The organism is Streptomyces fungicidicus (genome assembly GCF_003665435.1).
Classification (GTDB): domain Bacteria; phylum Actinomycetota; class Actinomycetes; order Streptomycetales; family Streptomycetaceae; genus Streptomyces; species Streptomyces fungicidicus.
On the sequence record NZ_CP023407.1, the window covers coordinates 2203479 to 2318145 of the forward strand.

Here is a 114667-nt window from a genome sequence, read left to right on the forward strand (position 1 = left end):
GCTGACCACCGTCCGCAAGCCGGTCCCCGCGATGGGCCAGGCCGCGGTGCGCACGCTGCTGGAGGAGATCGGCGGAACGCCCGCCCCGCACAGCGAGTTCGTGTTCATGCCGGAACTGGTGGTGCGCGGTTCGACCGCTTCCGCCCCCGGGGACCGGGGTCGTCCCTAGGTCGTAGGAGACCGGCCCGGAGGCCCTGCTGCGGCAGGACGAGATTGCGGGCCGGACCCGACCGCGGGATGATCTGAGTGGTGGGGCTTTTCTGGCAGACTCTGTGCACATGGGTGACTCGACCGTGACCACGCTGGAAGGCCGGCAACAGGCCGCAGCGCTCCCCGTCGCGGAGGAGACGGGGAAGGGTCGCCTGCGCCGACTGCGCACCCCCCGCCGGCCCCGGTTGTGGTTCGAGATCCTGCTGATCGCGGTGAGCTACTGGACGTACTCGCTCGTCCGCAACGCCGTGCCCGAACAGCGCGCCGAGGCCCTGCGCAACGCCGACTGGATCTGGCGGCTGGAGGGACAACTCGGCCTCGCCTTCGAGCAGTCCGTCAACCACGCCGTCAACTCGGTGACTTGGCTCATCGTCGGCATGAACTACTACTACGCCACCTTGCACTTCGTGGTGACGCTGGGTGTCCTGGTGTGGCTCTACCGTAGTCATCCGGGCCGCTACGCGGCGTCCCGGCTGGTCCTGTTCACCACCACGGGCGCCGCCCTGGCCGGCTACTACCTGTATCCGCTGGCCCCGCCCCGGCTGATGAACGGCGAGCACTTCATCGACACCGTCATGGTCCACCAGACCTGGGGTTCGATGGCCTCCGGCGATCTGAAGCACATGTCCAACCAGTACGCCGCGATGCCGTCGATGCACATCGGCTGGTCGGTGTGGTGCGGGCTGACGATCTTCGCGCTGGCGAGCGTCCCGTGGGCGCGGGTGCTGGGACTGCTGTACCCGGCGGTGACGCTGGTGGTCATCGTCGCCACCGCCAACCACTTCTGGCTGGACGCGGTGGGCGGCCTCGTCTGCCTGGCCTTCGGCTACGGGATCGCCCTGGCCTGGTACGGCCGGTGGCCGTACTCCCTGCCGAGGCTGGTGCCCGAGCGCGGGAAACCCGAGCCCCGCCGGATCACGCTGCCCAAACAGGGCTGAGGGCGTCAGGCCCCTCCGTAGAACAGCTCCTCCACCACGCCCCGCGCCCGTCGTGCCGTGCGCCGGTACGCGTCGAGCATGTCGCCCGCGTGGCCGGGGCCGTAGCCCAGGTAGCGGCCGACGGCGCTCAGTTCCCGGGGCACCGTGGGGAAGGTGTCCCCGGCGCGGCCCCTGACCAGCATCACCGCGTTGCGCACGCGGCTCGCCAGCACCCAGGCCTCGTCGAGGACGGCGGTGTCCTCCTCGGAGATCAGCCCGGCCGCGCGGGCGGCGGCCAGCGCCTCCCGGGTGCGCGTGGTGCGCAGGCCCGGCTCCCCGGCGCCGTGCCGCAGCTGGAGCAGCTGCACGGTCCACTCCACGTCGGACAGCCCGCCCGGCCCCAGCTTGGCGTGCAGCTTGGGGTCGGCGCCGCGGGGCAGCCGCTCGGACTCCATCCGGGCCTTCAGCCGCCGGATCTCGCGGATCGCCTCCTCGTCCAGCCCGTCGGCCGGGTAGCGCAGCGGGTCGATCAGCTCGGTGAAGCGGCGGCCCAGTTCCTCGTCCCCGGCGACGTGCTCGGCGCGCAGCAGCGCGTGCCGCTCCCACACCAGCGACCAGCGGCGGTAGTACGCCTCGTACGACTTGAGCGTGCGCACCAGCGGCCCCGACTTGCCCTCCGGGCGCAGGTCGGCGTCGATGAGCAGGGGCGGGTCCGCGCTGGGGATCTGGAGCAGCCTGCGCATCTCGGCGACCACCTTGCCCGCCGCCTCGGCCGCCTCCCGCTCGTCCACCCCGTCGCGCGGTTCGTGGACGAACAGGACGTCCGCGTCGGAGCCGTAGCCCAGCTCGTGTCCGCCGAAGCGGCCCATGCCGATGATCGCGAACCGGGTGGGGAGCGTGTCCCCCCAGCCCTCGCGGACCACGGCCCGCAGGGTGCCGGCGAGGGTGGCGGCCGTCAGGTCGGACACCGCGCCGCCCACCAGGTCCACCAGGGCGCCCTGGTCGGCCTCGGCGGGCTGTGACTCGGTGCCGTAGGAGCCGACGATGTCGGCGGCGGACGTGCGGAACAGCTCGCGGCGGCGGACCCCGCGGGCGGCCGTGACGCCCTGGACGGCGTTGTCCGCGCGGCGCACGGCGGCCAGCATCTCCTGCTCCAGATGGGCGCGGGAGCGCGGCCGGAGCCCCCCGTCGCCGTCGCCGAGCAGGGCCACCGCCTCGGGGGCGCGCATCAGCAGGTCGGGGGCGAGCCGGCCGGCGGACAGCACCCGGGCGAGGTTCTCGGCGGCGGCGCCCTCGTCGCGCAGCAGCCGCAGGTACCAGGGGGTCTTGCCGAGGGCGTCGGAGACCTTGCGGAAGTTGAGCAGCCCGGCGTCCGGGTCGGCGGACTCCGCGAACCAGCCCAGCAGCACGGGCAGCAGGGTGCGCTGGATGGCCGCCTTGCGGGTGACGCCGGACGCCAGCGCCTCCAGGTGCCGCAGCGCGGCGGCCGGGTCCTCGTAGCCGAGGGCCACCATGCGTTCCCTGGCGGCCTCCGCGCTGAGCCGGGCCTCCCCGGGGGCGAGCGCGGCGACGGCGTCGAGCAGCGGCCGGTAGAACAGCTTCTCGTGCAGCCGCCGTACGACGGAGGCGTGCCGCCGCCACTCCCGGTTCAGGGTGGCGACCGGGTCGGTGCGCAGGCCGAGGGAGCGGCCCAGGCGGCGCAGTCCGGCCTCGTCCTCGGGGACGAGATGGGTGCGGCGCAGCCGGTACAGCTGGATGCGGTGCTCCATGGTGCGCAGGAAGCGGTAGGCGTCGTCGAGCTGGGCGGCGTCCGTCCGGCCGACGTAGCCGCCGGTGGCGAGGGCCTTCAGCGCGTCGAGGGTGGTGCCGCTGCGCAGCGAGCCGTCGGCACGGCCGTGCACCAGCTGGAGCAGCTGCACCGCGAACTCGACGTCCCGCAGTCCGCCCGGCCCCAGCTTCAGCTGGCGGTCGATCTCGGAGGCGGGGATGTTCTCGACGACCCGGCGGCGCATCTTCTGCACGTCGGCGACGAAGTTCTCCCGCTCGGCGGCCCCCCACACCAGCGGCTCGAGCGCGGCGACGTACTCCTCGCCGAGCGCGAGGTCGCCGGCGACCGGGCGGGCCTTGAGCAGCGCCTGGAACTCCCAGGTCTTGGCCCAGCGCTGGTAGTAGGCGAGGTGGGAGGCGAGGGTGCGCACCAGGGGCCCGTTGCGCCCCTCGGGCCGCAGATTGGCGTCGACGGGCCAGATGGAGCCCTCGACGGTGGTCTCGGAGCAGATCCGCATCATGTGCGCGGCGAGCCGTCCCGCGGCCCGCACCGCCTTGTCCTCGTCGGCCCCGTCGACGGCCTCGCCGACGAAGATCACGTCGACGTCGGAGACGTAGTTCAGCTCGTGTCCCCCGCACTTGCCCATCGCGATCACCGCGAGCCGGCACATCGCGGCGTCCTCGGGCGCATCGGCCCCGGCGAGGGCGAGGGCGGCGCGCAGGGTGGCGGTGGCGAGGTCGGCGAGCTCGGCGGCGGTCTGGTCGACCTGGATCGTGCCGCAGACGTCCCGGGCGGCGATGGACAGCAGACAGCGCCGGTAGGCGACGCGCAGGGACACCGGGTCGGTGGCCTCGGCGAGTCCCCGCTCGAACTCCTCCACGCCCGGGTGCAGGTCGCGTGGCTCGTAGGTGACGAGGGCCTGCCAGTCGCTCGGGTGCCGGGCCAGGTGGTCGGCCAGCGCCTCGGACGCGCCCAGCACCCCGAGCAGCCGGTCCCGCAGCGGCTTGGCGGCTATCAGCGTGTCCAGCAGCTCCTGCCGGGCGGTGCCGCCCTGCTGCGCCTCCAGCAGCCGCACCAGACCGTGCAGCGCGAGGTCGGGGTCGGCGGTCGCGCCGAGGGCGTCCAGCAGGACGGGGTCGCTGCGCACGGCCGCCAGCCCCTCGCTGTCGAGCAGCTGCTCGGCGGCGGACGGATCGGTGAAGCCGTGCCGCAGCAGCCGAGTGAAGGTACTGCTCCTGCGCCCCGGCGCCGACGTCATCCCCGGCCTCCCTCGTGCCTCGGATCAGGGTCGTACGGCCATGAGCCTATCCGGAGTACGGGCTGACGGCCCCGGGGCGGGCGGCCCGGACGGCCGGGACCCGTTGCCGGGTTTCGGTGGCGCGGCGCACCGTTTTCGGATTCGGTAGGGGGAGTCGTTCCGGCCGGGCCTGGTGATGGTCCGGCCGTGTCCGCCGTCCGCCGTGGTCGCCGTGCCCGCCGTACCCGACGAAGGAGTCGCCGTTCCATGGACATGACCCTCGAAGTGATCCCGCTCCCGGTGAGCGACATCGACCGGGCCAGGGACTTCTACCGGGACAAGGTCGGCTTCCACGTCGACATCGACCAGGAGGTCATGCCGGGCATGCGCATCGTCCAGCTGACCCCGCCGGGCTCCGGCTGCTCGATCGCCCTCGGCGAGACGCTGTGGGAATCGACCCCCGGGCAGACCCCGGCGCCCGGCACCTACCAGGGGCTCCAGCTCTGCGTCGCCGACATCAGGAAGGCCCACGCGGAACTGGTCGAACGGGGCCTGGACGTCTCCGAGCCGGTCCGGTACGCCGAGTCGGACGGCGCCACCTTCATGTACTTCACCGACCCGGACGGCAACGGCTGGGCGGTACAGGAGTACCGCAAACGGGCGACGGAGCCGCTGCACCGGGTGCTGGGGGGCCCGGCGGGGGCGTAGGTTCGCCCCTCGCGGGTCAGAGGTCGTCGGGGAGGACGCGGAAGCAGCTATGGCGACCGCCCAGCGGGCGCAGGGCGCGGAAATCCCGGAGATCCCTGGTGAGGACGGCGTCCGTGTCGTATTCGGCGGCGAGAGCGACGTTGACCGCGTCCACCAGGTCCAGGTCCAGTGACGCGTAGCGCGCCCGGACGGTCAACGCCGCGTCCATGATCTCCGGCGTCGGCGGGGCCAGGACCAGCCGTGTCCTCCGTACGCGCTCGGTGAGGGAGCGAAGGATGCTGTCTGCCGCGCCGCGTCCGGCGCGGCTGGTGGCCACCTGGTGCACCTCGGTGAGCGCGAGCGGGCTCGCGACGAGGAAGCCGCACTGGTCCGCGGCCTTTCCGGCCGCGTGGTGATCAGGGTCCGAGCGGTTGAACAGGGCGAGGATGCCGGAGGTGTCGGCGATGGCGATCACACCGCACCGCCCCGGTTCCGCCGCTCGCGCTCACCATGGCCCCGCGTCACCGCCGACCGGATCTCGTCCTTGTCCACGGGACCGCCGAGATCGAACGTCTCCTCGTCGGAGACGAACGGATCGTCCCACACCCGGTGTGCCAGGGCGATGCGGTGGATGCCCTCACGGATCATTTCCGCTTCCGACACTCCCAGGCGGGCGGCGGCCTCCTTGATGAGGAGAAGGTCGCCCTCCTCGGCGTAGACGTTGGTGCGCTTCAGGGCCATGTGCAACATGGTACAGATCCTGTACCACACGGGACCGGGGGCGGAGACGTTCGGAAGCCGATCACCCGTAGGTGTGCCAATCCCCCCCCACGGCCGGGGCCGGGGGCCGCCCACAGTGGGCGGCCCCCGGTGCGGGTCAGCTCGTGTAGGTCTCGAATTCGGCGATCCTCGGGGTGCCCGAGGCGCTGGTGATCTCGAAGGTGACCTTCTTCAGGGAGGTGGGGCTGAAGCCGATGACGCCCGCTCCGCTGCCGGAGGCCAGGACGGCCCCCGTGTCGTGGTTGAGGACACGGTAGGAGCCGATGGTGCCGGAGCCCGAGGCCAGGCGGATGTTGACCTTGGAGACCGTGGTGGCGGAGCCCCACTTCACCGAGACCGATCCGGTCGAGCCGGACGGCGACCAGTACGTGCTCGTGCTGCCGTCGACGACGTTTCCGTAGCTCGTCCCGGAGGCCTTGGAGGAGCCGTCCGCGCCCGCGCCGATGCTGAGGTTGGTGCCGGTGGGCGGGTTCGTCGGGTCGGGGTCCGTCGGGTCCGGGCTGCCGGGGTCGGTCGGGTCGGGGCTCTGCGGGGTGCAGCTGCCGTCCGAGACCTTCAGGCCCTTGTTGGCGCCCGCCGTCTGGCTCACCACGCTCGGCACGCAGTTGGCCGCGTCGAGGGCGTAGGAGTACGGGATGCTGACCGAAGTGTTCGACGTCGGGTTCGGACCGGCCGGGTTGTTGTCGCCGCTGCGCGAGGACCAGGTCACGTTGTCGAAGATGTTGCCGCTGACCTGCCAGTAGCCGGCCGCGTCGGTGTAGAAGGTGCCCAGCACGTCCTTCGAGTCCTCGAAGTAGTTGCTGTCCACCTTGGCGCGGGCGCCGGCCCGGGAGTTGATGCCGGACTCGTTGAGGTTCTTGTAGTGGTTGTTGTAGATGTGCGAGATGCCGCCGCGCAGCAGGGGCGTACGGGAGTCGATGTTCTCGTACAGGTTGTGGTGGAAGGTGACGTACCCGTTCGAGGTGTCGCTCTCGCTGGACCCGATCAGGCCGCCGCGGCCGGAGTTGCGCAGGGTGCTGTAGGACAGCGTCACGTACTGGGTGTTGTCCTTCATGTCGAAGAGGCCGTCGTAGCCCTCCGACTCGCCGCCGGACGCCTCCAGCGTGGTGTGGTCGACCCAGACGTTGCGGACGTCGCTCTCCATGCCGATGGCGTCGCCGCCGTTCGACGTGGGCGAGCCCGACTTCTTGACGTTCCGCACCGTCACGTTCTGGATGATGATGTTGCTGGACTCCCGGATGTGGATGCCCAGCTGGTCGAAGACGGCGCCGTTGCCCACGCCGACGATCGTGACGTTGCTGATCTGCTTGAGCTCGATCACGCCGGCCGCGGTGTTGCAGCTGCTGCCCGACACCTTGGCGGTGTTGCCGTGGTTGATGGTGCCCTCGACCTGGATGACGATCGGGGTCGAGCTGCTGGCCCGGCCGCACAGGGCCTGATGGATCGCGGTGCCGGTGGTGGCGCGGACCGTCTGGCCGCCGGCGCCGCCGGTGGTTCCGCCGTTCTGCGTCGCGTAACCGGTGACACCGCCGGTCGCGGCGGATGCGGTGGACGTGGACATCGCCACGCCGGTCGCGGCCGCGAGGGCTCCCGTGGCAAGTAACGCGGAGAGCCGCACGGCGACTGACTTTCTCATGCTCGTCTCGCCTTCATCCTCTGAAGTCATGGGGTGCTGCGGTGCGATGCGGTGCAGTGTGCATGCAGTGTCATGGGCATGACAGCTAGACCGATGAGGGAGGGCGGGGTGGGCCCGGCCCATCGGTGGGAAAGCGCTTTCTGTTGGTTCCCGGCGACAGTAGGGCCACGTTCGAGGGGCTGGCAAGACTCCGCGCAGTTACGGAATGTCGAACTCCGATTCGATGCGGCGCGGGCGCGGGTTTCCCTGTGCCGCGGGGCAGCGCGGAAATGCGGCGTACTCGACCGTCCCGCGGTCGCGGCACGCGTCACCGGCCTGATCGACAGCCGGTTCGACCGGGCCGGGGCACCGCGGGTGGCCGACCTGACCTTCCGGGCCGGCCGGCCGCACTCGCTCGGGCGGCAGGAGACCGCCCGGCCCGGCCTACAGCACCGGCAGGTTCTTCCGCAGCTCGAAGGCCGTGACCTCGGAGCGGTACTCCTCCCACTCCTGCTTCTTGTTGCGCAGGAAGAAGTCGAAGACGTGCTCGCCGAGCGTCTCGGCGGCCAGGTCGCTGCGCTCCATCAGGGTGAGCGCCTCGCCCAGGTTCTGCGGGAGCGGTTCGATGCCGAGGGCGCGGCGCTCCGCGTCGGAGAGGGCCCACACGTCGTCCTCGGCGCCCGGCGGGAGCTCGTAGCCCTCCTCGATGCCCTTCAGGCCGGCGGCCAGGAGAAGGGCGTAGGCCAGGTACGGGTTGGCGCCGGAGTCGAGGGAGCGGACCTCCACGCGCGCCGAGCCGGTCTTGCCGGGCTTGTACATGGGCACGCGCACCAGGGCCGAGCGGTTGTTGTGGCCCCAGCAGATGTACGAGGGGGCCTCGCCGCCGGCGCCCGCGGTGCGCTCCGAGCCGCCCCAGATGCGCTTGTAGGAGTTGACCCACTGGTTGGTGACCGCGGAGATCTCGGCGGCGTGCCGCAGCAGGCCCGCGATGAAGGAGCGGCCGACCTTGGAGAGCTGGTACTCGGCGCCGGACTCGTAGAACGCGTTGCGGTCGCCCTCGAAGAGGGAGAGGTGGGTGTGCATGCCGGAGCCCGGGTATTCCGAGAAGGGCTTCGGCATGAAGGTGGCCTGGACGCCCTGTTCCAGCGCGACCTGCTTCATGACCAGGCGGAACGTCATGATGTTGTCCGCCGTGGAGAGCGCGTCCGCGTAGCGCAGGTCGATCTCCTGCTGGCCGGGGGCGCCCTCGTGGTGGGAGAACTCCACCGAGATGCCCATCGACTCCAGCATGGTGATCGCCTGACGGCGGAAGTCCATGCCGACGTTCTGCGGGGTGTGGTCGAAGTAGCCGGAGTTGTCGGCCGGGGTCGGGCGGCTGCCGTCCAGCGGCTTGTTCTTCAGCAGGAAGAACTCGATCTCCGGGTGGGTGTAGAAGGTGAAGCCCAGGTCGGAGGTGCGGGCCAGGGCGCGCTTGAGGACGTAGCGCGGGTCGGCGAAGGACGGCGAGCCGTCCGGCATCAGGATGTCGCAGAACATCCGGGCCGTGCCGGGGGCCTCGGCGCGCCAGGGCAGGATCTGGAACGTCGACGGGTCCGGCTTGGCGATCATGTCGGACTCGTAGACGCGGGCGAAGCCCTCGATGGCGGAGCCGTCGAAGCCGATCCCCTCGTCGAACGCCTGCTCGAGTTCGGCGGGGGCGACGGCCACGGACTTGAGGAAGCCCAGCACGTCGGTGAACCACAGGCGCACGAACCGGATGTCGCGCTCCTCCAACGTCCGGAGCACGAACTCCTGCTGCTTGTCCATCTTCCGCTTCCCCATCCTTGCCGGTCAGGCCGCCTGTCCGCTCCCGCGCCCCGGGAGGCGGCCGGGCGTCCCGAGCATCCCACCACACCAGCGTTTCATACGCGTTGCCGACCTCGATCGGCCGAGCGGCCGCCGCTTGAACGTCCCGCACACGACAGGTGTACCGCCGCGGGTTCCATCTTGCCTGTTCGGGGCGGGCTCCGTAACGGGTGGCCCGGGCCGGGGGGCGGTCGCTACGACGGTTTCGGGGAGAGGCCCAGCAGAAGGGGGCCCGTGGGGTCGGTGACGATGTCGGCCACCGTGACCGGGTCCAGCGTGGCGAAGAACGCCTCCTGGGCCCGGCGCAGTGCGCCGCGCAGCCGGCAGGCGGAGCTCAGGGGGCAGGCCGGCGAGGTGGCGGTGCCCTCGCAGTCGACGACGTCGCCGTCGCCCTCGAAGGCCCGGACCAGGGCGCCCACGGAGGCGGCGCGGCCCTCCTCCGTGACGGACAGCCCGCCGCCCCGGCCTCGGCGGGCCGTCAGCAGGCCCATGTGCTGGAGCTCGGCGACGACCTTCGCGGCATGGGTGTACGGCACGTCCATCGCCTCGGCGACCTCGCGCGTGGTCGGGCTGGAGTCACCGGCCACGGCGAGGCGCATCAGGACGCGCAGGGCCAGGTCTGTGGAGCGGAGGAGCCGCATGACAGAGAGCGTAGGTAATGCGCATCCCGGGTTCAAATTTTTCGGGGACGGGAGGCGGGAGAGGGGTGAGGCGCTGCCCCCTACGACTCGTGGTGGCTTCCGGATTACGATCAGCTCACCCGCTCCTCCCACTTCTCCCCCGAAGGACACCTCCCATGGGCTCCGCCAAGAAGAGCAGCGCGTCACGCACGGCACGCATAGAGGAGATGCGGCGCGCCGAGCAGTCGCGCGAGCGCCGCAACAGGATCCTCACCATCGCGGCCAGTGTCGTGGTCGTCGCCGGGCTCGTGGCCGGCACCGTGGTGCTCGTGCAGTCGCAGTCGGACGACGACGGCGGCAGCACGGCGGCGGACTCCAAGAACCCCGGCAAGTTCGTCACGGGCAAGGACGGCGTGCGGACCTGGGAGGGGACGCTGGGGCGCAACCACGTGGCCAAGGCGGTGAACTACCCCGTCACGCCGCCGGTGGGCGGTGACCACAACCCCGTGTGGATGAACTGCAACGGGGACGTCTACGGCGACGAGATCAACAACACCAACGCCGTGCACTCGCTGGAGCACGGAGCCGTGTGGGTGACGTACAACGCCGACGCCGGGAAGGCGGACGTCGACGCGCTCGCGGCGAAGGTGAAGAAGACGCCGTACACGCTGATGAGTCCGGTGGACGGGCAGAAGGACCCGATCATGCTGAGCGCGTGGGGGCACCAGCGCACGGTGACCGGCGCGGACGACCCGGATCTGGACGCCTTCTTCGAGAAGTTCGTCCAGGGCGAGCAGACGCCCGAGCCGGGTGCCGCCTGCACCAACGGACTCTCCAAGTGAGGCAGTGGGGGCTGGTCACGGGCGCCGCGGTCACGGCGCTCGTCGCGACCGGCGCGATCACCTACGCGGTGGCCGGGGACGAGGGCGCCTCGGACGCGGCCCCCACCGCCGATTCCGCCGACGCCGGGTTCGCCCGGGACATGGCCGTGCACCATCAGCAGGCCGTCGAGATGTCGTACGTCGTGCGGGACCGTACGGACGACGAGGAGGTCCGGCGGCTCGCCTACGACATCGCCCAGACGCAGGCCAACCAGCGGGGCATGCTGCTGGGCTGGCTCGACTTGTGGGAACTCCCCAAGGTCTCCTCGGACCCGCCGATGACCTGGATGGGCATGGGCGACGCGGCCGCCGGCAAGGACGGGGCGCTGATGCCGGGGATGGCGACCAACGCCGAGATGAAGCGGCTGGGGGAACTGGACGGGAAGCGGGCCGAGGTCTTCTACCTGCAGCTCATGACGGACCACCACAAGGGCGGGGTGCACATGGCGCAGGCGTGTGTGCGGGCCTGTGAGGTGGGGGTCGAGAAGCGGCTCGCCCGCGGGATGGTCGAGGGCCAGGAGTCGGAGATCGAGCTGATGGCCGGGATGCTGGAGGAGCGGGGCGCGGCCGCCCGGTAGGGGGCTTCAGGACATCGTGTCGTTTTGACGATTACACTGGGCCCGTGCCTCAACTACGTCTCGCCCTGAATCAGATCGACTCGAGCGTCGGCGACCTCGCCGGCAACGCCGAAACGATTGTCCGCTGGACCCGGCACTCCGCCGAGCAGGGAGCGCACCTCGTGGCGTTCCCGGAGATGGCGCTGACCGGGTATCCCGTCGAGGACCTGGCCCTCCGGTCGTCCTTCGTGGAGGCCTCGCGGGCCGGTCTGCGCTCCCTTGCCTCCCGGCTCGCCGAGGAGGGGCTCGGGGAGCTTCCGGTGGTCGTCGGCTACCTCGACCGCAGCGCCGCCGCCCAGCCGAAGTACGGGCAGCCGGCCGGTGCGCCGCAGAACGCGGGCGCCGTGCTGTACGGGGGCGAGGTGGTGCTGAGCTTCGCCAAGCACCACCTGCCGAACTACGGGGTCTTCGACGAGTTCCGGTACTTCGTGCCCGGCGACACCATGCCGGTGGTGCGGGTGCGCGGAATCGATGTCGCCCTCGCCATCTGCGAGGACCTGTGGCAGGACGGCGGGCGGGTGCCGGCCGCGCGGTCCGCGCGGGCCGGGCTGCTGCTGTCGGTCAACGCCTCGCCGTACGAGCGCGACAAGGACGACACCCGGCTGGAGCTGGTGCGCAAGCGGGCGCAGGAGGCCGGGTGCACGACCGCGTACCTCGCGATGATGGGCGGGCAGGACGAACTGGTCTTCGACGGGGACTCGATCGTCGTGGACCGCGACGGGGGCGTGGTGGCGCGGGCGCCGCAGTTCTCCGAGGCGTGTGTCGTGGTCGACCTGGAGCTTCCGGCGGCGGTGGCCGACGCGCCGGTGGGGGTCGTGGACGACGGGCTGCGGATCGACCGCGTGGTGCTGTCGGAGGAGCCCGTGCCGGCGTACGAGGCCGGGTCGGGCGAGGCGTACGCCGAGCGGCTCGACGACGACGAGGAGGTGTACTCCGCGCTGGTGGTGGGGCTGCGGGCGTACGTCGCGAAGAACGGGTTCCGGTCGGTGGTGATCGGGCTGTCCGGGGGGATCGACTCGGCGCTCGTCGCGGCGCTCGCCTGCGACGCGGTGGGGGCGGAGAACGTCTACGGCGTGTCGATGCCGTCGAAGTACTCGTCGGAGCACTCGAAGGACGACGCGGCGGAGCTGGCCCGGCGGACGGGGCTGAACTACCGGACGGTCGCGATCGAGCCGATGTTCGACGCGTACATGGGCGCGCTGGGGCTGACGGGGCTGGCGGAGGAGAACCTGCAGTCCCGGCTGCGGGGGACGCTGCTGATGGCGATCTCCAACCAGGAGGGGCACATCGTGCTGGCGCCGGGGAACAAGTCGGAGCTGGCGGTGGGGTACTCGACGCTGTACGGGGACTCCGTGGGCGCGTACGGGCCGATCAAGGACGTGTACAAGACGTCGGTGTTCCGGCTGGCGGAGTGGCGCAACCGGGCGGCGGTGGAGCGGGGGGAGACTCCGCCGATTCCGGAGAACTCGATCTCCAAGCCGCCGAGCGCGGAGCTGCGGCCGGGGCAGGTCGACACGGACTCGCTGCCGGACTACCCGGTGCTGGACGCGATCCTGGCGCTGTACGTGGACCGGGACCGGGGGGCGGACGAGATCGTCGCGGCCGGGTTCGACGCGGAGCTGGTGACGAGGACGCTGCGGATGGTGGACCGGGCGGAGTACAAGCGGCGGCAGTATCCGCCGGGGACGAAGATCTCGCCCAAGGGGTTCGGGAAGGACCGGCGGCTGCCGATCACCAACGGGTGGCGGGAGGGTGGCCTCGTCTGAGGCCTGCGGCGCCCCCTTGCGCGGGGGTGACGGGCGCTTGGTTGGCGGGCGCTGTGGCGCGTGCGGTGGGTGGGGCGGGGCCGGGGCGGGGGTGTCCGTCCTCGGACCGGCCCGGATCGCGTGTGCTGCAAGGGGTGCGGGGTGTGGACGCGCCAGTCGCTGCGGGCGGGCACCCCCGCCCCGGCCCCTCACCGCCGTACGCGGCTGCGGCCTCAGTCGCCGGTGACCTTCACCCGGGCGGCGATGGGGAGGTGGTCGCTCGCGGTGGCGGGGAGGGTCCAGCTGCTTTCCGGCTGGGCGCCCTTGACCAGGATCTGGTCGATCCGCGCCATCGGGAACGACGCGGGCCAGCTGAAGCCGAAGCCGCTGCCCACGGCGCCCTGGGTGGAGCGCATCTGGGAGGTGACGGCGTTCAGGGCGCGGTCGTTCATGGTGCCGTTGAGGTCGCCCAGCAGGACGATGTTGGTGAGGGGCTCGTCGGCGATGGCCTCGCCCAGGGCGTCGGCGCTCTTGTCGCGCTGACGGGCCGTGAAGCCGGCCTCCAGTTTGACGCGGACCGACGGGAGGTGGGCGACGTAGACGGCCACCTGGCCGGCGGGGGCGGTCACCGTGGCGCGCATCGCGCGCTTCCAGCCGAGGCGGATGTCGACCGCCTTGACGTCGCTCAGCGGGTACTTGCTCCACAGTCCGACCGTGCCGACCACGGCGTGGTGCCGGTACGTCGACGCCAGCGCCCGCTCGTAGGTGGCGACCTCCGACGCCTTCAGCTCCTCGAGGGCCAGTATGTCGGCGCCCGAGGCGGCCACGTCGCGGGCGGTGGCGGAGGGGTCCGGGTTATCGGCGTTGACGTTGTGCGTGGCCACCGTGAGGTCGCCGCCGGAGTCGGTCTTGTCGGTGAGCAGGCCGCCGAAGAGGTCCAGCCAGATGGCCGCCGGCAGGATCGTCGCGATCAGTGCCGTGGCCGACCTGCGGATCAGGCCGAGGACGAGCAGCACGGGGATCAGCAGTCCCAGCCAGGGCAGGAAGGTGTCCACCAGGCTGCCCAGGTTGCCGATCGCGTTCGGGATGCGGGTGTGGGCCATCATGACCAGCGCCAGCAGGACCGCGCACACGGCCAGGACGATGCCCCGGCGCCAGATCCCGCGGTCGCGCAGCAGGTTCCGGAACCGGGTCGACCGGCGTGGCCCCGAGCCGCCGCTGTCCGTCTCCGTCATGTACGCCTGCTGCGCCATACCGTCGCCTCACAACCTGCCGTGCGCACCGTCGCCCCCGTGTCCGTACGACCCTAGGGGATGATCGGTTCCGTTCCCGCCGCCGCTCGGCGGCCGTACGGGGGCGAGGACGCACCGGGGTGCCCGGGGAGTTCCGGGCCGGAGCGCGGAAAGTGTCCTCTGTGACGAAACGCGCACATCAGCCGCTGACCGGGCGCAGGCCCTGGAGCAGCGTGTCGACCACCTGTTCGGCGAGGTCGTCGGGGAGGTCGGAGTCGGGGCGCAGGACGGTGCGCACGAGGACGGGGCCCACGACGATGTCGTTGAGGAGTTCTATGTCGACGTCGGCGCGCAGTTCGCCGTTCTCCCGGCCCCGGCGCAGCACCTCCAGGCCGAGCAGGCGGCGCGGCAGGATGACGGTGTCGTGGTAGGCGGCCCAGAGGTTCGGGCTGCTCTTCATCTGGGCGCGCACATGGTGCAGGATCGCCGAGGTCCGCCCGGCCAGACCGCGCCGGCGCAGGGACTCCAGCAGCACGACGAGGTCGTCGCGCATGGAGGTGCCGGGGAGGTCGGGGTCCGGGGGCTCGGCCGCGCGCATGACGTCGACGAGCAGCTGTTCCTTGCCGCTCCAGCGGCGGTAGATGGTGGCCTTGCCGACGCCGGCGGTGCGGGCGATGCGTTCGATGGAGAGCTCGGCGAGGGGCACGCCGTCCTCGAGGAGCTTCATCACGCCCTCGATGATGGCGCGCTCGACCGCCTCGCTGCGGGGGCGGCCGCGCGCGGGACCGTCCTGCCGGGGGCCGGTGTCGGCGAGGCTCACGTCGTCGGTCCTTTCGGTCGGCTCGGACGATTCTCCCCGGTGGGCGGTGGTGGTCCACCGCCCGGGGGTTCTCAGTCCGCCGCGGAGACCATCTCCTGTTCCTCGCGGTCGTCCTCGGGCGCCGGGGTGCGGCCGGGCAGGAAGACGGCGACGACGACGGCGCCCACCATCGCGACGCCGGCGCCCCACAGCGCGGTGACGTGCATGGCGTGCAGGAACGCGTCGTCGGCCGCGGCGGCAAGGGGTTCGCCGCGTGCGCCCAGCCGGTCCGCCACGGCCAGGGTGGCCTCGATGGACTCGCCGGCGGCGTGCCGCACGCCGGGCGGCAGCAGGCCGAGCTTGTCCTCGATGCCGTTGCGGTAGGCGGTGGACAGCACCGAGCCGAGCACGGCGATGCCGAGGGCGCCGCCCACCTGGCGGAAGGTGTTGCTCAGCGCGGAGGCGGAGCCCGCCTTCTCGCGGGGCAGGGCCTGCATGATGACGACGCTGACCGGTGTCATGACGTGGGCCATGCCGGCGCCCATGAGGAAGAAGACGACCTCCAGGACCCAGATCGGCGTGTCCCCGTCCAGCGTGGCGAAGGCGGCCAGCATCGCCGCGAGCACCACCAGTCCGGCGGTCGTGGTGGCCTTGTTGCCGAAGCGGTCCACCAGCAGGCGGGCCCTGGGCGCGAAGATCATCTGTGCGGCGGCCAGCGGCAGCATCAGCAGCCCGGTCTCCAGCGGCGAGTAGCCGCGCACGCTCTGGGTGTAGAACACCGCGAAGAACGTGACACCCATCAGCGCGAAGAAGACCAGCGCGATGGCGACGATCGCCGCGGAGAACACCCTGTTCCTGAAGTAGGCCATGTCGATGGACGGGTGGTCGCTGCGTTTCTCGACCACCACGAAGGCCGCGAGTACGGCGAGGCCGCCGCCGATCGCCGCCAGCACGGTGGGGTCGGTGAAGTCGGCGAGCTGGCCGCCCTTGATGATGCCGTAGACCAGCAGCACCAGGCCGGCCACGGACAGTACGACGCCGACGGGGTCGATCCGGCCCGGTTTCGGGTCCCGGGAGTCGGGGACCAGCCAGAGCATCAGCGCGACGGCCAGGACGACGATCGGCACGTTGATCAGGAAGACCGAGCCCCACCAGAAGTGGTCCAGGAGGAGCCCGCCGGTGATCGGGCCGATGGCGATGGCGAGACCCACGCCGCCCGCCCAGATGCCGATGGCCTTGGGCTGCTCGTCGCGTTCGAAGACGTTCATCAGGACGGCCAGGGTGGCCGGCATGACGAACGCCGCACCCAGACCCATCACCGCGCGGAAGCCGATCAGCTCGGCCGGGGAGCCGGAGAACGCGGCGAGGGCGGAGCCGAGGCCGAACACGACGAGACCGCCGACCAGCACTTTCTTGCGGCCGAGCCGGTCACCCAGCAGCCCCGCGGTGAAGAGCAGCCCGGCGAAGACGAGCGTGTAGGCGTTGATCGCCCACTCGAGTTCGCTCTGCGTGGCGCCCAGGCCGGTGGGCGCGGGCGTGGAGATCGTCTTGATGGCGACGTTCAGGATCGAGTTGTCCAGCACGACGATCAGCAGACTCAGCATCAGTACGCCGAGGATCGCCCAGCGGCGCCGGTGCACGGCCTCCGGGACCCGGCGGGCGGGGGCGGCAGGAGAAGTCATGCGACCCAGCGTAGTGAATTCCGATACGAGACCGTCTCGTATCGGAAATCCTTTGCCCAGTTCTTGCCGGGACATTGCACGACCGCCGAGCGGAAGTCACAGGGGGGCCTCTGGCCCTCGCCGGAGTGAGGTGCCACCATGGAAGTGGTCCGGGGACGCCGTCAGGGCGCCTCGAGATGACGTGTTGGGAGACGGTTCCATGACGCAGCTTTCGGCTGCCCAGACCGGGACGACGTCCGGTTCCTCCGCCGGCGGCAAGACGCTGTACGGGGGCAAGGGCACACGCCGTATCACTGTCCGTGACATCGCCGCCGCCAAGGAGCGGGGCGAGAAGTGGCCCATGCTCACCGCGTACGACGCGATGACCGCGTCCGTGTTCGACGAGGCCGGCATCCCGGTGATGCTCGTCGGCGACTCCGCGGGCAACTGCCACCTCGGGTACGAGAGCACCGTGCCCGTGACCCTCGACGAGATGACCATGCTGTCGGCCGCGGTCGTACGGGGCACCTCACGCGCGCTGATCGTCGGCGACCTGCCCTTCGGCTCGTACCAGGAGGGACCGACGCAGGCGCTGCGCTCGGCGACCCGGCTGGTCAAGGAGGCCGGGGTCGGCGCGGTGAAGCTGGAGGGCGGCGAGCGGTCGCACCGGCAGATCGAGCTGCTGGTGGAGTCCGGGATCCCGGTGATGGCGCACATCGGGCTCACGCCGCAGTCCGTGAACGCGATGGGCTACCGGGTGCAGGGCCGCGGCGAGGAGGCGGCCCAGCAGCTGCTGCGGGACGCCAAGGCCGTGCAGGACGCCGGGGCGTTCGCGGTGGTCCTGGAACTGGTGCCGGCGGAGCTCGCGGCCGAGGTGACCCGGACGCTGCAGATCCCGACCGTCGGGATCGGGGCGGGCCCGCAGACGGACGCCCAGGTGCTGGTGTGGACCGACATGCTGGGGCTTACCGGGGGGCGGGTGCCGAAGTTCGTGAAGCAGTACGCCGATCTGCGTGAGGTCATGAGCGGGGCGGCGCGGGCGTTCGCCGAGGACGTGGTCGGCGGGACGTTCCCGGAGGAGGCGCACTCCGTGCACTGAGCGGCTTGACGCCGCGGCTGAGCCAATGCCGCACCACCGGCCCCGTCGATCTTCCCCCGTCGGCGGGGCCGGCCCCTATCCCGGACCGGAAGGCTGTCGGTGGGATGTCGGGGGTTTGTCGGTGAGGGCTGGGACCTTCGGGGCATGACGCGAATCGACAAGGGCGCGGGGAGCGCCGTCACCGTGCGGGGGCTGGTCAAGCACTACGGCGGGACCAAGGCGCTGGACGGTGTCGACCTGGATGTGCGGGAGGGCACCGTGATGGGGGTGCTCGGGCCGAACGGCGCCGGGAAGACCACTCTCGTACGGATCCTGTCCACCCTTCTCACGCCGACCGCGGGGCACGCCACCGTCGCCGGGTACGACGTGGTCCGCCAGCCCCGGCAGCTGCGCCGGGTGATCGGGCTGACCGGGCAGTACGCCTCCGTGGACGAGAAGCTCCCGGGCTGGGAGAACCTGTATCTGATCGGGCGGCTGCTCGACCTGTCCCGCAAGGAGGCACGGGCCCGCGCCGACGAGCTGCTGGAGCGGTTCTCGCTCACCGACGCGGCCCGGCGGCCGGCGGCCACCTACTCCGGCGGTATGCGGCGGCGCCTGGACCTGGCCGCCTCGATGATCGGCCGGCCGGCCGTGCTGTACCTGGACGAGCCCACCACGGGCCTGGACCCCCGCACCCGCAACGAGGTGTGGGACGAGGTCAAGCGGCTGGTCGGGGACGGGGTGACCGTGCTGCTGACCACCCAGTACATGGAGGAGGCCGAGCAGCTTGCCTCCGAGCTGACCGTGGTGGACCGGGGCAAGGTCATCGCGAGCGGCGGCATCGAGGAGCTGAAGTCCAGGGTCGGCGGCCGTACGCTGCGGATCCGCCCGGCCGACCCGCTGCGGTTGCGCCCGCTGGCGGACGCCCTCGACGCGCTGGGCATCACCGGGCTCGCCACGACCACCGTGGACACCGAGCGGGCCTCGGTGCTCGTCCCCGTGCTGAGCGACGAGCAGCTGACCGCCGTGGTCGGCGCGGTGACCGGGATGGACCTCACGCTCAGCTCGCTCACCACCGAACTGCCCAGCCTGGACGAGGTGTTCCTGTCCCTCACCGGCCACCGTGCCAGTGCCCCGCAGGACGCCGTACCCGCCGGGACCCCCGAGGAGGTCGCCGCATGAGCGCCGTCACCGTCACCACCGGACCACGCGCGGACGCGCGCATCCCGCTGCGCGCCCATGTGCGGCACACCGGCGCCCTCGTACGGCGCAACCTGCTGTGGATACGGCAGGACCCGGAGTCGATGTTCGACGCCGTGCTGTTCCCGATCGTCTTCACCCTGCTGTTCGTGTACGTCTTCGGCGGCTCGATCGGGCAGTCGCTGGGCGGCGGGCAGCAGGCGTACGTGCAGTACATCGTGCCCGGACTGATGGCCATGATGGGCATGAACATGGCTCAGGGGGTGGGCACCGGGTTCAACCAGGACTTCAACACCGGGGTCATGGACCGTTTCCGGTCGCTGCCGATCGGGCGGGGCTCGGTGCTGTTCGCGAAGATCTCCGTCGAGATGCTGCGGATGCTGATCGCCACGGCGATCCTGATGGTCGTCGGTGTGCTGGTCGGTTTCGACATCACCGACTGGCCGGGGCTGTTCGCCGCCGTGGGACTGTCCGCGGTGTTCGGCTCGGCGCTGATGTGGATCTTCATCACGCTGGGTGTGGTGATGAAGAACGCGCAGTCGGTGCAGGCGATGGGCTTCCTGGTGCTGATGCCGCTGCAGTTCGGCTCGTCGATCTTCGCGCCGACGCAGTCGATGCCGGGCTGGCTGGAGGCGTTCACCCGGTACAACCCGCTGTCCTCGCTGGCGGACGCGGCGCGCGGGCTGATGGTGGGCGGCCCGGTCGCCCACGACCTGTGGATGACGCTGGCCTGGTCGGTGGGGATCACGGCGGTGATGGCGCCGGTCGCCATCCACAAGTTCCGCACCAAGAGCTGATCACGCCACTGCCAGCAGGGCGTCGGCCTCCTCGGGGGAGAGGCCGGCGCCCTCGGCGTACGCGGTCTCGTAGGCCGTGTCGCCGAGCGCCGAGCGGGTGCGCGCCTCGGCGTGTTCGCGCACCTCGCGCTCCAGGCGCGGGGCGCTGTGCCCGGGCGGCAGCCAGGAGTCGGCGGCGCCCAGGCAGCGGGCCGCGTCCCGGGCGTGCCGTCCGCCGTCGAGTCCGGCGAGGGCCGCGGCGCCCATGGTGACGTAGGCCGAGCGCATATGGGGTGCCATGGCGGCGGACAGCGGGTCCTCCGCCTGCCGGAGGGCCTGGCGGATGACGGCCAGACCCCGCTCGTCGTGGCCCTCGGCCACCTCCAGCCAGCCCTCGGCGCCGAGGATGAACGCGTCGAAGACGACGTAGTGCGCGATGCGGAACTCCTCGCGCAGCAGCCGCAGGTGCTCCCGTGCCTCCGCCGTGCGGCCGGTGGTGCAGAGCCAGCCGGTCAGGAGCAGCCGGGCGGCGGGCAGGGCCTCGGTGTGGCGGCCCCTGCTGTCGTCGATGACCTCGCGCAGCAGCCGCTCGCCCCGCTCCGGGTCGCCCGCCTCCAGCAGCGCGCTGCCCAGCCGGGCGGTGAGCACCGCCGTGTGGGCGCGGGCGCCCAGACGGTCGGCGTGCTCGATGGCCGCCTCGAAGTCCGCGGCGGCGTCCCGGTACGCGCCGGCCCGCTCGCGGGCCTCGCCGCGCGCGGAGAGCGCCTCGGCGACGCCCCAGGTGTCGCCGAGCCTGCGGTGGATCTCCAGGGCCTCGTCGGCGTCGCGGCGGGCGTCACCGGCCCAGTCGCTGCGGTTGGCCAGGAAGTTGGCGCGCAGCTGGAGGTTGGAGGCCAGCTCCCATTCGAATCCGGGGTTCTCCCGGCAGGTGCGGATCGCCGCGTCGACGACCTGGCGCAGGCGCTCCATGTCGCCGGTCAGCATCACGGCGAACACCCAGAGCAGGCCGGGCGGGCGGCAGGTCTGCGGCATGCCCGGCTGGTACGTCGCGCCGACGAGGCGCAGCTTGTGCTGTGCCTGCGGGGTCTGCCAGTCGTCCAGTTCGGTGTCCATGTGGGCGAGATGGGCCAGGTGCACCCCGCGCCGGGCCTCGGCGAGGACCTCGCCGGTCATCGGGGGCGGGGTGTCGGTGCAGCGCTGCCACAGCGGGGCGGCGGGCCGTACCGGTTCGGTGAACGGGTCGGGGGCGAGGGCCATGACCTCGGAGCACCAGTTGCGGGCCTCGATGCGCAGATCGCGCATCTGCCAATACCAGGTGAGCGACAGGGTGATGCAGAGCGCCTCCTGCTCGTCGCGCAGGGCGAGGGCGTGGCGCACGGCCGTGCGGAGGTTCTCGTACTCCCGCTCCAGCCGGGCGATGGCGGTCACCTGGTGCGGGCCGCGCAGCAACGGCTCGGTGGTGCGGGCGACTTCGCGGTAGTACGTCAGATGCGCCCGTTCCGCCTCCGGGCGGCGGACGGACTCGTCGAGGCGTTCGCCGGCGTACTCGGCGACGGTCTCCAGGAGGCGGTAGCGCATCTCGCCGTCGCCCGAGGGGGCCGCCACCACCAGGGACTTGTCGACGAGGGAGCCGAGCGCGTCGAGCGCGGCCGGCCCGCACACGGCCTCGGCGGCGGCGAGGTCGCAGCCGCCGGCGAAGACCGACAGGCGGCTCAGCACGTCGCGTTCGTCTTCGCCGAGCAGGTCCCAGGACCAGTCGACGACGGCCCGCAGGGTCTGCTGTCTGGGGAGGGCGGTGCGGCTGCCGGAGGTGAGCAGCCGGAACCGGTCGTCGAGCCGGTCGGCGATCTGCCGCGGCGTGAGCATCCGCAGCCGGGCGGCGGCGAGTTCGATGGCGAGCGGCAGTCCGTCCAGGCGGCGGCAGATCTCCGCGCACGCGGCGGCGGTCCCGTCGTCGGCGTCGGTGCGGAAGCCGGGGCGGGCGGCGGCCCCGCGGTCGGCGAGCAGGCGCAGCGCGACCGGCTCGGGCAGCGGCTCCACCGGACGCAGCAGCTCGCCCCGCACACCGAGCGGTTCGCGGCTGGTGGCGAGGACGGTGAGCCCGGGGCAGCGCTCCAGCAGCGCCTCGACCAGGTGGGCGGCGGCCTCGACGACGTGTTCGCAGTTGTCGAGGATCAGCAGCATGCGGCGCGGGCCGCAGTGCTCGGCGAGCCGTTCCACCGGTTCGGCGTGCCGGTCGGTGACGGCCCGCATGCTCTCCGCGCCGGCGCCGTACAGCACGGTCTCGCGGGCGCCGACGGCGGTGAGCACGGCCTCGGGGACGGCGTCCGGGTCTTCGACGGGGGCGAGTTCGGCGAGCCACACCCCGTCGGGGAGGTTCCGCCGCAGGGTGTCGGCGGCCTCCTGCGACAGCCGGGTCTTGCCGGCTCCGCCCGGCCCGAGGAGGGTCACCAGACGGGCGGCGGCCAGGTCCGCGCGGATGGTCGCGATGTCCGCCTCCCGGCCGACGAACGAGGTCAGCCGGGCCCGCAGGTTGCCCGGCGGTCCGCTCCCCCGGTCCGCGGGCGCGGGATCCGGCTCGGGTTTCAGCAACTCGGCGTGCAGTGCCCGCAGTTCGCTGCCGGGGTCGGAGCCGAGGCGGTCCGCGAGCAGCCGCCGTACGTCCTCGAAGGCGGCCAGCGCCTCGGCGGTGCGGCCGGTGTCGCGCAGGGCGCGCAGCCGCAGCGCCTGGAGGGGCTCGTCGAGGGGGTGGCCGTCGCACAGCGCGGTCAGCTCGGGCAGGGACCGCTCGGCGTCGCCGAGGGCGAGAGCGGCGGTGTGCCGGGCGCGCAGCGCATCCAGGCGCCGGGTCTCCAGGCGGGCCGCGTCGGCGGTGCGGTCGGGCAGACCGGCGAGGGCGGGGCCGCGCCACAGGGCGAGGGCGTCGTCGAGCACGGCGGCCGCCTTCGCCGGGTCGCCGTCGGCGAGGGCGCGCGCGCCGTCGCCGGCCAGCCGCTCGAAACGGTGCAGATCGATGTCGTCGGGTGCGGCGGTCAGCCGGTAGCCGCCGTCGGCGGAGGCGATCGCGTCCGCGCCGAGCGTCCGGCGCAGCCGCCCCACCAGCGCCTGGAGCGCCCCGGTGGCGTCGGCCGGCGGATCACCGTCCCAGACCTCGTCGACCAGCAGGCCCACGGGCACGGTACGGCCGGGCCGCAGGGCGAGCACGGTCAGCAGCGCGCGCAGCCGCGCCCCGCCTACCGGGACGGCGGTGCCGTCGGGGCGGAGTGCCTGGGTGGTGCCGAGGATGCGGTAGCGCACGGGGTCCATTGTCTCCGGTGGTGGTGGGAGCGGTCACGGCGCCCGGTCGGCGTGGCCGCCCCCAAGCCTGCGCGGAACCGGCGGCGGGCGCGAGACGTTTTCCCGGTGCGCCCGGTACCGTCGGGCAGTCCCCGCGTGTGCCCGACCGTCCAGGGAGTTCCATGACCACCGCCGCCACCCGTCACAGCGACCGGAGGATCAGCCCGGTCTTCCTGGGCATCCTGGCCGTGACGGCGGTCACCGGCTGGGCCACCTGGACCGGGTTCGCCGAGCTGCCGGGCGTGGCCGTGTTCCTGTTCGTGACGGCCGCCTGGATCGTCTCCCTGTGCCTGCACGAGTACGCGCACGCGCGCACGGCGCTGCACAGCGGCGACATATCGGTGGGCGCCAAGGGCTATCTCACGCTCAACCCGATGAAGTACACCCACGCCCTGCTGAGCATCGTGCTCCCGGTGGTCTTCGTGATCATGGGCGGGATCGGTCTGCCGGGCGGTGCCGTGTTCATCGAGCGCGGCCGGATCCGGGGGCGCTGGCGGCACAGCCTGATCTCGGCGGCGGGCCCGCTGACGAACGTGCTGTTCGCGGTGGTGTGCACGGCGCCCTTCTGGCTGGGCGCGCTGGACGGCGTACCGGCCGACTTCCGGTTCGCGCTGGCCTTCCTCGCGCTGCTCCAGGTGACGGCGGCGATCCTGAACTTCCTGCCGGTGCCGGGTCTCGACGGCTACGGCGTGATCGAGCCGTGGCTCTCCCACGGCGTCCGCCGCCAGGTCGAGCCCTTCGCCCCCTTCGGCCTCCTCTTCGTCTTCGCCCTCCTGTGGGTGCCGGCGGTGAACGGCGTGTTCTTCGACGTGGTCGACTCCCTGCTCGGCGCGCTCGGCATCCACGAGCTCGACACCTACTGCGGCTACGACCTGTTCCGCTTCTGGCAGGACACGAGCGGGGTCTGCCCGGTCAGTTCGTGACCGGTCCGCCGTCCCGCGCGGCACGGCCGCGGCGCACGTAGTACCAGGTCATGTTGGACGACAGGCCCGCCAGGAGGATCCAGACGACGCCGATGAGCACGCTGCCCCGGACGAAGGAGACGACGGCCGCGGCGACGGCGAGGAGGCAGACGGCGAGGGCGTAGAGGGCGAGGCGGGGCATGGCGGGGGGCTCCTGTCGGGGGACACTGCTTCGGCGTCCAGTGTCCCCCATCGCCTCATACGTCCGTGACGCGGAGCCCGGCGTGTGCCTTGTAGCGGCGGTTGACCGAGATCAGGTTGGCGACCAGCGACTCCACCTGGTGGGCGTTGCGCAGCCGCCCGGCGAAGACGCCCCGCATGCCGGGGATGCGGGCGGCCAGCGCCTGCACCGTCTCCACGTCGGCGCGGCCCTCGCCGAGCACCATCACATCGGTGTCGATCTCGTCGATCTCCGGGTCCTGGAGCAGCACGGCCGACAGGTGGTGGAAGGCGGCGGTGACACGGGAGTCCGGGAGCAGCGCGGCGGCCTGCTGGGCGGCGCTGCCCTCCTCCGGCTTCAGCGCGTAGGCGCCCTGCTTGTCGAAGCCGAGCGGGTTGACGCAGTCGACGACGAGCTTGCCGGCCAGTTCCTCGCGCAGGGACTCGAGGGTCTTGCCGTGGCCGTCCCAGGGCACGGCGACGATCACGATGTCGCTGCGGCGGGCGGTCTCGGCGTTGTCGGCGCCCTCGACGCCGTGCCCGAGTTCCTCGGCGGCGGCCCGGGCGCGCTCGGCGGCCCGGGAGCCGATGATCACCTTCTGGCCGGCCTTGGCGAGCCGGTACGCGAGGCCCTTGCCCTGGGGTCCCGTGCCGCCGAGCACGCCGACGACGAGCCCGGAGACGTCGGGCAGGTCCCAGGGGTCCTTGGCGGGGGCCTTCGCGGGCTGCTGTGCGCTGTCACTGGAGGTCATGGACCGACTCTATGTCCGCCCGCCGTCCGTCACCGTGTCGTGCCGGGGCGACGTGAGCGCCGTCACGCGGCCGTCCGCCGGGTCCCCGGGTCGGGTGAACCGGGGCCGAACACCGGCGGACGGGCGGGCGGTTGGGGCAGGATGCGGCGGCATGGACGCGGTACGGGTCGCACTGCTGCGGGAAGTGCTCGCCGGGACGGAGTGGCTGGGCGCCACCCGGCACTTCGCGGGGACGCTGCGCGGGTCGGTGGTCTCGCACGGGGGCGGGCTGCTGCTCGTGGGGACACCGGAGTACGAGCCGTGGCATCTGGCGGCGCACCTGGTCGACGAGGCCGCCTGGTCGGGCACACCGGAGCTGGCCCCCACGCTCGTCCGGCATGAGGCGTCCTCCTCGGACCCCGCGCATCTGGCGGTGGGCCTGGGGCGGCTGGAGGCGGCGCGGCGGGGTGAGACGCTGCTGGTGGTGGCGCCCGGAGAGGCGGCCGCCCCGCTGCTGGAGCGGGTGGGCGACGCCCGCCGGGCCGGCGCCACGGTGCTGTCGCTCGGCCCCGGCGGGGGCGGGCTCGCGGCGATGGCCCACGAGGTCCTGCCCGTCCCCGACTGCTCGGAGCTGGACCTGGACACGGTGCAGCACCTGGTGAGCGCGGCGGCCGGCGAGAACGCCCTGCCGGCCCGCCGGGGGCCGCGCCGCTTCCGGGACCGTCTGTCGCGCCTGGCCGACCTGCTGACGGCCCCGCCGCCGACGCGCTGGTAGCCGCGGGGCGGTGCGGTCAGCCGTCGTCCCGTTCACCCGCCGGGGCGTCGTGCCACTTGGGGTCGTTCTCCCACTCCAGGTTGCGCTCGCGCGCCGTCGCCATGGCGTGTTCCGCCTCGGTGCGGCTGGCGTACGGGCCGAACCGGTCCTTTCCGGGGCAGTCGGGGCCCTCCTCGACCTTCTTGTGCTCGAGGCAGTAGTACCACTCGCCCGGCTTTCCGGCCGTCCGCTTCTTGAACAGGGGCATGACCGTCTCCTTTCACCACGGAAGATGGTCCCCCGTCACCGCTGAATTAGACTCGCCGACATGTCTGGCCAGTCGCTGCTCGTCCCTGGGGAGCTGTCCCCCACCCGTTCCGTGCCCGGGAACATCCGCCGTCCCGAGTACGTCGGCAAGCCCGCCCCGACCCCCTACACCGGTCCGGAGGTGCAGACGCCCGAGACGGTCGAGGCGATGCGCACCGCGGGCCGGATCGCGGCGCGGGCGATGGCGGAGGCCGCCAAGCTGATCGCGCCCGGCGTGACGACGGACGAACTGGACCGGGTCGCGCACGAGTACATGTGCGACCACGGCGCCTACCCCTCGACGCTGGGCTACCGCGGCTTCCCCAAGTCGCTGTGCACGTCGGTCAACGAGGTCATCTGCCACGGCATCCCGGACACGACGGTGCTGCGCGACGGCGACATCGTCAACCTGGACGTGACGGCGTACATCGGCGGGGTGCACGGCGACAACAACGCGACCTACCTGGTCGGGGACGTGGACGAGGAGAGCCGGCTGCTGGTGGAGCGGACCCGGGAGTCCCTCGCCCGCGCGATCAAGGCGGTCAGGCCGGGCCGGCAGATCAACGTCATCGGCAGGGTCATCGAGTCGTACGCCAAGCGCTTCGGCTACGGGGTGGTGCGTGACTTCACGGGCCACGGCATCAACTCCTCCTTCCACTCGGGCCTGATCGTCCCGCACTACGACAGCCCGCACGCGACGACGGTGATCCAGCCGGGGATGACCTTCACCATCGAGCCGATGCTGACGCTGGGCACCCACGAGTACGACATGTGGGACGACGGCTGGACGGTCGTGACGAAGGACCGCAGGCGCACCGCCCAGTTCGAGCACACGCTGGTCGTGACGGACACCGGCGCGGACATCCTGACCCTGCCGTAGCGCCCGCCCGATCCCGCATTCCCGCAAGCCCGCCCTCCTCGGAGGGCGGGCTTCGTCGTGCCGTGGCAGGGTAGGGAGTTACCGACACCCTGTCGGCAAACTATTGACTTAGGTAAGCCTAACCAAGAAGATCTGGACTCATGGACTCCTTCTCGACCCTCATCCGCACCGCCTCCCACGAGCAGCATGTGGAGGCGGAGACGTCGACGTTCATGAGCGATCTGCTCGGCGGCCGCCTGGGCGTGGACGCGTACGCGCGCTACACCGAGCAGCTGTGGTTCGTGTACGAGGCGCTGGAGTCCGGCGCTCCCGGACTGGCGGCGGACCCGGTCGCGGGCCCGTTCGTGCAGCCGGAACTCTTCCGGCTGCCCTCCCTGGAACGCGACCTGGCCCATCTGCGCGGCCCCGGCTGGCGCTCCACCCTGACCGCCCTCCCCGCCACCCGCGCCTACGCCGACCGGGTCGCCGAGTGCGCCCGCACCTGGCCGTCCGGTTACGTCGCCCACCACTACACCCGCTACCTGGGCGACCTCTCCGGCGGCCAGATCATCCGCGGCAGGGCGGAGAAGACCTGGGGCTTCGCGCGCAAGGGCGACGGCGTCCGCTTCTACGTCTTCGAGGGCGTCCCCAACCCGGCCGCCTTCAAGCGGGGCTACCGCGAGCTCCTGGACGCGGTCCCGGCCGACGACCTGGAGAAGCAGCGCGTCGTGAGCGAGTGCAAGCGGGCGTTCACGCTGAACACGGACGTGTTCCGGGCGCTGGGCGAGGAGTTCCCGCTGTCGGCGTGAGAGCGGGACCCGGCCGGGCCGTCAGCGTTCCAGGTGGACCCGGCCGCCGATCTCCGTCCAGCCCTCCGGCTGGGGGGCCGTGAGGATCTGGGAGCCCGTGCCCTGGGTGATGTTCAGGGCGCGGCCCAGCAGGTCGGTGAGGAGCAGGGCCGCCGCGCCCGTCGCCTCGTCCTCGTCGATGCCGTCGTCGCGGCCCGGGAAGGCGCGGGCGCGGACCCGGCCGGCCGGCTCGTCCAGCCAGGCCCAGGCGTAGATCCACTCCCCCTTGGGCGGCACGGGCAGGTCGTCGACCTCGGCGGCGCTCGCGTACTGGCGCAGGGTGCGCGGCGGCACCCACTCCGCCCGCGCCTCGATCCAGCAGAACTCCCCGTCCTGCCGGGTGCCCACCACCCCGGCGGGGACGACCAGTTCGGGCACGTCGAGCAGCCAGCCGGTGCCGACACAGGGGTGGCCGGCGAAGGGCAGGCGCAGGGTGGGGGTGTAGATGTCGATCACCCCGCGCTCGGGGTCGTCGACGAACACGGTCTCACTGAAGCCGAGCTTCGCGGCGAACTCCTGGCGGTCTTCCCGCCCGGGCAGCACGGAGCCGTCGCGGACGACTCCCAGTTCGTTGCCGTATCCGCCGCGGGGGCCGCAGAAGACGCGCAGCACGTCGTAGTCAGTCACGGGGGCATTCAAGCATCGCGCGAGCGGCGAGGCCGTCCCCGGCCACGGGGCCGGCCGTCGGCGCGACGCCGCAGCCGGGCCGCATCCGCGGGCCGCGGGTCCGGGTCGGCCGGCTCGGCCTCGGCCATGTCCCGCGGTCGGGAGTGGCCCTGCTTCCGGCACGGGACGGTTTGACCTCCGCTTGACCCTGCCTGACCGGCTCTTGACCTGATCATGGCATTCGTTTTGAGCCAGCGTGATCGGGCCGTACTCAATCACCGCCCATGAGAGACGGATCACCGTGGGCACAGGTTTTCCCCAGCCTGTGCTTAGGTAAGTTAGGCCAGCCTCACCTTCACTCCGTGGGGCGGCATCGCGCATTTTCAGCCACCTGGGAGCCCTCATGCGACCCGCCAGACTCACGCTCCTCACCGCCGTCGCCACGGCGGCCGCCCTCGCCGCCGTCACCGGCTGCACCGAGAAGGGCGCCGACGCGGACGGCGACCGGGTCATCGGCGTGACGGCCACCGACGACACGTGCGAGGTGTCGACGAAGGAGTTCCCGGCCGGGCACGTCGAGCTCGCCATCGAGAACAAGGGCTCCAAGGTCACCGAGGTCTACCTGCTCTTCCCCGACGACCGGGTGGTCACCGAGCGGGAGAACATCGGCCCCGGCACCAGGCAGCGCGTCACCGCCGAGGTGAAGGCCGGCGACTACCGGATCGCCTGCAAGCCCGGCATGCGCGGCAAGGGCATACGCCAGGACGTCAAGGCCACCGGCGGGAAGGCCGTCAAGCGCGATCCCCGTCTGGACGAGGCCGTGGCCGCCTACCGCGCGTACGTGCAGGCGCAGGCCGACGAGACGCTGCCGAAGGCGGAGGCGTTCGCGAAGGCCGTCCAGGACGGTGACGTCGAGGCCGCCAGGAAGGCGTACGCGCCCTCCCGCATCGGCTGGGAGCGCACCGAGCCGGTCGCCGAGTCCTTCGGCGACATCGACCCCAAGGTCGACGTCCGCGAGGACGGCCTGGAGGACGGCCAGGACCCGGCGACCGACTGGACCGGCTGGCACCGTCTGGAGAAGGCGCTCTGGCAGGACGGGAAGATCGGCGACCGGGAGAAGGAGCTCGCCGGCCGGCTGATCACCGACCTCACGGACTGGCAGAAGCGGGTCGGCACGGCCGACATCACCCCGACCTCCATGGCCAACGGCGCCAAGGAACTCCTCGACGAGGTCGCCACCGGCAAGGTCACCGGCGAGGAGGAGCGCTACTCCCACACCGACCTGGTCGACTTCAAGGCCAACGTCGAGGGCGCCGAGAAGTCGTACGCGCTGCTGAAGCCGGTCGCCCGGGAGAACGACCCGGCGCTGACCCGGAACCTCGACAAGCAGTTCGCGGCGCTGGACGCCCTCCTCGACGAGTACCGGCCCGACACCACGTCGTACGAGTTCACCCCGTACGACAAGGTCGGCAAGGCCGACCGCAAGGAGCTGTCGGACGCCGTCAACGCGCTCGCCGAACCGCTGTCGCGGCTCGCCGCGGCCGTCGTGAAGTAAGGGAGGCCCCGATGACGGACGGCAACGCGCAGACGCCCTCACGGCGCGCGCTGCTCGGCTGGGGCGGCGCCGGGCTCGCGCTCGGCGCGGCCGCGGCCGGCGGCGCGGTGGCGGTGGCCCGGGCCGGCGACGAACCCGACGCGGGCGCCGGCGCCGGTGCGGCGGTGGCGTTCCACGGGGCGCACCAGGCGGGCATCGCCACTCCCGTGCAGGACCGGCTGCACTTCGCCGCGTTCGACGTGACGACCGACGACCGCGCCGAGTTCGTCGCACTGCTGAAGGAGTGGACCGAGGCCGCGCGCCGGATGACCGCCGGCCGCCCGGTCGGCGAGGGCGCCCACGGCGGACTGCCCGAGGCCCCGCCGGACGACACCGGGGAGGCGCTGGGCCTCGAGCCGTCCCGGCTGACCCTGACGATCGGCTTCGGCCCGTCCCTGTTCGACAGGTTCGACCTGGCCGGGCGGCGTCCCGAGGCGCTGGAGGAACTGCCGAGGTTCGCCGGCGACAACCTGGACCGCGACCGCAGCGGCGGCGACCTGTGCGTGCAGGCCTGCGCCGACGATCCGCAGGTCGCCGTGCACGCCGTCCGCAACCTCGCCCGCATCGGCTTCGGCCGGGTGGTGGTGCGCTGGTCGCAGCTGGGCTTCGGCAAGACGTCGTCCACGACGGCCGACACGCAGACCCCCCGCAACCTGTTCGGGTTCAAGGACGGCACCCGCAACATCTCGGGCGCCGAGACGGACCGGCTGGACAAGCACGTCTGGGTCGGGAAGAAGGACGGGCCCGACTGGCTGGCCGGCGGTTCCTATCTCGTCGCCCGGCGGATCCGGATGCACATCGAGACCTGGGACCGGACCTCCCTGCAGGAGCAGGAGGACGTCTTCGGCCGCGACAAGGGCGAGGGCGCGCCGGTCGGCAGGACGAAGGAACGGGACGAGCCGTTCCTGAAGGCGATGAAGCCCGACGCGCACGTCCGGCTGGCGCATCCCGACGCCAACGCGGGGGCGACGCTGCTGCGCCGGGGCTACTCCTTCACCGACGGCACCGACGGTCTGGGACGCCTGGACGCGGGGCTGTTCTTCCTCGCCTACCAGCGCGATCCGCGCACCGGGTTCATCCGCGTCCAGCGGAACCTGGCCCAGGACGCGCTCAACGAGTACATCCAGCACGTCGGTTCGGCGCTGTTCGCCGTACCGCCGGGCGTCCGCGACCAGGGTGACTGGTGGGGCCGGACGCTGTTCTCCCAGGAGGCGTGAGCCGTGTTCTCCAACTATCTGATCGGTCTGCGCGAGGGCCTGGAGGCCAGCCTCGTCGTCTGCATCCTGATCGCCTACCTGGTCAAGACCGGGCGGCGGGACGCCCTGAAGCCGGTGTGGACCGGCATCGGGGTCGCGGTCGCCCTCGCGCTCGGCTTCGGCTGCGCCCTCGAATTCGGCTCGCAGGAGCTGACGTTCGAGGCGCAGGAGGCGCTCGGCGGTTCGCTGTCCATCCTCGCGGTGTGCCTGGTGACGTGGATGGTGTTCTGGATGCGGCGCACCGCCCGCCATCTGAAGGCGGAGCTGCACGGCAAGCTGGACGCCGCGCTCGCCATGGGCACCGGCGCGCTGGTCGCCACCGCGTTCCTCGCGGTGGGCCGGGAGGGACTGGAGACGGCCCTGTTCGTGTGGGCGTCCGTGCACGCGGCCGGGGACGGCAGCCCGCGCCCGCTGATCGGGGTGGCGCTCGGGCTGGCGACGGCCGTGCTGCTCGGCTGGCTGTTCTACCGGGGCGCGCTGCGCATCAACCTGGCCAAGTTCTTCACCTGGACCGGCGGGCTGCTGGTCGTCGTGGCGGCGGGCGTGCTGGCGTACGGCGTCCACGACCTGCAGGAGGCCGACTGGCTGCCCGGCCTGACGAACCTGGCCTTCGACATCAGCGGCACCGTCCCGCCGGACAGCTGGTACGGCACGCTGCTGAAGGGCGTGTTCAACTTCCAGCCGGACCCGACCGTCCTCCAGGTCACGGTGTGGCTGCTGTACCTGGTCCCGGCGCTCGCGCTGTTCCTCGCCCCGGTAGGGTTCGCCTCCGGGAAGGGGAAGGTGAAGGAACCGGATGAGCAGGGATCTCGGCCTTCGAAGGCTCCGCGCGCACCGCAGGCTTGACCGGCGGGTGCTGGTGGCCGTCTCGGCGACCGCCTTGTCGGTGACGGCGAGCGGCTGTGTGGTGGTGCACGGTGAGCGCGAGGTGCTCCCGGCCACCACCCGCGCCGAAGCGGCCAAGGCGCTCGAGGAGTTCACGGCCGCCTACAACAAGGCCGACGAGGCATACGACGGTTCCCTGGACGCCGACCACACCACCGGCGCCCTCGCCGACATCGACGGGGCCCGGCTGAAGGCCGGACGGGCCAACAGCCCCGAGGGCAACACCCGGCACGTGCCGCTCGAGCTGACGGACGCGAAGTTCACCATCCCCGCGAAGGCCGGCTGGCCGCGCTGGTTCCTCGCCGACGCGGCCGGCAACAAGGGCGGCGGGACGCGCTGGCTGCTGGTGTTCACCCGCGACGGGCTGGACGACACCTGGGAAGTGGCCTATCTGACGCTGGTCGCCCCGGACGACATACCGGAGTTCAAGACCGACAAGGACGGGTGGGCCGAGGCCGTACCCGCGAACTCGACGGAACTGGCGGTTCCGCCGGGCGAGTTGAGCAAGGACTACGCGACGTATCTGAAAGACGGCGGGGACGCCTTCGCCGAGGGTCCGCACACCACCGGGTGGCGGGCGCAGCGCGGGAAGAAGTCGTCGCGGCCGGGTCTGGCCACGCAGTACATCGACGAGCCGATGACGAACGGCGACTACGCGCCGCTGGCGCTGCGCACCGAGGACGGTGGGGCGCTGGTGTTCTTCACCACCCGCCACTTCGAGAAGCAGACCGCGGCGGCCGGGGCGTCGGTGCCGACGCCGAACAAGGACGTGCTGGCGCTGACCGACGGGGAGATACAGCAGTCGCTGACGATGGAGTTCGTCTCCAACGAGGTGGCGCTGGCCCCGGCGGACGGTCCGGTGGAGGTTCTGGGGCGGATCCAGGGGCTGACTTCGGCCAAGGGCGAGTAGGGGGCCGGATGACCTTAGCCGTTCGCCGTCGGCGGGGCGCGGTGGTGATCCGCGGTCGGCCGGCGGTCTTCGTCAGCGGCGGATGGGCCAGGCCGTGCCGGAGTGGTCGGGCTGTTCGCCGGCGTGGCGGGCGCAGGAGTCGGTGAGGTACTCCAGCACGCTCAGCGGGTCCGGGAGCGGATGCTCGGGGCCGCGTACCCAGTGGACGGTCCGGTCGTCGTCGCCGGGGAGGCGGGCGGGCGGCACCAGGACGTAGGAACCGCGGCAGTGCCAGCGCAGGCCGGGGTGCTCGTCCATGGTCTCCGGGTGGCAGTCCAGCTCGCACGGCCACCACTCGTCCTCGTCCTCGGGGGTGCCGCGGGTGAGGGTGAAGAACAGCATCCGGCCGTCGTCGCTCTCGGCGACGGGACCGACCTCGATGCCCGCGTCGAGGAGCCGGGTGAGGGCCTCGCGGCCGGCGTCGAGGGGCACGTCGAGGACGTCGTGCACCATGCCGGTGGCGGTGATGAAGTTGGCCTGCGGCTGGTGGCGGGCCCAGCGCTCGATCTGGGCGCGGTCGGTGGTGGACTGCGTCTGCCAGGCGAAGGACACCGGGTGCCGGGCGGGGGTGGGACAGCCCACACGGTCGCAGGAGCAGCCGTAGCCGGCGGCGGGGTGGGCGGCGGGCGCCAGCGGCAGTCCCGCGTCGGCGGCGGCGAGCAGCAGTGCCTCACGGCCGCCCTCGTCGGGGGCCTGCTTCGGGCGGCGTCCACGCAGCCACTGGGAGAGCCTGCCCTGCCGGCCGGTCCGGCCGCCGAACTCCGCGCTCATCTATCCCCTCGCCTCGCCGTCGTGCGATCCAGCATGCCCTATGGTCCCACGATCGTGCGCGGCGGGGGGCCGGAGCGCACAATCGGCGCAGGTCGGGCGAGGGCGCCCGGACGGGACGAGGGGTGGCGAAAGGGGATGCGGGTGCGCCGCCGTGCGCGGGGCGCGGGGCGTGGGGCGCGCGGGGCGGGGGTGCGGGGCGGGGGTGCGTATACCGGTTCGGGTGCGGTTGGGGGGTGTGTGGTGGTGTGCGCCTCTAGCGTGGGCGCCATGATCACCAGTGTCGCGTTGACGGTCGTGGCTTCCGTCGTCTCGCTGACTCCCGGTCCGCTGGAGTGGGGCGGGGGGCCGCTGACGGTGGCCGCGCTGCCCCGCGTCCCGTACGTCGCCCACCGGGGCGGGGCGCGCGAGGTCCCGGAGAACAGCATGTCGGGGCTGATGGCGGCGTACCGGCGCGGCACGGCGCAGGTGCTGGACTTCGACACGCGGGTCCTGCGGGACGGCACGCCGGTCGTCTTCCACGACGCGACGCTGAACCGTACGACGTTCCTGGGCGGCGAGGTGAGCGGACTCGACGCCGCGGAGTGGCGGGGCGTACGGCTGCGGCCGCGCGACCGGCTGCCGGGGAGCTGGCGTTCGGAGCGGCCGCCGACGGTCGCGGAGGTGCTGGACCGGTTCGGCGGGCGGATCGTGCTGATGCTGGAGGCGAAGGATCCGCGCGGGCTGGAGCGGCTGGCCGCGCTGATCCGTGCCCGGGGGCTGAACCGCTCGGTGTTCGTCAACACCAACGACCCCGCGGTCGCGCGGCGCGTCCACGGGCTGGGGCTGCTCACTCAGCTGTGGCGGTCGGCGCGCCAGATGCGCACCGACCGTCCCGCAGCTTGGCGTTCCTACGTCGATCTGCTCGACGTCGACGTCAAGGCGCGGGACGCCGATCTGCGGCGTGCGGTGCGGTCCGGCATCCCGCGGGTGTGGGCCCACACGGTCGTCACCCCGCGTCAGCGCGACCGGGCGCTGGCGCTGGGCTGCGACGGGATCATCACGGACGCGCCGGGGAGGCTGGCCCGGCATCGGTAGGGGTGGGGGTGGGGGACGGTGGGCGGGGGGTGAGGCCGTAGAGGGCGTAGTCGACGAGGGTGTCGGTGTAGTCGTAGGTGATCGGGCCCGTGTACTGGAGCCAGCGCTGGGCCAGGGGGGAGACGAAGAGTTCCAGCGCGATGCGCGGGTCGACGTCGGGGCGGACCTCGCCGGTGTCCTGGGCGGAGCGCAGGCGGTCGACGTACAGCTGGAGCTGGGGTTCCAGCAGACTGGCGACGAACCTGCGGCCGAGTTCCTCGTCGACCACGCCCTCGGCGGCCAGCGCGCGGGACGGGGCCTCGAAGGCGGGGTCCCGCAGTTCGTCGACCGTGGCGCGCAGGACGTACTTGAGGTCGGCGGCGAGGTCGCCGGTGTCCGGGAGGGCGTGCGGGACGTGGCCGGCGGCGTGGGCGGCCTGCTCGGCCATGTCGAGGAACGCCTCGAGGAGCACGTCGGCCTTCGAGGTCCACCACCGGTAGATCGTCTGCTTGCCGACGCCCGCGCGGGAGGCGATGCCCTCGATGGTGGTCTTGGGATAGCCGACCTCGGCGACCAGGGCGAGGGCGGCGTCGTAGATGGCCCGCCGGGAGCGCTCGCTGCGTCGGGTGGCGTCGGGGGCGGACTGGTTCGCTGCCATGGGATGAACTTATCAGGTTGACAAGACGGTGCGTCTCGTCGGACAGTGGTGCGAGTCGTTGGCGAGACGGTACGTCTCGTATTGGAGAGGGGTTGTCATGGCGCGAGGTGGAGCGGGGAACATGCTGGGCGTCGGTGGCACGCGGCAGCACCTGGGGCGCAAGGCGCTGCGTGGTGGTGGGCGCGGGGGGCGTGTGGGGGCCGCCGGTCTCGACGCGCAGGCGCAGAAGCGGGAGTTGCTGCGCAGGCTGCGGGAGGAGCGTGCGGGAGGGAAGGGAGAGAGCGGGGAGAGGTGAGGCCGCCGCGGCTGGTCAGTGGCCGGTTTCTTCCGCCGGCGGCCAGGGGTCGCCCCAGTCGGTGTCCCGGGCCGCGCGGTACAGGTCGCCGTGGCGCTTGGTGACGGTGGTGCGGCTCAGGGCCGGGTCCGTCTCGCACAGGTCGAGGAGGACCTGGCCCTTGCGGATCTGCGGCTTGCGGACGACTCGGGCGGGGGCGGGGGTGGCGGGGACCCGGGTGGCGGCGACATAGCTGAACTTCTCGTCCTCGTAGGCGAGGGAGCCGCCCTTGATCCTGCGGTGCAGGGAGGAACGGCTGACCCGGGCCGAGAAGTGGCACCAGTCCGTGCCGGGGACGATGGGGCAGGCGGCGCTGTGCGGGCAGGGGGCGGCGATGCGGAACCCCGCGGCGATCAGGCGGTCGCGGGCCTCGATGACGCGGGCGTAGCCGTCGGGGGTGCCGGGTTCGACGATCACGACGGAGCGGGCGGCTCGGGCGGCGGCGTCGACGAGGGCGGTGCGGTCGGGGGCGGTGAGCTCGTTGAGGACGTAGGAGACGGTGACGAGGTCGGTGTCGTCGAGGGTGAGGGCCGCGCCGATGCGGGAGCTCTGCCAACGGGTGCCGTGCAGGGCGGGGTTGGCGGCGGCGAGTTCCTTGCCGAGGGCGAGGGCGGGTTCGGCCCAGTCGAGGACGGTGACGGGGCGGTCGCCGTCCCAGGTCGCGCTGACCGCCCAGGCGGCCGCGCCGGTGCCGCCGCCGATGTCGGTGTGGTCGGCGGGGGTCCAGGACGGGACGGCGTCGGCGAACGCCTCCAGGGCGGAGCGCACGGCCTCGAAGGTGGCGGGCATGCGGTAGGCGGCGTACGCGGCCACGTCGGCGCGGTCGCGGAGGATGGGGGCCTCGGTGGGGGTGGCGCCGCCGCGATAGTTGGCGATCAGCCGCTCGACGGCCTGCGCGGCCTGGCGCGCCGGGAGTCCGTCGAGCAGGCCGGCGAGGGCGGTGTGGAGGGGGGCGACGGCGTTCACCAGGCGATTCTACGGGGCGCCGGAGGGCGCCCAGGGGTGGTGGGTGGGTCGGTGCCGGGTCGGGGGTGGCCGTCCTCGGACTGGCGCGACTGCGCCGGCTGGAAGAGGTGGCCCGGCGCGGACGCGCCAGCCACTGCGGGCGGCCACCCCCGCCCCGTCCCCTCCACGCCGTGGGCGGCCACCTGCCGTCTACGGCGCGGCAATCCGCCGCCCTCCGCTCTCCGCGGGCAGGCGTGCCGCTGGGGCGACGGGGGTACCTCCCGCTCGAGCGAAGCCGAGAGTGGGGGAGGGTGGGCGCGACGGCACCCCGTGGGCGCCGGGCTGCGCACACCCGCCCCGGCCCACACCCACGCCGACCGCCCGCGACGCCGCCGCACTCCGCGGGCAGTCGTGCCACCGGGGCGGCAGCCCCCGCACTCCGCGGGCAGTCGTGCCGCAGGGCGGCACGGGTGGGCGCGACGGCACCCCGTTGGCGCCGGGCTGCGCAATCTCCCCCCGGCCCACACCCGCGAGGGGCACCCTGTCAGCGCCGGGCCGCGGAGGGGCGCCGGTTCAGCCCGGCGGGGGTGGCCGTAGCGCACCGGGACAGCCGCCTCGCCCGCTCACATTCCCCGGACCGACCGGGCCACCCGGGTCCCCGCCGTCGCCCTCGGCGTGCTGTCCGGCCGCGCCGGGCGCCGGGGGTGGACCGTGTTCGCGAGGAGGATCAGGTAGGTGTCCGTCGCCCGGTCCAGCACCAGGGACGTCCCCGTGAACCCGGTGTGGCCCGCCGCCCCCCGCCCCGCCAGCTCCCCCATGAACCACGGCTGGTCCAGGGCGAACCCCAGGCCGGGTGGGGTGAACAGCAGGTCCACGAAGTCGGGACCGAGGATGCGGGCCGGCCCGTACGACCCGCCCGCCAGCAGCGTGCGGCAGAACACCGCCAGATCCGGAGCCGTGGAGAACAGCCCCGCGTGACCCGCCACCCCGCCCAGCGCCCACGCGTTCTCGTCGTGCACCTCGCCCCGCAGCATCCCCCGGTCCGCCTTGGCCCACGGCCGCCGCTGGTCCTCCGTCGCCGCCGCCCCCGGGCACGGCCCGAAGCCCGTCGCCGTCATGCCCAGCGGACGCGTGATGCCGTCCCGTACGAGGACGTCGAGGGTCCGGCCCGTGATGCGTTCCAGCACGTACTGGAGCAGCAGCATGTTGAGGTCGGAGTAGCAGTACGTGCCGGGTACGCCGATGGGCTGCTCCGCGCGGAGCAGGTCCAGGCGTTCCGCGTCGTCGGCGCAGTCGTACAGCGGGAGTTCGGGGCGCAGCCCCGAGGTGTGGGTGAGCAGCTGGCGCACCGTGATGCCGTGCCGTGCCGCCGCGGTGAAGTCCGGCAGGTACGCCCCCACGCGGGCGTCGATGCCCAGCGTGCCCCGCTCGAGCTGCTGTACCGCCGCCACGGAGGTGAACAGCTTGGTCAGGGAGGCCAGGTCGAAGGGGGTGTCCACGGTCATCGGGACGCGAGCGGCCGGCGGCAGTTCGACGGGGGTGTCCGTCGCCTCGTCGTACGCCGTGTAGCGCACCGCCCAGCCCGCCGCCTCCCGGACGGCGAGCACCGGGCCGCGTCCGGCGACCACGACGGCTCCCGCAGCCCAGGGGCGGTCGCCGGCCGTGCGGGCGCGGACCTCGCGGACCAGGTGCCGGAGTTCCGCGGCGTCGAGGCCGGCCCGTTCCGGTGTGCCGTGGCGCAGTCGCGGCGCGCTCAGAAGCCCCCGCCCTTCGCGCTCGTCCGCCCGTTCCCCCACGGGCGGCACATTCCCAGGAAGCAGGCCAGCGCCACCAGGGCGGCGACCAGTTGGACGACGGCCATCGGGACGGCCGTGCCCTCCCCCGCGATCCCGACCAGCGGGGACGCGATCGCGCCGACGAGGAAGGACGAGGTGCCGAGCAGGGCCGACGCGGAGCCGGCCGCGTGCCTGGTGCGCATCAGGGCGAGGGTCTGGGTGTTCGGCATGGTGATGCCCATCGCGGACATCAGCACGAAGAGCGCCGCGGCCACGGGCACCAGCCCGACCTCGCCGAACACACCCGTGGACATCAGCAGCAGCGCCACCGCGGCGACGACCACGACGGTGAGCCCGACGCCGAGCACCCTGTCCAGCCGGACCCGGCCGACCAGCACCTTGCCGTTGATCTGACCCATGATCATCAGGCCGATGGAGTTGAGCCCGAACAGCAGGCTGTACGTCTGCGGGGAGGCGCCGTAGATCTCCTGGATGACGAACGGGGAGGCCGCGACGTAGGCGAAGAGCGACGCGAAGGCGAAACCGCCGGTGAGCATGTAGCCGGTGAAGCACCGGTCGGCGAGCAGGCCGCGCATCGAGCCGAGCGCCTCGCCGACGCCTCCGCGGTGCCGGTCGGCGGGCGCGAGGGTCTCCGGCAGCTTCGCCCAGACGACCGCCGTCAGCAGCACTCCGACGACCGTGAGGACGACGAAGACTCCGCGCCAGTCCGTCACCCGCAGGACCTGCCCGCCGATCAGCGGGGCCGCGATCGGCGCGATCCCGGAGATCAGCATCAGGGTGGAGAAGAAGCGGGCCATGGCCACGCCGTCGTACAGGTCACGGGCGACCGCCCGTGCGATGACGATGCCGGCGGCGCCCGCCAGGCCCTGCGCCAGCCGGAACGCGACGAGGAGTTCCACGGTGGGCGCGAACGCGCACAGCGCGGTGGCGACGAGGTAGACGGCGAGCCCGATCAGCAGCGGCCGGCGGCGGCCCCAGCGGTCGCTCATCGGGCCGACCACCAGCTGCCCCAGTGCCATTCCGGCCAGACAGGCGGTGAGCGTGAGCTGGACGGTGGCGGCCGGTGAGTGCAGGGACCGGGTGACCTCCGGGAGCGCGGGGAGGTACATGTCCATCGCCATCGGCGGGATGGCCGTCAGGCCTCCGAGGAGGAGTGTGACCAGCAGGCCGGCCCGGCGGCCGGGGGCCGCGCGCAGCGCCGTCAGGTCCGTGTCCGGTGCCCTGTCCTCCGTCGAGCTCGATATGGACGCCCCACCCTCGGGCATTGGCCCCTCCCTCTTCCTGCCGTCGGCTCCCTATGCTCTCAGCTCGTACGGAGTGCTCGGCGTCAACGGCGATGCCCTGGGAGCGCTTCCACGGGCATTGGTTCACGATGTGACGAACGACACGAGCAGGGTGGGACGGATGACAGAGCAGAAGGTGCGCTGGGGGATCCTGGCGACCGGGGGGATGTCCGCGACGTTCGCGGCGGACCTCGTGGACATGCCGGACGCGGAGGTCGTGGCGGTGGCGTCGCGGTCCCCGGAGCCGGCGAAGGCGTTCGCCGAGCGGTTCGGGATACCGCGGGCGTACGGCGACTGGGAGTCGCTGGCGAGCGACGAGGAGATCGACGTCGTCTACGTCGCCACCCCGCACTCGGCGCACCGCGCGGCGGCCGGGCTGATGCTGGGGGCCGGGCGGAACGTGCTGTGCGAGAAGCCGTTCACGCTGAACGTCCGGGAGGCCGAGGAGCTGGTCGCGCTGGCCCGGGACGGCGGACGCTTCCTGATGGAGGCCATGTGGATGTACTGCCACCCCATGGTGCGGCGGCTCAAGGAACTGGTCGACGGGGGTGCGATCGGGGAAGTCCGCAGTCTGCAGGCGGACTTCGGGCTGGCGGGGCCCTTCCCGGCCTCGCACCGGCTGCGGGACCCCGCGCTGGGCGGGGGCGCGCTGCTGGATCTGGGGGTGTATCCGGTGTCGTTCACGCAACTGCTGCTCGGGGAGCCGTCGGACGTGGTGGCGCGGGCCACGCTCTCGGAGGAGGGCGTCGACCTCCAGACGGGGGCGCTGCTCTCCTGGGAGAACGGCGCCCTCGCCTCGGTGCACTGCTCCCTGGTGGGCGGTACGGCGACCTCCGCCTCGATCACCGGGTCGCGGGGCCGGATCGACATCCCGTACGGCTTCTTCTTCCCGGACCGGTTCGTGCTGCACCGGGACGGCCGTGACGCCGAGGAGTTCACGGCCGACCCGGCCGACGGGCCGCGCAACAGCCTGAAGCACGAGGCCGCCGAGGTGATGCGGGCCCTGCGGGCCGGCGAGACGGAGTCGCCGCTGGTGCCGCTCGACGGCACCCTCGCCGTGATGCGGACGCTCGACGCGATCCGCGAACGGGTCGGCGTCCGCTACCCGGGGGAGGCGGAGGCCGTCACGCCGGCTTGAGCGGAGAGGGGACGGCCGGGAGCGATGTGAGGGTGCGGCGCGGTTCGGGCGGCTGTCGCGTGGTGAGGGGTCGTCAGTGAGGTGGCATGGGGGGGCATCCTCACATCCGGAATTTTGACGTCCGCACCATTGCGGCCGTCAGCCGCCCTATGCTCAACTCTCCTACACGAAAGCTTCACACTTGGAGCAGTCGGCTTCCGCGGACCATTTCCAGGGGGGAGGCGGCAGCCGTTCCATGCCACCGGGTGGGGGTGGGCCCGCGCGGGACCGCGGGCGCACACCGGTGAGTGGAACGGCTGCCGCACACAACGCCCCCGCGAGCGGGGTAACCGACCGGTTTCCCTCGCCCACCTCCCGGCGAGTACACCCGGGGGCCGCCGGAATAGGTGCCCGGCCGGAAAACACCGGACATTAACGAGCGCCGACAAGACCCGGAAAACCAGCCAAATTGCGCGGCGCGCAACCCGTTCGGGCGGGAAAATGAACCCCTCTCAAGTTTGTGGTCCACCCCTTTGAAAGTTGCTCAACAATTCCATAATGAGCGAACAGTCGCATTCTTTCCAATTGACCGATTGGGCAGCATCTCGCACCACTTCCCCCTGCTACCACAGGTATCAGGGGCGGCAATGGCGGCTCACCGGCCGAAGATGGCAACTAGCGGCCACCTCCGTGACTCTACGCATCGGTAACCGGCCGGTCGGGAGCTGAAACGGAATCAGACCTGCCGGTTCATTCGCTCGTTGTGCATCTTGCTGTCACGCACCCCTCCACAGGAACTGGATATCGTCGTCCAGTCGTGATTACCTACACCTGATTTCGGCCACGCTGTGGGCACAATCCCTACGATCCGTCCTCACAGTGCGATTCATTGCCAAGGAGGCAAGCATCCACAGGTGGTACGAGATTTAATTTCCGGTTCAATCAATATGCCGAGCGGGGGCCGGCGGTGACGCCGGGGCGTCACAGCTGAGGCAACCAGGGCCGGTCAGCGCGCGGCGAAAGCAATGTGGAAACAATCATGGGGGCTCACGCGTGGCTGGCACTGTCTTCGATCTGCAAACCGACGTCGAACTCGAGGAAAGCGCCCCCCGGGGGCACTCCGCCCGCCTTGAACAGACGCTGTTGCAGGCCCGCACCCTGATCGAGTACACCGTGTCGCTGCACCGCAGGCGTCCGGCAACGGTGTCAGGCATGACCCACACGGACGCCGAGGTCACCGCCGAGACCCTCGACCGCCTCATAGGCAGGGCACGCCGCTCGGTCAACGTCGCGCTCACCGGATCGGCCGGCTACGTGGAGGCCGTACTGCGGCGCCTGGTCCAGGTGCCGAGCGGCGTGACCGTACGGGTGCTGTGCAATCCGGCCGCCCTGGACGTCGCGCCCGCCCGGCTGCGGAGCCTGCCCACCGTGCGGGTGCTCCGGCACGAACTGTGCGGCATCGTCGTGGTCGACGGGATGTCCGCGTTCCTGCGGCTGGGCAACGAGGGGGCGGCCGACGAGAGGGCCGCGGTCGTCACCGACCGCGCCGCCGTCAGCACCCTGCAGCTGCTCTACGCCGGGGCCTGGTCGCGCGGCCGCCGGCTCGTCGACCACCCCGAGCCCAGCCCCCGGCTGAGGTCCGAGCTGACCCGCCGCATCCTGGAGCAGCTGCGGTCCGGGCGCACCGACGCCACCGCCGCGGGCGCGCTGCAGGTGTCCCTGCGCACCTACCGCCGGCATGTCGCCGAGATCATGCGGGAACTCGACGCGTCGTCACGCTTCCAGGCCGGCGTGCGCGCGGTCGAACTCGGGCTGCTGCACGAGACGAGGTGACCGTCCGGGCGGCGGCGCCGCCCGTGGTCCTGGCACGACTCAGGGAGCGCAACATCAGCGAGGAATGGGGGCACGAGGTGTGCGGCCAATCGGGGGACGACTTGGAGCATGCTCTGCTGCAGGTCAGAGAGTTGATCGAGTCGACGATGCTCATGCATCGGGACCGGAGCCGACGGGAGCAGCTCATCACGGCGCTGCCCGGCGGCCACGGACAGCTCATCGGCGTCACACGGGAGCTGATGGGGCAGGCCACCGGCACCATCGACATCCTGCGGTCCCGGTTGCCGGGCACCGGCAGCCAGCTGGAACGGATCGGGCTGCTCGAGGCCGATCTGCTGCACTTCGCGCGGGAGCGGGTCTCCGCCCGTTTACTGACGGGGCCCGATCTGGTCGGGGACTCGCTGGGCGGCTGGCTGCCCGACCGCCGGCTGATGATCCGGGTGGCCCGGCTGCCGCCTTTGCAGGTGCTCATCGCCGACCGTGCCACCGCCCTGGTCGTGGTCGGCTCCCCCTCCGAGCGGCGGGCTTCGCTCATCAAGGCGCCCGAGGTGCTGCTGGCGCTGTGCACGCTCTTCGAGAGCATCTGGCACAGTTCCGCTTCGCCGGCCGAGCACCTCGCGTTCGGCGACCGCGACCGGGCGGTCCTGGTGCGGCAGATACTGGGCGCCATGCGGGCCGGGATCACCGACGAGGTGGCCGCCCGCGAACTGACCGTCTCCGTACGGACGTACCGGCGCTACGTCGCGGAGATCATGGCGCTGCTCGGTGCCAGCTCCCGGTTCCAGGCGGGTGTCCGGGCCGCGGAACTCGGGCTGCTGCCGCCCGGGCAGCACGGCACCCACCGGGCGTGAGGGGCCCGCAGGTTCCTGAAACGCACGTTGCCCCGTGGCGGGCCGGGCAGTTCGATGGGTCCCCAGGGAACGGGGGCATTCTCGCCGGGTGCCTCCGTGACCGGAGGTTCCCCCCGTAGCCACCGGTCGCGGGGACCCGTACCGGATCGGTCCGGTACGGCTCCCCGCGCCCTGGACGAAGTCCGTCGCGGAAGGTGGATCCATGGGTGAGCGTCCGATCGGTCTGGTGTTTCCCGGGCAGGGAACGCAGCGTCAGGCAATGGGCGCGCCCTGGCGGGACACCCCGTCGTGGGGGATCACCGCGGAGATCTCCGAGGCCACCGGGGAGGACGTCGCCGACCTGCTGCTGCACGCCACGGCGGAGCGGCTCCGGCGGACCGACCTGGCGCAGCTGTCGGTGTTCTCGGTCGCGATGATCGCCCACGCGGAGGCGGTGCGCCGGGAGGCGTTCGACGGGCCCGTGGTCGCCTGTGCGGGGCACAGCCTGGGCGAGTACGCCGCCCTCACCGCGGCCGGGGCGTACACGCTGCCCGCGGCGGCGGCCCTGGTCGCCGCGCGCGGCCGGGCGATGCGGGAGGCCGCGGCCGGCCGCGAAGGGACCATGGGGGTCCTGGTGGCGGCGCCGCTCGAGGACGTGGAGCGCCTGGTGGTATCCGTGCGCGAGGAGGGCGGGGACGTGTGGGTCGCCAACGTCAACGCCCCCGGTCAGACCGTGGTCTCGGGCGCGCCCGAGGGGGTCGCGCGGGTCGCGGACGGCGCCGCCTCGATCGGTGCCAAGTTCATCCGGCTGCAGGTCGGCGGCGCCTTCCACAGCCCGTACATGGCTCCGGCCGCCCAGTCGCTGGCGGCCGCGCTGAAGGACACGGCGACGGCTCCCCGGCATCTGCCGGTGGTGGCCAATGTGGACGCGCGGCCCTACGACGGTGTGGGCGGCTGGACCGAACTCGGCACCCGCCAGCTCACCTCGCCGGTGCTGTGGGAGGAGAGCGTGCGCACCCTCACCGGCCCGCTGGGCTGCGGCCGGCTCGTCGAACTCGGGCCCGGGCGCACGCTGGCGGGGCTGATCCGCCGTATCGCCCCGGACGTCGAGGTGGTGTCCGTGGACGGCCCGGCCGCCCTGGACTGACGACGGTTCGAGCGGAAGAGACTCCGACACCATGGAAATTGTTTCCGACGGCACGCGGCCCGTCCCGGCGGCCGGCCCCGCGGCGGCCGCCGCGCCGCGGGAGTGGATCAGCGGTATCGGCGTGCTCGACAAGGCGTCCGTGCTGCTGGAGATCGTGGAGCGGGCGCCGGCCCCGCTGAGCGAACTGGTGACCCGCAGCGGGCTGTCCCGGCCCACCGTGCACCGGATCGCGGTGGCGCTGGAGCGGCTCGGGCTGCTCGCCCGGGACTTCCGCGGGCGGTTCGTGCTCGGCCCGCGGCTCGGCAGCATGTCCGTCGAGGCGCGCTACGACCGGCTGGCCCAGGCGTCGGGTCCGGTGCTGGCCGATCTGCACGCCCGTACGGGACTGGACGCCCGGATCCTGCGGCGCCGCGGCCGGACGCAGATCTGCGTGGCGACCTGTGCGGAGGGGGCGCTGGGGCCCGACGGCGCCGAGCGGGTGCCGGTCGGCATGTCCCGGCCCGCCTCGGCCGGACCGGTCGCGCTGGTCCTGCTGGCCTGGCAGGAGCCGGAGGAGATCCATCAGGGCCTGCGCGGCGCCCGGTTCACCGCGGCGCACCTCGCCCAGGTGCGCCGCCGGGGCTGGGCCCGCGGATCGGACGTCATGCAGCCCGGCGACACCGCCTTCGCCGTGCCGGTGCGGGGTGGGGACGACCGGGTGGTCGCCGCGCTGTCGGTGTCGGGGCCGACCGGCCGGATGGACGCGCTGCCCGGCCGGTGGCTCGGCGCGACCGTCTTCGACGCGGCCGCCGCCCTGGCCGACGCCCTCCACCGCGCCCACGCGACCCCGTCCACGCCCCCGGCCGCCATGGGCGCGAGATGACGCCCGTCCCGGCCTGACGAACTCTGCGGCCGGGGGCCGCCAGTGGCCTCCGGCCCGGCGTGACGCCCCGGCACCGCCCGCACCCGCGGGCCCGGCCACCATGAGCGCCGGACACCTCCGCCCCGGCAAGGCCGAGCGGAACCCGCGCCGGCGACCATGGAAGCCCGGTGAATTCCGCCCGGGCGGACGGCCGCCGCGACAAGGGCCGGTGGCCGCACACGAACACGCGCGGCCCGCCACACCCTCGCCGACCCGCCCGGAAGCGGGGGCGCCGTCGCCCTCGCAGTCACCGGCCCCGGTGACCAACGGCCCGCTCAGGACGGTGACTCGGCGAGGGTGAGCAGCACCCGCCAACAACTGGCCACCGGCCCCAACCCGGGACCCGCTACGCGTACCCGCTGGATCCGTCCCGGCGGCGCCGCGACCCGGCGAGGACGAACCCCGGCCGATGGCCGCACACGAACACGCGCGGCGCGCCACGCCCTCGCCGTCCCGCCCGGAAGCGGAGGCGCCGTCGTCATCGGAGTCACCGGACCCGTGACCACCGGCCCGCTCGGGACGGTGACTTGGCGAAGGTGACCAGCGCCCGCCGACAACGGTCATGGGCCACGCCCCAGGGCCCGCCACGCGTACCCGCTGGATCCGGCCCGGCGGCGTCACCGGCGAGGACGAACGGCCGCCGCGACACCGGCCGATGGCCGCACACGAACACGCGCGGCCCACTCCCTCGCCGACCCGCCCGGAAGCGGAGGCGCCGTCGTCGTCGGAGTCACCGGACCCGGTGGATGCCGGCCCGGTGGCGCCGTGACCCGGCGAGGGCGAACACCCCGGGTGTGACGGGCTGGGCAGGGGTGGTCAGCGGCGGGGTTTGGTGATGGTGAAGAGGACGCGGAGTACCAGTACGGAGCTGATCAGCAGCATGTTGTAGCCGAAGATGTCGAACAGGCGCAGGGAGCCGGTGACCTTGGGGCCGCCCTGGGTGGAGAGCAGCAGGATGCCGAGGACGCCGGTGAGTCCGCCGAGGAAGGTGAGCAGCACGTCCCGGACGAGGGACTGGATGAAGCGCCGGTCCCGTTCGTCCGCGAGCAGCCGTACGTTGATGCCCAGCCGGCCCTGTTCCAGCGCGCTGCTGATGCGCTCGGCCCGGCGCGGCAGCCGGAGCAGCATCGGCAGCACGGCGGCGGCCTCGTCGGCCAGGGAGCGGCTCAGGTGCTGCGGGGAGAGTCTGCGGGACAGCTCGGTGGCGGCGAAGGCGCGCGCCTCCTCGACGAGGTCGAAGCCCGGCACCAGCCGGCCCAGCGCGCCCTCGACGGTCGCCAGCGCCCGGAAGGCCGCGGCCACTTCGGGCGGCACGGTGAGTCCGTACTGCGCCACCAGCAGGAACAGGTCCGAGAACATCTCGCGGCCCGGCGGCCCGGAGGAGGCGAGGTGGCGGGCCGTGTAGCGGCCCAGCGCACGGGTGAAGCGCTCCTCGTCGATCTCGTCGGGCCGCTCCACCAGGTCCAGCAGGGCGTCGGACAGCGCCCGCGGGTCGTTGCGGTCGATCGCCATGAGCAGTTCGCGCAGACTGCCGCGCAGCATCCGGTCGATCCGGCCGACGGAGCCGAAGTCGACCAGGCCGAGCCTGCCGTCGCTCAGGACCAGGACGTTCCCGGAGTGCGGGTCGGCGTGGAAGACGCCGCCGATGACGATCTGGCCGAGCAGGCAGCCGAACAGGTCGCGGGCGAGGCGCTCGCGGTCGAGGCCCTGCGCGTCGAGGACGGCGTCGGCCCGGTTCAGCGTGACGCCGTCGAGCCATTCGACGACCAGGACCCGTTCGGTGCTCAGCCGGTGGTGGACCTCCGGCATCAGCACCCGCGGGCCGGCCGCGGGGCGGCCGTCCCCGTCCGCGCCCTCCGGTTCCTCACCGGCGGCGACGGCGGCGTTGGCGGCGACGGCCGCCGTGTTGCGGGCCTCGGTGCGGAAGTCGAGTTCCTCGTGGAGCGAGTCGGCGAACCCCCGCACCAGTTCCCGGGAGCCGACCGTCCGGCCCCAGGCGGTGTTCCGCTCGAGCATGTCGCTGATCCGGAACAGGATGTCGAGGTCGCGTTCCACCACCTGCCGTGCGCCGGGCCGCTGCACCTTGACGGCCACGGCACGGCCGTCGTGCAGCCGGGCGCGGTGCACCTGGGCCATGGATCCGGCCGCGAGCGGCTCGGTCTGGAACTCCGCGAACACCTTCTCCGGCGGGGCCTTGAGCTCCTCGGCCAGCACCCGCGCGATGTCGGGCCACGGTTCGGCGGCGACCTCGTGCTGCAGCGCGCTCAGTTCGTCGGCGAACACGGCGGGCAGCAGGTCGTGCCGGGAGGAGAGGACCTGGCCCAGTTTGACGAAGGTGGCGCCCGCCTCCTCCAGCGCCAGCCGCAGGGACCGGGCGAGCGCGGCCTGCTCCTGGGGGTTCGCGGTGCCGCCGCGGGAGCGGCCGGTCAGGAAGCGGCGCAGCCCGTGCCGTACGGCGATCCCGCTGAGCTGGGTGTAGCGCCGGCTGCGCGCCAGCCTGCGGCGCGCGGCGCCGGGCCAGCGCACCATGCCGCGCAGCGGGCCGCCGACCACCGCCTCGGAGAGCACCAGGAAGATCATCGCCCCGAGCAGGGCCGCACCCAGCTGCACGGTCACCAGCGGGGTGCGGCTCGCCTGCGGTCCCATCGGGGTGCCGACCACGCCGGCGGCCAGCAGTCCGGCGACGCCGGTGAGCAGTGCCCGGACCGCGCCGATGCGCAGTCCGAGCACCCTGCGGGCCAGTACGGCCATGATCACGGGGCCGAGCAGTGCGGTGGCCCCGGCGATCAGGAGGAAGCTGCTCACGTACGGTGGGCGGCGACGGGCTCCCGCTCCGCGTCGTCCTCGTCCGCCGGCTCCCCCGGTTCGGTGCGGACCCGGCCGGGCCACCACGTCCGGTGGCCGAGCAGGGTGGTCACCGCGGGAACCAGCAGCACCGCCATCACGAAGGCGGTGAGCAGGATGCCGAAGGCGACCGCGAAGCCCATCTGCCGGAGCATGGAGTTCTGGGCCAGCAGCAGGACGCCGAAGGTGCCGGCGAGGATCACGGCCGCCGTCCCGACGGTGGACGTGGAGTGGGTGATCGCCTGGCGGACGGCCTCCGCCGGGGTGCTGCCGCGACCGACCTCCTCACGCAGCCTGGCCACCATGAGGATGTTGTAGTCGGTACCGATCGCCACGACGAACAGGTAGACGATCACCGGCAGGGTGAACGGCAGACCCGCCTCGCCCGCGAGGTTCTGGAAGAGCAGCACGGTGGCGCCCAGGGTCGCGGCGAAGCCCAGTCCGACCGCGGCCATCAGGTACAGGGGCGCGACGACGCTGCGCAGCAGCAGGCCCAGGATCAGCATGATGGCCAGGCCCGCGGCCGGGAACACCACGGAGTAGTCGCGGTTGGTGGCGTGCTGGATGTCGGCGAGCACGGCGGACGTGCCGCCGACGAGGGCGCGGGTGCCGTCGGGCGCCGCCTCGTGGGCGGCGTCGCGCAGCGGACCGGCGAGCAGTTCGACGGCCCGGTCGCTGTCCGGCTTGTGCGCCAGCACCACGCCGAACTTGGCGATGTCGCCCTTGGGCGCGAGGACCGGGGGCGTCACCCGCCCGAAGTCGGCGGCGCCCAGCTTCTCGCCGTAGGCGTCGATCTGGCCCTGCTCCAGCTTGCCGCCGTCCTCGGCCTCCAGGAACACCCAGGTGGGGTCGGTCTGGCCGGCCGCGAAGCCGCGCTCCAGCTCCTTGGCCGCCTGGACCGACTCGAGGTCCTTGGGCAGGGAACTGCTGCTGTCGAAGACGGTGTTGAGGCTGAGGACGCCCGCGGCGAGGGCGGCGAGCAGACCGCCGGAGACGGCGGCGACGAGGCCGGGACGGCGGGCGGTGAGCGCTCCGGTCCGGGCGGCGAGGGTGTGCTTGGGTTCCTTGCTCCACGCCTTGGACGGCCAGAACGCCTTGGTGCCGAGGAGGGAGAAGACGGCCGGTACGAGGGTCAGCGCGGCGATCAGGGTGACGCCGACCGAGATGGCCAGCGCCGGGCCGAGGGCCTTCAGCATGCCCAGGCTGGACAGCAGCAGGGCGAGGAAGGCGACGACGACGGCGCCGGCGGCCGAGGCGATGGTCTCCCCGACGCGGGTGACCGCCTCGGTCATGGCCTCCTTGGGCGCCTGGCCCTTCCGCAGGAACTCGCGGTAGCGGAAGAGCAGGAAGAGCAGGTAGTCGGTGCCGACTCCGAAGAGCACCACGATCAGGATCGAACCGATCGAGGCGTCCGCCTGGAACCCGCCCGCCTCGGAGGCGATGGCGATCAGGCCGGTGGCGAGCACGAAGACCAGGGCGATCACGAGGACCGGCAGGATGGCGATGAGCGGGCTGCGGAAGATGGCGGCCAGCAGCACGATCAGCAGGACCAGGGTCGCCATCATGATCATGGCGTCGGTGTCGCCGGAGGACTCCTTGGTGTCCAGCGCCGTCGCCGCCGAGCCGGTGATGCCCATGTGCAGGGAGGTGCCCTCGAGGAGGGGTTTGGCCTCTTCGCGCAGCTCGCCGACGGACTCCATGAGGGTCTCGTCGTAGGGGTTGTCGGTCGTCGCGAGGATGCTCGCCAGGGCGATCTCGCCGTTCTCGGAGACGGCCTCGGGGCTCGTCTGGACGGCGCCGATCTTCTCCAGGTCCGCCTTCTCCAGCCCGGCGGCGACCTTCTTCACGTCCGCGAGGTCGGCCTCGGTGAGCCGGCCGTTGTCGTCGCGGCGGAAGACGATGACGGAGGCGGGCTGCTCCTGCTGCGGGAACGCCCGCTTCTGGACCTCGGCGGCCTTCACCGACTCGTAGTGGGAGGGCAGGAACTCGGCCTGGTCGCTGACCGGCTTCAGGGGCGGGGCCAGGGCTGCCACGCCTATCGCCGCGATCACCCACGCCAGGATGGTCAGCCAGGGGTGTTTGACGGCGGACCGTCCGACCCGTCCGAACATGGGGGGAGGCTCCTTCTCAGGGGGTGCAAGGGCGCAACGATTGTGGTCCGCGCGCGTTCCCCCGCCGTCGGCCGGCGGCGGAAACTGGCATCAAGCTGCCGGGCGCGGAGGTGTATTCCGGCGGGCGTTCCGTTTCGCGCACCCCGCGGTTCCGGGCCGCCGCGGCCACGGCCGGCGCTCGCCCGGCGCGGGGCGCGTTCCTGACACCTTCTTGCCAGCTCCGTTGTCCCCCTTGGTGGGGACTGCAATGGTTGCGGCCGGAAACGGCGGAGTACCTGCGCCGTGGATCCGCTCCCGCTGGCCGCACCGACAGGATGGGTTCCCTCGTGACCGCAGAGCAGCTGTACGAGCTCCCGGCCACCGTGGTGTGCGGCGCCGGCCGCCCGGTCGCTGCCGAGCTGCTGGGCCGGCTCGGACCCGATGTGCCGTGTTTCCAGGACCGGTTGGGCGGGGCGCTGGCCGACGCGGAGCGGCTGCTGCGGGAACGTACGCGTGACGCGTCCGACCACCGGGTGAGGGAACTCACCGGGCATCTGGCGGCCACCGGCGGCAAGCGGATGCGGCCCCTGCTGGTGCTGCTCGCGGCCGAGTTCGGTGATCCCGGCAGTGAGGGCGTGGCGCAGGCGGCCGTCGTCGCGGAGCTGGTCCATCTGGCCTCGCTGTACCACGACGACGTCGTGGACCGTGCCGCCGTGCGGCACGGCGCCGCCAGCGCCAACGCCCTGTGGGGCAACCGGGCGGCCGCCCAGGGCGGCAACTGGCTGCTGGCCCGGGGCGCCCGGCTGTCGGCTGACCTGGTGCCGGACGCCTTGGCGCTCAACGCCCGTACGGCCAACCGGATCGTCGAGGGCCAGCTGCTCGAACTCGTCGGCCCCGGGCCGGGCGCCGATCCCGTCGCGCACTACTTCCGGGTCGCCGCGGGCAAGACCGCCGCGCTGCTCGCCATGTCGCTGGGTGTGGGCGCCTTCCAGGCCGGGGCGCCGCGGGCGGCCGCCGACGCCCTCGTGGAGTACGGCGAACAACTCGGTCTGGCCTTCCAGATAGCCGACGACCTGCTCGACCTCCGCTCGTCCGAGGCGGCCAGCGGCAAGGAGCAGGGCAGGGACCTGCTCGCCGGGGTGCCCAGCCTTCCCGTGCTGCTCGCCCGCGAGGGCACGGACGCGGGCGACGCCGAACTGCGGGAACTGCTGGCGGCGGGGCCGGCCGCGGGCGAGGACTGGCACGGCCGGGCCCTGAAGCTGTTCTCCGACTCGCGGGCCGCGGCCCGGGCGGAGACGCTCATGCACCAGAGGCTGGGCCGGGCGCGTGCCGCGCTCGGCGTCCTGCCGCCGCTGCCCGCGCGCCGCACGCTCGACGCGCTCTGTGACTTCGTGGCCCTGCGCAACGGCTGATCCGGCCGGCTTCCCGCGTCCGTGAGGAGATCTCCGTGTCCGCACCCGTACTCGAGGGCCCCCTGGGCCCGGCCCTGCTGAAGCTGCTGGGCGCCGGCCCGTCTCCGGACGAACTGGCCACCGTCGCGGCCCTCCTGACCCGCGGCCCCCTCCCCCGCCGCCCCGAACCCCCGCACGGCGAAGCCTGCGGGTCGTCGGCACGGGCGGCCGGAACGGCGGGTCGGCGACGACCCGTGCCCCGACACTGAGCGCCCGGCCCTCTCACGCCACGGGCCGGCCTGCGCTGCCCGTGTACCGGAGCGTGCGGGGCGGGCTCGGCGCCCCGCACGGTCCCTGAGAGGCCGGGCCACACCACATGAGTGCCCCGCAGGCGCCCGCCTGCGGGGCGTTGGCATGGGCGGACCGCTACCGACGAGCGCAAGGGGCCGGAACGGCGGAAGCGCGACGGCCGGTGCCTCGGCGCCGAGCGCTCGGCTCTCTCGTCCCGGCCACGCCTGCGGGGCCTCGGCCCGGCGGGGCCGGCAACAGGCGCCGTAGCGGTGAATCCGCGCTGTCCGAGTGCCGGAGCCCCGCACGACTCCCGAGGAGCCGAGCCACACCACATCGATGCCGGGCAAGCGCCCGGCTGCGGGGCGTTGGCATGGGCGGCCAGAATCGCACGCCCGTGAGGGGCCGGAACGGTGGATCAGCTGCGGTGCGGACCTCTCACCCCGTGCGGCGAAGCCGCTCGACGCGTCGGCGGGAGCCGCGGGCGGGTCTGCGGGGCCGGTGACGAGGGCGGTGGCGGGGGAGCTGTGGTGGCCGGGTGGCCGGGGATGGCTGGCCGGGCCATGTCCATGCCCTGCGGGCCGGGGGACGTCGACGCCCTGCACGCGGGCGCGCGCAGGGCGTGGGGATGGGCGCGGGGCGCCGGGGTCAGATCAGGCCGACCTGCATGGCGCGGGCGCCCGCCTGGAACCTGCTGCGTGCGTCGAGGGCGACCATGGCGGCCGCCACGTCGTTGCGGACGGTGCGGACGCTGCAGCCGAGGCGTCGGGCGATGGCGTCGTCGGTGAGGCCCTCGGCCAGCAGGCGGAGCACGATCTCGGTGCGGGGTCTGCGCGCGGTCGGGGTGCCGGGCGTGCGTCTCAGCTGCCGTACCGCGGCGCCCCGTTCCCAGAACCGCTCGGCCAGTGCGCACAGCGAGTCCAGCTCCGCCGCGGAGCGCACCACCCGGGGTTCCCGGGCGTCGTCGATGACCACGGCCACCGCCCCGTCCATGATCATGGCGCACACCGGCACCGAGTCCGCCATGCGGGGCTGGACGTCCTGCTGGGCCAGCCACTGGGCGTGGACCATCGCGGGATGGGCGTGGAAGACCGAGGACGCCCACACGGCCCGCAGCCGCGTGCCGCGCCGGAGCGCCATGTCCACGATGGGCCGGGAGAAGGCGAAGTCGCCCTCCAGGTAGCGCGGGACGAGGAACACCACGTCGCGCTCCGCCTTGGCGACCATCCGCTCGATCACGGTGGACGCGTCGTGGCGGTACCCGCCGGAGCCGGCGGACTCCTCGATCCGTTCGACCGCCCGCTCGTGCAGGGCGATGAACCGGTCGATCTCGACCGGCCGGGGCTGCGGGGAGTGCCCCTCGTGCATCGCCCGGGCCAGCAGGGCCGGCAGGGCGATGCACGGCTCCACCGCGCGGAAGGCGGTGGGGTCGTCCGCCGAGACGGCGGCGAGTCCCTCGGCCCTCAGTGTGTCCATCGCACGTACGACCTCGGACGACGGCCACTTCATGACCTCGACCAGTTCCTGCGTCTGCCAGTTCGCCCGCCTGAGCAGCCTCCGGTAGAGAAGCTCCGAACGTTCGTCGAGACCGATCCCGGATTGCGCCACATCAACCTCTCGGAAAATGTCTTCCCGAGGGCAGGTTTTGCCCTCTCGCGCTTTAAACCTAGGCACCGGGAGAACGGCTTGGAGTGTTCGGTCTCGGGTTCGACAGGATGGTGCCACCGGGACAGGACATCCCGCCCACTGCGCCGGGGCAGGGGGCGGGATGAGGGCACAACCGGTCACCCGGTCCGTGGCCGGGTGACCGGAGTCAGGGGGTCACATCACCCGGAACGAGCGCTTCGAGATCGGCGCGCACACGCACACCAGGGCCAGGCAGACCGCGACGGTGGTGAGCAGTTCCATCACGCTCGCGTTCCCCGCGACCAGGCTCCGCACCGCGTCGTTGGCGTACGAGATGGGGTTGCCCTGGGCGATGACGCGGAGCCCGGTCGGCATCGACTCCGGCGGCACGAAGGCGTTGGACGCGAAGAGCAGCGGGAAGGTGAGCAGCGTGGTGATCATGCGCAGCACGTCCCCGTTGCGCAGCAGCGCGGCCATCATGATGAAGATCCAGCTCATGGACCAGCCGACGAGCAGGCTCATCACGATCGCGCCCAGGACGCCGAGGACTCCGCCGGGAGGCGCGAACCCGAAGATGAGCGCGGCCAGCACGGCGACGGCGATCAGCTGGTAGAGCGAGCGCGCCGCGTCGGCGAAGCTGCGCGCCAGCAGCACGCTGAACCTGTTGATGGGCAGCGTGTGGAAGCGGGTGATGACGTCGTTGCGCAGGTCGTTGATGAGACCGTTGCCCGCCTGGGCGCCCGCGGCGACCGCGGTGATGATCATGATGGCGGGGGCCAGACCGTCGATGTACGCCATGTCCTTCGACATGCCGGGCGCCTCGCCCAGCACCTTCAGCACGCCGGCGAACATCAGCAGCATGACGAGGGGCTCGACGAACGTGACGATGATGACGCCCGCGTTCATGTAGGGCCGCAGCGAGCGGCCGGTGAGCGCGATGGTCTGGGTGAACAGTCCGCTGCCGCCCCACTGGGAGGCCACGCCGTCCCGCGCGGGCGGTGTCCGCCGGGGGCTCGCCTCGGCTTCGACGACCGTCATCTCTGTGCTCCTTCTACGGTGGGAATGGTCGGGACGGTCACGCGGGCACCGGCGTTCCGGCGGACTCGTGGGTGAGCCTCAGATAGACGTCGTCCAGGGTGGGTTCGGAGAAGCCGAGTTCGGCTATCTCGGTGTGCGCCTCGTTGAGCGTGCGCACCACGGCCGCCAGGTCCGCGGAGGCGGCCACGGGCACGCCGACGGCGGCCGAGGAGTCCTGCGCGGCGGTGGCCCGGAAGCCCGCGCCGGTCAGGGCGCGCAGCGCGGCCGGCACCTCCGACTCGGCCGTCAGCGTCACGGTCACCATGCGCTGTCCGACGGCCGCCTTGAGTTCCGCGGGCGTTCCCTCCGCGACCACGGATCCCTTGGAGAGCAGGGTGATCCGCTCGCAGAGCCGGTCGGCCTCCTCCAGGTACTGCGTGGTGAGGAGCACCGACACGCCGTCCTTGGCGAGCCGTTCGATGACCTCCCACACGGCGATGCGGGAGTTGGGGTCCAGCCCGGTGGTCGGCTCGTCGAGGAAGATCACCTGGGGGGAGCCGACGAGGCTCGCGCCGATGTCCAGCCGCCTGCGCATGCCGCCCGAGTAGGTCGAGGCCGGCCGCTTGGCCGCCTCGGTCAGTTCGAACAGCTCGAGCAGTTCGTCCGCGCGGGCGAGGGCCTGGCGCCTGCTCGCGCCAAGCAGGCGGGCGATCAGGGTCAGGTTCTCGCGGCCGGAGAGCTGTTCGTCCACGGACGCGAACTGCCCGGTCAGGCCGATGCGCCGGCGGACCTCCTGGGCGTCGGCGGACACGTCGAGGCCGCCGATCCGGGCGGTGCCGGAGGTCGGCTCCAGCAGCGTGGAGAGAATGTGGACCAGGGTGGTCTTGCCGGCGCCGTTGTGGCCGAGCAGGCCGTGGATCGACCCCTCGGGAACCGCGACGCTCACACCGTTCAGCGCGGTGACGTCACCGAACGACTTCGTTACGTCGATTGCCTCAATCATGGGATTGGCCACGTGCGGGGCCTCCGTTGCTCTCTCCGGCGGCCCGGTCGCCAGGCCATGGTTCGGACATGTTCGGGGAATTTCCTCAACCGCTGCTTCGTGATGCTAGGGCGGTATCAGAACGGAGACGGGGCGCCTGCAGGTTGTTGAAATGCGACGGTCGGTGAACCGTCCGTTTCGGCGATACGTGCGATTCGCGGCCGCGCCATGCGCAGATAATCCTCGGTCGCCAGGGCCATGGACAGATCCAGGCGGGCGGCGTTGAAGAACAGCGTGTCGCCGCGGAGCAGGTCCTCGTCGACGATCAGTTCGAGGTCGGGGTGGAAGGAGAAGGGAATGATGGAGCCGCTGACCGAGCCGGCGAGCCGCTCGGCGGTCTCCCGGTCGGCGAATCCCGCCTTGCGCCCGCCGGCGCACTCGGCGACCCGGGCCAGGTCCAGGCGCCGGTCGCCGGGGACGACGGCCAGTACGTACCGGCAGGTCCTCTTGGTCGGCCGCACCGCGACCACCAGGCTCTTGGCGCTCTCGGTGAGAGCGTGCCCGCGCAGCGCGCTGGCCACCTCGGTGCGTCCCTCGGGGACGTGCTCGATCAGCCGGTAGTCGGCACCGTGGTGGTCGGCGAGCGCGCGCAGCCGCTGGTAGGTCTCCCCGGTCATCAGACCGTCAGGCCGCCGTCGATCTGCAGGACCGAACCGGTGATGTAGGCGGCGCGTCCGCCGGCCAGGTAGGCGACGAGATCGGCGACTTCCTCGGCCTGTCCGAAACGCCGCAGCGGAATGCTCTTCGCGGCGTCCTTCTTGACCTTTTCCGAAAGCTCGGACGTCATATCGGTCTCGATGTATCCGGGTGCCACGACGTTCGCCCGGATGTTGTACCGGCCGACCTCTTTGGCGAGCGCCCTGGTGAATCCGATGATGCCCGCCTTGGAGGCGGAGTAGTTGGACTGCGTGGCATTTCCGTACACACCGGCGATGGAGGAAATGTTGATGATCGTGCCGGACTTGCGCTTCATCATTTCGAATATCACGGCACGGCACACGTGGTAGACACCGTCGAGATTGGTGTCCAGGACCTTGTGCCAGTCGTCGTCGGACATGAGGACCAGCGGGTTGTCGCGGGTGATGCCGGCCGAGCTCACCGCCACGTCGATGGGGCCCAGTTCGGACTCCGTGCGGGCGACCCAGTCGCGGACCGAGGCGGCGTCGGTGACGTCGGCGCGGACGGCCAGGGCGCGGTGGCCGAGTTCGGCCGCCTCCTTCTCCAGCTCGAGCGCCGCCTGCTCGTTGGACTGGTAGCAGAAGGAGACGTCGTGTCCCTCGGCCGCGAGCCGCAGCACCACGGCCCGGCCGATGCCGCGCGATCCGCCGCTCACCAGGGCGACCGGCGCTGTGTTCTCCGTCATGACACTCCGTAGGTTGTCGGGGCGGTGGTTCAGGAAGAGGGCGGCGCGAGGGCCTCGCCCGGGCGGAAGGCCATGGTGATCCCGCCCATGGTCATCAGCGGTTCACCGCCCACGGTGCTCTCGCCCTCGAAGATCATCGTGTCGTCGACGGCCCGCTGCAGGCGGGCGTGGTGCTCCACGGTGTCGCCGGGGAAGGCGCGCCGGTGGAACTCGATGCCGCTCATCGAGCCGAACAGCATCACCTGGCCGTCGGCCGCGCCGCCGGCCAGGCGTTTGGCGAGGATGCCGGCGGTCTGGGTCCAGGACTCGATCAGCAGGAAGTCCGGGTAGGCGAGCTCGTCCGGTGCGGGGTGCTCGCCGAGCCGGGCGTACCAGGGCTCGTTGAGGGTGACGGCCTTGACCGCCCGGATGCGGTCCTCCGTCAGGTCGAGCACGCGGTCGACCAGCAGCATGGGGTAGCGGTGCGGGAGGGTGGCCCGCACCTCGGCGGGGGTCAGCATGCCGTCGCCTCCGGGGCGTAGCGCAGGCGGACGGAGGCCGTCCTGCCGTGCGCGGTGGCGACCTTGGCGGCGCAGCGCCAGCCCTCCCCGCGCGGGGACCAGGTGACCTCGACGGTCAGTTCGTCGCCGGGGTGGACGGCGGCGGTGAAGCGGGTGGACTCCACGGCGGCCAGCCGCAGCCCCTCGGTCAGGGGCGGCCGCGCCGACTCGGCGGCGCGGCGCACGCACTCCATGACGCAGACGCCGGGGAAGATCGGGAAGTCCGGGTAGTGTCCGGCGAAGACCGGCTCGTCCGCGGTGATCTCCACCGTGAAGCCGGCCGTCCAGGCCCCGGACCCCTCGTCGTGGGCGAGCTCGCGCACCGGCCGCGGGACGGCCAGGACGGGACTGGTCACGGACGCTCCACCAGCTTGCGGTGGACGACCTCGTAGGCGCTGTTCAGCGTCCGGACGGTGCTCATCTCCGTCTCGGCGAACTTGATGCCGTAGGCGCGTTCCAGCACCACGACCACCTCCAGGGCCATCAGGGAGTCGACTCCCAGGGTCTGGACGAAGTCGGTGTCGTCCCCGACGTCGGCCACGTCGGCGTCGATGGTCTCGGCGAGCAGCTGCCGGAGGTGTTCCCGGTCGAGTCCGGCGGCCGTGTCGATCGGCATGTGAGGAACTTCTTTCGTCGAGTACGAAGGGTGAGAGGACGTCAGTTGGCCGTGAGGCGCAGTGCGGCGCAGGCGACGACGCCGTTGTCGTCCACGGAGGAGACGAGGGCGACGGCGCCCCGGGGGGTGCCGGGCTGCTCGGCGGCGGCCAGCAGCGCGCCGATCTGGAAGGCCGCGGAGGCCGCCGCGGTGTCGCCCACCGGCGTCATCGCCGGCGCCCGGCCGAGGACCGTCTCGCCGAAGCGGGCGGTGAGCACCTCGCGTTCACGGTCGCCGAGGGCGCCCGCGGGGCCGGAGGTGGAGACCGCCCACACGTCCCCCGCCTCCACTCCCCCGCGCCGCAGTACGCCGTCCACGCATCCGGCGAGCGCGTCGCCCGGGTCGTCGGCGTACACCCGCGACTGCACGGCGAGCACCTCGGCCAGGGCCCGGTCACGGGCGTCCGGCAGCTCGCCCGACTCCAGCATGAACATGGCGCAGCCCTCGCCGAGGACGGTGTCCGCGCCGTCCTCGCCGCGCCGGTGGTGGTCCAGCCAGGCGCGGGCGTCGGAGAACTCCTCGGCGGCGCCGGAGAGCACCGCCCGCGCGCGGCCGGAGGCGAGCAGTCCCGCGGCGTAGCTCAGCGCGGACAGCCCGGCGACGCGGCCGCCGGCGATGGTGGTGTTCGGGCCCTTGAGGCTGTGCCGGATGGCGCACTGGCCGGCCGCGCAGTTCATCACCGCGTTCGGCATCAGCGACGGGTCGACGTAGAACGGCTTGTCGCCCTCCAGGGAGGCGCGGGTGAAGTCCATCATGCTCTGCGCGCTGCCGGTGGTGGTGCCGAGCACCAGGGCGGTCTCCTCGTCGGAGGCGGTGCGCCGCTCCCCGGAGTCCTCCAGCAGGTCACGGACGGCGGTGACGGCCAGTCCGGTCACCCGGTCCATGGAGCGGGTGCCCTTCTTGCCGAGCACCTCGCGCAGTTCGAATCCGGGGATCAGGCAGGCGTGGCTGTCGGGCGCCGCCCACTGCCCGGGGTCCAGCGGGGACCTGGTGTCCTGTCCGGCCAGCACGCCGGCCACGAACCTGTCCTTGCCGATGCCGTACGGCGACACCGCGGACCACGCGGTGATCACCGGCCGGGCCGCGGTCGCCGGCGCGCTCGCCGAAAGGGTCATGGTCACTTTCCGTTCTGCTCGGTGGTGCTCGGTGTCGTCGAAGTCCGGTGGAGCCGCTCAGACGGCGGCCGGCTGGACGCCGGCCGGCACCGGCGGGCGCAGCACGAGCGTGGCGACGCCGTCGTCGGAGTCGGTGCCCGCCACCAGCCACATCGGGCCGTCGGCGCCCTCGTCGAGGGCGCCGACCGCGGCCGCGCACTGCACGACGCCGAGCGCTCCCGACAGCTCGCCCCACACCGCGGCGAGGTCGTGCACGGGCAGTCCCGCGGCGAGCGACGGGGTGGCGGCGGCGGGCGCGTACCAGGCGGCCGGCTCGGACTCGACCTCGGCGAGCTCGCCGATGGTGCCCGCCACGTCCAGTCCCCTGGTGTGCGCGCCGATCAGGGCCCGCACGGTGGCGCCGCGGGCCTCGGCGGCCTCGGTGTGCTCCAGGACGACGGCCGCGGCGCCGTCCACCAGCGGACCGCCGACCAGGCCGCGGGCGATCTCGTTGTCCGGTTCGACGCCCACCACGACGACGTGGTCGGCACGGCCGGAGCGCAGCAGGGCGGCGCCCCAGCGGATCGCGTCGAGCCCGGAGGCGGGCCCGTTGCACAGCATCAGGTTGGGGCCCTTGAGGCCCCACCGGATGGCGATCTCGGAGGCGATGATGTTGCTGGAGGCGTTCGGGGTGTCCATCGGGCTGACGCCGTAGGTGCCCTCGTCGGCGATGGTGCGCACCACGCGGCAGACGGTGTCGACGTTGCCCAGGTTGGAGCTGACCAGGACCGCGGTGCGGGTGCCGTCGACGGTCAGGGCGCCGTCGGCCAGCAGACCGGAGTCGGTGAGCACCCGCTGCGCGGCGCACAGCCCGAGCTGGGTCGCGCGGTCCTTGTAGCGCAGCCCCTTCTTGCCCAGGACGGCCGCCGGTTCGACGGCGCCCCCGGGGTGCCGCCCGGTGGCCAGGGCGGCGGCCAGGGCGGTGGCGGAGTCGGCGCCCGGCAGGGCGACGCCGACTCCGGTGACGGCCATCCTCATGATCCCTCCACAATGGCTACGGCGTTGACCCCGCCGAACCCGAATCCGTGCACCTGTGCGAGCGCCACGTCGTGCTTGGCCTCCTGGGCGCGGACCAGGCGCAGGCCGGCGGCCTCCTCGATGGGCTCGTCGAGGTTGACGAGCGGCGGCACCTTTCCGGTGGCCATGGTCTGCAGTGTCGTGACCAGGCTCATCAGGCCCGCCGAGCCGCTGGTGTGGCCGGTCATGGGCTTGATGCCGGTCAGCACCGGGCCGCCGGCGGCCTCTCCGAAAACCTCGCCGTAGGCGGTGATCTCCACGAGGTCGTTGAGCGGGGTGCCGGTGCCGTGGAGCATCACCATGTCGATGTCCTCGGGGCGGGTGCCGGCCAGCCGGTGCGCCTGCCGCATCGCCTCGGCGACCTGCTCCGGGTCGGGCGCGGTGGGGTGCTTGGCGTCGCAGGTCATGCCGACGCCGCGCAGCCTGCCCCAGAGCCTGCCGCCCGGCCACTTGACGTGCTCCCCGCGCAGCACCACGGCCGCGGCGCCGTCGCCGAGGATGGTGCCCCGGCGGTTGACGTCCAGGGTGCGCAGCGCGGTCGGCGGGTTGGGCTGGACCCGGTCGGCCAGTCCGTGCATGGACTCGGTGATGGAGTCCACGCCCGCCACGATGACGGTGTCCGCCTCGCCCATCGCCAGCAGGTCCGCGCCGAGCGCGAGCGTGTACAGGGAGGCGGAGCAGGCGTTGGAGACGGTGAGGGTGTCGGCGGTGCCGAACCGTTCCCGCAGGGCGGTGCCGAAGTGCAGCCGGTCGACGCCGAATGGCGCTCCGTCCCGCCACCACAGCTCGGCGGAGCGCAGCTCGCGCAGTCCGGTGCCGACGAGCACCGGGACGCCGGACAGGTCGTCGCCGAGGCCCGCGTCCGCGGCGGCCTGGCCGACGGCGTCCAGCAGGAACCCGGTGGCGCGCAGCGTGCGGTCGGCGCCCTCCGGCCGGTCGTCGATCTCGAACAGCTGCTTGCCGTTGTAGAGGCCGCTGTCGAATCCGCGCATCGGGCCGAGTCCGCCGCGTCCGGCGCAGAGGCCGGCGAAGATCTCGTCGGCGTCCCGGCCGACGCTCGCGACGGCGCCGACGCCGATGATGGGCACTCTCATCGGACACCGTCCTGGTACTTGCCGAGGATCACGATGGCGTTGTTGCCGCCGAAGGCGAGGCCATTGTTCTGCACGACCCTCAGGTCCGCCTCGACCGACTTGTTGGGCACGCAGTCGATCTCGCACTCGGGGTCGGTCTCGCGGTGGTTGATGGTCGGCGGGATGAAGCCGTGGTGGATCGACAGGGCGCAGGCGATGGCGGCCAGCGCGCTGGCGGCGCCCATGGTGTGGCCGAGCATCGACTTCAGGGAGACGGTGCGGGGCACGGTGTCGCCGTACACGTCGTGGATGGCCCGCGACTCGGTGACGTCGTTTGCCTTGGTGCCGGTGCCGTGGGCGGAGATCAGGTCGACCTCGGCCGGCTTGACGCCGGCGTTCTCCAGGGCGATCTCCATGCAGCGGGCGACGCTGGACTGGTTCGGGGCGACCTGGTGGTAGGCGTCGCAGTTCATGCCGTAGCCGAGCACCTCGGCGTAGATGCGGGCGCCGCGGGCGCGGGCGGAGGCCAGGCTCTCCAGCATCAGGACGCCCGCTCCCTCACCGGTGAGGATGCCCTTGCGGTCGGAGTCGAAGGGGCGGCACACGTCGGGGGCGATGGTGCCGAGCCGGTAGAAGCCGGTGAAGGTCTTGCGGCACATGGCGTCGGCGCCGCCGCAGAGGGCGTACTCGACCTCGCCGCTGCGGATGGCGTCGAAGCCCTGGCCGATGGCGTAGTTGCCGGCCGAGCAGGCGGTGGCGATGGTCACCGCCTCGACGTCGGACAGGCCCAGTTCCTGGGCGGCCGCTATGGAGAGGCGGTTGGGGTGGACGCGGCGGGCGACCGTGGGGTCCATGGCCGCCGGTCCCGAGGCGACCTCGGTGCCGACCAGGTGGTCGAGTTCGTAGGACTCCCCGTCGGTGGTGCCGATGGAGATCATGCCGCGCCGGGCGCGCAGGTCGTCCAGGTCGACGCCGGCGGCCTCGACGGCCATGCGGGCGGCGGCCACGGAGAACTGCGTGGCGCGGCCCAGGGTCTCGGTGGGCAGGTGGTGGATCCAGCGCTCCGGTTCGGCGCCGGTGATCTCGCAGCCGTTGGCGTGCGCGAAGCCCTCGGTGTCGAACAGGGTGATCGGCTTCGCACCGCTGCGGCCGGCCCGAAGCCCTTCCGCGAACTCATCGGCGCCCACACCGATGCTGGAGAACACGCCGAACCCGGTCAGCACGACACGGGTGGCCGCGTCGTCACGCGACGCGTCGGAAACGTTCACTGACATCAATCTCCCTCGGTACGGCGTGGCCGCCTTGGATGAGGACGTGTTCCGGCTCGGCGGCCGGGCTGCGGAGGGCGGGGTTCCGTTCCCGGCCCTCCGGCCGCCCGGCTCGTAGCCGCTACTTCTGGGCCGCGACGGCCTCGCCGACCACGGCGTAGACGCCGTCGAGGTTGACCATGCGCTCCAGCTCGGACTGCTCGATGGTGATCTTGAACTCCTTCTCGAGGCCCGCGAGGATCTCGATGGCGCGCAGCGAGTCGGCGCCGTGGTCCTCCTTGAAGAGGCTGCTGTCGGTCACCTCGTCCTCCTCGAGCTCGAGGACGTCGCAGACGATCTCCTTGATGCGGGCCTGGCTGTCGGTGTCGATGGCCGTGGTCATGTGAATCCCTCTGTTCTTTCCGGTGGTTCGGTCGGTGTTTCGGGTGGGTCGTGGCGGCCGGCGGCCTGGCGGGCCGGGCCGCACGTCTGGGCGCGCGTGACCTGACGCGGGTGTGCGGGGTCGTGCGCGGGGCGCGGGGTACGCGCCGTCAGCTGGGGCCGGGGGACGGGAGCCTGAAGGGGCGCGGGACGGCGGTGCGCCGGGCGCCGCCGCGGCAGACCTCCCGGGGGTCCCAGCCGGGCGTGCGTTCGGGCAGCAGGTCGGGGTCGCCGTACACGGTCCCGGCGCGGGCGGCGGCGAGCAGCGGCTCGCCGAGGATGCCCGCGGCGCAGCCGACGCCGCCGAGCATGACGCCGGCGATGCCGTTGCCGGCCTGGGTGCTGGCGCCGACGACGTGGAGTCCCTCGATGGCGGTGGCGGTGCCGGGGCGGCTGGTGCCGCCCCACTCCGCCATGCCGAAGGGGGTGCCGCCGGTGGAGAGGGTGTAGCGCTCGTGGGTGAGCGGGGTGGCCGCCTCCAGGTGGGTGATGTGCGGGCGCAGCGGGCCGAGGGCCTTCTCGGCGGCGTTCAGCGTGGACTCGATAAGTTCCTGCTTGCGCCGCAGGTAGGTCGGGTTGCGGCGGTAGTCGCCGCCGCCGGCCGGTCCCTCCTCGACGCCCCACCACGCGTAGTCCGGCGGGCACAGCGTCATCACCTGGAGGTTGGCGTGGCCCGGCGGGCACAGCGCGCGGTTCTCCGGGTCCTTGAGCGAGGCGAAGGAGCAGAAGAGGAAGGGGACGTCGCCCGTCTCCCCGTCGCTCACCCGGTCGAAGTAGCCGTCGATGTCGTCGGTGTCGTACCACCACAGGTTGGCGTTGGGCCGGTCCCGCAGGTCGGTGTCGAGGCCGAGGTAGAGCACCAGCCAGGGCATGCCCATCTTCGCCCGGCGGGTGCGGCCGACCACCGACTTCTGGAAGTGCTCCTCGCCGACGAGTTCCAGCACGGTGCGCGGGTAGTCCGCGTTGGAGACCACCAGGTCCGCGGTGACGACCTCGCCGCCCTCCAGGTGGACGCCGGCGGCCTTGCGGTTCTCGACGAGGATGCGGGCCACCCTGCTGCGGGTGCGGACCTCTCCGCCGTGCGCCTCGATCACCTCGACCAGGCCCGCGGCGAGCATCTGCCCGCCGCCCGCCGGGTAGTAGGCCCCGCGCAGGTAGTGGTCGGTGACGCTGGTGTGCCGCGCCACCGTGGCCTGCTTCGGGGTGAGCCCGTAGTTGGGGGCCTGGGCGGCGAGCACGGTACGGGCCCTCGGCGACAGTCCGCAGTGCCGGAACAGGTCGTCCAGGGTGCGCCGTCCCCACTGCCGGATGGTGGCGGTGCGGGCGGCGATGTCCTGGGGCGTCCAGCGGTGGGCCTCGAACAGCGCGGAGCGCTGCTCGTCCCCGAGCGCCGAGCAGATGTCGGCGAACGTGTTCAGGCCGTCCGCCTCCTCCGGCATGGCCTCCGTGAGGCGCCGCCGGTACGCGTCCCAGCCGGCGGGCATGTCCACGGAGACGCCCGGCACCCGGATGAGGTCGAAGCGGTCCTGGTCCATCTCGAGGAAGTCGACCCGGTCGCCGAGTCCGAGGCCGGACAGGATGCTCGGGATGACTCCCCCGGGCGCGCAGTCGCCCAGGTAGTGGACGCCCACGTCGAACTCGTAGCTGCGGCGGCGCCGGAACACATGGCTGTTGCCGCCCACGATCGAGAACTGTTCCAGTACCAGGACCCGCTTGCCCGAGACGGCCAGGTACGCCGCGGCGGTGAGGCCGCCGAGTCCGGCACCGACCACCACGGCATCCCAGTCGGTGCCGCGCCCGGTGCCGTGCGCGTGGCTGTCCACAGTCGTCTCCTCGTCATGTGCCGTGGGGTGGGGGTGTTGCCCCGGCCTCCGCACCGGCCGGGGCAAGTAGGTGGGGCAGGTCAGCCGCAGCCGCCGGCGTGACCCTGGTCGCCGCCGGCCGCCAGCAGGTCGGCGTGGGCGGCCGGGTCCGGCGCCTCGGGGGCCTGCGCGGCGGCCGGGGCGGCCTTGCGCTCGTCGCCGAGGACGGCCCGTACGAAGGGCTCGACCCGGTCCACGCCCCAGAACTTGTCGCGGCCGTGGAGGAAGAACGGCACGCCGAACAGGCCGTCGTGCGCGGACTCGGCGAGCAGCGCGGCGCCCCGCTTGCGCAGGTCCGGGTCCTGGGCGGCGGTGGACAGGCGCTGGGCGTCGAGGCCGAGCTCCCGCGCGATGCCGGCGATCACCTCCGGGTCGGAGATGTTCTTGCCGTCCTGCCAGCGCGCCTGGTAGGCGGCTGCCACGAAGTCCTTGCCGCGGCCCTCGTCGTCGGCGGCGATCCACGCCAGGTGGGCCACCTCCCAGCAGGGGTCGCGGTCGATGGGCCAGCTGATGTTCGTCAGCCCCCGGTCGGTGGCGAGCCTGCGGGTGTCCTGCAGGATGTAGAAGTTCTTCGCCCGGCTCATGGCGACGATCGGGAGGGTGACGCCCTCGTCGGCCAGCAGCCGTGCGGTCTCCTCGTCCGGCTCCCAGAACGGCAGCCAGTCGATGGAGTCGAGCACCTCGGGGTGGGTGCTCATCAGGTCGCGGTAGGCGAACCAGGAGTAGGGGCTGCGCAGGGAGAAGTACCAGCGCGGCCGGCGGCGCGATGCCATGGGGGTCCTCCGGACTGAGGGGTCGGGGGTCACTCGCCGCGCAGCGCGCGCAGGACCTCGTCGTCGAAGACGGCCATCTGCCACTCGGAGTCCGGGGTCTCCTTGTGGCAGTACCCGTGGGTGATCTCGCCGGTGGCGGTCTTGACGAGGTTGCCGTCGCGCACGACGTAGAAGTCCATGCGGGAGGTGTAGAGCATGTCCTTGAAGACGGACTCCACCGTGTAGACGGAGTACAGGTCCTCCTCCATGACCGCCTCGTCGGTGAAGCGCAGCTTGTTCTGCGTCACCACGGGGATCCAGCCGCGCTCGTCGAGCAGCCGCTTGATGCTGATGCCGCGGGAGGCGACGAAGAGGTGCTTGGCCTCCTCCATCTGGCGGAGGTAGCCGGACATCTGCATGCGCTCGGTGAAGTGGCAGTAGTAGTACGGGATGCGCCACTTCCAGCCGATGGCGTTGTCGTCGCCGATGATCTCGGAGAGCACCGGGTCGCTGGTGGCGTCCTCGCCGCGGTGGAACGCGCCGTGCAGGTCGTCGACCGGGGTGGAGGCCAGCTCGCTGAGCTCGGCGGTGGCGAGCCGGTCGACCACGAAGCGCTCGAGCTCCGCGGGGAGCGGGGCGGCGTCGGGGATGGCGGGGTCGCGGCGCAGCAGCACGCGGAACCTGGAGGTGACGGCCTTCTTGGGGGCGCCGTCGCGCTCCACGATCGCCGCCACCGCGAACACCATCTCGCGGTCGGTGTCCTTGGTCTTGGGGGTGACCTCGACGGTCACGTCGTCGTCGAGCGTGAGGACGGTGTGCAGGCGGGTGTCGACGCCGACCACGTCGAAGTTGACGCCGTGCACCAGGTACAGCTCGGTGGCGCCGAGGCCGACGGCCCGGAAGTGGTCGAGCACCGCCGCTTCGAGCAGGTAGTTGTCACACTTGAAACCGATCGCGGTGTTGATGTTGCCGCCCTCGTAGGAGGGGCGCATGGTCACCGAACTCGGCTCGGTCAGCAGCTTCTTGATCTCGACATCGGTCAGGGTGGCCATCGATGTACTCCCGTACTCAGTTGACCGCCGCCGGGGGGTGCCCCGCCGGCAGCGTGGTGAGGAATTGCTGGACAGCGAGCGAGAACAGGTCAGGGCGCTCGGCCATCGGGGTGTGCGCGCAGCCCTCGACACGGGTGGCCGAGGCGTTGCCGAGCCGGGCCGCGAGGCGGGCGCCCTCGGCCGGCGGGACGATCGGGTCCTGGTCGCCCGTGACGACGTGCACGGGCAGGTCCACCAGGTGGACGGGGAGGAACGGGATGCGCAGATAGGCGTGCAGGTGGCGGACCACCCAGTGCGGGCCCAGCTGTTCGCAGGACCGCTCGGCCATCTCGGCCCGCAGGTCCGGGGCGAGCGGCTTGCGCGAGCGGGCCAGGATGCCGTCCTCCGCGCCGAGTCTCAGCAGGTCGAGGAAGCGCGGCAGTTCGCCCCAGGAGAAGTCCCGCGGACTCTCCCGGTAGAACGGCGACACCAGGACGACGCCGTGCACGCCGAGTTCCTCGCGCGGGTCCCGGCCGTCGGCCGCCAGGCCGGCCAGCAGGGTGACCAGCAGGACCGTGGCGTAGGAGTGCGCGATCACCACGTCCGCCCCGCCGGGAACCCGGCGGATCGCCTCGGTGATCCAGGCCGCGTCGTCCGGCTCGGCCGGCGCGAAGGCGCCGCCCGCCCGCCAGGGCATCCCGGCGCTCCACAGCTCCAGTCCCGCCGGCCGGCCGTCCACGAAGGCGTCCCAGCAGCTCTCGCTGCTGCCGAGGCCGTGCAGCAGCAGCGCGCGCCGGCCGGCTTCGCCGGACACGGTCCGCTGCCGGAGCACGAGCGGCTCGACATCGCCTTCTGGGAGCACCGGACATCCCTTTCGGAGGAATTCGGGCAGCGGAGGATATGGCCGGGGCGGTGGAATTCTTTCCGCCCGGCCGACTTCCGCCACGCTAGCAACGCTTTCCGGGCCGCCAGACGGTCGGCCGGTGATTTTGCAGCGATATGCAATCCGCCGCACCGGCGCGCTTTTCCGGCGCGCCGCACACTCAAATCATCCAGGAATTACCGGCCGCCGAAAGGGCCGTTTCAGCAAGCTGCGAACTACAGCGCTTTCCACGCGGCGACGACGTCGTCCGCGGCGCCGGGCGCCGCCATCGCGCGCCGGGCCACCACGAGGGCCTTCGGCCAGTTGACGGTCAGTACGGCGGCCAGCCGGTCCCCGCGCCGGTAGGCCACGGCGAACCGCCGCCGGGGGGCGTCCGCCCGCACCACGGTGGCCTCGTCGTCCGGGCCGGGCCGGCCCAGCAGGGTGATCTTGCCGCCGTACTGGTCGGACCAGACGAAGAAGTCGTCCTCGTACGCCACCGGTCCGGGTCCGGCGATGCTCCGGGCGACGGCGTCGGCCTGTCCCACGGCGCTGGTCCAGTGCTCCACCCGCAGGTGCCGTCCGAGGAGCGGGTCGTACCGGCGGGCGACGTCCCCCACGGCGTACACCGTGCGGTCGGCGTCGGCCGCGCCGTACTCGTCGCACAGCACACCGCCGTCGGTGTCCAGCGCGATCCCGGAACCCGTCCGCAGCCAGCCGGTGTCCGGGCGGACGCCGATGCCGACCACGACGGCGTCCGCGGGCAGCACCCGCCCGTCGGTGAGCGCCACCCCGGTGACCGACGGCTCGCCCACGAGGGAGGCGACCTGGGCGCCGGTGAGCAGGCGTACCCCGTTGTCCGCGTGCAGCAGGGCGAGTTCGGCCGCGACCTGCTGCCCCAGCAGCCCGGACAGCGGTGCGGGCAGGGCCTCCACCACGGTCACGTCGGCCCCCCGGGCGCGGGCCGTGGAGGCCACCTCGGCGCCGATGAAGCCGCCGCCCACGACGACCAGCCGGCCGTCGCCCACCCGGTCGAGGTCGGCCCGCAGGCCGTGGCAGTCGGCGAGGGTGCGCAGCACGTGCACGCCCCCGCGGGGCATGCCTGGCAGCAGACGGGGGGAGGCGCCGCAGGCGAGGACCAGCCGGTCGTAGCAGAGCAGGGTGCCGTCGTCGAGGCGCAGCCGGCGGCCGGCCGTGTCGAGTCCGGTGGCGGCGGCGACGCGGCGTCCGGCGTCCCACTGCGCGGGGTCGCCGAGCGAGGCCCGCCCGGCCTCCCAGTCGCCGGCCAGGATCTGCTTGGACAGCGGGGGCCGGTCGTAGGGGGCGTCCGGGTCGGGGTCGACCAGGGTGATCCCCCCGGTGTGGCCGGCCTCCCGCAGCGCGGCCGCGACACGGCTGCCGCCGACCGACGCGCCGACGACGACCACGTGCCCGGCGCTCATGACACGGCTCCCTCGGCCACCGCGTCGGTGGTGTGTCCGGCCAGGGCGCGCGGGGTGCGCAGCTCCAGCACGTCACGCAGCCCGAAGGTCAGGCCCTCCTTGCGGGCCTTGCCGGCCAGCCGAGCGGCGCGCAGGCTGTTCCCGCCGCGGTCGAAGAAGTCGTCGTCGAGGTAGACCGCGGGCAGACCGAGGACCTCGGCGAACAGGGCGCACAGCCGCCGCTCGGCCTCGGTCTCCGGGGCGGCGCCGGCCGGGGCGTCCTCGGCCGGCGGCTCCGGAAGCGCGTCCTTGTCGAGCTTCCCGTTGGAGGTCAGGGGCAGTTCGTCGACCACCACGACGGCCGCCGGGACCATGTAGGAGGGCAGCATTCCGGCCACCGCCGCGCGCAGCTGCGCCGGATCGGGGTGCGCGCCGTCCTCGGGGACGACGTAGCCCGCCAGATACCGGTCGCCGGAGCGGTCCTCGCGGGCGATGACGGCCGCCTGCCGCACCCCCGGCCGGGCGGCCAGCACCTCGGTGACCTCTCCGAGTTCGATGCGGTAGCCGCGTATCTTCACCTGGTCGTCGGTGCGGCCCAGGTACTCCAGCAGCCCGTCGGGCCGCGTCCGCGCGATGTCGCCGGTGCGGTACATCCGCCCGCCGCCGGGCGCGGCCACGAACCGCTCCGCGGTCAGCGCGGGGCGGCCCAGGTAGCCGCGCGCCACCTGGCCGCCGGCGATGTACAACTCGCCCTCGGTGCCGGGCGGGACCGGACGGAGCCGCTCGTCCAGGACGTGCAGGGCGCTGCCCGGGGTGGGCCTGCCGATCGGGGTGGCGCCGGGCTCGACCGGGTCGTCGGGGCCGAGGGAGAAGACGCAGCAGCCGACGGTCGCCTCGGTCGGGCCGTACTCGTTGACCACCGTCGCTCCCGGGTGGGTGCGCCGCCACCGCTCGACCACGTCGCCGATCAGCATCTCCCCGCCGACCACCAGTTCCCCGGTGGGCGACAGCTCGCTCGGCAGCGCGGTCAGCAGCGGCAGATGCGACGGGGTCGCCTTGACGAAGCCGGGCCGGCCGGCCGGCGCGCCGGGTTCCGGCTCCCGGTCCAGCGACCCGACGCGCACCTGGCCGCCCAGCAGCAGCGGCCCGTACAGCGCGGTCACCGTGAGGTCGAACGCGATCGGGGAGTGCAGCAGGGCGCTGTGCGCCAGGCTCGGGTAGGCGGCGCGGGCGAAGTCCAGGTAGCACAGCAGGGTGTCGTGCTGCACGGTCACGCCCTTGGGGCGGCCGGTGGAGCCCGAGGTGTAGATGACGTACGCGAGGTTCCGGGCGGTGAGCGGCGCCGGCCGGTCGTCGTCCGTGGGGTCGTGCGCGGGGCCGCCGGCCGCTTCGGCGGCGGCGACCGCGGCGGGGACGCGGACGGTGGTGAGGCCCTCGGTGCCGGGCCCGTCGTCCTGGACCAGCATCAGGTCGAGGCCGGTGTCCTCGACGATGAACGCCAGTCGCTCCGGCGGGCAGTCGTCGTCGACGGGGACGTAGGCGGCACCCGCCTTGAGCACGCCGAGCAGGGCGACCAGCAGGTCGGCCGACCGGGGCATGCGGACCCCGACGACCCGCTCCGGGCCGACGCCCCGGGCGAGCAGGTGGTGGGCGAGCAGGTTGGCCCGGTGGTTGAGCCCGGCGTAGTCCAGGTCCCGCCCACCGCAGTGGACGGCGACGGCGCGCGGGGTGCGCGCCGCCTGCTCCTGGAAGAGTGCGGGCAGGGACGGTTCAGCCATCGTGATGTCCTCTTGCTGTCCTCGTACGGGGAGAGTCGTCCGGGGTCATCCGGCGTGGTCCGCGGCCAGTTGCCGGATCGTCGGGCGCAGGTACAGGTCGCGCATGGCCACCGTGGCACCGCCGCGCCGGCGCAGGGCGGCGCCCACCCGCATGGCGAGCAGCGAGTTGCCGCCCAGGTCGAAGAAGTTGTCGTCCGGGCCGACGGGGACGCCGAGGACCTCCGCCCAGACCTCGAGCAGCGCCTGCTCGAAGGCGTCGCCGGACGGCGTGCCGGACGGGGCGCCGGACGCGGGCGCGGCGGCGGGGGCGGCCGGCGCGGGCTGGGCGGGTGCGGGCAGCCGGCGGGTGTCGAGCTTGCCGTTGGTGGTGAGCGGCATCCGGTCGAGGGCGGTGACCGTCGACGGGACCATGTACTCGGGGAGGAACCCGCTCGCGCGCTGCCGCACGGAGGCCGTGTCGTCGCCGTCCATCACCACGTACGCGTCGAGCTGCGCGGTCGCGGCGTCGTCGGGGTCGGTCCGGTTGAGCACCACGGCCGCGGCGGTGACCCGCGGGTCGTCCAGCAGCACCGAGCGGATCTCGTCCAGTTCGATGCGGAAGCCGCGCAGCTTGACCTGGCTGTCCAGCCGACCCAGGTGCTCCAGCCGGCCGTCGGGCAGCAGCCGGCCCATGTCGCCGCTGCGGTACTCCCGTTCGCCGGTGCGCGGGTCGGCCAGGAACCGCTGCTCGGTGAGCTCGGGCCGGTTGAGGTAGTGCGCGGCGACTCCGGCGCCGCCGACGTAGATCTCGCCGGCGACTCCGGCCGGGAGGGTCCGGCCCTCGGGGTCGGCGACCCGCACCGACCAGCCGGGCAGCGCGTGCCCGACCGACTTGGACCCGGAGAGCGCCTCCGCCCGGGTGACGGTCTGCGCGGTCACGTGCACCGTGGTCTCGGTGATGCCGTACATGTTGACCACCCGGCACCGGGTCTCCGGGTGCCGGTCGAACCAGGGCAGGAGCATCCGCGGGTCGAGCCCCTCGCCGCCGAAGACGACCAGGCGCACCGGGGCGGCCTCCGCGCCGTCCCGCTCGACCTCCACCAGGTGGGCGAAGGCCGACGGGGTCTGGCTGAGCACCGAGACCCGCTCCTTGCGCAGCAGCCGGTGGAAGTCCTCCGGCGAACGCGACACCCAGTAGGGCACGACGACCAGCCGGCCGCCGGTGAGCAGGCAGCCCCAGATCTCCCACACCGAGAAGTCGAAGGCGCTGGAGTGGAACAGCGTCCAGGTGTCGTCCTCGTTCAGGCCGAAGTCGTCGATGGTTGCGGCCATCAGGCTGAGCACGTTGACGTGCGGGACGACCACGCCCTTGGGGCGGCCGGTGGAGCCGGAGGTGTAGATGACGTACGCCGGGTCGTCGGCGCCGGTCTCCGACGGGGGCGGGCCGTCGCACCGCTCGGGGGCGTGCTCCGCGAGTTCCTCCAGGGACAGCACCCGGGCGGTGCCGCCGCCGGGGAAGCCGGCGCGGTCGGTGAGCACCGTGGTGAGTCCGGCGTCCTCCGTCGTGTAGGCCAGCCGGTCCTCGGGGTGGGCGGGGTCCATCGGCACATAGGTGGCGCCCGCCTTGAGGACCGCGAGCAGCGCCACGATCAGCTCGGTGGAGCGGTCCAGGCACACCCCGACGCGGTCGGCGCCGGCCACGCCCAGGGCGCGCAGGGCGTGCGCGAGCCGGTCGGCGCGGCGGTCGAGCTCGCCGTAGGTGAGCCGGGTGGCGCCGAAGCAGACGGCGACGGCGTCCGGCCGGGCGGCGGCGATCGCGGCGATCGCGGTGTCGACGCGCTGCGGCGGGAAGGACGGCAGCGGGGCGGTACGCCGGTGCGCGGCGAGGCGTTCGGCGTCCTCCTCGTCCCACGGCCGTACGTCGGCGACGGGGGTCTCCGGCGCCTCGGCGAGCGTCCGGTGCGCGTCGCGCACATGGCGCAGGAGCCGGTCGGCGATGTCGCCGGACAGCGTCCGCGGGGAGAAGTCGCAGCGCAGCAGCCGGCCGCCGGCCGGGTCGCGGTCCACGGTGACGGTCACCGGGAACGGCGGGCGCTGGAACGGCCGGTACTCGGCGCGTTCCGCGCCGGGCAGGGCGGCGGCCGGGTCCCGGTCGGCGAGGACCAGGCCCACGGCGGCGGCGCCGGCCGGGTCGGCGCCCGCGGCGGTGAGCGCGTCGCGGAGTTCACCGGTGTACCGGGCGGGCCCGGCGGCGAGGTGGGCGCGGAGTTCCTTGTCGGCGGCGCCGAGGGTGTTCTCGCCGTCGGCGACCACCGGGACCAGGGCGACGTGTTCGGCACCGGTGTCGGCGGCCGGGAGCAGGGCCGCGAGGACGGTCCCGCGCACGCCTTCGTAGCGGGCGAGGACGACACCGAGGGCGGTGGTCCAGCTCGCGGCGTCGGTGACGGGGTGGCCGTCGGGCAGCGGCAGCACCCGCACGTCGGCCGCGTCCGGTCCGTGCGCCCGCCCGAGACCCCAGACCGGCCGCGCCTCGGGAGCCCACTCGGCCAGCTCGGCGGCGCGCCGGGCGACATCGGCGGCGTTGCCGGCCGGGGCGGCGGGGGGCGTCCGGACATCGCCGGCGCCCGGGTGCGCGGCGGCGGAAGCGGTGGGGCCGGGGGCGATCCCCGCGAGGCCGTCGGCGGCGGAACCGGGGCCACTCGGGGCGGCGCCCGGGCCCGCCGCGGTCCGCGCGTCTGTCCCGGCGGGAGCCGCCGGGACAGCCCCGTGGCCCGAGGGGCCCGGGTCCGCGGCGGCGGAGGTCGGGCCGGGGGTGATGCCCCCGAGACCGTCGGCGCCCACGGACGGGGCGGCGTCGCCGGACCGCCCGTCGGAGGCGGCCCGGCCCTCCAACGCGTCGGCCGGAGCGGTGTCCGGGCCCTGCAACACTGCGGCCGGGCCGGCCGACCCGGAGCCGGTGCCCGTGTCGCCGAGGATGCCGGCCGCGAGGGCGTGCAGGGCCTCGGTGTTCGTGGTGGCGCGGTGGGCCACCACGATGAGGTCGGCGGCGCCGTCGGCGTACCGCAGGAGCACCGCCCGCGCCGGGGTGTCCGGGCCGGCGGGCAGCGGGCGGGCGAGTTCGCGCGCCCGCCACCGCTCGGCGGCGGGCTCGTCGGCCCGGCACGGCACCCGCTCGGTCCACAGCCGTACGGCTCCGGGAGAGAGCGCCGCCGAGCCGGCGGCGAGGCGCACGCGCAGTGCGTGGCACGACGGGCCGGCTGCGGCGAGGCCGCTGTCCGGGGCCCGCTCGGAGGTGCGGGCGGCGGCGTCCTGGTGAGAGATCGACACGACTGTGGTCCCCTAGGCGTGGTTGTGATGGCTCAGCGGGTGGTGAAGCCGCCGTCGACGGTCAGCACGGAGCCGGTCACCTGCCGGGACTCGTCGGAGGCGAGCCAGAGCGCGGCACCGGCCACGTCCTCCGGCTCGATCAGCGCGTTCATCGGCTGCGACTGGACGAAGGTCTGCTCGTGCTCGCCGACCGGCAGCTCCAGCGACCTGGCGATCTCGGTGAGCATCCGGCCCTCGGCCCGGCTGTCGTCGCGGATCGATCCGGGGCACAGGGCGTTGACGCGCACCTTCAGCGGCGCGTAGTCCAGCGCGGTCGCCCTGGTCAGCCCGATCAGGCCGTGCTTGGAGGCGGTGTATCCGGCGAAGTGGCGGTAGCCCACCAGTCCGGCGGTGGAGGCGACGTTGACGATGCTGCCGGAGCGCCGCGCGACCATGTGCGGGCCGACCAGCGAGATCATGCGCCAGGCGCCGGACAGGTTGACGTCGATCATCACCTGCCACTCGTCCTCGGTGATCTCGTGGGTGGTCCGGCCCGACGGCGCCACGATGCCCGCGTTGTTGACGAGGACGTCGATGGCGCCGAACCGGTCCAGCGTCTCGTCGACCGCGCCGCGCAGGGCGGCGCCGTCGCGGATGTCGGCGGTCGCCGTGAGCACGGCGGAGCCCTGCTCACGGCAGAGCCGCGCGGTGTGGTCCAGCTGGCTGACCGTGCCGAGCGGGTAGGGCACGCCGTCCACGTCACCGCACACGTCGAGCAGGGCGAGGTCGGCGCCCTCCCGGCTGAACGCCAGCGCGCAGGCCCGGCCGACCCCGCGCGCGGCTCCCGTCACGACGACGGTCTTTCCTTGCAGGCGCACCGGAACTCCTCAGAAACGGTCGGGGTGGACGTCGGCGAGCACGTCGATCAGGCCCTCGGGGTTGTCGACCAGGTACATGTGGCCGCCCTCGACCTCCACGAACCGGAACTCCCCGCTGGTGGCCTTGGACCACTCCATGGCCTGCTCGGTGGTGACCAGGGTGTCGGTGGTGCCGCGCACCGAGATGATCGGCGCGGCCAGCGGTACGTCGGAGGAGGGGACGTAGCTCTCGTGCATCTCGACGTCGGCGCGGAGCGTGGGCAGCAGCAGTTCCCGCATCTCCGGGTCCTCCAGCGCGTCGTGCCGGTAACCGGCGAACTCCTTGACGCGGTCCAGGAACTGGTCGTCGTCGAGTCCGCTCGCCCCGTTCTCGCGCCGGGTCCAGGGGCCCGGGGAGCCGCTGACCACGAGCGCCGCCAGTTCGACGCCGTCGGTGGCGGCCAGCCCGTGGGCGATCTCGTAGGACAGGACCGCGCCGAGGCTGTGTCCGAACAGGACGACCGGGCCGGCGCCCCGGACCCGCTCGAGCACCTCGGGCAGCAGCCCGTCGGCGGCCACGACCGCGTCGCGGTACGGCTCCTCGGCGAACCGCTGCTCACGGCCGGGGAGTTGCACGGCGGCGAGGTCGAACCGGTCCTGGGCGAGGGGCACCCAGGGGCGGAAGACCGAGGCGCCGGCCCCGGCGAACGGCACGCAGAGCACGACCGTCTTCGACATGGTGATTCCTTTTCTGTGCTGAGTGTCAGGCGTGGTCCGCGCGAGCGGTGCGGGCCAGCTTCTTCGCCAGCACCGCCCCCATCTCGGCGAGCGGCTCGGGCCGCATCAGGTCGTTGTGCGCGGCGGCGACGGAGTGGACCTCCAGCTCGCCGCCGACGTGGTCGAGCCAGTGGGCGGGGTCGCCGACCGGGTCGACGGTCGCGGCGAACATCACCGCGCCGGCCCGGCAGCGCCCGGTGACGGCGGCGCCGTCGACGCGGAAGCTGTTGGCCATCACGTGCTGAAGCCGCCGCAGTTGGTCCGCCGTGAGGCCGGCCAGGTCGGCGCCGGCGGAGCGCACCGCCGCCATGACCGTGTCGACGTCGAGCGGCCCGTCGACATCGGCCGCGTCGAGTCCGGCGGCGGAGAGGACTCCGTCGAGGAACTCCCTTTCGGAGAAGTGCGCCTCGGTGTCCGCCTCGGTGCTCGGGTAGGCGTCCAGCAGGGCGAGCAGCTCGACCTCCTGGCCCGCGGCCTCCAGGCGGGACGCCATGGCGTGCGCGATCCGGCCGCCCAGCGACCAGCCGAGGAGCCGGTAGGGGCCCTCAGGCTGGACCGCGCGGACGCGGGCCACGTAGTCGTCGGCCATCTCCTCGAGGGTGCCGGGGAGCGGGGCGTCGCCGTCGTCGAGTCCGACCGCCTGGAGGCCGTAGAGGGCTACGTCCGCGGGCAGGTGCTCGGCGAGGGAGGCGTAGGGCCAGCTGAGCCCGCCGAGCGGGTGGACGCAGAACAGCGCGGTGTCCGTGCCGCCGGGGCGCAGGGTCAGCAGCGGGGCGGTGGGCCCGGCCGCGCCGTCCTGGCCGAGGCGGACGGCGAGGGCCGCCACCGTCGGCGCCTCGAAGATCGACACCACCGACATCTCCGCCCCGAGCCGGTCCCGGACGCGGCTGATGAGCTTGGTCGCGAGCAGCGAATGGCCGCCGAGCTCGAAGAAGTTGTCGTCGATGGAGACGGTGTCGTGTCCGAGGAGCCCGGCGAAGATCTCGCACAGCGCCGTCTCGGTCTCGTCGCGCGGGGCCCTGCCGGGACGGCGGTCGAGCAGCCGCGGGGCCGGGAGCGCCTTCTTGTCGACCTTGCCGTTCGGGGTGACCGGCACGGCGTCGATGACGGGTGTAGTGCACGGGCACCATGTGGTCGGGCAGCAGCTCGGCGAGATGGTCGCGCAGCTCCTCCGGGTCGACGGGCGACGAGGGGCCGGCCTCGGTGACGTACGCCGCGAGGCGGGTGTCGCCCGAGGGGTCACGGAGCGCGCACACCACGGCGCTGCCGACCCGGCCGTGCCGGGTGAGCGCGTGCTCGATCTCGCCGAGCTCGATGCGCTGCCCGCGGATCTTCACCTGGTCGTCGGTGCGGCCGAGGAACTCGATCACTCCGTCGCGGGTGATCCGGGCCAGGTCGCCGGTGCGGTAGAGCCGGGAGCCGGGCGGGCCGTACGGGTCGGCCACGAACCGCTCCGCCGTGAGGTCCGGCCTGCCGAGGTAGCCGTGGGCCAGCTGCACGCCGCCCAGGTACAGTTCGCCGCTGCTTCCGGCCGGGGCCGGGGTGAGCGTGGCGTCCAGCACATAGGTGCGGGTGTTCCAGACGGGCCTGCCGATCGGCACGGACGCGGCGTCCGGGGAGACGGCGCAGTCCCAGGCGGTGACGTCGACGGACGCCTCGGTCGGCCCGTACAGGTTGTGCAGTTCCACTCCGCCGAGCAGGGCGCGGAACCGGTCGCGCAGACCGGCCGGCAGCGCCTCGCCGCTGCACAGCACGCGGCGCAGGCCGGTGCAGCGGGCCGCCTCGGGCTCGGCGAGGAACACCTCCAGCATCGAGGGCACGAAGTGGACCGTGGTGACGGCCTCCTCCTGGATGAGGCGGGCCAGGTAGGCGGGGTCCCGGTGGCCGCCGGGGCGCGCGGCGACCTGGACCGCGCCGGTGATCAGGGGCCAGAAGAACTCCCAGACGGAGACGTCGAACCCGGACGGCGTCTTCTGCAGCACGCGGTCGCCGGGGCCGATGCGGTAGGCGTCCTGCATCCACAGCAGCCGGTTGACGATGCCCCGGTGCGGTACGACGACGCCCTTGGGGCGGCCGGTCGAGCCGGAGGTGTAGATGACGTAGGCGGGCGATTCCGGCAGCGGGCCGGGCAGCGCCCGCGTCTCGTCGGCGGACACGGCCGACAGTTCCCAGTCGGTGCCGAGGTCGTCCAGCACGACGAGGGAGCGGACGGTGCCCTTGACCGCCTCGGGCAGGGCGCGCAGCGCCTGCGAGGTGGTGACCAGGACGGCGGGGCGGGCGTCGCCGAGGACGTAGGCGATCCGCTCGGCCGGGTAGTCGGTCTCCACCGGCAGGTAGGCGGCGCCCGCCTTGAGCGCGGCGAGCAGGGCGACGGTCAGTCCCGCCGAGCGCGGCACGGCGACCGCGACGACGTCACCGCTGCGCACGCCGCGGGCGGCGAGCAGCGCGGCGAGGCGGGCGGAGCGGTCGTCGAGTTCGGCGTAGCTCAGCTCGCCGTCCTCGCCGGTCACCGCCGGCCGGTCCGGGGTGCTCGCCGCCTGGGCGGCGAACAGTCCGGCGAGGGTCTCCGGCGCGAAGCCGGCCTCCGTCACCGGGGGCAGCTCGAGGGCGTGGGCGGTGTCGTTGAAGCCGTCGACGAGACGCTCGTGCTCGGCCTCGTCGAGGAGGCCGATCCGGGTGAGGGGGGTGGCCGGTTCGGCCACGCCGGTGGTGAGCAGCCGGGCGAGCCGTTCGCCGATGAGCCGGACGGTGCCGCCGTCGAACAGGTCGGTGCTGTACTCGATGGACACGTCGATGCCGGCGGGGGCGCCGTCGAGGTCGGTGCGTTCGACGAAGTTGAAGCCGAGGTCGAACTTGGCCGCGGCGGTCTCCCCGTCGACGGGGCGTGCGGTCAGTCCCGGCAGGTCCAGGGAGGCGGCCGCGTTGTTCTGCAGCACGATCATCACCTGGAACAGCGGGTGCCGGGCCAGCGACCGGGCGGGCTGTACGGCGTGCACCAGCTGCTCGAACGGCAGGTCCTGGTGGGCGTAGGCGGCCAGGTCGGTCACGCGGACCCGCTCCACCAGTTCCCGGAAGCCGGGGTCGCCGGAGACGTCGGTGCGCAGCACCAGCGTGTTGACGAAGAACCCGACGAGGTCGTCGAGGGCGGAGTCGGTGCGGCCCGCGATGGCCGTGCCGAGCGGCACGTCCGTCCCCGCGCCCAGCCGGGACAGCAGTCCCGCGACACCGGCCTGGAGCACCATGAACAGCGACGACCGGGTGGAGCGGGCCAGGTCGGCCAGGTCCCGGTGGAGTGCCGCGCCGAGTTCGACGGACTCCACGGCGCCGCGGTACGACGCCACCGCCGGGCGCGCCCGGTCCACCGGGAGGGTCAGCTCGTCCGGGAGTCCGGCCAGCGCCTCGCGCCAGTGGGCGAGTTGCGCGGCGATCGGCGAGCCGGCGTCCTCCTCGCTGCCGAGCACGTCCCGCTGCCACAGCGCGTAGTCGGCGTACTGCACCGGCAGCGGCTCCCAGTCGGGCGCCGTGCCGTCGAGCCGTGCCCGGTAGGCGGCGGCCAGGTCGCGGCCGAGCGGGGCCTGGGACCAGCCGTCGCCCGCGATGTGGTGCATGACGACGCAGAGCACGTGCTCGGCGTCGGAGACCCGGAACAGCGTCGCCCGCACCGGCAGGTCCGCCGTCAGGTCGAAGCCGGCCGAGGCCGCCGACGCCAGCGCCGGCCGCAGACCCTCCTCGGTCACGTCGACGACGTCGACGCGCACGGTGGCCTCCGCGGCCGGGACGACCCGCTGCCACGGTTCGCCGTCGGTCTCCGGGAACACGGTGCGCAGCGCCTCGTGCCGGGTGACCACGTCGTCGACCGCGGCGGTCAGCGCCGCCACGTCCAGCGGGCCGGAGAGCCGGACCGCCACCGGGACGTTGTAGGTGCCGCTCGGCCCCTCCATCCGGTTGAGGAACCACAGCCGCCGCTGGGCGAAGGCCAGCGGGACCCGCTCCGGGCGCTCCGCCACCGCGCGGACCGGCACCCGGCCGCCCGCCGACGACTCGGCCACCCGCTCCGCGAGGGCCGCCACCGTCTGGGCGTCGAAGATGTCCCGGAACGGGAGCTCGATGCCGAAGGTGGAGCGGACCCGGCTGACCAGCCGGGTGGCGAGCAGGGAGTGGCCGCCCAGGTCGAAGAAGCTGTCGTCGATGCCGGTGACCGGCTTGCCGAGCAGATCGGTGAAGAGTCCGCACAGGGTCCGCTCGACGTCGTTGCGCGGGGCGCGTGACGTGCGGTGGTGCGGCTCGGGCAGCGCCGCGCGGTCGATCCGGCCGTCGGCGGTGCGCGGGAAGGCGTCGAGCGCGAGGTAGTGCGCCGGGACCGCGTGGTCGGGGAGCGCCGTCGCGGCGTGGGCGCGCAGCGTCTCGGCGTCCGCCGGGGCGGCCGGGTCGGCGGGGACGTGGTGGGCGACCAGCACGGTCGTGCCGGCGGGGCCCGGGCGGGCGGTCACCAGCGCGGCGTCGACGGCCGGGTGCGCGGTGAGCACCTGCTCGATCTCGCCCGGTTCGACGGGCCTGCCGCCGACGGCGATCCGGCCGTCGGTGCGGCCGGCGAGTTCGACCGTCCCGTCGCCGGTGACGCGGGCCAGGTCGCCGGTGCGGTGGAGCCGGGAGCCGGGCGGGCCGTACGGGTCGGCCACGAAGCGTTCCGCCGTCAGATCCGGGCGGTTCGGATAGCCGTACGCCAACTGCGCTCCGCCGACGTACAGTTCGCCGGTGCTGCCGACGGGCAGCGGGGCGAGGTTGGCGTCCAGGACGTACACCCGGGTGTTGCGGACCGGCCGTCCGGCGGGCGGGTGGGCGGTCGCCTCGCCGGTGGTGCCGTCCCAGGACAGGGCGTCGAAGGAGGCCTCCGTGGCGCCGTGCAGGACGTGCAGTTCCACTCCCGGCGCCAGGGTCCGGAACCGGCCGGGCAGGCCGGCCGGGAGCGGTTCCCCGCCGCACAGCACGCGGCGCAGGCCGGTGCAGCCGGCGGCCTCGGGCTCGGCGAGGAACACCTCCAGCATCGACGGCGCGAAGTGGGCCGTGGTCACGCCGGTCCGGCGGATCAGCCGGGCCAGGCGGACCGGGTCGCGGTGGCTGCCGGGTCCGGCGACCACCTGGGCGGAGCCGGCGGCCAGCGGCGCGAACTGCTGCCAGACGGAGGCGTCGAGGTCCTCGGGCGCGTTGTGCAGCACCCGGTCGCCGGCGTCGAGGGCGTAGGCGTCGCGCATCCACAGCAGCCGGTTCACGATGCCGCGGTGCGGCAGCAGGACGGACTTGCCGCCGGGCGCGGGGATCAGATAGGCGGGTGAGCCGGGCAGCGGGCCGGGCAGCTCGCGGTCCGGTTCCGGGGACACGGCCAGGGGGTCGTCGACCAGCACCGGGTCGGTGACGTCCGCGGGCAGTGCGGAGGCCGCGTCCCGGGTGGTGAGGACCGCGGCGGGCGCGGCCTCGGCGAGCACGCGGGCGATCCGTCCGGCCGGGTCGCCGGGGCCGACCGGCAGGCAGACGGCCCCGGCGCGCAGCACCGCGAGGTGCGCGACGGTCAGGGCGGCCGAGCGCGGCACGGCGACCGCGACGACGTCACCGGCGCGCACGCCGCGGTCGGCGAGCAGCGCGGCGAGGCGGGCGGAGCGTTCGCCGAGTTCGGCGTAGCTCAGCTCGCCGTCCTCGGCGATGACGGCCGGGGCGTCCGGGGTGCGCGCCATCCGCTCGGCGAACAGTCCGGGGAGAGTGCCGGAGTACTCGGGCCCGTCGGCCTGCTCGATGCCGGGCCGGCCGGTCACCAGCCGCTGCCACTCGCGCGGTTCGAGCAGGTCGAGCCGGCTCAGCGGCATCGCGGGGTCGGCGGCGGCCAGGGTCAGCATCCGCACCAGGCGCCTGCCGAGGACGGCGACCGTGTCCTCGTCGAACAGGTCGGCGCTGTACTCCACCGTCACCTCGACGCCGGCGGGCGCGCCCATGTCGTCCTTGCGCTCGACGAAGTTGAAGCCGAGGTCGAACTTGGCGGCGCCGATGTCCCCGTCGAGGGGGCGGGCGGTCAGTCCGGGCAGGTCCAGGGAGGCGACCGCGTTGTTCTGCAGCACGATCATCACCTGGAACAGCGGGTGCCGGGCCAGCGACCTGGACGGCTGCACCGCGTGCACCAGCTGCTCGAACGGCAGGTCCTGGTGGGCGTAGGCGGCCAGGTCGGCGACCCGGACCCGCTCCACCAGCTCACGGAAGCCGGGGTCGCCGGAGACGTCGGTGCGCAGCACCAGCGTGTTGACGAAGAACCCGACGAGGTCGTCAAGCGCCGCGTCCGTGCGGCCCGCGATGGCCGTGCCGAGCGGCACGTCCGTCCCCGCGCCCAGCCGGGACAGCAGTCCCGCGACACCGGCCTGGAGCACCATGAACAGCGACGACCTGGTGGAGCGCGCGAGCCCCACCAGGTCCCGGTGCAGCCGGGCGCCGAGCTCGACCGACACCAGACCGCCGCGGTACGACGCCACCGGCGGACGCGCCCGGTCCACCGGCAGGCTCAGCTCGTCCGGGAGCCCGTCCAGCACCTCGCGCCAGTAGGCCAGCTGTCCCGCGATGGGCGAGTCGGCGTCCTCCTCGCCGCCCAGCACGTCCCGCTGCCACAGCGCGTAGTCCGCGTACTGCACCGGCAGCGGCTCCCACTCGGGCGCCTCGCCGGCGTGCCGGGCCCGGTAGGCCAGGCCCAGGTCGCGGGCGAGCGGCGCCTGCGACCAGCCGTCGCCGGCGATGTGGTGCACCACGACGCACAGCACGTGCTCGGTCCCGGAGACCCGGAACAGCGACGCCCGCACCGGCAGGTCCGCCGCCAGGTCGAAGCCGGCCGAGGCCGCCGACGCCAGCGCCGCCTCCAGGCCCTCCTCGGTCACCTCGACGGCCTCGAGCGGCAGGTCCACGCCGCTCACCGGCACCACCTGCTGCCAGGGCTGCCCGTCCACGTCGGGGAACACGGTGCGCAGCGACTCGTGCCGGCCCACCACGTCCACCAGCGCCGACCGCAGCGCGGCCACGTCCAGCGTGCCCGACAGCCGTACCGCCAGCGGGATGTTGTAGGTGCCGCTCGGGCCCTCCATGCGGTTGAGGAACCACAGCCTGCGCTGCGCGAACGACAGCGGCACCCGCTCCGGGCGCTCCGCCACCGGGCGCACCGGGGGCCGGCCGCCCGTCGACGAGCCGGTCACCCGGTCGGCGAGCGCCGCCACGGTCTGCGCGTCGAACAGGGCGCGGACCGGGAGTTCGATGCCGAAGACGCTGCGCACCCGGCTGACCAGCCGGGTGGCGAGCAGCGAATGGCCGCCCAGGTCGAAGAAGTTGTCGTCGATGGAGACCGAGGGCATGCCGAGGGCCTCGGCGAACAGTCCGCAGAGCACCTCCTCGTGCGGGGTCCTCGGGGCGCGTCCGCCGCCGGAGGCGACGGTCAGGTCCGACACCGACCCGCCCGCCGCGGCGCCGTCGGCGGCCGCGGCGACCGGCGCGGCGGCGGCCGGCCGGTGGCCCTCGGGCACGGTGACCGACGCCAGCGCCTCGGTCACCGCGCGGGTGTCGTCGTCGGCGACGGCGGTCAGCAGCCGCTCCAGCTCGGTGAGCAGCGCGCCGGCGGTCGATGCGGTGAACAGCCCGCCCTGGTAGCCGAGTCGCAGCTGGACGCGCTCGCCGGGCACGACGATCAGCGTGAGCGGGTAGTGGGTGGCGTCGTCGCCGGAGACGCCGGTCACGGTGAGGCCGCCGATGGACGACTGGAGCGAGTCGGCGTCCACCGGGTAGCTCTCGAAGGCGACGAGGCTGTCGAAGAGCCGGCCGTGGCCGGCCGCGCGCTGGACCTCGGTCAGACCGATGTAGTGGTGGTCCAGCAGCGCGGACTGCTCGTCCTGGACCCGCAGCAGCAGTTCGCGCAGGGACTCGCCGGGGGCGAGCCGGACGCGGACCGGCACGGTGTTGATGAACAGGCCCACCATGGACTCGACGCCGTCGAGCTCGGGCGGGCGTCCGGAGACGGTGGCGCCGAAGACGACGTCCTCGCCGCCGGTGAGCCGGGCCAGCAGCAGTCCCCAGGCGGTCTGCACCGCGGTGTTGACGGTGATGCCGAGCCGGCGGGCGAGCGCGGTGAGGCGGGCGCTCGGTCCGTCCGGCAGGTCGGTGACGATCCGGCCGGGCAGCGTCTGGGTGGTGTCGTCGGCGTCGGGGGCGACCAGGGTGGCGCCGGGCAGGCCGTCGAGCGCGTTCCGCCAGGCCTTCAGGCCCTGCTCCTTGTCCTGCTTGCGCAGCCAGGCCAGGTACAGCTTGAAGGGGGCGGCGGGCGGCAGGGCGGACGCGTCGGCGCGCGCCCCGTACAGGGTGAACAGCTCGCCGAGCACGATCGGCATGGACCAGCCGTCGAGCAGGATGTGGTGGCAGGCGAACATCAGCCGCCAGCCGTTCTCCGCCAGCCGCACCACGGTGAACCGCAGCAGCGGCGGCGAGGTGAGGTCGAAGCGCACGGCCCGTTCGGCCGCCTCGAGTTCGCCGAGGCGCGCGGTCCGCTCCGGCCCGCCGAGCGCGGACAGGTCGTGCACGACGACGGGGGTGTCGAAGGCGCGCGGCACGACGCTGACCGGCCGGCTCAGGTTCTCCGAGAGGAAACCGGCCCGCAGGTTGTTCCGGCGGATCAGCAGCGCGCGCACCGCGTCGCGGAACACGTCCAGGTCGAAGGGGCCCTCGAAGTCGATGGCCAGCCGCACGGTGTAGACGTCGAGGGCGTCCTCGTCGTAGGTCGCGTGGAAGAGCATCCCTTCCTGCAGTGGTGCCAGGGGAAGGATGTCCTCGAAGAGGTCGTTGCTGGTCACTGGGTCTTCCTCCACTCCGTTTCGAGCACCCCGAGGTCGTCGAGTTCGAGGTCGATCAGTGACAGGTCCGAGGGGGTGAGGCCGGTGGGCTGTTCCTCGGCGGCGTGGTCGGCGAGCGCGGTGAGCGCGTGGAACCAGCCGTCGGCGAGCCGGTGCAGCTCGTCGGGCTCCAGCAGGCGGCGCGGCCAGGTCCAGTTGGCGATCAGGCGCGGGCCGGCCGGGCCGTCCTCCACGACGACGTTGAGGGAGACCGCGTGCGGGGCGGGCATCTGCGGGTCGCCGCCGCCCAGTTCGCGCAGCACCTCGCCGTCGGCGGACATGCTCCAGTCGTCGTCGGCGGACGCGTCGGCGACCGCCGTGCGGCCCAGGTAGTTGAAGCCGAACTGGGGCTGCTGGTAGGCGGCCAGTTCGTCGCGGGTGCGCGGGTTGAGGTGGCGCAGCAGGCCGTAGCCGACGCCCTCGTCGGGCATCTCGCGCAGGGTCTCCTTGACCCGGGAGAGGGCCTTGTGCAGGGCGCCGGGGCTGTTGAACACCTGGCCCCAGGAGACCGGTCCGAGGTCCAGGCGCACCGGGGCGAGGCTGGTGAACCAGCCGACGGTGCGGGAGACGTCGAGGTCGTGGTCCGGCGGTATCTGCCGGCCGTGCCGTTCGACGTCGACCAGGACGGCGGTGCCGGCGCCGAGTCCGCGCCGTCTGCGCCAGTCGGCGACCGCGAGGGCGAACGCCGTGAGGAACACGTCCTCCACGCCGCAGCGCGCCGCGGCCGGAACGGCGGTCAGCAGCCGCTCGGTGACGTCCTCGGGCAGGGTGACGGCGAGCGCGCTCTGGGTGCCCATGGTGTCGACGGCCGGGTCGCGCGGTGCGGCGGTCACCTGGGTGTCCTCGTCCCGCAGCTGGTCCGCCCACCAGGCGGCCTGCGCGGCGCGGGCGGGCTGCGCGGACAGTTCGCCGAGCCACTGGGCCCAGCGCCGCCACGGGGTGCCGACCGGTTCGAGGGCGGGCTCGGCGCCCGACGCGGCGGCCTGCCAGGCGGCGGCCAGGTCGGGCACCAGGATCCGCCAGGACACCCCGTCGACCACCAGGTGGTGGGCGACGAGCAGCAGCCTGCCCGGGGTGTCCGGGCCGGCGTCGAACCAGACCGCCCGCAGCGTCTCGCCGTCCGACGGGGACAGTTCGCCGACGACCCGCTCGGCGTGCCGGCCGATCGCGGCCCGCAGCTCGCCGGGCCCGGCGCCGGCCACGTCGACCCGGCCGACGCAGCCGGCCGCGTCCACCGCGCCGCGCGGCCGTACCTCGTACGACCACTCCCCCGCCGTGTCCGACAGGGTGAGCCGCAGCGCGTCGTGGTGGTCGAGGACGGTGCGCACGGCCGCGGTGAGGTGGTCCAGGCCGAGGCCGGCGGGCACCTGCAGCAGCACCGACTGGTGGAACCGTTCGGTGCGGCCGCCGAGTTCGCGCAGCCAGTGCGTCATCGGGGTGAGCGGGACCTCGCCGATGCCGGCGTCCGGGTCCTGCGCGGGCAGGTCGTCCACGCTGCGGGCGGCCGCCGCGAGACCGGCGACCGTCTTGTGCTCGAACACGTCCCGGGGCGTGATGACCAGGCCGCCCTTGCGGACCTCGCCGACCAGCTTGATGGAGACGATGCTGTCGCCGCCGAGCTCGAAGAAGCCCGCGTCGGCGCTCACTTCGGGCAGTCCCAGCACCTCGCGGAACGCCTCGGCGACGATCTTCTCGGCGTCGGTCGCCGCCGCCCGGCCGCCGTCGTCGCCGCCGAACTCCGGGGCGGGCAGGGCCGCGTGGTCGAGCTTGCCGTTCACCGTCAGCGGCAGCGCGTCCACCACGACGACCGCCTGCGGCACCATGTACTCCGGCAGCCGCTCGGCCGCGTGGGCGCGCACGGCCTCCGGCAGCCGCTCGGCGTCCCCGTCGGGCACGACGTAGGCCACCAACTGCCGTACGCCGGGGCGGTCCTCGCGGACCACGACGGCCGCCGAGTCCACTTCGGCGCAGCCCGAGACGGCCGCCTCGATCTCGCCGAGCTCGATGCGGAAGCCGCGCAGCTTCACCTGGTCGTCGCGGCGGCCGACGAACTCCAGATCGCCGTCGGGCCGCCACCGGACCACGTCCCCGGTGCGGTACAGGCGCTCGCCGGGCCCGCCGAACGGGTCGGCGACGAACCGCTCCGCGGTGAGACCGGGCCGGCGCAGATAGCCGCGCGCCAGGCCGGCGCCCGCCACGTACAGCTCGCCCGCGACACCGACCGGGCACGGGTGCAGCGCGCCGTCCAGGACGTAGACGCGGGTGTTGGCGATGGGGCCGCCGATGGGCGGGGCGACGGTGCCGTCGACCGGCGCGGACGCCGTGGCGCAGACGGTGGTCTCGGTGGGGCCGTAGGCGTTGATCACCCGGCGGCCGGGCGCCCAGCGGGCCACCAGGTCGCGCGGGACGGCCTCACCGGCGAGGACCAGGGTCAGCCCGGCGGGCGCGGACTCCGGGTCGGCGCCGGACAGGGCGGTCGGAGTGAGGGTGGCGTGGGTGACGGCCCGCTCGCGCAGGAAGGCGGTGAGGTCGTCGCCGAGGACCGGCCCGTCCTGCGGGGTGAGCAGCAGGGTGGCGCCGTTGAGCAGCGCCATCACCGTCTCCCAGGCGGCGGCGTCGAAGCTCGGCGCGGCGAACTGCCCGACCCGGCTGTCCTCGCCCACTCCCAGGTACTCGGCCTGCCAGGCGGCCAGGCTGGCCACTCCCCGGTGTCCGACGACGACGCCCTTGGGGCGGCCGGTGGAGCCGGAGGTGTAGATGACGTAGGCGGGATGGGCCGGCATCAGCGGGACCCGCCGGTCGGCGTCGGTGACCTCGGCGCCGGAGAGGCGGTCGAGGGCCTGGACGACCTCGGGGCTGTCCAGGAACACCGGCTCGGCGATCTGGTCCGGGAGCCGGTCGGCCAGCCCGGTGAGGGTGACCACGAGCACCGGGTCGCCGTCGGTGAGCATGTACTCGATGCGGTCGGCGGGGTGCTGGGGGTCGACCGGGATGTAGGCGGCGCCCGCGGTCATCACCGCGAGCAGGGCGGTGGTGAGGTCCGCGGAGCGCGGCAGGACCAGGGCGACCCGGTCCTCCGGGCCCGCCCCGCGCTCGATCAGCAGCCGGGCGAGCCGGTTGACCCGGCCGGCCAGTGTGGCGTAGTCGAGGGCGCCGGTGTCGGAGACGACGGCGGGACGGCCGGCGTGCGCGGCGGCCCGCTCGGCGAACAGCTCCGGGACGGTGCCGGCGGGCACCGGGCGGCGGGTGTCGTTCCAGCCGGTGAGCAGCCGCTCGCGGTCGGCGGGCGGCAGGATCTCCAGGTCCCGGACCGGCCGGGCGGGGTCGGCGACCGCGGCCCGCAGCAGCGCCACCAGATGGGCGGCGACGCGTTCGGCGCTGCTCCGGTCGAACAGGTCGGTGGCGTAGTTCAGCAGGCCGGAGATGCCTCCGCCGGCGGCGTCCTCGACCAGGGTGAGCTCCAGGTCGACCTTGGCGACCGGCAGCGGCATCTCGTGCGGGGTGACCCGCAGTCCCGGCAGCTCGACCTCGCGCAGGTCGTTGTTCTGGTAGGCCAGGATCACCTGGAACAGCGGGTTGTGCGACAGCGAGCGGTCGGCGCCGACGAGGTCGACCAGCCGCTCGAACGGCAGGTCCTGGTGGGCGTAGGCGCCCAGCGCCACCGCCCGGGCCCGGCGCAGCAGTTCGGCGAAGCCCGGGGCGCCGGACACGTCGGTGCGCAGCACCAGCGTGTTGACGAAGAAGCCGATCAGGTCGTCGGCGGCGGCGTCGGTGCGGCCGGCCACCGGGGTGCCGATCGGGATGTCGTCGCCCGCGCCGAGCCGGGACAGCAGCGCGGCCAGCGCCGCCTGGAACACCATGAACGGCGTGGTGTCGGTCTTCGCCGCCAGCGCGCGCAGCGCGCCGGTCAGTTCGGCGTCGATGTGCACCGGCACGGCGCCGCCCTGGTGGCCGGCGACCGCGGGTCGGGGCCGGTCCGTGGGCAGTTCGAGTTCCTGCGGCGCGCCGGAGAGCTGTTCCTTCCAGTAGGCCAGCTGGGCGGCGGCCGTGCTGTCGTCGTCCTGCTCGTCGCCGAGCAGTTCGCGCTGCCACAGCGTGTAGTCGGCGTACTGCACCGGCAGCGGCCGCCAGTCGGGGGCGGCGCCCTCCAGGCGGGCCCGGTAGGCCGCCGACAGGTCGCGCACCAGCGGCGCCTGCGACCAGCCGTCGCCCGCGATGTGGTGCACGACCGCGCAGAGCACGTGCTCGTCCGGGGCGAGGCGGAACAGCCGGGCGCGCACCGGCAGGTCGACGGCGAGGTCGAAGCCCGCCGTGCCGGCCGCGTGCAGGGCGGCGGGCAGCGCGGCCCCGGTGATGTCGGTGACCTCGATGTCCACGACGGCGTGCCCGGCGGGCAGGACGTGCTGCCGGGGTTCGCCGTCGGTGTCCGGGAACACGGTGCGCAGGGCCTCGTGCCGGCCGACCACGTCGTTGAACGCGGCGGTCAGCGCGGCCGCGTCCAGCCCGCCGGACAGGCGTACCGCGAAGGGGATGTTGTAGGTGGCGCTCGGGCCCTCCATGCGGTTGAGGAACCACAGCCTGCGCTGCGCGAAGGACAGCGGCACCCGCTCCGGCCGGTCCACCGGGCGCAGCGCCGGCCGGGCGGCCGCCGTCGCGTCGGTGAGCCGGGCGGCCAGCGCGGCCGGCGTGGGCTCCTCGAAGACCCGGCGGATGGGCAGTTCGACGCCGAGCACCGTGCGGACCCGGCTGACCAGGCGGGTGGCCAGCAGCGAATGCCCGCCGTGCTCGAAGAAGTTGTCGTGCACGGACACCGACTCCAGGCCGAGCACCTCGGCGAACAGCCCGCACAGCAGCTCCTCGTGCGGGGTGCGCGGCGCCCTGGCGTCGTCCTCGGTGTGCTCGGGCGCGGGCAGGGCGGCGACGTCCAGCTTGCCGTTGGTGGTCAGCGGCAGCGCGTCCAGGGCGACGACCGGCCGGGGCACCATGTACTCGGGCAGCCGCTCGGCCGCCCAGGCCCGCAGCTGCTCGGTGTCCAGCGTCGCCCCGGCGGCCGGGACGGCGTAGCCGACCAGGTGCCGTACGCCGGGCCGGTCCTCGCGGACGACGACGGCGATCTGGCCGACGGCGTCGTGCCCGGCGAGCACGGACTCGATCTCGCCGAGTTCGATGCGGAAGCCGCGCAGCTTCACCTGGTTGTCCCGGCGGCCGACGAACTCCAGCAGGCCGTCGGCCCGCCAGCGCACCACGTCGCCGGTGCGGTACAGCCGCTCGCCCGGCCCGCCGTACGGGTCGGCGACGAACCGCTCGGCGGTCAGGTCGGCCCGGCCGACGTAGCCGCGGGCCAGTCCGACGCCGGCCACGTACAGCTCGCCCGCGACGCCGGGCGGGCACAGCCGCAGGCCGCTGTCGAGGACGAGGACGCGCTTGCCGTCCATGGGGCGGCCGATGGGCACGGACTCCGGCACGGACGCGCCGGGCGGCAGGCTGTGCGCGGCCGCCATCACGGTGACCTCGGTCGGCCCGTAGGCGTTGACGACGGTGAGGTCCGGGCAGGCGTCCAGGACCTGGCGCACCGACGCGGCGGGCAGCGCCTCACCGCCGGTCCACACCTCGCGCAGCGGCCGGAGCACCTCGGGCGCCTCGGCGGCGATCAGCCGGAACAGGCCGGTGGTGAACAGAGTGGCGGTGATCCGGTCGGCGGCGAGGACCCGGCCGATGGTGGCGATGTCCAGGTCGCCGGGCGGGCCGACGACGAGGGTGGCGCCGTTCAGCAGCGGGATCCACATCTGGTACGTGGAGGCGTCGAAGGCGTGGGCCGACTGGAGCAGCACCCGCTCCTGCGAGCCGTTGGCGAACCGGCTGTCGGCGGCGAGGTCGCCGATGCCGCGGTGGGTGACGGCGACGCCCTTGGGCCGGCCGGTCGAGCCGGAGGTGTACATGATGTAGGCGACGCGTTCGGCGCCGGGCGGCATCGGCACGCCGCCCTCGGGCAGCGGGTGGTGGTCCGGCAGGTCGCCCTGCTCCAGGATCACCTTCACCCCGCTGTCGGCGAGGACGTGCGCCCGCCGGGCCGGCGGCCAGCGGTGGTCGACCGGGACGTAGACGGCGCCGGCGCGGATCACGCCGAGCACGGCCAGGACGTACTCGGCGGAGCGGTCCATGGCGATGGCGACGGGCTCCTCGTCGCGCACTCCGCGCTCGCGCAGCCAGGCGGCGATCCGCTCCACGCGGTCGGTGAGTTCCGCGTAGGTCAGCGAGAGGCCGCCGCAGACCAGCGCCTCCCGGTCGGGTGTCGCGGCGGCGCGCAGCGCCAGCAGTTCGGGCAGGGTGCGCGCCCCGTCGGGGGCGGGCGGCGGGCTCCACTCGGTCAGCAGCCGGGAGCGCATGCCGGGGTCCAGCACGTCGACGGTGCCGGCCGGGACGGCCGGGTCGGCGACGAAGGACTCCAGCACGGCGGTCAGGGCGCGGCTGTAGCCCTCGATCCGGGCCTCGTCGAAGGCGTCGGCGCGGTAGGTGAAGCGCAGTTCGAGCGAGTCGCCGGGGATGACCATGAGGGCGAGCGGGTAGTGCGCGCCGTCGGTGGAGAAGACCCCGGCGACCGACAGCCCGCCGGGCAGGGTGAGGGCGGCCGGGTCGACGGGGAAGTTCTCCGTCACGGTGAGGGTGTCGAACAGGTCGCCGTGGCCGGCCGTGCGCTGGATCTCCGCGAGGCCGAGGAACTGGTGCGCCATCAGGGCGCGCTGCTCGTCCTGGAGCCGCCGGCACAGCGCGAGCAGCGACTCGTCGCGCTCCAGTCGCACCCGCACCGGCACGGTGTTGAGGAACAGGCCGACCATGGTGTGCACGCCGGGGATCTCCGGCGGCCGGCCGGCGAGGGTCATGCCGAAGGTGACGTCGGCGCGGTCGGTGAGCCGGCCGAGCAGCAAACCCCAGGCGGCCTGTACGACGGTGTTGAGGGTGAGGCCGAGTTCACGCACCCGCCGGTTGAGCCGGTCGGTGGTCTCCGGCGACAGCCGGGCGCCGACCTTGCTGGGCAGCACGGCCGCGGAACGGTCGTCGGGCAGGGCGGCCAGCAGGGTCGGTCCGTCGAGCCCGGCGAGCGCGTCCCGCCAGGCCCGGCCGGCGGCGGCGCGGTCCTGCTTGGCGAGCCATCCCAGGTGGTAGCGGAACGGTGTCACCGGGGGCAGCGCGGAGGCGTCGCCGCCGGCCGCGTACAGCTCGAACAGTTCCCGCACGAGGACCGGCGCGGACCAGCCGTCGAGCAGGATGTGGTGGTTGGTGACGAGCAGCCGGTGCCGCAGCGGCGCGGTGCGCACCACGGTGAACCGGAGCAGGGGCGGGTGGTGCAGGTCGAAGCGGGCGGCCCGGTCCCGTTCGGTGACCTCGCGCAGCGCCTCCTCCCGCTCCGGCCCGGGCACCTCGGTCAGGTCGACCAACCGCCAGAGCGGGTCGACGGACTTCGGGACGAACTGCAGGGGGCGCGCCCCGCCGTCCCGGAAGCCCGCGCGCAGGTTGCCGTGCCGCTGGAGCAGGACGCGGGCGGCGGAGTGCAGGGCGGGCACGTCGAGCGGACCGTCGATGTCCATGCCGAGTTGCATGACGTAGACGTCCGGGCCGTCCTGCTCGTCGTACTGCGCGTGGAAGAGCAGGCCCTCCTGCAGCGGGGTGAGCGGCAGGACGGCTTCCAGCGACGAGGGATCGGTGGTGCTCATTGACTAAACGCTCCAATTCGATGCGAACTCGTCGAGCTCGTCCTGGGAGACCAGGGGGATGTCCCACTCGCTGCCGGCCGCCGGGTCGTCCGTGCCGGTCCCGTCCGGTGCGGCGGTGGCCGCCGCGGCGATGGCCCGCACGGTGCGGTGGGCGAAGACGTCCTGCGCGGTCAGGGTGAGTCCCGCCGCCCGGGCCTTGCTGACCAGCTGGATGGAGACGATGCTGTCGCCGCCCTGGCGGAAGAAGTCGTCGTCGGCGCCGACCCGGGGCAGTCCGAGCACCTCGGCGAAGATCCGGGCGATCGTCTCCTCCTCGGGTGTGGCGGGCGCCAGGTGGGAGGCGGAGGCGGCGTCGGGGGCGGGCAGCGCCTTCTGGTCGAGCTTGCCGTTGGGGGTGACCGGCAGCGCGTCCAGGACGACCAGCGCGGCGGGCACCATGTAGTCGGGCAGGCGCCCGGCGAGCGCGTCGTGCAGTTCGGCGACCAGGGCGCCGTCCTTGCGGCCGGCGAGCGGGTCGTTGGCGTACCGCTCCGGGGCCGGGCCCGGCAGGTACAGGTCCCGGTAGGCGGGTTCGGCGTCGCCGTCGCCGCCGGCCGGGAGGAACACCGCGTCCAGCCGGCCGTCGGCGGTCCCGGCGGTCCAGGTGACCAGGGTGCGGTGGCCGGCCCGGGAGCCGATGTCGGTGAGCGCGCCCACGGCGATGCCGTCGGCCGCCGGGACGCCGTCGATCTCTGCGACGGCCACCAGGTCGGCCGCGAGCCGCCCGTTGGGGATGCCGGTGACGCGCAGCCCGTCCGGTCCGGTCTGGCGCAGCCGCGCGGCGAGTCCGCCGAGGCCGCCGGTGTCGTCCCAGGCCAGTGCGGGCACCCGGGCGAGGGAGACGGCGTCCGCGGGGCGCTTGTGCAGCACCACGTCGTAGCGGTAGCGGCTCAGTTCGTTGTCGTAGGCGCCCTGCTTGATCCGGACGTCGACGCCGCCGAAGCCGTCGAGGGCGTCCGCGAGACTGTCGAACAGGCCGGGGTCGACGAGCAGTTCGGTCTCCCGCTCGACGGCCCGGTCGACCGCGGCCCGCGCGGCGGCGGCGCCGTCGTCGGGGTGGCCGACCCGGTGGACGCCCGCCCGCATGCAGCGCAGCAGCCGGAAGTCGCGCAGGTCGCCGAGGAACACCGCGCCGGTGTCGCCCAGCAGGGAGAACGCCTTGGTGACGACCTCGGTCAGGTAGTCGACGCTCGGGAAGTACTGCGCCACGGAGTTGATGACGACGGTGTCGAAGGTGCCCTCCGGCACCCCGTCCAGGCTGTGCGCCGGGGCGGCGGTGAACCGGGTGCGGCCGGCCAGCAGCGGGTCGGCCGCGGTCTGCCGGCGCAGGGTCTCGATGACCGTGCCGGACAGGTCGGCGCCCCAGTAGAGCTCCACGTGCGGGGCGACCGGCGCCATGATCAGACCGGCGCCGACGCCGATCTCCAGCACCCGGCGCGGGCGCAGTGCGAGGATCCGCTCGACGGTGGCCGCGCGCCAGGCGCGCATCTCCTCCTCGGGCAGCACGGAGCCGTCGTAACTGCTGTGCCAGCCGGCGAAGTTCTCGCCGAGCGGCGGGCCGTCCCCGTCGTCGTCGGCGCCGTACACCTCGTCGTTGATGACCTGCCACTTGTCGACCTGGTCGGTCTCCAGGCCGGTGTCGCGTCCCGGCGCGGTGTCCCGGGCGGGGACGACGTAGCCGACGAGCCTGCGCTCGCCGGGCCGGTCCTCGCGGATGACCACGGCGGCCGACGCCACCTGCGGCTGGTCGGTGAGGACTCCGGCGATCTCGTCGGGCTCCACCCGGAAGCCGCGCAGCTTCACCTGGTCGTCGGCGCGGCCGACGAACTCCAGCTGTCCGTCGGCGCGGCGGCGCACCAGGTCGCCGGTGCGGTACATCCGCTCCCCCGGCTCGCCGAACGGCGCGGCGACGAACCGCTCGGCGCTCAGGCCGGGCCGTCCCAGGTAGCCGCGGGCGAGTCCGCAGCCGGCGACGTACAGTTCGCCGTCGACACCGGGCGGGACCGGGCTGAGGCGGGAGTCGAGCACGTACACCCGCATGTTGGTGATCGGGGTGCCGATGGGCGGGACGGCGGCCTCGGTGAGCGGTGCGCTCATGGTCGCGCAGACCGTGGTCTCGGTCGGACCGTAGGCGTTGATCATGCGGCGGCCGTGGGACCAGATCCCGGCCAGTTCCGCGGGGCAGGCCTCGCCGGCGACCGTGAGCACCATGTCCGCGGGGACCGCGGCCGGGTCCAGGCCGGTCAGCGCGACCGGCGGGATGGTGGCGTGGGTGACGCGGTACTCGGTGAGGAAGTCCGCGAGTGCGTCGCCGAGCAGCAGCCCGGTGCCGACGGGAAGGACCAGCGCGGCGCCGCGGAGCAGGGCGATGCAGGTCTCGGAGACGGCCGCGTCGAAGCTCGGCGTGGCGTACTGCACGACCCGGCTGTCGCGCTGGATCGCGAACCGCTCGATCTGCGCCGCGGCGAGGTTGCCGATGCCGCGGTGGGTGACGACGACGCCCTTGGGGCGGCCGGTCGAGCCGGAGGTGTAGATGATGTACGCGGCGTGGTCGACGGAGACCGGCCTGACCCGTTCGGCGTCGGTGAGCCGGGTGTCGGGCCGGACGGCGATCGCGGCCGCGGTGGCCGGGTCGTCGACCACCAGCGCCGGGGCGTCCGGGATCACCTCGGCGGCCGTCTCCGCGACCTCGGAGCAGGTCAGCATCAGCGCGGGAGCGCAGTCCTGGGCCATGAAGGCGACCCGGTCGCGCGGGTATCCGGGGTCGACCGGCACGAAGGCGGCGCCCGCGGTGACCACGGCGAGCTGGGCCACGACCAGGGCGACCGACTTCGGCATGACCAGGAGCACCCGGTCCTCCGCGCCGATCCCCCGCGCGACCAGATGCCGGGCGAGCCGGTTGACCCGCGCCTCCAGATCGGCGTACGACAGCTCCTCGTCGCCGGCGACCAGCGCGAGCGCCTCGGGCGTACGGGCGACCTGGGCGGCGAACAGGGCCGGCAGGGTGTCGAAGTCGACGGCGCGGGCGGTGTCGTTCCAGTCGACCAGGACGCGCCGGCGCTCGTCGTCGAGGAGCACGTCCAGCTCGCTCAGCCGGGCGGCCGGCCGGGCGGTCGCCTCGTCCAGCAGCCGCACCAGCCGGGTGATGAGCAGCTCGACGGTGGAGCGGTCGTACAGGTCGGTCGCGTACTCGACGGCGCAGACCATGTGGTCGGGGGTGTCGCCCTCGCTCTGCACCTCGCGGAAGTCGAAGAGCAGGTCGAGCTTGGCGGTGCGGGTGATGGCCGGCTCGATCCACGCGTCGAGGCCGGGGAGGTCGAGGGTGGGCGTGGCGTTGTTCTGGAAGCCGAGGCCGATCTGGATGAGCGGGTGACGGCCCGCCGACCGCTCCGGGTTGACGGCCTCGACCAGCCGCTCGAACGGCAGGTCCTGGTTGGCGAAGGCGGCCAGACCGTCCACGCGGGCCTTGCCGAGCAGGTCCTCGAAGCGGGGGTCGCCGGCCAGGTCGGTGCGCATCACCAGGGTGTTGACGAGGAAGCCGACCAGGTCGTCCAGCGCCTCGTCGGTGCGGCCGGCGATGGAGATGCCGAGGGGGATGTCGTCGCCGGCGCCGAGCTTGCTCAGCAGCGCGGCCAGCGCGGTCTGCACGACCATGAACGGGCTGACGTCGAACTCGCGTGAGCAGCGCATGAGTTGCTGGTGCTGCTCGGGGGTGAGCGCGAAGCGCAGGGTCTCGCCGCGGTAGGAGGCGACGGCCGGGCGGGGCCGGTCGGTGGGGAGGGTGACCTCCTCGGGCAGCCCGGCGAGGTACTCCTTCCAGTGCGCGAGCTGGCCGCGGATGGCCGAGTCCGGGTCGTCCTCGTCGCCGAGGATCGCCCGCTGCCACAGGGTGTAGTCGGCGTACTGCACCGGCAGCGGCCGCCAGTCGGGGACGCGCCCCTGGCTGCGCGCGGTGTAGGCGGTCTCCAGGTCGCGGGTGAGCGGCACCAGGGACCAGCCGTCGCCCGCGATGTGGTGCACCGGCATCAGCAGCGCGTGGTCGTCGCCGGCGACGCGGAAGAGGTGGGCGCGCACCGGCGCCTCGGTGGCGAGGTCGAAGCCGATGGCGGCCATGTCGGCCATGGCGCCGTCGAGTTCGTCCGCGGCGATCTCGGTCACGCCCATGACCGGGGTGGCCTCGGCGGCGGACAGGATGTGCTGGCGCGGGGAGCCGTCCCGGTCGGGGAAGACGGTGCGCAGGCTCTCGTGCCGGGCGATCACGTCGCCGATCGCGGCCTGCAGCGCCTCCTCGTCGAGCGAGCCGCGCAGCCGCACCACCAGCGGGATGTTGTACGTGCCGGCCCCGCCGTCGATCTTGTCGACGAACCACAGCCGCAGCTGGGCGAAGGAGAGCGGGATCTCGTCCGGCTTGTCCATCACGGTGAGCGGGCGCCGCGCCTCGGGCACGTTGCCGGTGCCGGCCAGCCAGCCGATCAGCGCGGCGGGCGTGGGCTGTTCGAAGACGGTGCGGATCGCCAGCTCCACGCCGAAGGCGGCGCGGACGCGGCTGACGAGGCGGGTGGCGAGCAGCGAGTGGCCGCCCAGGTCGAAGAAGTTGTCGTCCAGGGAGACCGAGGGCAGGCCGAGGATCTCCGCGAACAGTCCGCAGAAGATCTCCTCTTCGGGCGTGCGCGGGGCGCGGCCCGAGGCGGTGGCGCCGAAGTCGGGGGCGGGCAGCGCCCGGGCGTCGAGCTTGCCGTTGGTGGTCAGCGGCAGCGCGTCCAGGTGCACGAACCAGGACGGCACCATGTGGTCGGGGAGTTCGGCGGCGGCGTGCTTGCGCAGGGCCGCCGGCTCGGGGGCGGCGCCGTCGCCCTGGCCGCCGACGACGTAGGCCACCAGCCGCTTGTCGCCGGGGGTGTCCTCGCGGACGACGACCGCGGCCTGGCGCACGTCGGGGTGGCGCAGTACGGCGGACTCGATCTCGCCCGGCTCGATGCGGAACCCGCGGATCTTCACCTGGTGGTCGGAGCGGCCCAGGTACTCGAGGTTGGCGCTGCCGTCCTCGGCCCAGCGCACCACGTCGCCGGAGCGGTACATGCGCTGTCCGGCCGGGCCGAACGGGTCGGCGACGAACCGGGTGGAGGTCAGGTCCGGGCGGCCGAGGTAGCCGTCGGCGACGCCGGGCCCGCTGACGTAGAGCTCGCCGGGGACGCCGGTCGGGGCCGGGCGCAGCGCGCCGTCGAGGACGTACAGGCGCAGGTCCTCGATGCCGAGGCCGATCATGCTTCCGGTGCCGGCCGTGGCGTCGGAGGCGCTCAGCATGTACTCGGTGGTGTGCACCGTGGTCTCGGTGATGCCGTACATGTTGACCAGCCGGGGCGCGTCCTCGGCGTGCCGCTCGTACCACTGGGCGAGCCGGCCGAACTCCAGGGCCTCACCGCCGAAGACGACGAAGCGCAGGGCGAGTTCCGCGCCCGTTTCCGGTTCGTCGGCGTCGGCCTGGATCAACTGGTAGAAGGCGGACGGGGTCTGGTTGAGCACGGTGACGCGTTCGCGGGCCAGCAGCCGCAGGAACTCGTGCGGCGAGCGGGTCACGTGGTGCGGCGGCACCAGGAGTCCGGCGCCGTGCAGCAGGGCGCCCCAGATCTCCCACACGGAGAAGTCGAAGGCGTAGGAGTGGAACAGCGCCCACACGTCGTCCGCGCCGAAGCCGCTCCAGTGGCGGGTGCGGTCGAGCAGCCGGATCACGTTCTGGTGGGCGACGACGACGCCCTTGGGGCGGCCGGTGGAGCCGGACGTGTAGATGACGTAGGCGGCCTGGTGGGGCAGGAGCGGGCCGCCGCGGTCGCCGTCCTCGACGGGCGCGTCGGACAGCGCGGCCAGGGCGATGCGGATGAACGGGTCGTCCAGCACGATCGTCGGGACGTCGCCGTCGGGCCTGGCCGCCAGGGTGTCCTGGCGGGCGGTGACCAGGGCGGTCGGGCGGGCGTCGCCGAGGATGTAGGAGGCCCGGTCGGCCGGGGAGTCGGGGTCGATGGGCAGATAGGCGGCGCCGGCCTTGACGGTGGCGAGCAGCGCCACGGGCAGGTCCACCGAGCGGGGCATGGCCAGCGCGACGAGGTCGCCGCGCCGCACTCCGCGCGAGATCAGCAGGCGGGCCAGCCGGTTGGAGCGCTCGTCGAGCTCCCGGTAGGTCAGGGTGCGGCGGTCGTCGCCGTCGAAGGCGATCACGGCGGTGTTGCCGGGGTGGGCGGCGGCCGCACCGGCGAAACGTTCGGTCAGGGTCGACAGCACGGGCTCCGGGGCGGCGGCCGTGGCCTGCACCCCGCCCCAGTCGTCGACGAGCCGGGTCCGCAGCTCGTCGTCCACCGTGTCCAGCGCGCCGATCGGGCTGTGCGGACGGGCGGCGAGTTCGCCGAGCAGCCGCATGACGAGGCGGTGGTGGCGTTCGGCTGCCCCGGAGCGGTAGACGTCGGGGTTGGCCGTCATGTCGAACCGGAATCCGCCGTCCGGCTCGGCCATCACGATCAGGGAGAAGTCGTCGTCGTGGCCGGCCGTCAGCGGGTGCAGGGTGGCGGGGGTCCCGTCGAACTCCACCGACGAGGACGCCACGTGCAGGTTGAGGCGCGGGCCGAGCAGCCGGCCGTCGGAGCCGAGCAGCTTGAGGTCGCGGCGCAGGTCCTCGTAGCGGTACCGCTTGTGCCGGGTCGCCTCGCGCATCCGCTGGTGGGCGTGGCGGACGAGTTCGGCGGCCGTCATCTCCGGCCGCACGTCCATGCGTACGCCGATGACGTTGGAGACCATGCCGGGCACGGCACGGCCCGCGGCGCTGGCGCGCGCGGCGACGGACAGCGCGACGACCACGTCCGAGGTGCCGGTGATGCGGCTGGTGTAGGCGGCGAGGGCGGCCAGCACGGCGGCCGGCCAGCCGACGCCGACCGCGCGGGCCACGTCCCGGACCTCGGCCGCGAGACCCGCCGGGACCTGCGCGCCGCCCCGCACCTGGTGGTGGGGCATGGCGGTCGGCCGGTCGCCGAGGCTCGGCACGGCCGGGGTGTCGGCGAACCGGGCGGTCCAGTAGTCGCGGTCGGCCTCGAAGGCGGCGGACCCCCGGTAGGCGGCCTCGTCCTCGATCAGCTCGCGCAGCGGGGGGAACGCGCCGACGGCGGTGTCCTCCCCGGCGACGAGCCGGGTGTACACCTCGGCGACGCGGGCGGCGACCAGGCTCGCGCCGGCGGCGTCCATCACCACGTGGTGGTAGCGGTAGTAGAACAGCGTCCGGTCGTCGGCCACCTTCAGGAGCGCGAACCGGTACAGCGGCTCGGCGCCCATGTCCAGCGGGGTGCCGGCGTCGGCCCACATCCACGCCTCGGCCTCCTGCCACGGCTCCCCGGCCGAGGTGAAGTCCAGCACCTGCACGGGCTGTTGCGACCAGTCGCCGACGGGCTCGACGACCTGGACCGGGCCGCTGCCGTCGTCGGTGATCCGGGCCCGCAGGGCCTCGGCCTCGATGACGACCTGGCGCATGGCGGACACGAACAGCCGCTCGTCGACGGCTCCTTCGATGTCCAGGTACAGAGCCGCGTTGAAGGTGGCGTTGGCGCCGCTCAGGCTCTGTGCGTACCAGATTCCGGCCTGGCCGGCGGTCAGTGGCAGAACCGTGGCTGACGAGTCAGACATCTGTCCTCTGTTCTCTTCGGGCCGGGCCGATCCGGTGTTCGGCGGTCAGGGCGTGAAATGGCCGGTGCTCAGACCTGCCGACTCAACGGATACACGATCGGGAAATGGCTGTCGCGGGCCGATGCAATTTCCGGAAACGCCCTCGCCGTAAGGGAATTCAGTTTCTTCTAATCGACCTGTCTGCAGCTAGCGGCAAACGGCCCCGGCGAGCGCGCCCGGCTCCTTAGGATCGGCCCGCAGGAAACGACCTCAGCTCAGATTTAGGGGTAACGTCATGACCGACGCCGAGACGAAGATGGCGACGTGCCCCGTCGCCCCGCACGGCTGGCCCAACCCGCTGCTCCCGGAGTACGACCAGTTGCCGGAGGGCCGGCCGCTGACGCAGGTCACCATGCCGTCCGGCAGCAAGGCGTGGCTGGTCGCGCGGCACGACCACATCCAGCGGCTGCTGGCCGACAACCGCTTCAGCGTCGAGCCGCACCCGACGTTCCCGATCCGGTTCCCCGCGCCGCAGGAACTGCTCGACATGATCGCCCGCGACGCGAAGAACCTGCTGGTGACCATGGACCCGCCCCGGCACACCCGGGTCCGTCAGATGGCCCTGCCGGACTTCACCATCAAGGCCGCGGAGAAGCTCCGGCCGAAGATGCAGGACCTGATCGACTTCTACCTGGACAAGATGGAGGCCGAGGGCGCCCCCGCGGACCTGGTCCAGGCGCTGGCCCTGCCCTTCCCCGCCCAGGTGATCTGCGAGCTGGCCGGCATCCCCGAGGACGACCGGGAGATCTTCACCCGCAACGCCGTGATCATGGTGGGCACGCGCCACTCGTACACCATGGAGCAGAAGCTCGCGGCCAACGAGGAGCTGATGAAGTACTTCGCGGCCCTCGTGACCGAGAAGCAGAGCAACCCGACCGACGACATGCTCGGCAACTTCATCGCCCGGGCCGGCAAGACCGACGAGTTCGACCACCACGGTCTGACCCTGATGACCAAGATGCTGCTGCTCGCGGGCTACGAGTTCATCGTGAACCGCATCGCGCTCGGCATCCAGGCCCTGGTGGAGAACCCCGAGCAGCTCGCCGCGCTGCGCGCCGACGTGCCGGGCCTGATGCCCAAGACCGTGGACGAGGTGCTGCGCTACTACAGCCTCGTCGACGAGATCATCGCCCGTGTCGCCCTGGAGGACGTCGAGATCGACGGCGTCACCATCAAGGCGGGCGAGGGCATCCTGGTCCTCAAGGGCCTGGCCGACCGCGACCCGGCCAAGTACCCGAACCCGGACGTCTTCGACATCCACCGGGACTCCCGCGACCACCTGGCCTTCGGCTACGGCGTCCACCAGTGTCTCGGCCAGCACGTCGCGCGTCTGATGCTGGAGATGTGCCTCACCACGCTGGTGGAGCGCTTCCCGGGGCTGCACCTGACGGAGAGCGACGAGCCGATCGAGCTCATCGACGGGCTGCCGCCGGTCCACAAGCTGACGATCGGCTGGTAGGCCCGTGAAGGTAACCGCCGAACGCGACCGCTGCATCGGGGCCGGTCTGTGCACGCTGCACGCCCCGGCCGTCTTCGACCAGGAGGACGACGGAATGGTGGTCGTCCTCGACGACTCGCCCACCGGCGCCGCCGCCGACGACGCCCGCAAGGTCGCGGAGCACCTCTGCCCGGGCAAGGCCGTCCTCGTCACCGAGGGCTGACCGCCCCGTTCCTTCCCCGTCCCCGGGCCGCGGGTCCGGCCCCTCGTCGACGCCGACGAGGGCGCCGGGCCCGCGGCCGTTTCACCCGCCCGCCCCCGTACTGGAGTGGACAGACCCATGACTCAGCTCAGCGGATGGAAAGTGCTCGCCCCCGGCCGGGACGGCGGCGACCTGGTGCTCGCCGTCGACTTCGCCACCACCGGCCGGTCCGACTCGGCCTTCTCCGACCTCGCCCCGCGTCTCGACCCGGCGCTCGCCGTGTGGGAGACCCGCCAGCCGGCCGGCGCCGGACCCCTGCCGGCCGAGGAGTACCTCGCGCTGTGGGACGGCGGGGCGGCGGCCGACGGCCGCCGGGTGCGGGCCGTGCTCGGCTACTGCGCCGGCAGCGTGTTCGCCGGCGAGCTGGCCGCCCGTGTCGCGGCCCGGCAGGACGAGGCGCCCCAGCTGGTGCTGTTCGAGCCGGAGGTGCCGGCCCCGGCCGGCCTGTACCGGGACTTCGCCGCGATGATGAACCAGTTCGCCTCGGTGCTGACCGCCGACGAGGTGGGCGCCGCCCAGCGGGAGGCCGAGTCCGCCCGCACCGACGACGTGGACTTCGGCGCGTACGGCGACGTCCTGGTGCGGATCTTCATGGAGCGGGCGGGCGCCGCGTTCGCCCGCGAGGAGCTGGACACCGAGCTGCTGGACGAGTTCGTCGCGGTGTTCCGGTCGTACGTCTCCTACCTGGGCGCCGCGCGCGGGCTCGACCCGTCCGCCACCTGGCGCACCGGGACCGCCGTGAGCTCCCGTACGCCCTCCGAGGGCGCGGCGCTGGCCGGGCGGACCGTGGACATCGACGTGGACCACGCGGACATGCTGCGCGACGCGCGGGTGGCCGAGGCGGTCGGGCGGATCATCGGCTCGTACGCGGCGACCTGAACGGGCGAACCGGCCCCCGCCGGGGGCCGGTTCACGGTGCGCGGTGCGGGAGCCCTCAGGGGGCGGCGGTCATGGCGCGGTCGACCCGCTCGCGCGGCCGGCTGGAGCCCACCAGGGCGCCGACCGTCATGACGCACCGGTCGCCGTCCCAGGTCTGCCCGGAGACGAAGACGTTGTTCTCCATCAGCCGGTCGATCCGCGACACATGGCGCAGCACGGCGCCGGGCCGCACCTCGCCGAAGAAGCTGCAGTCGCGGAAGGCGGCGGCCACGGGCACGCCCTGCGCGGTGCCGGTGGACAGCCACAGCAGCACCGAGGCCTGCCCGAACGACTCCAGCATCAGCGACCTGGGGTACATGTACCGGGACAGGGGCAGCCCGTCGGCCATCCGCCGGTAGCAGGGCTCGGAGCCGGAGACCGCCTTGGCGACGGTGATCCGCCGCCCGGGGTCGAGGGATTCGACCCGGTCCACCATGAGCATGGGATGCCGTACCGGCAGCAGGCCGAGGATGCCGGTGTAGTCGGGGCCGGGGGGCCCGTCGTCCGGGGCGGGCGGCGGGTCCTCGGGGGGCCGCGCCGCGAGGACGGCGGCACGGTCGCCGAGCGTGGCCTTCACCGCCGCGACGGGGGTGCCGTCCTGCCGGACGCCGTCCGCGGTCACCCGCAGGCGTCCCGGCCCGTCGGGCGTCACCGTGACGTCCAGACGGATCTCGTCACCGCCCTGCATGGGCGCCAGCCAGCGTCCGGACCGCACCTCCAGGAGGTTCAGCGGCTCGTCCGCGCCGACCAGGCCGGTCACCGCCTGGCGCAGCGCCTCGAGGACGAACACCGCGGGCAGCAGCGTCAGACCCGGGAAGTGCCCCTCCATGTAGGGGTCCTCCGGGTCGACGGTCTTGTACAGCACGAACCTGGTCCCGGACGGCCCCTCGGAGAGCACCTCCGTCCGGTCCACCGCGCGCAGCGGCGCCGCGTAGCCGCGCCGCACCGGGGCGGGCCCGGTCATACGAACCACACCTGCTCGTACTCGGGCCAGCGCAGGGCGAGTTCGGCGGAGTCCAGCAGGACGGTACCGGCGACGAGCCGTTCCGGGTCGAACCCCAGGGCCGTCACCGCCTCCCGGTCCACGAAGACGGTGAAGTCCTCGGCGACCAGGTCACGGACGGAGCCGCGGTAGTCGGGCAGGGTGTCCAGCGTCATGGTGCCGAGCCGGACCGCGGGCCGGTAGACGTCCTCCTCGACCGCGAGGGTCACCGCGGCGCCGCGCAGCGCCACGTCCACCCGCTGGAACTGGCCGTGCAGGTCGAGCAGTCCGTACAGGGCGTGGAAGAACTGCGCCTCGACGGCGCCCCGGTAGGCGCGGTCCAGGACGCACAGCACCGGCGGGCCCGACCCTCGGCCGGCGGCGGTGGTGGTGCTGCTCATCAGGCCCCTCCGAGGTAGAGCGTCTGCCGGGCGCCGGCGACGGTGGACGCCAGCCGCAGCGGGGAGCGGTGCCGCACCTGCGGCACGTGGTGCACGGCGCCGCGCTCCTCGGAGCAGGCGGTGCACGCGATCCACCCGAACCGGCCCTCGCCGTCGGCGATCATCTGCTGCACGACGGCCGACGGGGAGGGGTAATGACCCTCGGGGTCCCGGGTGTTGGGCAGCTTGGTGTCGCCGAAGGTGTCCTGGGTCATCATGTTGGCGTAGCCGCACGCCCAGACCCGTACCGAACCGCCCCGGTCGAGCACCGCCTGGGACAGCCGCAGGGCCGAGGTGACCACGTCACCGGAGTGCGGGGCCGCGGTCAGGATCAGCAGCAGGTCCCACATCCGGCGTTCCATGCGCGCCATCAGTGCCACACCCCCCGGCAGCCGTCCTCGGTGAGCGCGGCGGCCGCGACGTCCATGCCGGCCAGGCGGACGTGCGGCGACAGCGTGGTGGCGGACAGGGCGCGCTGCGCCGCCGAGAAGTCGTCCACGAGGATCTCGGCGCCGGCCGCGGCCAGCCGCCGGATCTCGGGGACGTCGGCGCCGACGGCGCTCAGTACGCCGTCCTCCACGAGGAACACCCGCACCCGGTGGCCGGCCTCGGCGAGCGCCACGGCGTCCATGAGGAAGGCGCCCGCGGTGGGGCCCGCCCAGTTCCCCTTGCTCTCGACCAGGAAGTAGGACGCGGCGCCGGCGCCGGCACGGGTGCCGGCGGCCGCCGTCTGCGCCTCCATCAACCGGCCGCTTTCCGGTTCAGCAGGACGTGGATGTCGGGGAACCTGCGGACGGTGCCGAGCTCCTCCTCGGGAATCCTGACCCCGTAGCGCTGCTCGAGCGTGACCATGAGCTCCAGGGCCACGACGGAGTCGACGCCCAGTTCCTCGATGAGGAGGACGTCGTCGGTCAGCGCCGACAGTTCGACATCCAGCGTGTCCGCCACCAGCTCGCGAAGTTCCGATACGTCCAGCGTGGTTTCGGCACTCACCGGAATTCCCTTTCCTCGGACCATTCATGCATTTTACGAATAGGCGTTTCGCGGAGGGATGCTAGGTCAGCGCGGTGGAAGGTGACGAGGCGCGCCGCTGATTGCTGCAGGTACTTGCAAGCGCCGCGGGCGGTGATTCCCGGGAATGCATCCTGAATGGTGCCGGCCATTGTGCCGCGCCATCGGGAAAGAGCCAACAGCGAGGCAGGTGCACGGTGACGGTGGTGGTCACGGGACTCGGTGCGGTGAGCTGCTTCGGCAGCGGCACCGGCGCCCTGTGGGAGGGGCTGCTCGGCGCGAGCCGGCGGCCGGACCCCGCGCCGGACGTCTGCGGTCTGCCGGCCCGCCCGCACCTGTACGCGGTGCCGGACGGCGACGCTCCGGCGAGGGGCACCGGGCGGACCGGCGCGCTGCTCGCGGCCGCCGTCGCCGAGGCCGTCGCGGAGGCCGGACTGTCCGCCGGGGACCTGCTGGACGCGGGGCTGACCGTGGGCACGTCGCTGGGCGACATCGACCTCTCGGAGCGGGGCGCGGGTACGGACGCGGACGCCTCCGTGCCGCCCGCCACCCACCGGGTGACGGCCTCCCTCGCCGCACGCTTCGGCATCGGCGGTCCCGGCCAGACCCTCTCCACCGCCTGCTCCGCGGGCGCCTACGCGGTGGGCTGGGGCGCCGAGCTGATCGAGACGGGCCAGGCGGACGTGGTCGTCGCGTGCGGCGGGGACGCCTTCTCCCGGGTCGCCGTCGGCACGCTGCAGCGCTTCGGGCTGCTGGACGGCGAGTGCTGCCGTCCCTTCGACACCGGCCGGGCGGGCATGGTCACCGGTGAGGGGGCCGCCGCCCTGGTGCTGGAGTCCGCCGAGTCGGCGCGCCGGCGCGGCAGGACCGCCCTCGCCGAGCTGGCCGGACACGGCTGGAGCTGCGACGCCCACCACCCGATGGCGCCGGAGCCGTCCGGCGACCAGCTGCGCCGCTCGGCCGCCTCGGCGCTCGCCGGGCTCGACGGGGCCCCGGGCGCGGCCGTGCTGCACCGCGCCGGGGTGGCGCTCAACGACACCGTGGAGGCCACCGCGATCGGCGAGGCGGTGACGGCCGCCGGCGGGTCGGCCGGCGAGGTGCTCGGCTACGCGCCCAAGGCGGTCATGGGGCACACGGCGGGCGCGGCGGGCGTGTTCGGCTGCGTGATCGCGGCCCTCGTCCTGCGCCACGGCCTGGTCCCGCCCAACGCGCACGTCACCGACCCGGACCCGCAGTGCCCGCTCACCGTCCCCCTCGTCGGGCCGGCGCCGCTCCCCCGCCCCTCGGTCCTGGTCAGCGGAACCGGCTTCGGCGGCAACAACGCCGTGCTGACCTGGCGGGCCGCCGCATGACCGTACTGATCACCGGCGTCGGCGCGGTCGCCGAGGAGCCGCGTACGGACGCGGGCGGCGCCCCGTGGTTCGACCCGGCCGCCCATCTCGGGCGGCGGGGCTGGAAGTACCTCACCCCGGCGACCCGCTATCTGCTGGCGGCCGGCAACCAGGCGCTCGGCCGGCGCCACGACGACCCGCCACTGACCGGCGCCGCCGCCGAGCGGTTCGGCGTGGTGACCGGCACCCAGTACGCGATCGACCGCGTCCACCGCCGGATGGACGCGACCCTGACCGGCGAGGGCGTCCGCGGGATCAGCCCCGCCGAGGTGCCGGGCTTCTCGATGAACACGCCCGGCAGCCAGCTGGCCATCAGCACCGGCGCGCGCGCCTTCTCGGTCACGCTCACCGATCCGGTGACCGCGGGGCTGGGGGCCGTGCTGTTCGCGGTCACGGCGCTGCGCACCGGCCGGGCGGACACGGTGGTGGCCGCGGCGGCCGACCAGGCGCCGGAGGACCACGGCGGCAGCGGCGAGTACGACGCCGCCGCCGCCGTCGTGCTGTCGGCGAGGGGGCGGGCTCCCGGCTCGGCAGGCCCCGGCCGCCCCCTCGCCGCAGTCACCGGGGCGCTCTCCCGGTTCCTCGCTCCGGACCCGGACGGCGAGCCCGCTCCCGCCGCGCTCGGCGCGAGCGCGGCCCGGATCGCCGCCCTGCCCGGGGCCGCCGGCGCCGTGCGCCTGGTGATCGACGCGCCGCCCGCCGCCACGCGTCTCGCGGTCGCGGTGCGCGACGCGGTGACCAAGGCGCTGGCCGACGCCGGGAGCACGGTCCCGGACGCCGACGCGGCGGTGCGCCCGGGCCGCCACTGCGCCGTGTCGGGCCTGCTGGAACTGACCGCCCTGACGGCCCGGCCGGACGGCGGCGGACCGGCCGTGCTGATATCGGTCTCCGAATCCGGGCATCTCACCGCAATACGAATCGACAATGCCGTTCGTCCCGAATTCATCTGAGTGGCGGAATCTCGTGGATGCGCCGGGACCTTTTGACCTGCTCACCGACCCCGGATAGCGTGCCGATATGACAGTAAGGGCAGAACAGCCGACCGACCGATTGACCAGGTTCCGCCGGATCGGCGGCCTCGGAGCAGCCATAGCGGTGACACCGTATCTGCTCATCAAAATCGTCTGGACTTTCGGTTTCTTCATTCCGACGGAGGAAATGGGCGGCGCGGACTGGCGTGCGATCAACGCGGCGACCGCGTTCCTCGCCGCCGTCGGCATCCTGCTGGCGATGGCGTTCTCCCGGCCGTGGGGCGAGCGCCTGCCCGCGTGGCTGGTGGCGCTGCCCGTATGGGTCGGCACCGGCCTGCTCGTGCCCATGCTGCTGCTCGCGCCGGTGCTCGGTCCGGCGGCCATGAACCGCGACCAGGACGCTGGTTCGCCGGACTTCTGGATCTACGAGCAGATCCTGGTGATGATCTCGCTGGTCGGTGTCGGGGTCGGTCTGCCGGTCGCCCTGGCCGGCTACGCCAGGGCGCGCTGGCCCGAGGCCCTGGGCGGCCCGCTCCGGTGCGCCGAACCGGAGGGCAGCACACGGCAGTTGCAGCTGACGCTGGCCAGGCTGATCGCCGTCGGCTGTGTGCTGCTCGCCTGCGTCAAGATCTTCTGGGCGGCGGGCGGCACCCTCGGCCTGGACGCCGGCGAGCTGGACCGCCGTGACCTGTGGTGGCACATGCTGTCGCTGAGCACGGCCGCCTGGGCGCTCGCCGGTGCGTGGGGCATCCTGGTGCTGGCCACCCACCGCGGTTCCCGCCGCTTCCTGCCGCCGATGGCCGCCGCGTGGGTCTCCTCCGGCATGCTGTTCGCCTACAGCGTCTACAACCTGCTCACCCTCACCGACATGCAGCAGCCGTCCCCCGAACTCCCCATCGCGGGAGCACTGGCCCGGGACGTCAGCGCGGTCCTGGGCGTGATGATGGGCCTGACCCTGCTGCTGGTGCTGCACGACCGCAAGCGGTCGCTGCGCGACGCCGGCTGAGAACCCGCCGTACAACGGACCGGCCCCGCGGCGCGTCATGCGCGCCGCGGGGCCGGTCCGTTGTTTCAGCGGGTGCCGGCGGCACCGGGGACGGGCAGGGTGCACCACTCCGTCAGCCTGGACCACACCTCCGGTGTGTAGAAGTGCCCGCCGGGCAGTTCCACGGCCTGGAAGGGCCCCGCCGTCAGCGGCCGCCAGTGCCGTTCCACGTCCGCGAACGGCGCCGCGTCCTCGGTCCCGTACAGCACCCGCAGCGGCACCGACACCCGGGTGCCGTCGACGAACCGGTAGGACTCCGTCACCGCGAGATCCGCGCGGAGCAGGTCCACCGCGATCTTGAGCAGCTCCGGTTCGGCGGCGATCGCCGGGGAGACCTGGCCGAGGTCGCGCATCCAGCGCACCAGTGCGTCCATGTCGGCGTCCGACCGCGGTGTGTCCTCGCGGGGCATCTCCCGGCGCTTGTGCGGGGCGACCCCGCCCGACACCACGAGGGCCTCGGGCGGTGCGGCGCCGATGCGTTCGAGTTCGGCCGCCGTCTCGAAGGCCATCCAGGACCCCATGCTGTGGCCGAACAGGATGTAGGGACGCCCGGTGAGCCCGCGCACGGACCGCACCACGTCGTCGCGCAGCTCCGTCCACACCCGGGCGAACGGAGCACCGAAGCGCGCCTCCCGTCCCGGATAGCAGATCAGCGCCAACTCCACGTCCTCCGGCAGGTCCTCGGCCCACTGCCGGAACGGCGCGGTGCCGCCGCCGCAGTAGCTCAGGCACACCAGCACCCGCTCGGCGCCGGGCCGGGGCCGGGGCCGCTGCACCGCGGCCCCGGCCGCCGTGTTCACGATCGTCGCCATTCTCACCGGCTACTCGGCGCCTTCCATCTGACGCACCAGGCTGAGCGGACGCATGTCGGTCCAGTTCTCGTTGACGTAGTCGAGGCAGGCCTGACGGCTGTCCTCGGGGTGCGCCACCGTCCAGCCCGCCGGCACCTCGGCGAACGCCGGCCACAGCGAGTGCTGGCCCTCGTCGTTGACCAGCACGAGGTACCGGGCGTCGTTGTCCTCGAAGGGATTGGTGCTCATCGTCCACTCTCCAAGCGGTTCGCTATTCGTTTTCTGAACGGCGATGTCAGGCGCTGCGCTCCAGGTCCCGGTCCTCGTCGGACCGCGACCCCTGCGCGTCGCGCATGCTGTCGATCAGCAGGAGCACCGCCCGCACGGACGGCAGGATCATCCGGCCGTCCCCCGTCAGCCGTGCTCCCGTGGGATGCCGGGTGAAGAGCTTGTAACCGAGGGACTCTTCCAGGCGCTTGACCTGATACGTGATCGCCGGCTGGGAATAGCCCAGTTTCCGTGCCGCGACATCCATGCGACCGGTTTCCGCGATCAGGACAAAGGCCCGGAACTCGCGCTCGTGCATCCTGACCCCCCAATGCGGCCACACCCACGGCAGAACCCGACCACTAAAACCGCCGCACCGGAAACGCTACCTACCGCGCACCGGGCCATCGCCCGCCCTTACATGAACCTGCACCGGCCCCGGGCGGGCGCGGACGACGCCCGCGCGGTGCACCCCTCCGGACATATTTGCCATATACACGTTCCTGCTCGCCGAAACACCCGGATGCCGGTAGCGTCCCGGTCAGCCGGCACGGCACCGGCTCCGGTCCGCCCGCCGGAGCCCGCGACACCGAAGGGGAGACGCCCGTTGTCCACGTCCAGCACGCCCCGGGGCAGCTACTTCGAGCCCATCGACGACCACCGCTACAAGCCGACGGCGCACGCGGGCGGGGCCTGGGACCCGGACGAGCAGCACTTCAGCCCGCTCGGCGGGCTGGTCGTCCACGCCATCGAGCGCCACCGGGCCGCCGCCGGTCCGGACGACGGCCTGGTCCTCTCCCGGATCAGCTACGACATCCTCGGCAGGCTCGCCCTCGACGAGTGCGAGATCCAGGTGGAGACCCTCCGCCCCGGGCGGACGATAGAGCTCCTGGAAGCGGTCGTACGGATCGCGGGCCGCCCGGTCGTCCGGGCCCGCGCCTGGCTGCTGGCCGGACTCGACACCTCCGCGGTCGCGGGCGGCCCCGCGGACCGCCTCCCCGCCCCGGAGTCGCTCGACCCCTGGCCGATGTCCGACCTGTGGCCCGGCGGCTACATCGCCGAGCTGGACGTCCGCCCGGTCGCCCCGCCGCGGCCGGGCCGCACCACCGCCTGGATCTCCACGCCCCTGGACCTGGTGGCCGGCCGGCGGGTCGGCCCGCTCGCCTCCTACCTGGCCCTGGTCGACACCGCGAACGGCATCGCCGTACGGCAGCCGCCCACCGAGTGGATGTTCCCCAACGTCGATCTGACGGTCCACCTCCACCGGGCGCCCCGGGGCTCCTGGACGGGCCTGGACACCACGGTCGCCTTCGGCCCCACCGGCCAGGGCCTCACCAGCACCGTCCTGCACGACGTGGACGGCCCGGTCGGCCACGCCCAGCAGATCCTGACGGTGCGGCCCATCGGCTGATCGGCCCAGTGGCCGAGCCGCGACACATGCCGTGACCTAGCGTGAGGAGTCGTCACAGCATGCGTACATCTCAGGAGGTGAGATATGCGGCTCATACGCCGCCGCGGTCTGGCTCTGACCATGATCAGCGGCTTGGCAGCCGGCTCGATACTCGTGGGCACGAGTCAGGCAGCGGCCACGGACCGCGAGACCCGGCCGCACCGGTCGTCCGGCACCACGGCCGGGCACCCGAAGGAAGCGGCACGTCACGAGACCCACACCGTGGCCCGCGGCAACACCCTGTGGGAGATCGCCGACCGCCACTACGGCGACGGCATGAAGTGGTGGGCCGTCTTCGGGGCCAACGCCAAGGCGATCGAGAAGGGCGCGCGCGACCACGGGCGCGAGGGCAGCGACCTCGGTCACTGGATCTTCCCCGACACCGAGCTGGCGCTCCCCGACCCCGAGACGGTGGAGGCCAACGCGAAGGTCCTTACGGCGGCCCTCGACCGCGTTCTGGCACAGCACCCGCGACTGGCCGGCTCCCTCTGCCCCGAGGCGGAGGCTCCCGGGGACGTCGGCGAGTGCCTCACCGGCCTGCTCGACCGGGCCCCGCTCCTTCTCGAGCAGGTCGCTCCCCTGCTGGAGCAGGCCCCGCTGCTGCTGGAGCAGCTCTCTCCCCTGCTGGAACGGATCGACCTCCTGGAGGAAGTCCCCCTCGGCTCCCTCGACGCCCTGCTGGAGATGGCCGAACCCCTCCTCACCTGCGTGACGGAGACGGAGGACCCGGTCGCCTGCCTGACGGAGGCGACGCAGGCGCTCACGAAGGCGGCCACCGGGAAGTGACGACCCTCGTCGTCCGTCCCCGGACGTGGCGGAGCCCGGGAGTCGTATCCAGCTCCCGGGCCCCTGGGGATGCCACCCAATTGCGCACGCCGGCGGCGTTTAAGAGGACGGATCAGTCATCATGCCGTCGTGTTCTTCCTTTGAACTACCGCGCCGTGCAAGAGGCGCAGGCGAGAGTCGAACTCGCATCCGACGGCGTTCGTCCGTCCCCGGTCGATCCGGCGATCGGCGGCGATGCTGAGACTGGAGCGAGAGTCTGAGATTGACCGCGGCCGCCGTCTCGGCGAGCCGCGCTTTCAGGCTGAACTTCAGTGTCAGCTTGCGCTCCTCGCGCGAACCGGTCCTCATCCCGGCCCGCGCCCGTAGCGCACCCCCGCGCTCGCACGCGGGGGCGATCATGGAGGTGACGCGCCGCCGCGTCAGCCGAACAGGTAACCGAACACCGCGTCCCCGACCCGCCGGTCGGTGACCTCGGCGCCGTTGGCCTCCTCACGGGCGAACTTCACGGCCTGCTGGAGCTTCTCGACCCGCTCCACCAGCTCGTTCACCCGCCGCGCGGGGAGCGCTCCGGAGAACTTCACCGTGGTCCAGTACCCGATGGGCACGTCCTCGTAGTACACCTCGACCTGCGCCGGGTGCTTCTCGGTCGCCTCCGCCTTGACGTGGTTGCGGGGGACCTTCTTGGTGCGGATGGTCCGCACCGGGTCCGTCTTCCACCAGTCGGTCGACGGGTCGTGGGACCAGGACTCGGCGGCGTCGAGGGTGGGCAGCTTCTTGACGAAGGTGTGCAGGTCCGTGAGCTGCTTCTCCAGGAAGAGCAGGTAGCTCACCGGAACGTCGGCGACGACCGTCCGCCCCTCGACGGTGACGTCCGCGCGGGCCGCGCAGTTCGCCCAGTCCTTGGTCGCGGTCACGTCGAACAGCCGGGTCAGCGAGGCGGCCATCTCCCGCAGCACGTCCTCCCCCTGCACCTGCACCCGGGTCGACTCGGGCGGCAGCTGCTCACCCTCCTCGTCCTTCGGCTGGTACGTACGCGAGATGCCGGCCAGCAGCGCCGGCTTCTGCACCTTGGCGTGTGCGGCGTTGATGTCCTGGAGCGACTTGCTCTTGACACCCTTCTCGACCGCGATGATCTGGTTCAACTTCGCCATTACGGGCCCCCCTTCGAACAGACAGGAACGTATCCCACCGGCTCGAACGCCCGCACTCTCTTTATCGCTCTGCTCTGACGCTTGTATCGCTACCTGCACGTGAAGTCTGACTGCTCGGTCGTCACACCCATCGCGCGGCGGTCCAGCCCCGCAACTTTGTGGGGCGCCTACCGACCTCCCTATTGTTGCCGGGGTTCCTTCATCCACAGAAGGCCCTTATCCAGGCCAACCATGCCACGGATAAACCCGGAGCCTAGGAGATTCACTGTCGAACGGCTGCCGTCCGTACGACACGGCCGGAAGCCCCTACCTCGAGCCGCGTGAACCGGCCGTCGACACCGCCCTTCACACCATCAAGGCATGTGGACCTCCCACCACCACCGAGCAGAGCATCGTCACCGATCGAAAGATCCCGGTCAGGGCCCGTTGCGCGCCGCCACCCTTGCCCACTGACGGACGGGACGGGCGTCTGGCGCCATGGGGTGACGGAAGGGTCGACGCGGGTCGGCCTCGGCCCACGGCACCAGGGCACCCTCCGGTGCACCCGGCGCGGGCAAGTGCACGGCCAATCGCCGGTAGACATCACCCGCGTGCACGGGCCGGTCGGCCGGCTTCTTGGCGAGTAGTTCCAGGATGAGAGCCTCGACGTCCTCAGGCACGTCCGGACGCCTCACGCGCAGCGGTTCGGGATCCGCCTCCGTATGCAAACTCGGCACCATCAACGGGGACTCATGCTCGAACACCGGTCCACCGGTGAGCATTTCGTAAAGGAGGCAGCCTAGTGCGTACAGGTCGGTGCGCGGATCGACGGACCCGCCCATGACCTGTTCCGGGGCCATGTACTGGACGGTACCGAGCCGTTCACCAGTCATGGTGAGCTTTGCCGCGTCGCTGTCGAGGATGGCGGCTACACCGAAGTCGAGAACCTTGACGATGCCATCGGTCCGGATGCGCACATTGCCCGGCTTGAGGTCTCGGTGGACGACCTGGCGGGTATGCGCCGCGGCCAGCACCGAACAGATCTGCACGCCGACGGAGGCGGCCTCCTCCAGGGTGAGCTGCTCACGCTCGGCAATGTAGTCGCCCAGGTCGAGACCCTGAACGTACTGCATGACGAGGTAGTGAGTACCGGTCTCGGCCCCTAGGTCGTATACGGCGGCGAGCCCGGTGTGGTCGAGTCTGGCGACCGCCTTGGCCTCGCGTTCGAACCGCGCGGCATCATGCGCCAGTTGCGTCGGCGTCAGGCTGTTCGCCGGAGTCATGGTCTTCACGGCGACACCCCGGCCCAGGTGTTCGTCGTCCGCCATCCACACCTGGCCCATACCTCCGTGACCGATGGGGCCCTTGATGCGGTACCGCTTGGCGATGAGCGTTCCGATGTCCATAGGTCACTGAGTGTGCCACTGTTGTGTACGGCGT

General features: G+C 73.2%; 90 protein-coding genes and 1 pseudogene (1 of these 91 running past the window's edge). 34 read left to right on the plus strand and 57 right to left on the minus strand.

The genetic code is table 11. From position 1 onward, the window contains the following. Together CNQ36_RS10005 and CNQ36_RS10010 are read left to right on the plus strand one after the other, a co-directional pair. Positions 1-169 carry the final stretch of a LacI family DNA-binding transcriptional regulator gene (locus CNQ36_RS10005; RefSeq protein ID WP_004932011.1) on the plus strand. Its footprint begins 866 nt before the window's first position, so 169 of the gene's 1035 nt are visible here — the last part of the coding sequence; its start codon lies off the left edge, out of view; the stop codon is at positions 167-169. A gap of 109 nt (positions 170-278) precedes the next feature. Next, positions 279-1148, plus strand: coding sequence for a phosphatase PAP2 family protein (locus CNQ36_RS10010; RefSeq protein WP_121545721.1), 870 nt, complete (start codon positions 279-281; stop codon positions 1146-1148). 5 nt (positions 1149-1153) lie between these two features. Here the strand turns inward: CNQ36_RS10010 and CNQ36_RS10015 are convergent, their stop codons facing one another. Beyond that, positions 1154-4153, minus strand: a complete 3000-nt coding sequence (locus CNQ36_RS10015) for a bifunctional [glutamine synthetase] adenylyltransferase/[glutamine synthetase]-adenylyl-L-tyrosine phosphorylase (RefSeq protein WP_121545722.1) — start codon at positions 4151-4153, stop codon at positions 1154-1156. A 246-nt stretch (positions 4154-4399) separates the two neighbouring features. On the opposite strand from CNQ36_RS10015, the gene CNQ36_RS10020 reads away from it, so the two are divergent. Continuing rightward, on the plus strand, positions 4400-4840 hold the full coding sequence (locus tag CNQ36_RS10020) for a VOC family protein (protein ID WP_121545723.1): 441 nt from the start codon (positions 4400-4402) through the stop codon (positions 4838-4840). Between the two features lie 16 nt (positions 4841-4856). Here the strand turns inward: CNQ36_RS10020 and CNQ36_RS10025 are convergent, their stop codons facing one another. The 5 genes from CNQ36_RS10025 to CNQ36_RS10045 form a co-directional block, all read right to left on the minus strand. Next, positions 4857-5294: a type II toxin-antitoxin system VapC family toxin gene (locus tag CNQ36_RS10025; RefSeq protein ID WP_121545724.1), complete on the minus strand. Its 438-nt coding sequence runs from the start codon at positions 5292-5294 to the stop codon at positions 4857-4859. Beyond that, positions 5291-5560 carry a hypothetical protein gene (locus CNQ36_RS10030; protein ID WP_121548411.1) on the minus strand — a complete coding sequence of 90 codons (270 nt, stop codon included), beginning with the start codon at positions 5558-5560 and terminating at the stop codon, positions 5291-5293. Before CNQ36_RS10030 ends, CNQ36_RS10025 begins: the two co-directional genes overlap by 4 nt. Before the next feature lie 136 nt (positions 5561-5696). Further along, positions 5697-7235 carry a pectate lyase family protein gene (locus CNQ36_RS10035; protein WP_121545725.1) on the minus strand — a complete coding sequence of 513 codons (1539 nt, stop codon included), beginning with the start codon at positions 7233-7235 and terminating at the stop codon, positions 5697-5699. A 423-nt stretch (positions 7236-7658) separates the two neighbouring features. Next, positions 7659-9020, minus strand: a complete 1362-nt coding sequence (glnA, locus tag CNQ36_RS10040; protein WP_004931998.1) for a type I glutamate--ammonia ligase — start codon at positions 9018-9020, stop codon at positions 7659-7661. 233 nt (positions 9021-9253) lie between these two features. After that, positions 9254-9700: an RrF2 family transcriptional regulator gene (locus CNQ36_RS10045; protein WP_121545726.1), complete on the minus strand. Its 447-nt coding sequence runs from the start codon at positions 9698-9700 to the stop codon at positions 9254-9256. Between the two features lie 155 nt (positions 9701-9855). On the opposite strand from CNQ36_RS10045, the gene CNQ36_RS10050 reads away from it, so the two are divergent. The 3 genes from CNQ36_RS10050 to CNQ36_RS10060 are packed head-to-tail and all read left to right on the plus strand — an operon-like array spanning position 9856 to position 12943. Next, positions 9856-10521, plus strand: coding sequence for a DUF3105 domain-containing protein (locus tag CNQ36_RS10050; protein WP_121545727.1), 666 nt, complete (start codon positions 9856-9858; stop codon positions 10519-10521). Next, positions 10518-11138 carry a DUF305 domain-containing protein gene (locus CNQ36_RS10055; RefSeq protein ID WP_121545728.1) on the plus strand — a complete coding sequence of 207 codons (621 nt, stop codon included), beginning with the start codon at positions 10518-10520 and terminating at the stop codon, positions 11136-11138. The genes CNQ36_RS10050 and CNQ36_RS10055 overlap by 4 nt, the downstream gene beginning before the upstream one ends. A gap of 44 nt (positions 11139-11182) precedes the next feature. Beyond that, a complete protein-coding gene (locus CNQ36_RS10060) occupies positions 11183-12943 on the plus strand; it encodes an NAD+ synthase (RefSeq protein ID WP_121545729.1) in 1761 nt (586 codons plus the stop codon). A gap of 212 nt (positions 12944-13155) precedes the next feature. Here the strand turns inward: CNQ36_RS10060 and CNQ36_RS10065 are convergent, their stop codons facing one another. The 3 genes from CNQ36_RS10065 to CNQ36_RS10075 all read right to left on the minus strand — a co-directional run bounded on the left by CNQ36_RS10065 (position 13156) and on the right by CNQ36_RS10075 (position 16635). Then, positions 13156-14175 carry an endonuclease/exonuclease/phosphatase family protein gene (locus CNQ36_RS10065; protein ID WP_121545730.1) on the minus strand — a complete coding sequence of 340 codons (1020 nt, stop codon included), beginning with the start codon at positions 14173-14175 and terminating at the stop codon, positions 13156-13158. Between the two features lie 178 nt (positions 14176-14353). Then, the gene (locus tag CNQ36_RS10070) at positions 14354-14974 is read right to left on the minus strand and encodes a TetR/AcrR family transcriptional regulator (RefSeq protein ID WP_004931987.1); all 621 of its coding nucleotides are present in this window, start codon (positions 14972-14974) and stop codon (positions 14354-14356) included. 71 nt (positions 14975-15045) lie between these two features. Further along, entirely contained in the window at positions 15046-16635 is a 1590-nt protein-coding gene (locus tag CNQ36_RS10075) for an MFS transporter (RefSeq protein ID WP_121545731.1), read from the minus strand. A 199-nt stretch (positions 16636-16834) separates the two neighbouring features. Here CNQ36_RS10075 and panB point away from each other — a divergent pair, with 199 nt between their 5' ends. The 3 genes from panB to CNQ36_RS10090 all read left to right on the plus strand — a co-directional run bounded on the left by panB (position 16835) and on the right by CNQ36_RS10090 (position 19689). Continuing rightward, entirely contained in the window at positions 16835-17713 is an 879-nt protein-coding gene (gene panB / locus CNQ36_RS10080) for a 3-methyl-2-oxobutanoate hydroxymethyltransferase (RefSeq protein WP_004931983.1), read from the plus strand. 144 nt (positions 17714-17857) lie between these two features. Next, positions 17858-18874, plus strand: a complete 1017-nt coding sequence (locus CNQ36_RS10085; RefSeq protein ID WP_004931981.1) for an ATP-binding cassette domain-containing protein — start codon at positions 17858-17860, stop codon at positions 18872-18874. After that, the gene (locus CNQ36_RS10090) at positions 18871-19689 is read left to right on the plus strand and encodes an ABC transporter permease (protein ID WP_121545732.1); all 819 of its coding nucleotides are present in this window, start codon (positions 18871-18873) and stop codon (positions 19687-19689) included. Before CNQ36_RS10085 ends, CNQ36_RS10090 begins: the two co-directional genes overlap by 4 nt. On the opposite strand, the gene CNQ36_RS10095 is transcribed toward CNQ36_RS10090, so the two are convergent. Next, the gene (locus CNQ36_RS10095; protein ID WP_121545733.1) at positions 19690-22974 is read right to left on the minus strand and encodes an AfsR/SARP family transcriptional regulator; all 3285 of its coding nucleotides are present in this window, start codon (positions 22972-22974) and stop codon (positions 19690-19692) included. Between the two features lie 152 nt (positions 22975-23126). Between CNQ36_RS10095 and CNQ36_RS10100 the strand changes: the two genes are divergently transcribed. Continuing rightward, entirely contained in the window at positions 23127-23927 is an 801-nt protein-coding gene (locus tag CNQ36_RS10100) for a site-2 protease family protein (RefSeq protein WP_004931973.1), read from the plus strand. Here CNQ36_RS10100 and CNQ36_RS10105 read toward each other — a convergent pair. Further along, positions 23917-24159: a hypothetical protein gene (locus CNQ36_RS10105; protein ID WP_004931971.1), complete on the minus strand. Its 243-nt coding sequence runs from the start codon at positions 24157-24159 to the stop codon at positions 23917-23919. The two genes, CNQ36_RS10100 and CNQ36_RS10105, sit on opposite strands and share 11 nt — an antisense overlap. A gap of 4 nt (positions 24160-24163) precedes the next feature. Next, the gene (npdG, locus tag CNQ36_RS10110) at positions 24164-24877 is read right to left on the minus strand and encodes an NADPH-dependent F420 reductase (RefSeq protein WP_004931969.1); all 714 of its coding nucleotides are present in this window, start codon (positions 24875-24877) and stop codon (positions 24164-24166) included. Between the two features lie 151 nt (positions 24878-25028). Between npdG and CNQ36_RS10115 the strand changes: the two genes are divergently transcribed. Beyond that, positions 25029-25631, plus strand: coding sequence for a hypothetical protein (locus tag CNQ36_RS10115; RefSeq protein WP_004931966.1), 603 nt, complete (start codon positions 25029-25031; stop codon positions 25629-25631). A 16-nt stretch (positions 25632-25647) separates the two neighbouring features. Here the strand turns inward: CNQ36_RS10115 and CNQ36_RS10120 are convergent, their stop codons facing one another. Then, on the minus strand, positions 25648-25878 hold the full coding sequence (locus CNQ36_RS10120) for a hypothetical protein (protein ID WP_121545734.1): 231 nt from the start codon (positions 25876-25878) through the stop codon (positions 25648-25650). A gap of 60 nt (positions 25879-25938) precedes the next feature. On the opposite strand from CNQ36_RS10120, the gene map reads away from it, so the two are divergent. Further along, entirely contained in the window at positions 25939-26796 is an 858-nt protein-coding gene (gene map, locus CNQ36_RS10125; protein WP_004931963.1) for a type I methionyl aminopeptidase, read from the plus strand. 140 nt (positions 26797-26936) lie between these two features. Then, positions 26937-27584, plus strand: coding sequence for a biliverdin-producing heme oxygenase (locus CNQ36_RS10130; RefSeq protein WP_004931961.1), 648 nt, complete (start codon positions 26937-26939; stop codon positions 27582-27584). Positions 27585-27605: 21 nt separating this feature from the next. Here the strand turns inward: CNQ36_RS10130 and CNQ36_RS10135 are convergent, their stop codons facing one another. Continuing rightward, complete coding sequence (locus tag CNQ36_RS10135; RefSeq protein ID WP_121545735.1) at positions 27606-28250, minus strand: PhzF family phenazine biosynthesis protein; 645 nt, start codon at positions 28248-28250, stop codon at positions 27606-27608. 382 nt (positions 28251-28632) lie between these two features. Here CNQ36_RS10135 and efeO point away from each other — a divergent pair, with 382 nt between their 5' ends. The 4 genes from efeO to CNQ36_RS10155 are packed head-to-tail and all read left to right on the plus strand — an operon-like array spanning position 28633 to position 32874. Beyond that, the gene (efeO, locus tag CNQ36_RS10140) at positions 28633-29784 is read left to right on the plus strand and encodes an iron uptake system protein EfeO (protein WP_121545736.1); all 1152 of its coding nucleotides are present in this window, start codon (positions 28633-28635) and stop codon (positions 29782-29784) included. 11 nt (positions 29785-29795) lie between these two features. Further along, complete coding sequence (efeB, locus tag CNQ36_RS10145) at positions 29796-31040, plus strand: iron uptake transporter deferrochelatase/peroxidase subunit (RefSeq protein WP_121545737.1); 1245 nt, start codon at positions 29796-29798, stop codon at positions 31038-31040. A 3-nt stretch (positions 31041-31043) separates the two neighbouring features. Then, complete coding sequence (gene efeU, locus CNQ36_RS10150; protein WP_004931954.1) at positions 31044-31925, plus strand: iron uptake transporter permease EfeU; 882 nt, start codon at positions 31044-31046, stop codon at positions 31923-31925. Then, a complete protein-coding gene (locus tag CNQ36_RS10155) occupies positions 31876-32874 on the plus strand; it encodes an SCO2278 family lipoprotein (protein ID WP_040907354.1) in 999 nt (332 codons plus the stop codon). The genes efeU and CNQ36_RS10155 overlap by 50 nt, the downstream gene beginning before the upstream one ends. Before the next feature lie 72 nt (positions 32875-32946). On the opposite strand, the gene CNQ36_RS10160 is transcribed toward CNQ36_RS10155, so the two are convergent. Continuing rightward, positions 32947-33684 carry a bifunctional DNA primase/polymerase gene (locus CNQ36_RS10160; RefSeq protein ID WP_121545738.1) on the minus strand — a complete coding sequence of 246 codons (738 nt, stop codon included), beginning with the start codon at positions 33682-33684 and terminating at the stop codon, positions 32947-32949. A 267-nt stretch (positions 33685-33951) separates the two neighbouring features. Between CNQ36_RS10160 and CNQ36_RS10165 the strand changes: the two genes are divergently transcribed. Then, positions 33952-34758 (plus strand): glycerophosphodiester phosphodiesterase, encoded by an 807-nt coding sequence (locus tag CNQ36_RS10165; protein ID WP_163013227.1) that lies wholly within the window; start codon positions 33952-33954, stop codon positions 34756-34758. Here CNQ36_RS10165 and CNQ36_RS10170 read toward each other — a convergent pair. After that, positions 34721-35395, minus strand: coding sequence for a TetR/AcrR family transcriptional regulator (locus CNQ36_RS10170; RefSeq protein ID WP_121545740.1), 675 nt, complete (start codon positions 35393-35395; stop codon positions 34721-34723). The genes CNQ36_RS10165 and CNQ36_RS10170 overlap by 38 nt on opposite strands. 97 nt (positions 35396-35492) lie before the next feature. On the opposite strand from CNQ36_RS10170, the gene CNQ36_RS10175 reads away from it, so the two are divergent. Further along, positions 35493-35690 (plus strand): DUF6243 family protein, encoded by a 198-nt coding sequence (locus CNQ36_RS10175; RefSeq protein ID WP_121545741.1) that lies wholly within the window; start codon positions 35493-35495, stop codon positions 35688-35690. Positions 35691-35705: 15 nt separating this feature from the next. Here CNQ36_RS10175 and CNQ36_RS10180 read toward each other — a convergent pair whose 3' ends face one another. The 3 genes from CNQ36_RS10180 to CNQ36_RS10190 form a co-directional block, all read right to left on the minus strand. After that, a complete protein-coding gene (locus CNQ36_RS10180; RefSeq protein ID WP_390420435.1) occupies positions 35706-36695 on the minus strand; it encodes a small ribosomal subunit Rsm22 family protein in 990 nt (329 codons plus the stop codon). A 602-nt stretch (positions 36696-37297) separates the two neighbouring features. Beyond that, positions 37298-38470, minus strand: coding sequence for a serine hydrolase domain-containing protein (locus CNQ36_RS10185; protein ID WP_121545743.1), 1173 nt, complete (start codon positions 38468-38470; stop codon positions 37298-37300). Continuing rightward, positions 38428-39735: a multidrug effflux MFS transporter gene (locus CNQ36_RS10190; protein ID WP_121545744.1), complete on the minus strand. Its 1308-nt coding sequence runs from the start codon at positions 39733-39735 to the stop codon at positions 38428-38430. The genes CNQ36_RS10185 and CNQ36_RS10190 overlap by 43 nt, the downstream gene beginning before the upstream one ends. 139 nt (positions 39736-39874) lie before the next feature. Between CNQ36_RS10190 and CNQ36_RS10195 the strand changes: the two genes are divergently transcribed. The 5 genes from CNQ36_RS10195 (at position 39875) to CNQ36_RS10215 (ending at position 45542) form a co-directional block, all read left to right on the plus strand. After that, positions 39875-40891 (plus strand): Gfo/Idh/MocA family protein, encoded by a 1017-nt coding sequence (locus CNQ36_RS10195; protein ID WP_121545745.1) that lies wholly within the window; start codon positions 39875-39877, stop codon positions 40889-40891. 1191 nt (positions 40892-42082) lie between these two features. Then, complete coding sequence (locus CNQ36_RS10200) at positions 42083-42703, plus strand: helix-turn-helix transcriptional regulator (protein WP_228312937.1); 621 nt, start codon at positions 42083-42085, stop codon at positions 42701-42703. Further along, the gene (locus tag CNQ36_RS10205) at positions 42700-43554 is read left to right on the plus strand and encodes a helix-turn-helix domain-containing protein (RefSeq protein WP_228322584.1); all 855 of its coding nucleotides are present in this window, start codon (positions 42700-42702) and stop codon (positions 43552-43554) included. The genes CNQ36_RS10200 and CNQ36_RS10205 overlap by 4 nt, the downstream gene beginning before the upstream one ends. Positions 43555-43756: 202 nt before the next feature. Beyond that, positions 43757-44680 (plus strand): ACP S-malonyltransferase, encoded by a 924-nt coding sequence (locus CNQ36_RS10210; RefSeq protein WP_121545746.1) that lies wholly within the window; start codon positions 43757-43759, stop codon positions 44678-44680. Between the two features lie 31 nt (positions 44681-44711). Continuing rightward, entirely contained in the window at positions 44712-45542 is an 831-nt protein-coding gene (locus CNQ36_RS10215; RefSeq protein ID WP_121545747.1) for an IclR family transcriptional regulator, read from the plus strand. Between the two features lie 855 nt (positions 45543-46397). Here CNQ36_RS10215 and CNQ36_RS10220 read toward each other — a convergent pair. Continuing rightward, on the minus strand, positions 46398-48386 hold the full coding sequence (locus CNQ36_RS10220; protein WP_228312939.1) for an ABC1 kinase family protein: 1989 nt from the start codon (positions 48384-48386) through the stop codon (positions 46398-46400). Further along, complete coding sequence (locus tag CNQ36_RS10225) at positions 48383-50536, minus strand: MMPL family transporter (RefSeq protein ID WP_121545748.1); 2154 nt, start codon at positions 50534-50536, stop codon at positions 48383-48385. Before CNQ36_RS10225 ends, CNQ36_RS10220 begins: the two co-directional genes overlap by 4 nt. 326 nt (positions 50537-50862) lie before the next feature. Between CNQ36_RS10225 and CNQ36_RS10230 the strand changes: the two genes are divergently transcribed. Both CNQ36_RS10230 and CNQ36_RS34640 read left to right on the plus strand, forming a co-directional pair. Next, the gene (locus CNQ36_RS10230) at positions 50863-51927 is read left to right on the plus strand and encodes a polyprenyl synthetase family protein (protein WP_121545749.1); all 1065 of its coding nucleotides are present in this window, start codon (positions 50863-50865) and stop codon (positions 51925-51927) included. Between the two features lie 35 nt (positions 51928-51962). Then, a complete protein-coding gene (locus tag CNQ36_RS34640; protein WP_163013228.1) occupies positions 51963-52175 on the plus strand; it encodes a hypothetical protein in 213 nt (70 codons plus the stop codon). Positions 52176-52842: 667 nt separating this feature from the next. Here CNQ36_RS34640 and CNQ36_RS35580 read toward each other — a convergent pair. The 26 genes and pseudogenes from CNQ36_RS35580 to CNQ36_RS10360 form a co-directional block, all read right to left on the minus strand. Then, positions 52843-53802: a helix-turn-helix transcriptional regulator gene (locus tag CNQ36_RS35580; RefSeq protein ID WP_040907349.1), complete on the minus strand. Its 960-nt coding sequence runs from the start codon at positions 53800-53802 to the stop codon at positions 52843-52845. Between the two features lie 213 nt (positions 53803-54015). Beyond that, positions 54016-54858 carry an ABC transporter permease gene (locus tag CNQ36_RS10240; RefSeq protein WP_121545750.1) on the minus strand — a complete coding sequence of 281 codons (843 nt, stop codon included), beginning with the start codon at positions 54856-54858 and terminating at the stop codon, positions 54016-54018. A 37-nt stretch (positions 54859-54895) separates the two neighbouring features. Further along, on the minus strand, positions 54896-55840 hold the full coding sequence (locus tag CNQ36_RS10245) for an ATP-binding cassette domain-containing protein (protein ID WP_176117045.1): 945 nt from the start codon (positions 55838-55840) through the stop codon (positions 54896-54898). A gap of 116 nt (positions 55841-55956) precedes the next feature. Then, entirely contained in the window at positions 55957-56496 is a 540-nt protein-coding gene (locus CNQ36_RS10250; RefSeq protein WP_004931919.1) for a YbaK/EbsC family protein, read from the minus strand. After that, positions 56496-57242: a 3-oxoacyl-[acyl-carrier-protein] reductase gene (gene fabG / locus CNQ36_RS10255; RefSeq protein WP_004931917.1), complete on the minus strand. Its 747-nt coding sequence runs from the start codon at positions 57240-57242 to the stop codon at positions 56496-56498. Before fabG ends, CNQ36_RS10250 begins: the two co-directional genes overlap by 1 nt. 29 nt (positions 57243-57271) lie before the next feature. Further along, positions 57272-57742, minus strand: coding sequence for a 3-hydroxyacyl-ACP dehydratase FabZ family protein (locus CNQ36_RS10260; protein ID WP_004931915.1), 471 nt, complete (start codon positions 57740-57742; stop codon positions 57272-57274). After that, the gene (locus tag CNQ36_RS10265) at positions 57736-58137 is read right to left on the minus strand and encodes a 3-hydroxyacyl-ACP dehydratase FabZ family protein (protein ID WP_121545752.1); all 402 of its coding nucleotides are present in this window, start codon (positions 58135-58137) and stop codon (positions 57736-57738) included. The genes CNQ36_RS10260 and CNQ36_RS10265 overlap by 7 nt, the downstream gene beginning before the upstream one ends. Continuing rightward, positions 58134-58397 (minus strand): acyl carrier protein, encoded by a 264-nt coding sequence (locus CNQ36_RS10270; protein WP_004931911.1) that lies wholly within the window; start codon positions 58395-58397, stop codon positions 58134-58136. Before CNQ36_RS10270 ends, CNQ36_RS10265 begins: the two co-directional genes overlap by 4 nt. 41 nt (positions 58398-58438) lie before the next feature. Next, a complete protein-coding gene (locus tag CNQ36_RS10275; protein WP_004931910.1) occupies positions 58439-59551 on the minus strand; it encodes a beta-ketoacyl synthase N-terminal-like domain-containing protein in 1113 nt (370 codons plus the stop codon). A 57-nt stretch (positions 59552-59608) separates the two neighbouring features. Next, positions 59609-60568: a beta-ketoacyl synthase N-terminal-like domain-containing protein gene (locus CNQ36_RS10280; RefSeq protein WP_121545753.1), complete on the minus strand. Its 960-nt coding sequence runs from the start codon at positions 60566-60568 to the stop codon at positions 59609-59611. Continuing rightward, positions 60565-61701 carry a beta-ketoacyl-[acyl-carrier-protein] synthase family protein gene (locus CNQ36_RS10285; protein WP_121545754.1) on the minus strand — a complete coding sequence of 379 codons (1137 nt, stop codon included), beginning with the start codon at positions 61699-61701 and terminating at the stop codon, positions 60565-60567. Before CNQ36_RS10285 ends, CNQ36_RS10280 begins: the two co-directional genes overlap by 4 nt. Next, on the minus strand, positions 61698-62954 hold the full coding sequence (locus CNQ36_RS10290; RefSeq protein ID WP_004931904.1) for a beta-ketoacyl-[acyl-carrier-protein] synthase family protein: 1257 nt from the start codon (positions 62952-62954) through the stop codon (positions 61698-61700). Before CNQ36_RS10290 ends, CNQ36_RS10285 begins: the two co-directional genes overlap by 4 nt. A 115-nt stretch (positions 62955-63069) precedes the next feature. After that, positions 63070-63330, minus strand: a complete 261-nt coding sequence (locus CNQ36_RS10295) for an acyl carrier protein (RefSeq protein ID WP_004931903.1) — start codon at positions 63328-63330, stop codon at positions 63070-63072. Between the two features lie 148 nt (positions 63331-63478). Further along, positions 63479-65191: a phytoene desaturase family protein gene (locus tag CNQ36_RS10300; RefSeq protein ID WP_121545755.1), complete on the minus strand. Its 1713-nt coding sequence runs from the start codon at positions 65189-65191 to the stop codon at positions 63479-63481. An 80-nt stretch (positions 65192-65271) separates the two neighbouring features. After that, positions 65272-66003 carry a 2-hydroxychromene-2-carboxylate isomerase gene (locus CNQ36_RS10305; RefSeq protein WP_004931899.1) on the minus strand — a complete coding sequence of 244 codons (732 nt, stop codon included), beginning with the start codon at positions 66001-66003 and terminating at the stop codon, positions 65272-65274. Positions 66004-66032: 29 nt separating this feature from the next. Then, positions 66033-67034 (minus strand): thioesterase family protein, encoded by a 1002-nt coding sequence (locus tag CNQ36_RS10310; protein ID WP_004931898.1) that lies wholly within the window; start codon positions 67032-67034, stop codon positions 66033-66035. Positions 67035-67050: 16 nt separating this feature from the next. Beyond that, positions 67051-67875: an alpha/beta fold hydrolase gene (locus CNQ36_RS10315; protein ID WP_121545756.1), complete on the minus strand. Its 825-nt coding sequence runs from the start codon at positions 67873-67875 to the stop codon at positions 67051-67053. A 236-nt stretch (positions 67876-68111) separates the two neighbouring features. Continuing rightward, a complete protein-coding gene (locus tag CNQ36_RS10320) occupies positions 68112-69317 on the minus strand; it encodes an NAD(P)/FAD-dependent oxidoreductase (protein ID WP_121545757.1) in 1206 nt (401 codons plus the stop codon). Continuing rightward, on the minus strand, positions 69314-71074 hold the full coding sequence (locus tag CNQ36_RS10325; RefSeq protein ID WP_121545758.1) for a non-ribosomal peptide synthetase: 1761 nt from the start codon (positions 71072-71074) through the stop codon (positions 69314-69316). Before CNQ36_RS10325 ends, CNQ36_RS10320 begins: the two co-directional genes overlap by 4 nt. Positions 71075-71119: 45 nt before the next feature. Next, positions 71120-74380, minus strand: a complete 3261-nt coding sequence (locus tag CNQ36_RS10330) for an amino acid adenylation domain-containing protein (protein WP_228312940.1) — start codon at positions 74378-74380, stop codon at positions 71120-71122. A gap of 32 nt (positions 74381-74412) precedes the next feature. Further along, a complete protein-coding gene (locus tag CNQ36_RS10335; protein ID WP_004931885.1) occupies positions 74413-75237 on the minus strand; it encodes a mycofactocin-coupled SDR family oxidoreductase in 825 nt (274 codons plus the stop codon). 9 nt (positions 75238-75246) lie between these two features. Beyond that, the gene (locus CNQ36_RS10340) at positions 75247-75954 is read right to left on the minus strand and encodes a thioesterase II family protein (RefSeq protein ID WP_004931883.1); all 708 of its coding nucleotides are present in this window, start codon (positions 75952-75954) and stop codon (positions 75247-75249) included. A 25-nt stretch (positions 75955-75979) separates the two neighbouring features. Then, positions 75980-77236, minus strand: coding sequence for a thioesterase domain-containing protein (locus CNQ36_RS10345; RefSeq protein WP_121545759.1), 1257 nt, complete (start codon positions 77234-77236; stop codon positions 75980-75982). Further along, positions 77169-84869: pseudogene (locus tag CNQ36_RS35220) on the minus strand (amino acid adenylation domain-containing protein); the annotation flags it as partial. The gene CNQ36_RS10345 and the pseudogene CNQ36_RS35220, both read right to left, overlap by 68 nt. Further along, entirely contained in the window at positions 84851-92605 is a 7755-nt protein-coding gene (locus CNQ36_RS10355) for a non-ribosomal peptide synthetase (protein WP_121545761.1), read from the minus strand. The gene CNQ36_RS10355 and the pseudogene CNQ36_RS35220, both read right to left, overlap by 19 nt. Positions 92606-92608: 3 nt before the next feature. Then, positions 92609-100306, minus strand: coding sequence for a non-ribosomal peptide synthetase (locus CNQ36_RS10360; protein WP_121545762.1), 7698 nt, complete (start codon positions 100304-100306; stop codon positions 92609-92611). Positions 100307-100580: 274 nt separating this feature from the next. Between CNQ36_RS10360 and CNQ36_RS10365 the strand changes: the two genes are divergently transcribed. The 3 genes from CNQ36_RS10365 to CNQ36_RS10375 all read left to right on the plus strand — a co-directional run bounded on the left by CNQ36_RS10365 (position 100581) and on the right by CNQ36_RS10375 (position 102924). Then, entirely contained in the window at positions 100581-101804 is a 1224-nt protein-coding gene (locus CNQ36_RS10365; protein WP_004931872.1) for a cytochrome P450, read from the plus strand. 4 nt (positions 101805-101808) lie between these two features. Continuing rightward, the gene (locus CNQ36_RS10370; RefSeq protein ID WP_121545763.1) at positions 101809-102006 is read left to right on the plus strand and encodes a ferredoxin; all 198 of its coding nucleotides are present in this window, start codon (positions 101809-101811) and stop codon (positions 102004-102006) included. A gap of 117 nt (positions 102007-102123) precedes the next feature. Then, a complete protein-coding gene (locus CNQ36_RS10375) occupies positions 102124-102924 on the plus strand; it encodes a hypothetical protein (protein ID WP_163013231.1) in 801 nt (266 codons plus the stop codon). 55 nt (positions 102925-102979) lie between these two features. Here CNQ36_RS10375 and CNQ36_RS10380 read toward each other — a convergent pair whose 3' ends face one another. The 5 genes from CNQ36_RS10380 to CNQ36_RS10400 are packed head-to-tail and all read right to left on the minus strand — an operon-like array spanning position 102980 to position 105378. Continuing rightward, the gene (locus CNQ36_RS10380; protein WP_121545765.1) at positions 102980-103927 is read right to left on the minus strand and encodes an ApeI family dehydratase; all 948 of its coding nucleotides are present in this window, start codon (positions 103925-103927) and stop codon (positions 102980-102982) included. Next, positions 103924-104346 (minus strand): hypothetical protein, encoded by a 423-nt coding sequence (locus CNQ36_RS10385; RefSeq protein WP_040907339.1) that lies wholly within the window; start codon positions 104344-104346, stop codon positions 103924-103926. The genes CNQ36_RS10380 and CNQ36_RS10385 overlap by 4 nt, the downstream gene beginning before the upstream one ends. Then, a complete protein-coding gene (locus CNQ36_RS10390) occupies positions 104346-104756 on the minus strand; it encodes a hypothetical protein (RefSeq protein WP_121545766.1) in 411 nt (136 codons plus the stop codon). The genes CNQ36_RS10385 and CNQ36_RS10390 overlap by 1 nt, the downstream gene beginning before the upstream one ends. Further along, positions 104756-105127, minus strand: coding sequence for a DsrE family protein (locus CNQ36_RS10395; RefSeq protein WP_050782533.1), 372 nt, complete (start codon positions 105125-105127; stop codon positions 104756-104758). Before CNQ36_RS10395 ends, CNQ36_RS10390 begins: the two co-directional genes overlap by 1 nt. Then, complete coding sequence (locus CNQ36_RS10400; protein WP_228312942.1) at positions 105127-105378, minus strand: acyl carrier protein; 252 nt, start codon at positions 105376-105378, stop codon at positions 105127-105129. The genes CNQ36_RS10395 and CNQ36_RS10400 overlap by 1 nt, the downstream gene beginning before the upstream one ends. A 224-nt stretch (positions 105379-105602) precedes the next feature. On the opposite strand from CNQ36_RS10400, the gene CNQ36_RS10405 reads away from it, so the two are divergent. From CNQ36_RS10405 to CNQ36_RS10415, 3 genes are all read left to right on the plus strand, one after another. Then, positions 105603-106748, plus strand: coding sequence for a beta-ketoacyl-[acyl-carrier-protein] synthase family protein (locus tag CNQ36_RS10405; RefSeq protein ID WP_163013232.1), 1146 nt, complete (start codon positions 105603-105605; stop codon positions 106746-106748). After that, the gene (locus CNQ36_RS10410) at positions 106745-107737 is read left to right on the plus strand and encodes a beta-ketoacyl synthase N-terminal-like domain-containing protein (RefSeq protein WP_121545768.1); all 993 of its coding nucleotides are present in this window, start codon (positions 106745-106747) and stop codon (positions 107735-107737) included. Before CNQ36_RS10405 ends, CNQ36_RS10410 begins: the two co-directional genes overlap by 4 nt. A 67-nt stretch (positions 107738-107804) precedes the next feature. Beyond that, positions 107805-108764: a hypothetical protein gene (locus CNQ36_RS10415; protein ID WP_121545769.1), complete on the plus strand. Its 960-nt coding sequence runs from the start codon at positions 107805-107807 to the stop codon at positions 108762-108764. 65 nt (positions 108765-108829) lie between these two features. Here CNQ36_RS10415 and CNQ36_RS10420 read toward each other — a convergent pair whose 3' ends face one another. From CNQ36_RS10420 to CNQ36_RS10430, 3 genes are read right to left on the minus strand one after another with little or no spacing between them, the layout of a single operon-like run. Beyond that, positions 108830-109615, minus strand: coding sequence for a thioesterase II family protein (locus tag CNQ36_RS10420; protein ID WP_228312943.1), 786 nt, complete (start codon positions 109613-109615; stop codon positions 108830-108832). Positions 109616-109624: 9 nt separating this feature from the next. Beyond that, a complete protein-coding gene (locus CNQ36_RS10425; RefSeq protein ID WP_004931856.1) occupies positions 109625-109843 on the minus strand; it encodes an MbtH family protein in 219 nt (72 codons plus the stop codon). A gap of 46 nt (positions 109844-109889) precedes the next feature. Next, positions 109890-110180, minus strand: coding sequence for a helix-turn-helix domain-containing protein (locus CNQ36_RS10430; protein WP_004931855.1), 291 nt, complete (start codon positions 110178-110180; stop codon positions 109890-109892). 288 nt (positions 110181-110468) lie between these two features. Here CNQ36_RS10430 and CNQ36_RS10435 point away from each other — a divergent pair, with 288 nt between their 5' ends. Both CNQ36_RS10435 and CNQ36_RS10440 read left to right on the plus strand, forming a co-directional pair. Then, on the plus strand, positions 110469-111272 hold the full coding sequence (locus tag CNQ36_RS10435) for a thioesterase family protein (RefSeq protein ID WP_121545770.1): 804 nt from the start codon (positions 110469-110471) through the stop codon (positions 111270-111272). A gap of 84 nt (positions 111273-111356) precedes the next feature. Continuing rightward, on the plus strand, positions 111357-112097 hold the full coding sequence (locus CNQ36_RS10440) for a LysM peptidoglycan-binding domain-containing protein (RefSeq protein ID WP_121545771.1): 741 nt from the start codon (positions 111357-111359) through the stop codon (positions 112095-112097). Positions 112098-112516: 419 nt separating this feature from the next. On the opposite strand, the gene CNQ36_RS10445 is transcribed toward CNQ36_RS10440, so the two are convergent. Together CNQ36_RS10445 and CNQ36_RS10450 are read right to left on the minus strand one after the other, a co-directional pair. Further along, on the minus strand, positions 112517-113248 hold the full coding sequence (locus tag CNQ36_RS10445; protein WP_121545772.1) for a DUF7873 family protein: 732 nt from the start codon (positions 113246-113248) through the stop codon (positions 112517-112519). A 416-nt stretch (positions 113249-113664) separates the two neighbouring features. After that, positions 113665-114633 carry a serine/threonine-protein kinase gene (locus CNQ36_RS10450; protein WP_121545773.1) on the minus strand — a complete coding sequence of 323 codons (969 nt, stop codon included), beginning with the start codon at positions 114631-114633 and terminating at the stop codon, positions 113665-113667. Between the last annotated feature and the right edge of the window lie 34 nt (positions 114634-114667).

Excerpts from the sequence above, each read along its gene's own strand:
- CNQ36_RS10010 (WP_121545721.1), top strand. The coding sequence starts at position 279 with ATGGGTGACTCGACCGTGACCACGCTGGAAGGCCGGCAACAGGCCGCA.
- CNQ36_RS10015 (WP_121545722.1), bottom strand. The coding sequence starts at position 4,153 with ATGACGTCGGCGCCGGGGCGCAGGAGCAGTACCTTCACTCGGCTGCTG.
- CNQ36_RS10020 (WP_121545723.1), top strand. The coding sequence starts at position 4,400 with ATGGACATGACCCTCGAAGTGATCCCGCTCCCGGTGAGCGACATCGAC.
- CNQ36_RS10030 (WP_121548411.1), bottom strand. The coding sequence starts at position 5,560 with ATGGCCCTGAAGCGCACCAACGTCTACGCCGAGGAGGGCGACCTTCTC.
- CNQ36_RS10035 (WP_121545725.1), bottom strand. The coding sequence starts at position 7,235 with ATGAGAAAGTCAGTCGCCGTGCGGCTCTCCGCGTTACTTGCCACGGGA.
- glnA (WP_004931998.1), bottom strand. The coding sequence starts at position 9,020 with ATGGACAAGCAGCAGGAGTTCGTGCTCCGGACGTTGGAGGAGCGCGAC.
- CNQ36_RS10045 (WP_121545726.1), bottom strand. The coding sequence starts at position 9,700 with ATGCGGCTCCTCCGCTCCACAGACCTGGCCCTGCGCGTCCTGATGCGC.
- CNQ36_RS10050 (WP_121545727.1), top strand. The coding sequence starts at position 9,856 with ATGGGCTCCGCCAAGAAGAGCAGCGCGTCACGCACGGCACGCATAGAG.
- CNQ36_RS10065 (WP_121545730.1), bottom strand. The coding sequence starts at position 14,175 with ATGGCGCAGCAGGCGTACATGACGGAGACGGACAGCGGCGGCTCGGGG.
- CNQ36_RS10075 (WP_121545731.1), bottom strand. The coding sequence starts at position 16,635 with ATGACTTCTCCTGCCGCCCCCGCCCGCCGGGTCCCGGAGGCCGTGCAC.
- panB (WP_004931983.1), top strand. The coding sequence starts at position 16,835 with ATGACGCAGCTTTCGGCTGCCCAGACCGGGACGACGTCCGGTTCCTCC.
- CNQ36_RS10085 (WP_004931981.1), top strand. The coding sequence starts at position 17,858 with ATGACGCGAATCGACAAGGGCGCGGGGAGCGCCGTCACCGTGCGGGGG.
- CNQ36_RS10090 (WP_121545732.1), top strand. The coding sequence starts at position 18,871 with ATGAGCGCCGTCACCGTCACCACCGGACCACGCGCGGACGCGCGCATC.
- CNQ36_RS10095 (WP_121545733.1), bottom strand. The coding sequence starts at position 22,974 with ATGGACCCCGTGCGCTACCGCATCCTCGGCACCACCCAGGCACTCCGC.
- CNQ36_RS10100 (WP_004931973.1), top strand. The coding sequence starts at position 23,127 with ATGACCACCGCCGCCACCCGTCACAGCGACCGGAGGATCAGCCCGGTC.
- CNQ36_RS10105 (WP_004931971.1), bottom strand. The coding sequence starts at position 24,159 with ATGGGGGACACTGGACGCCGAAGCAGTGTCCCCCGACAGGAGCCCCCC.
- npdG (WP_004931969.1), bottom strand. The coding sequence starts at position 24,877 with ATGACCTCCAGTGACAGCGCACAGCAGCCCGCGAAGGCCCCCGCCAAG.
- CNQ36_RS10115 (WP_004931966.1), top strand. The coding sequence starts at position 25,029 with ATGGACGCGGTACGGGTCGCACTGCTGCGGGAAGTGCTCGCCGGGACG.
- CNQ36_RS10120 (WP_121545734.1), bottom strand. The coding sequence starts at position 25,878 with ATGCCCCTGTTCAAGAAGCGGACGGCCGGAAAGCCGGGCGAGTGGTAC.
- map (WP_004931963.1), top strand. The coding sequence starts at position 25,939 with ATGTCTGGCCAGTCGCTGCTCGTCCCTGGGGAGCTGTCCCCCACCCGT.
- CNQ36_RS10130 (WP_004931961.1), top strand. The coding sequence starts at position 26,937 with ATGGACTCCTTCTCGACCCTCATCCGCACCGCCTCCCACGAGCAGCAT.
- efeO (WP_121545736.1), top strand. The coding sequence starts at position 28,633 with ATGCGACCCGCCAGACTCACGCTCCTCACCGCCGTCGCCACGGCGGCC.
- efeB (WP_121545737.1), top strand. The coding sequence starts at position 29,796 with ATGACGGACGGCAACGCGCAGACGCCCTCACGGCGCGCGCTGCTCGGC.
- CNQ36_RS10155 (WP_040907354.1), top strand. The coding sequence starts at position 31,876 with ATGAGCAGGGATCTCGGCCTTCGAAGGCTCCGCGCGCACCGCAGGCTT.
- CNQ36_RS10160 (WP_121545738.1), bottom strand. The coding sequence starts at position 33,684 with ATGAGCGCGGAGTTCGGCGGCCGGACCGGCCGGCAGGGCAGGCTCTCC.
- CNQ36_RS10165 (WP_163013227.1), top strand. The coding sequence starts at position 33,952 with ATGATCACCAGTGTCGCGTTGACGGTCGTGGCTTCCGTCGTCTCGCTG.
- CNQ36_RS10170 (WP_121545740.1), bottom strand. The coding sequence starts at position 35,395 with ATGGCAGCGAACCAGTCCGCCCCCGACGCCACCCGACGCAGCGAGCGC.
- CNQ36_RS10175 (WP_121545741.1), top strand. The coding sequence starts at position 35,493 with ATGGCGCGAGGTGGAGCGGGGAACATGCTGGGCGTCGGTGGCACGCGG.
- CNQ36_RS10190 (WP_121545744.1), bottom strand. The coding sequence starts at position 39,735 with ATGCCCGAGGGTGGGGCGTCCATATCGAGCTCGACGGAGGACAGGGCA.
- CNQ36_RS10195 (WP_121545745.1), top strand. The coding sequence starts at position 39,875 with ATGACAGAGCAGAAGGTGCGCTGGGGGATCCTGGCGACCGGGGGGATG.
- CNQ36_RS10200 (WP_228312937.1), top strand. The coding sequence starts at position 42,083 with ATGACCCACACGGACGCCGAGGTCACCGCCGAGACCCTCGACCGCCTC.
- CNQ36_RS10210 (WP_121545746.1), top strand. The coding sequence starts at position 43,757 with ATGGGTGAGCGTCCGATCGGTCTGGTGTTTCCCGGGCAGGGAACGCAG.
- CNQ36_RS10215 (WP_121545747.1), top strand. The coding sequence starts at position 44,712 with ATGGAAATTGTTTCCGACGGCACGCGGCCCGTCCCGGCGGCCGGCCCC.
- CNQ36_RS10225 (WP_121545748.1), bottom strand. The coding sequence starts at position 50,536 with ATGTTCGGACGGGTCGGACGGTCCGCCGTCAAACACCCCTGGCTGACC.
- CNQ36_RS10240 (WP_121545750.1), bottom strand. The coding sequence starts at position 54,858 with ATGACGGTCGTCGAAGCCGAGGCGAGCCCCCGGCGGACACCGCCCGCG.
- CNQ36_RS10245 (WP_176117045.1), bottom strand. The coding sequence starts at position 55,840 with ATGATTGAGGCAATCGACGTAACGAAGTCGTTCGGTGACGTCACCGCG.
- CNQ36_RS10250 (WP_004931919.1), bottom strand. The coding sequence starts at position 56,496 with ATGACCGGGGAGACCTACCAGCGGCTGCGCGCGCTCGCCGACCACCAC.
- fabG (WP_004931917.1), bottom strand. The coding sequence starts at position 57,242 with ATGACGGAGAACACAGCGCCGGTCGCCCTGGTGAGCGGCGGATCGCGC.
- CNQ36_RS10260 (WP_004931915.1), bottom strand. The coding sequence starts at position 57,742 with ATGCTGACCCCCGCCGAGGTGCGGGCCACCCTCCCGCACCGCTACCCC.
- CNQ36_RS10270 (WP_004931911.1), bottom strand. The coding sequence starts at position 58,397 with ATGCCGATCGACACGGCCGCCGGACTCGACCGGGAACACCTCCGGCAG.
- CNQ36_RS10275 (WP_004931910.1), bottom strand. The coding sequence starts at position 59,551 with ATGACCCTTTCGGCGAGCGCGCCGGCGACCGCGGCCCGGCCGGTGATC.
- CNQ36_RS10280 (WP_121545753.1), bottom strand. The coding sequence starts at position 60,568 with ATGAGGATGGCCGTCACCGGAGTCGGCGTCGCCCTGCCGGGCGCCGAC.
- CNQ36_RS10285 (WP_121545754.1), bottom strand. The coding sequence starts at position 61,701 with ATGAGAGTGCCCATCATCGGCGTCGGCGCCGTCGCGAGCGTCGGCCGG.
- CNQ36_RS10290 (WP_004931904.1), bottom strand. The coding sequence starts at position 62,954 with ATGTCAGTGAACGTTTCCGACGCGTCGCGTGACGACGCGGCCACCCGT.
- CNQ36_RS10295 (WP_004931903.1), bottom strand. The coding sequence starts at position 63,330 with ATGACCACGGCCATCGACACCGACAGCCAGGCCCGCATCAAGGAGATC.
- CNQ36_RS10305 (WP_004931899.1), bottom strand. The coding sequence starts at position 66,003 with ATGGCATCGCGCCGCCGGCCGCGCTGGTACTTCTCCCTGCGCAGCCCC.
- CNQ36_RS10310 (WP_004931898.1), bottom strand. The coding sequence starts at position 67,034 with ATGGCCACCCTGACCGATGTCGAGATCAAGAAGCTGCTGACCGAGCCG.
- CNQ36_RS10320 (WP_121545757.1), bottom strand. The coding sequence starts at position 69,317 with ATGAGCGCCGGGCACGTGGTCGTCGTCGGCGCGTCGGTCGGCGGCAGC.
- CNQ36_RS10325 (WP_121545758.1), bottom strand. The coding sequence starts at position 71,074 with ATGGCTGAACCGTCCCTGCCCGCACTCTTCCAGGAGCAGGCGGCGCGC.
- CNQ36_RS10340 (WP_004931883.1), bottom strand. The coding sequence starts at position 75,954 with ATGTCGAAGACGGTCGTGCTCTGCGTGCCGTTCGCCGGGGCCGGCGCC.
- CNQ36_RS10355 (WP_121545761.1), bottom strand. The coding sequence starts at position 92,605 with ATGAGCACCACCGATCCCTCGTCGCTGGAAGCCGTCCTGCCGCTCACC.
- CNQ36_RS10360 (WP_121545762.1), bottom strand. The coding sequence starts at position 100,306 with ATGTCTGACTCGTCAGCCACGGTTCTGCCACTGACCGCCGGCCAGGCC.
- CNQ36_RS10365 (WP_004931872.1), top strand. The coding sequence starts at position 100,581 with ATGACCGACGCCGAGACGAAGATGGCGACGTGCCCCGTCGCCCCGCAC.
- CNQ36_RS10375 (WP_163013231.1), top strand. The coding sequence starts at position 102,124 with ATGACTCAGCTCAGCGGATGGAAAGTGCTCGCCCCCGGCCGGGACGGC.
- CNQ36_RS10380 (WP_121545765.1), bottom strand. The coding sequence starts at position 103,927 with ATGACCGGGCCCGCCCCGGTGCGGCGCGGCTACGCGGCGCCGCTGCGC.
- CNQ36_RS10385 (WP_040907339.1), bottom strand. The coding sequence starts at position 104,346 with ATGAGCAGCACCACCACCGCCGCCGGCCGAGGGTCGGGCCCGCCGGTG.
- CNQ36_RS10390 (WP_121545766.1), bottom strand. The coding sequence starts at position 104,756 with ATGGCGCGCATGGAACGCCGGATGTGGGACCTGCTGCTGATCCTGACC.
- CNQ36_RS10395 (WP_050782533.1), bottom strand. The coding sequence starts at position 105,127 with ATGGAGGCGCAGACGGCGGCCGCCGGCACCCGTGCCGGCGCCGGCGCC.
- CNQ36_RS10410 (WP_121545768.1), top strand. The coding sequence starts at position 106,745 with ATGACCGTACTGATCACCGGCGTCGGCGCGGTCGCCGAGGAGCCGCGT.
- CNQ36_RS10415 (WP_121545769.1), top strand. The coding sequence starts at position 107,805 with ATGACAGTAAGGGCAGAACAGCCGACCGACCGATTGACCAGGTTCCGC.
- CNQ36_RS10420 (WP_228312943.1), bottom strand. The coding sequence starts at position 109,615 with ATGGCGACGATCGTGAACACGGCGGCCGGGGCCGCGGTGCAGCGGCCC.
- CNQ36_RS10425 (WP_004931856.1), bottom strand. The coding sequence starts at position 109,843 with ATGAGCACCAATCCCTTCGAGGACAACGACGCCCGGTACCTCGTGCTG.
- CNQ36_RS10430 (WP_004931855.1), bottom strand. The coding sequence starts at position 110,180 with ATGCACGAGCGCGAGTTCCGGGCCTTTGTCCTGATCGCGGAAACCGGT.
- CNQ36_RS10440 (WP_121545771.1), top strand. The coding sequence starts at position 111,357 with ATGCGGCTCATACGCCGCCGCGGTCTGGCTCTGACCATGATCAGCGGC.
- CNQ36_RS10445 (WP_121545772.1), bottom strand. The coding sequence starts at position 113,248 with ATGGCGAAGTTGAACCAGATCATCGCGGTCGAGAAGGGTGTCAAGAGC.
- CNQ36_RS10450 (WP_121545773.1), bottom strand. The coding sequence starts at position 114,633 with ATGGACATCGGAACGCTCATCGCCAAGCGGTACCGCATCAAGGGCCCC.